The organism is Dorea sp. (assembly GCF_977044405.1).
In genome coordinates, this window is record NZ_CDRRQK010000009.1 from 1 (window position 1) to 99464 (window position 99464).

101 protein-coding genes, 1 tRNA gene and 1 pseudogene are annotated in these 99464 nt (G+C 41.7%); 20 read left to right on the forward strand and 83 right to left on the reverse strand.

Annotation, left to right across the window (positions count from 1 at the left end; translation table 11 throughout):
* From ACWJAF_RS05700 to rpsJ, 18 genes are all read right to left on the reverse strand, one after another.
* Positions 1–245, reverse strand: a 245-nt coding sequence (locus ACWJAF_RS05700) for a 50S ribosomal protein L18 (RefSeq protein ID WP_448862779.1), incomplete at its 3' end; no start/stop codon positions are given.
* A 17-nt stretch (positions 246–262) separates the two neighbouring features.
* Positions 263–805 carry a 50S ribosomal protein L6 gene (rplF, locus tag ACWJAF_RS05705; protein ID WP_028088453.1) on the reverse strand — a complete coding sequence of 181 codons (543 nt, stop codon included), beginning with the start codon at positions 803–805 and terminating at the stop codon, positions 263–265.
* A 127-nt stretch (positions 806–932) separates the two neighbouring features.
* Positions 933–1334 carry a 30S ribosomal protein S8 gene (rpsH, locus tag ACWJAF_RS05710; protein ID WP_055283723.1) on the reverse strand — a complete coding sequence of 134 codons (402 nt, stop codon included), beginning with the start codon at positions 1332–1334 and terminating at the stop codon, positions 933–935.
* Positions 1335–1346: 12 nt separating this feature from the next.
* Positions 1347–1532, reverse strand: coding sequence for a type Z 30S ribosomal protein S14 (locus ACWJAF_RS05715; RefSeq protein ID WP_006427396.1), 186 nt, complete (start codon positions 1530–1532; stop codon positions 1347–1349).
* 11 nt (positions 1533–1543) lie between these two features.
* Entirely contained in the window at positions 1544–2083 is a 540-nt protein-coding gene (rplE, locus tag ACWJAF_RS05720; protein WP_028088455.1) for a 50S ribosomal protein L5, read from the reverse strand.
* Positions 2084–2106: 23 nt separating this feature from the next.
* Positions 2107–2418 carry a 50S ribosomal protein L24 gene (gene rplX, locus ACWJAF_RS05725; protein WP_296030817.1) on the reverse strand — a complete coding sequence of 104 codons (312 nt, stop codon included), beginning with the start codon at positions 2416–2418 and terminating at the stop codon, positions 2107–2109.
* A 15-nt stretch (positions 2419–2433) separates the two neighbouring features.
* The gene (gene rplN, locus ACWJAF_RS05730) at positions 2434–2802 is read right to left on the reverse strand and encodes a 50S ribosomal protein L14 (RefSeq protein ID WP_006427393.1); all 369 of its coding nucleotides are present in this window, start codon (positions 2800–2802) and stop codon (positions 2434–2436) included.
* A gap of 19 nt (positions 2803–2821) precedes the next feature.
* Positions 2822–3076, reverse strand: coding sequence for a 30S ribosomal protein S17 (rpsQ, locus tag ACWJAF_RS05735; RefSeq protein WP_022416483.1), 255 nt, complete (start codon positions 3074–3076; stop codon positions 2822–2824).
* A gap of 37 nt (positions 3077–3113) precedes the next feature.
* Positions 3114–3317, reverse strand: coding sequence for a 50S ribosomal protein L29 (gene rpmC / locus ACWJAF_RS05740; protein ID WP_028088456.1), 204 nt, complete (start codon positions 3315–3317; stop codon positions 3114–3116).
* Positions 3307–3744 (reverse strand): 50S ribosomal protein L16, encoded by a 438-nt coding sequence (gene rplP, locus ACWJAF_RS05745; protein WP_006427390.1) that lies wholly within the window; start codon positions 3742–3744, stop codon positions 3307–3309. Before rplP ends, rpmC begins: the two co-directional genes overlap by 11 nt.
* A gap of 2 nt (positions 3745–3746) precedes the next feature.
* A complete protein-coding gene (gene rpsC / locus ACWJAF_RS05750) occupies positions 3747–4400 on the reverse strand; it encodes a 30S ribosomal protein S3 (protein WP_006427389.1) in 654 nt (217 codons plus the stop codon).
* A gap of 11 nt (positions 4401–4411) precedes the next feature.
* Positions 4412–4798, reverse strand: a complete 387-nt coding sequence (rplV, locus tag ACWJAF_RS05755; RefSeq protein ID WP_004607294.1) for a 50S ribosomal protein L22 — start codon at positions 4796–4798, stop codon at positions 4412–4414.
* A 26-nt stretch (positions 4799–4824) separates the two neighbouring features.
* Positions 4825–5106, reverse strand: coding sequence for a 30S ribosomal protein S19 (gene rpsS / locus ACWJAF_RS05760; RefSeq protein ID WP_006427388.1), 282 nt, complete (start codon positions 5104–5106; stop codon positions 4825–4827).
* 23 nt (positions 5107–5129) lie between these two features.
* On the reverse strand, positions 5130–5972 hold the full coding sequence (gene rplB / locus ACWJAF_RS05765) for a 50S ribosomal protein L2 (protein ID WP_028088458.1): 843 nt from the start codon (positions 5970–5972) through the stop codon (positions 5130–5132).
* A 57-nt stretch (positions 5973–6029) separates the two neighbouring features.
* Entirely contained in the window at positions 6030–6335 is a 306-nt protein-coding gene (gene rplW / locus ACWJAF_RS05770) for a 50S ribosomal protein L23 (protein WP_006427386.1), read from the reverse strand.
* A complete protein-coding gene (gene rplD, locus ACWJAF_RS05775) occupies positions 6335–6955 on the reverse strand; it encodes a 50S ribosomal protein L4 (RefSeq protein ID WP_006427384.1) in 621 nt (206 codons plus the stop codon). Before rplD ends, rplW begins: the two co-directional genes overlap by 1 nt.
* Before the next feature lie 29 nt (positions 6956–6984).
* Positions 6985–7665 carry a 50S ribosomal protein L3 gene (gene rplC / locus ACWJAF_RS05780; protein ID WP_006427382.1) on the reverse strand — a complete coding sequence of 227 codons (681 nt, stop codon included), beginning with the start codon at positions 7663–7665 and terminating at the stop codon, positions 6985–6987.
* A gap of 74 nt (positions 7666–7739) precedes the next feature.
* The gene (rpsJ, locus tag ACWJAF_RS05785; RefSeq protein ID WP_006427379.1) at positions 7740–8051 is read right to left on the reverse strand and encodes a 30S ribosomal protein S10; all 312 of its coding nucleotides are present in this window, start codon (positions 8049–8051) and stop codon (positions 7740–7742) included.
* 695 nt (positions 8052–8746) lie between these two features.
* Between rpsJ and ACWJAF_RS05790 the strand changes: the two genes are divergently transcribed.
* From ACWJAF_RS05790 to ACWJAF_RS05800, 3 genes are all read left to right on the forward strand, one after another.
* Positions 8747–9619 (forward strand): LysR family transcriptional regulator, encoded by an 873-nt coding sequence (locus tag ACWJAF_RS05790; RefSeq protein ID WP_296030796.1) that lies wholly within the window; start codon positions 8747–8749, stop codon positions 9617–9619.
* Between the two features lie 822 nt (positions 9620–10441).
* Positions 10442–11332: a permease gene (locus tag ACWJAF_RS05795; protein ID WP_448862786.1), complete on the forward strand. Its 891-nt coding sequence runs from the start codon at positions 10442–10444 to the stop codon at positions 11330–11332.
* A 66-nt stretch (positions 11333–11398) separates the two neighbouring features.
* The gene (locus ACWJAF_RS05800; protein ID WP_448862788.1) at positions 11399–12025 is read left to right on the forward strand and encodes a YcxB family protein; all 627 of its coding nucleotides are present in this window, start codon (positions 11399–11401) and stop codon (positions 12023–12025) included.
* Positions 12026–12128: 103 nt separating this feature from the next.
* Here the strand turns inward: ACWJAF_RS05800 and ACWJAF_RS05805 are convergent, their stop codons facing one another.
* From ACWJAF_RS05805 to ACWJAF_RS05835, 7 genes are all read right to left on the reverse strand, one after another.
* Complete coding sequence (locus ACWJAF_RS05805; RefSeq protein WP_055194576.1) at positions 12129–12611, reverse strand: glycine/sarcosine/betaine reductase component B subunit; 483 nt, start codon at positions 12609–12611, stop codon at positions 12129–12131.
* Between the two features lie 20 nt (positions 12612–12631).
* Positions 12632–13399: a proline reductase cluster protein PrdD gene (gene prdD, locus ACWJAF_RS05810; RefSeq protein ID WP_448862892.1), complete on the reverse strand. Its 768-nt coding sequence runs from the start codon at positions 13397–13399 to the stop codon at positions 12632–12634.
* A 163-nt stretch (positions 13400–13562) separates the two neighbouring features.
* Positions 13563–14288, reverse strand: coding sequence for a D-proline reductase (dithiol) protein PrdB (gene prdB / locus ACWJAF_RS05815; protein ID WP_296030760.1), 726 nt, complete (start codon positions 14286–14288; stop codon positions 13563–13565).
* 2 nt (positions 14289–14290) lie between these two features.
* The gene (locus tag ACWJAF_RS05820) at positions 14291–14590 is read right to left on the reverse strand and encodes a CBO2463/CBO2479 domain-containing protein (protein WP_296030758.1); all 300 of its coding nucleotides are present in this window, start codon (positions 14588–14590) and stop codon (positions 14291–14293) included.
* 17 nt (positions 14591–14607) lie between these two features.
* Positions 14608–16467 carry a D-proline reductase (dithiol) proprotein PrdA gene (prdA, locus tag ACWJAF_RS05825; protein ID WP_448862790.1) on the reverse strand — a complete coding sequence of 620 codons (1860 nt, stop codon included), beginning with the start codon at positions 16465–16467 and terminating at the stop codon, positions 14608–14610.
* Between the two features lie 203 nt (positions 16468–16670).
* Entirely contained in the window at positions 16671–18086 is a 1416-nt protein-coding gene (gene prdC, locus ACWJAF_RS05830; protein ID WP_448862792.1) for a proline reductase-associated electron transfer protein PrdC, read from the reverse strand.
* 144 nt (positions 18087–18230) lie between these two features.
* A tRNA-Sec gene (locus ACWJAF_RS05835) sits at positions 18231–18328 on the reverse strand.
* Positions 18329–18621: 293 nt separating this feature from the next.
* On the opposite strand from ACWJAF_RS05835, the gene ACWJAF_RS05840 reads away from it, so the two are divergent.
* Positions 18622–19656, forward strand: coding sequence for a proline racemase family protein (locus ACWJAF_RS05840; RefSeq protein WP_296030753.1), 1035 nt, complete (start codon positions 18622–18624; stop codon positions 19654–19656).
* A gap of 165 nt (positions 19657–19821) precedes the next feature.
* Positions 19822–20409 carry a TetR/AcrR family transcriptional regulator gene (locus ACWJAF_RS05845; protein WP_448862794.1) on the forward strand — a complete coding sequence of 196 codons (588 nt, stop codon included), beginning with the start codon at positions 19822–19824 and terminating at the stop codon, positions 20407–20409.
* Positions 20410–20536: 127 nt separating this feature from the next.
* Here ACWJAF_RS05845 and ACWJAF_RS05850 read toward each other — a convergent pair whose 3' ends face one another.
* The 13 genes from ACWJAF_RS05850 to ACWJAF_RS05910 form a co-directional block, all read right to left on the reverse strand.
* Complete coding sequence (locus tag ACWJAF_RS05850; RefSeq protein WP_296030748.1) at positions 20537–20773, reverse strand: DUF3343 domain-containing protein; 237 nt, start codon at positions 20771–20773, stop codon at positions 20537–20539.
* Positions 20774–20775: 2 nt separating this feature from the next.
* Positions 20776–20979, reverse strand: coding sequence for a sulfurtransferase TusA family protein (locus ACWJAF_RS05855; RefSeq protein WP_448862796.1), 204 nt, complete (start codon positions 20977–20979; stop codon positions 20776–20778).
* 124 nt (positions 20980–21103) lie between these two features.
* Positions 21104–22204: a YedE family putative selenium transporter gene (yedE, locus tag ACWJAF_RS05860; RefSeq protein ID WP_448862798.1), complete on the reverse strand. Its 1101-nt coding sequence runs from the start codon at positions 22202–22204 to the stop codon at positions 21104–21106.
* 126 nt (positions 22205–22330) lie between these two features.
* Positions 22331–23470 (reverse strand): aminotransferase class V-fold PLP-dependent enzyme, encoded by a 1140-nt coding sequence (locus tag ACWJAF_RS05865; protein WP_448862799.1) that lies wholly within the window; start codon positions 23468–23470, stop codon positions 22331–22333.
* A gap of 328 nt (positions 23471–23798) precedes the next feature.
* Positions 23799–24710 carry a selenium metabolism-associated LysR family transcriptional regulator gene (locus tag ACWJAF_RS05870; RefSeq protein ID WP_296030742.1) on the reverse strand — a complete coding sequence of 304 codons (912 nt, stop codon included), beginning with the start codon at positions 24708–24710 and terminating at the stop codon, positions 23799–23801.
* Positions 24710–26623, reverse strand: coding sequence for a selenocysteine-specific translation elongation factor (gene selB, locus ACWJAF_RS05875; protein WP_448862801.1), 1914 nt, complete (start codon positions 26621–26623; stop codon positions 24710–24712). Before selB ends, ACWJAF_RS05870 begins: the two co-directional genes overlap by 1 nt.
* 12 nt (positions 26624–26635) lie before the next feature.
* Complete coding sequence (selA, locus tag ACWJAF_RS05880) at positions 26636–28048, reverse strand: L-seryl-tRNA(Sec) selenium transferase (RefSeq protein WP_448862803.1); 1413 nt, start codon at positions 28046–28048, stop codon at positions 26636–26638.
* A 57-nt stretch (positions 28049–28105) separates the two neighbouring features.
* Positions 28106–29146 carry a selenide, water dikinase SelD gene (selD, locus tag ACWJAF_RS05885; RefSeq protein ID WP_296030737.1) on the reverse strand — a complete coding sequence of 347 codons (1041 nt, stop codon included), beginning with the start codon at positions 29144–29146 and terminating at the stop codon, positions 28106–28108.
* 162 nt (positions 29147–29308) lie between these two features.
* Positions 29309–29914, reverse strand: coding sequence for a sulfurtransferase-like selenium metabolism protein YedF (gene yedF / locus ACWJAF_RS05890; RefSeq protein ID WP_296030736.1), 606 nt, complete (start codon positions 29912–29914; stop codon positions 29309–29311).
* Between the two features lie 150 nt (positions 29915–30064).
* Positions 30065–30733 carry a PHP domain-containing protein gene (locus tag ACWJAF_RS05895; protein WP_448862805.1) on the reverse strand — a complete coding sequence of 223 codons (669 nt, stop codon included), beginning with the start codon at positions 30731–30733 and terminating at the stop codon, positions 30065–30067.
* A 245-nt stretch (positions 30734–30978) separates the two neighbouring features.
* Complete coding sequence (locus tag ACWJAF_RS05900; RefSeq protein WP_296030734.1) at positions 30979–31689, reverse strand: GTP pyrophosphokinase; 711 nt, start codon at positions 31687–31689, stop codon at positions 30979–30981.
* A 210-nt stretch (positions 31690–31899) separates the two neighbouring features.
* Positions 31900–32433, reverse strand: coding sequence for a cob(I)yrinic acid a,c-diamide adenosyltransferase (locus tag ACWJAF_RS05905; protein WP_296030731.1), 534 nt, complete (start codon positions 32431–32433; stop codon positions 31900–31902).
* Between the two features lie 283 nt (positions 32434–32716).
* Positions 32717–33781, reverse strand: a complete 1065-nt coding sequence (locus tag ACWJAF_RS05910; protein WP_296093047.1) for a PTS transporter subunit IIC — start codon at positions 33779–33781, stop codon at positions 32717–32719.
* 385 nt (positions 33782–34166) lie between these two features.
* Here ACWJAF_RS05910 and ACWJAF_RS05915 point away from each other — a divergent pair, with 385 nt between their 5' ends.
* Positions 34167–34430 (forward strand): hypothetical protein, encoded by a 264-nt coding sequence (locus ACWJAF_RS05915; RefSeq protein ID WP_006427348.1) that lies wholly within the window; start codon positions 34167–34169, stop codon positions 34428–34430.
* A 101-nt stretch (positions 34431–34531) separates the two neighbouring features.
* On the opposite strand, the gene ACWJAF_RS05920 is transcribed toward ACWJAF_RS05915, so the two are convergent.
* The 3 genes from ACWJAF_RS05920 to ACWJAF_RS05930 are packed head-to-tail and all read right to left on the reverse strand — an operon-like array spanning position 34532 to position 38234.
* Positions 34532–35956 carry an ABC transporter permease gene (locus ACWJAF_RS05920; protein ID WP_448862807.1) on the reverse strand — a complete coding sequence of 475 codons (1425 nt, stop codon included), beginning with the start codon at positions 35954–35956 and terminating at the stop codon, positions 34532–34534.
* Positions 35919–37511, reverse strand: coding sequence for a COG1361 S-layer family protein (locus tag ACWJAF_RS05925; protein ID WP_448862809.1), 1593 nt, complete (start codon positions 37509–37511; stop codon positions 35919–35921). Before ACWJAF_RS05925 ends, ACWJAF_RS05920 begins: the two co-directional genes overlap by 38 nt.
* 18 nt (positions 37512–37529) lie before the next feature.
* Complete coding sequence (locus ACWJAF_RS05930) at positions 37530–38234, reverse strand: ABC transporter ATP-binding protein (protein WP_448862811.1); 705 nt, start codon at positions 38232–38234, stop codon at positions 37530–37532.
* 429 nt (positions 38235–38663) lie between these two features.
* On the opposite strand from ACWJAF_RS05930, the gene ACWJAF_RS05935 reads away from it, so the two are divergent.
* The 4 genes from ACWJAF_RS05935 (at position 38664) to ACWJAF_RS05950 (ending at position 40936) form a co-directional block, all read left to right on the forward strand.
* Positions 38664–39023 (forward strand): CidA/LrgA family protein, encoded by a 360-nt coding sequence (locus ACWJAF_RS05935; protein WP_448862813.1) that lies wholly within the window; start codon positions 38664–38666, stop codon positions 39021–39023.
* Positions 39016–39708: an LrgB family protein gene (locus ACWJAF_RS05940; RefSeq protein WP_296030717.1), complete on the forward strand. Its 693-nt coding sequence runs from the start codon at positions 39016–39018 to the stop codon at positions 39706–39708. The genes ACWJAF_RS05935 and ACWJAF_RS05940 overlap by 8 nt, the downstream gene beginning before the upstream one ends.
* 147 nt (positions 39709–39855) lie before the next feature.
* On the forward strand, positions 39856–40449 hold the full coding sequence (locus tag ACWJAF_RS05945) for a cytidylate kinase-like family protein (protein ID WP_448862815.1): 594 nt from the start codon (positions 39856–39858) through the stop codon (positions 40447–40449).
* Between the two features lie 181 nt (positions 40450–40630).
* On the forward strand, positions 40631–40936 hold the full coding sequence (locus tag ACWJAF_RS05950; RefSeq protein ID WP_448862817.1) for a GNAT family acetyltransferase: 306 nt from the start codon (positions 40631–40633) through the stop codon (positions 40934–40936).
* Here the strand turns inward: ACWJAF_RS05950 and ACWJAF_RS05955 are convergent.
* A complete protein-coding gene (locus tag ACWJAF_RS05955; RefSeq protein WP_448862819.1) occupies positions 40933–41841 on the reverse strand; it encodes a MerR family transcriptional regulator in 909 nt (302 codons plus the stop codon). The genes ACWJAF_RS05950 and ACWJAF_RS05955 overlap by 4 nt on opposite strands.
* A 242-nt stretch (positions 41842–42083) precedes the next feature.
* Between ACWJAF_RS05955 and ACWJAF_RS05960 the strand changes: the two genes are divergently transcribed.
* The 4 genes and pseudogenes from ACWJAF_RS05960 to ACWJAF_RS05975 form a co-directional block, all read left to right on the forward strand.
* On the forward strand, positions 42084–43331 hold the full coding sequence (locus ACWJAF_RS05960) for an iron-containing alcohol dehydrogenase (protein WP_448862821.1): 1248 nt from the start codon (positions 42084–42086) through the stop codon (positions 43329–43331).
* The gene (locus ACWJAF_RS05965; protein WP_448862823.1) at positions 43288–44667 is read left to right on the forward strand and encodes an aldehyde dehydrogenase; all 1380 of its coding nucleotides are present in this window, start codon (positions 43288–43290) and stop codon (positions 44665–44667) included. The genes ACWJAF_RS05960 and ACWJAF_RS05965 overlap by 44 nt, the downstream gene beginning before the upstream one ends.
* Before the next feature lie 45 nt (positions 44668–44712).
* Positions 44713–45372 carry a response regulator gene (locus tag ACWJAF_RS05970; protein ID WP_448862825.1) on the forward strand — a complete coding sequence of 220 codons (660 nt, stop codon included), beginning with the start codon at positions 44713–44715 and terminating at the stop codon, positions 45370–45372.
* Positions 45373–45387: 15 nt separating this feature from the next.
* Positions 45388–45561 (forward strand): annotated as a pseudogene (locus ACWJAF_RS05975) (sporulation initiation factor Spo0A C-terminal domain-containing protein); the annotation flags it as partial.
* A gap of 77 nt (positions 45562–45638) precedes the next feature.
* On the opposite strand, the gene ACWJAF_RS05980 reads toward ACWJAF_RS05975, so the two are convergent.
* The 8 genes from ACWJAF_RS05980 to ACWJAF_RS06015 form a co-directional block, all read right to left on the reverse strand.
* Complete coding sequence (locus ACWJAF_RS05980) at positions 45639–45926, reverse strand: HEPN domain-containing protein (protein ID WP_448862827.1); 288 nt, start codon at positions 45924–45926, stop codon at positions 45639–45641.
* Positions 45905–46336, reverse strand: coding sequence for a hypothetical protein (locus tag ACWJAF_RS05985; RefSeq protein ID WP_448862829.1), 432 nt, complete (start codon positions 46334–46336; stop codon positions 45905–45907). Before ACWJAF_RS05985 ends, ACWJAF_RS05980 begins: the two co-directional genes overlap by 22 nt.
* A gap of 12 nt (positions 46337–46348) precedes the next feature.
* The gene (locus ACWJAF_RS05990) at positions 46349–47599 is read right to left on the reverse strand and encodes an AAA family ATPase (RefSeq protein ID WP_448862831.1); all 1251 of its coding nucleotides are present in this window, start codon (positions 47597–47599) and stop codon (positions 46349–46351) included.
* 297 nt (positions 47600–47896) lie between these two features.
* Entirely contained in the window at positions 47897–48553 is a 657-nt protein-coding gene (locus ACWJAF_RS05995) for a CatA-like O-acetyltransferase (protein ID WP_448862833.1), read from the reverse strand.
* A gap of 89 nt (positions 48554–48642) precedes the next feature.
* A complete protein-coding gene (gene asnB, locus ACWJAF_RS06000; protein WP_448862835.1) occupies positions 48643–50181 on the reverse strand; it encodes an asparagine synthase (glutamine-hydrolyzing) in 1539 nt (512 codons plus the stop codon).
* Between the two features lie 261 nt (positions 50182–50442).
* Positions 50443–51609, reverse strand: coding sequence for a phosphopentomutase (locus ACWJAF_RS06005; protein ID WP_448862837.1), 1167 nt, complete (start codon positions 51607–51609; stop codon positions 50443–50445).
* Between the two features lie 515 nt (positions 51610–52124).
* A complete protein-coding gene (locus ACWJAF_RS06010) occupies positions 52125–53516 on the reverse strand; it encodes an alanine/glycine:cation symporter family protein (RefSeq protein ID WP_448862838.1) in 1392 nt (463 codons plus the stop codon).
* A 131-nt stretch (positions 53517–53647) separates the two neighbouring features.
* Entirely contained in the window at positions 53648–55000 is a 1353-nt protein-coding gene (locus ACWJAF_RS06015) for a dicarboxylate/amino acid:cation symporter (RefSeq protein WP_448862840.1), read from the reverse strand.
* Between the two features lie 266 nt (positions 55001–55266).
* On the opposite strand from ACWJAF_RS06015, the gene ACWJAF_RS06020 reads away from it, so the two are divergent.
* Positions 55267–56562: an aminotransferase class V-fold PLP-dependent enzyme gene (locus ACWJAF_RS06020; RefSeq protein ID WP_448862842.1), complete on the forward strand. Its 1296-nt coding sequence runs from the start codon at positions 55267–55269 to the stop codon at positions 56560–56562.
* A gap of 151 nt (positions 56563–56713) precedes the next feature.
* Here the strand turns inward: ACWJAF_RS06020 and ACWJAF_RS06025 are convergent, their stop codons facing one another.
* The 4 genes from ACWJAF_RS06025 to ACWJAF_RS06040 form a co-directional block, all read right to left on the reverse strand.
* Positions 56714–57679 carry a D-2-hydroxyacid dehydrogenase gene (locus tag ACWJAF_RS06025; RefSeq protein ID WP_448862843.1) on the reverse strand — a complete coding sequence of 322 codons (966 nt, stop codon included), beginning with the start codon at positions 57677–57679 and terminating at the stop codon, positions 56714–56716.
* A 92-nt stretch (positions 57680–57771) separates the two neighbouring features.
* Positions 57772–58716 (reverse strand): 5-oxoprolinase subunit C family protein, encoded by a 945-nt coding sequence (locus tag ACWJAF_RS06030; protein ID WP_296093184.1) that lies wholly within the window; start codon positions 58714–58716, stop codon positions 57772–57774.
* A 16-nt stretch (positions 58717–58732) separates the two neighbouring features.
* Positions 58733–59470: a 5-oxoprolinase subunit PxpB gene (gene pxpB / locus ACWJAF_RS06035; protein ID WP_448862845.1), complete on the reverse strand. Its 738-nt coding sequence runs from the start codon at positions 59468–59470 to the stop codon at positions 58733–58735.
* A gap of 127 nt (positions 59471–59597) precedes the next feature.
* A complete protein-coding gene (locus ACWJAF_RS06040; RefSeq protein ID WP_448862847.1) occupies positions 59598–60278 on the reverse strand; it encodes an RraA family protein in 681 nt (226 codons plus the stop codon).
* A gap of 154 nt (positions 60279–60432) precedes the next feature.
* Between ACWJAF_RS06040 and ACWJAF_RS06045 the strand changes: the two genes are divergently transcribed.
* Positions 60433–61353: a LysR family transcriptional regulator gene (locus tag ACWJAF_RS06045; protein WP_448862849.1), complete on the forward strand. Its 921-nt coding sequence runs from the start codon at positions 60433–60435 to the stop codon at positions 61351–61353.
* A 135-nt stretch (positions 61354–61488) separates the two neighbouring features.
* Here ACWJAF_RS06045 and ACWJAF_RS06050 read toward each other — a convergent pair whose 3' ends face one another.
* Both ACWJAF_RS06050 and ACWJAF_RS06055 read right to left on the reverse strand, forming a co-directional pair.
* On the reverse strand, positions 61489–62670 hold the full coding sequence (locus tag ACWJAF_RS06050; protein WP_448862851.1) for a pyridoxal phosphate-dependent aminotransferase: 1182 nt from the start codon (positions 62668–62670) through the stop codon (positions 61489–61491).
* Between the two features lie 44 nt (positions 62671–62714).
* Positions 62715–63470, reverse strand: coding sequence for a LamB/YcsF family protein (locus ACWJAF_RS06055; RefSeq protein WP_296033381.1), 756 nt, complete (start codon positions 63468–63470; stop codon positions 62715–62717).
* A gap of 220 nt (positions 63471–63690) precedes the next feature.
* Here ACWJAF_RS06055 and ACWJAF_RS06060 point away from each other — a divergent pair, with 220 nt between their 5' ends.
* Entirely contained in the window at positions 63691–64833 is a 1143-nt protein-coding gene (locus ACWJAF_RS06060) for a CdaR family transcriptional regulator (protein ID WP_448862853.1), read from the forward strand.
* A gap of 290 nt (positions 64834–65123) precedes the next feature.
* Positions 65124–66251, forward strand: coding sequence for a glycerate kinase family protein (locus ACWJAF_RS06065; RefSeq protein WP_448862855.1), 1128 nt, complete (start codon positions 65124–65126; stop codon positions 66249–66251).
* Between the two features lie 27 nt (positions 66252–66278).
* On the opposite strand, the gene ACWJAF_RS06070 is transcribed toward ACWJAF_RS06065, so the two are convergent.
* The 4 genes from ACWJAF_RS06070 to ACWJAF_RS06085 all read right to left on the reverse strand — a co-directional run bounded on the left by ACWJAF_RS06070 (position 66279) and on the right by ACWJAF_RS06085 (position 71939).
* Positions 66279–68483, reverse strand: coding sequence for a serine hydrolase domain-containing protein (locus ACWJAF_RS06070; RefSeq protein ID WP_448862857.1), 2205 nt, complete (start codon positions 68481–68483; stop codon positions 66279–66281).
* A 131-nt stretch (positions 68484–68614) separates the two neighbouring features.
* The gene (locus tag ACWJAF_RS06075; protein ID WP_448862859.1) at positions 68615–69208 is read right to left on the reverse strand and encodes a 50S ribosomal protein L25; all 594 of its coding nucleotides are present in this window, start codon (positions 69206–69208) and stop codon (positions 68615–68617) included.
* Between the two features lie 172 nt (positions 69209–69380).
* Positions 69381–70976, reverse strand: coding sequence for a xylulokinase (locus ACWJAF_RS06080; protein ID WP_448862861.1), 1596 nt, complete (start codon positions 70974–70976; stop codon positions 69381–69383).
* A 186-nt stretch (positions 70977–71162) separates the two neighbouring features.
* The gene (locus tag ACWJAF_RS06085; RefSeq protein ID WP_296032356.1) at positions 71163–71939 is read right to left on the reverse strand and encodes an SDR family oxidoreductase; all 777 of its coding nucleotides are present in this window, start codon (positions 71937–71939) and stop codon (positions 71163–71165) included.
* 372 nt (positions 71940–72311) lie between these two features.
* On the opposite strand from ACWJAF_RS06085, the gene ACWJAF_RS06090 reads away from it, so the two are divergent.
* A complete protein-coding gene (locus ACWJAF_RS06090) occupies positions 72312–73451 on the forward strand; it encodes an ROK family protein (protein ID WP_448862866.1) in 1140 nt (379 codons plus the stop codon).
* Between the two features lie 396 nt (positions 73452–73847).
* Here the strand turns inward: ACWJAF_RS06090 and ACWJAF_RS06095 are convergent, their stop codons facing one another.
* From ACWJAF_RS06095 to ACWJAF_RS06200, 22 genes are all read right to left on the reverse strand, one after another.
* The gene (locus tag ACWJAF_RS06095; RefSeq protein WP_296032358.1) at positions 73848–74387 is read right to left on the reverse strand and encodes a histidine phosphatase family protein; all 540 of its coding nucleotides are present in this window, start codon (positions 74385–74387) and stop codon (positions 73848–73850) included.
* Positions 74388–74529: 142 nt separating this feature from the next.
* Positions 74530–75786: a nitrogenase component 1 gene (locus ACWJAF_RS06100; protein ID WP_448862868.1), complete on the reverse strand. Its 1257-nt coding sequence runs from the start codon at positions 75784–75786 to the stop codon at positions 74530–74532.
* The gene (locus ACWJAF_RS06105; RefSeq protein WP_296032361.1) at positions 75783–77078 is read right to left on the reverse strand and encodes a nitrogenase component 1; all 1296 of its coding nucleotides are present in this window, start codon (positions 77076–77078) and stop codon (positions 75783–75785) included. Before ACWJAF_RS06105 ends, ACWJAF_RS06100 begins: the two co-directional genes overlap by 4 nt.
* A complete protein-coding gene (locus ACWJAF_RS06110; protein ID WP_296032363.1) occupies positions 77078–77839 on the reverse strand; it encodes a nitrogenase iron protein NifH in 762 nt (253 codons plus the stop codon). The genes ACWJAF_RS06105 and ACWJAF_RS06110 overlap by 1 nt, the downstream gene beginning before the upstream one ends.
* Entirely contained in the window at positions 77832–78104 is a 273-nt protein-coding gene (locus ACWJAF_RS06115; RefSeq protein WP_296032365.1) for a TM1266 family iron-only hydrogenase system putative regulator, read from the reverse strand. Before ACWJAF_RS06115 ends, ACWJAF_RS06110 begins: the two co-directional genes overlap by 8 nt.
* A gap of 128 nt (positions 78105–78232) precedes the next feature.
* Complete coding sequence (gene hypE / locus ACWJAF_RS06120) at positions 78233–79249, reverse strand: hydrogenase expression/formation protein HypE (RefSeq protein ID WP_448862893.1); 1017 nt, start codon at positions 79247–79249, stop codon at positions 78233–78235.
* A 123-nt stretch (positions 79250–79372) separates the two neighbouring features.
* On the reverse strand, positions 79373–80431 hold the full coding sequence (hypD, locus tag ACWJAF_RS06125) for a hydrogenase formation protein HypD (RefSeq protein WP_448862870.1): 1059 nt from the start codon (positions 80429–80431) through the stop codon (positions 79373–79375).
* Positions 80431–80640, reverse strand: a complete 210-nt coding sequence (locus ACWJAF_RS06130; RefSeq protein ID WP_296032368.1) for a HypC/HybG/HupF family hydrogenase formation chaperone — start codon at positions 80638–80640, stop codon at positions 80431–80433. The genes hypD and ACWJAF_RS06130 overlap by 1 nt, the downstream gene beginning before the upstream one ends.
* 2 nt (positions 80641–80642) lie before the next feature.
* Complete coding sequence (hypF, locus tag ACWJAF_RS06135) at positions 80643–83105, reverse strand: carbamoyltransferase HypF (protein ID WP_448862872.1); 2463 nt, start codon at positions 83103–83105, stop codon at positions 80643–80645.
* Positions 83106–83192: 87 nt separating this feature from the next.
* The gene (locus tag ACWJAF_RS06140; RefSeq protein WP_448862874.1) at positions 83193–84437 is read right to left on the reverse strand and encodes a nitrogenase component 1; all 1245 of its coding nucleotides are present in this window, start codon (positions 84435–84437) and stop codon (positions 83193–83195) included.
* A 3-nt stretch (positions 84438–84440) separates the two neighbouring features.
* Positions 84441–85721 (reverse strand): nitrogenase component 1, encoded by a 1281-nt coding sequence (locus tag ACWJAF_RS06145; RefSeq protein WP_448862895.1) that lies wholly within the window; start codon positions 85719–85721, stop codon positions 84441–84443.
* Positions 85718–86479, reverse strand: a complete 762-nt coding sequence (locus ACWJAF_RS06150) for a nitrogenase iron protein NifH (RefSeq protein ID WP_296093163.1) — start codon at positions 86477–86479, stop codon at positions 85718–85720. Before ACWJAF_RS06150 ends, ACWJAF_RS06145 begins: the two co-directional genes overlap by 4 nt.
* A 307-nt stretch (positions 86480–86786) precedes the next feature.
* On the reverse strand, positions 86787–86933 hold the full coding sequence (locus ACWJAF_RS06155; RefSeq protein WP_296032373.1) for a hypothetical protein: 147 nt from the start codon (positions 86931–86933) through the stop codon (positions 86787–86789).
* A 287-nt stretch (positions 86934–87220) separates the two neighbouring features.
* A complete protein-coding gene (locus tag ACWJAF_RS06160; RefSeq protein WP_448862876.1) occupies positions 87221–88549 on the reverse strand; it encodes an MATE family efflux transporter in 1329 nt (442 codons plus the stop codon).
* A 287-nt stretch (positions 88550–88836) separates the two neighbouring features.
* Entirely contained in the window at positions 88837–89469 is a 633-nt protein-coding gene (locus tag ACWJAF_RS06165; protein WP_448862897.1) for an HD domain-containing protein, read from the reverse strand.
* A 119-nt stretch (positions 89470–89588) separates the two neighbouring features.
* Entirely contained in the window at positions 89589–90959 is a 1371-nt protein-coding gene (locus ACWJAF_RS06170; RefSeq protein ID WP_448862878.1) for a PhoH family protein, read from the reverse strand.
* Between the two features lie 371 nt (positions 90960–91330).
* On the reverse strand, positions 91331–92428 hold the full coding sequence (locus ACWJAF_RS06175) for a glycerol dehydrogenase (protein WP_022415743.1): 1098 nt from the start codon (positions 92426–92428) through the stop codon (positions 91331–91333).
* A gap of 129 nt (positions 92429–92557) precedes the next feature.
* Complete coding sequence (locus ACWJAF_RS06180; protein ID WP_448862881.1) at positions 92558–92968, reverse strand: peptide deformylase; 411 nt, start codon at positions 92966–92968, stop codon at positions 92558–92560.
* Between the two features lie 513 nt (positions 92969–93481).
* Positions 93482–94228 carry an alpha/beta hydrolase gene (locus tag ACWJAF_RS06185; protein WP_448862899.1) on the reverse strand — a complete coding sequence of 249 codons (747 nt, stop codon included), beginning with the start codon at positions 94226–94228 and terminating at the stop codon, positions 93482–93484.
* Positions 94114–94587, reverse strand: a complete 474-nt coding sequence (locus ACWJAF_RS06190; protein ID WP_448862882.1) for a cupin domain-containing protein — start codon at positions 94585–94587, stop codon at positions 94114–94116. The genes ACWJAF_RS06185 and ACWJAF_RS06190 overlap by 115 nt, the downstream gene beginning before the upstream one ends.
* A gap of 1 nt (position 94588) precedes the next feature.
* Entirely contained in the window at positions 94589–95476 is an 888-nt protein-coding gene (locus tag ACWJAF_RS06195) for a ketopantoate reductase family protein (RefSeq protein ID WP_448862884.1), read from the reverse strand.
* 371 nt (positions 95477–95847) lie between these two features.
* Entirely contained in the window at positions 95848–97089 is a 1242-nt protein-coding gene (locus tag ACWJAF_RS06200) for a dicarboxylate/amino acid:cation symporter (RefSeq protein WP_448862886.1), read from the reverse strand.
* A 432-nt stretch (positions 97090–97521) separates the two neighbouring features.
* On the opposite strand from ACWJAF_RS06200, the gene ACWJAF_RS06205 reads away from it, so the two are divergent.
* A complete protein-coding gene (locus tag ACWJAF_RS06205; protein WP_448862888.1) occupies positions 97522–98595 on the forward strand; it encodes a M24 family metallopeptidase in 1074 nt (357 codons plus the stop codon).
* Between the two features lie 235 nt (positions 98596–98830).
* On the opposite strand, the gene ACWJAF_RS06210 is transcribed toward ACWJAF_RS06205, so the two are convergent.
* Entirely contained in the window at positions 98831–99076 is a 246-nt protein-coding gene (locus tag ACWJAF_RS06210; RefSeq protein WP_448862890.1) for a hypothetical protein, read from the reverse strand.
* Between the last annotated feature and the right edge of the window lie 388 nt (positions 99077–99464).

The following is a 99464-nucleotide window of genomic DNA, read 5'->3' on the forward strand; positions in this document are numbered from 1 at the left end:
ACTTTTCCTAAATATGCTGCTGCATCAACGTTGTTAGTTTTCTCCAGGTTTGCTTTCACATCTTTCTGAAGAGTGGAAGCGGAAACCAGTGTATTTCCAACTGTATCGTCAATAATTTGAGCATACATATGATTATTACTTCTGAATACCGCTAAACGTGGGCACTCAGCTGTACCAGATAAACGGTTACGTAATTTTCTGTGCTTGTTTACGCGAACTTCACTTCTTGATTTTTTGCTAACCATTTTCACACTCTCCTTACTTATTTTTTACCAGTCTTACCAACTTTACGTCTGATAACTTCATCAGCATACTTAATACCTTTACCTTTGTAAGGCTCCGGTCTTCTCTTGTCTCTGATCTCAGCCGCAAACTGACCAACTTTTTCTTTACTGAGTCCTTTAACGATGATCTTGTTCTGACCTTCAACTACTGTCTCAATGCCTTCAGGATCTTCCATCTCGACTGGATGAGAATAACCAAGGTTCAGTGTTAATTTGTTACCTGATTTTGCTGCTCTGTATCCAACACCGTTAACTTCCAGAACCTTCTGGTATCCTTCTGTTACACCAATAACCATGTTATTGATCAGTGTTCTTGTAAGACCATGTAAAGATTTCATTTTCTTTAAGTCATTTGGTCTTGTTACAACGATTTCTTCGCCTTCCTGTTTGATTTCCATCTCTGTTGGAAGTGCTTTTTCAAGTGTTCCCTTTGGACCTTTAACAGTCACTACATTGTTCTCAGCGATCTCAACAGTTACGCCTGCCGGGATAGCGATTGGATGTCTTCCGATACGTGACATACCTTATTCCTCCTTAACTTAGATTCTCGGAAAAGCTCTTATGGCTTTTCTGTTTTCAGTTTCATTTATTGCAATCAGTTCAGGCTGTGCCATAAGGCACACCTTCACTAAGTTGCTTGCGGGTTTCTTACCAAATATAGCAGAGAACTTCTCCACCGATACCAAGCTTTCTTGCAGCTTTGTCAGTGATTACACCCTGGTTTGTGGAAATGATTGCTGTTCCAAGTCCACCAAATACCTTAGGTACATTCTCGCTTGAAGCGTATACACGAAGACCTGGTTTAGAAATTCTCTTAAGGCCTGTGATAACTTTCTCGTTCTTATCAGCACCGTATTTCAGTGTGATGTGAATTGTTTTGAATACTCCGTCTTCAACAACATCGTATTTCTCGATATATCCTTCATCTAACAAGATATTAGCGATAGCAAGCTTCATCTTGGATGCCGGAACATCTACAGTATCATGTTTAGCAGTATTTGCATTACGGATTCTTGTAAGCATATCTGCGATTGGATCACTCATTGTCATTGTTCTTTCCTCCTACCAACTTGCTTTCTTAACACCTGGAATCTGTCCCTTGTATGCTAACTCACGGAAGCAAACACGGCAGATACCATATTTTCTCAAATATGCATGTGGACGTCCACAGATTCTGCAACGATTGTATTCTCTTGTGGAGAACTTCTGCTTGCGCTGCTGTTTCACTTTCATTGCTGTCTTAGCCATAATTTACCTCCTTATTTTGTAAATGGCATATTGAACTGAGTAAGCAGTTCGCGTGCCTCTTCATCTGTATTAGCAGTAGTAACGAAGATGATATCCATACCTCTTACCTTATCTACCTTATCGTATTCGATCTCAGGGAAGATCAGCTGCTCTTTAATTCCGAGAGCATAGTTACCTCTTCCGTCGAATGCGTTAGGATTTACACCTCTAAAGTCACGTACACGAGGGAGTGCAAGGTTAACCAGACGGTCAACGAACTCATACATCTTTTCTCCTCTTAATGTAACTTTACATCCGATTGGCATACCCTCTCTGATTTTAAAGTTAGCAACGGACTTTTTAGCTTTACAAACTACAGCCTTCTGACCTGTGATTTTCTCCATGTCAGCGATTGCAGCATCTAAAAGTTTTGCGTTATCTTTTGCTTCACCAACACCCATGTTGATAACAACTTTATCGAGTTTTGGTACTTCCATAATATTTTTATAACCGAACTTTTTGATCATTGCATCAACGATCTCGTTCTGGTACTGTTCTTTCAGTCTACTCAAAGCTTTGGACCTCCTTCCTCAAATTAATCAATGATATCGCCAGTTTTTTTAGCGTAACGTACTTTTTTGTCTCCATCCATCTTGAAACCAACTCTTGTAGCTTCTCCCTTATGGATATACATTACATTAGAGATATCGATTGGTCCTTCCTGACGAACGATTCCACCTTCCTGGTTCTGTACACTTGGTTTTGTGTGCTTTGTCAGCATGTTAACGCCTTCAACTGTAACCTTTCCGTCCTTCTGGTTAACAGCGATAACTTTGCCTTCTTTGTCTTTATCTTTACCAGCGATAACTTTAACTGTATCACCTTTTTTGATCTTTAATGTTGACATCTTATGCGCACCTCCTTAAAGTACTTCCGGAGCCAGAGAAACAATTCTCATGAACTGTTTATCACGGAGCTCTCTTGCTACTGGCCCGAAGATACGGGTTCCTCTTGGTGTCTTATCATCTTTTATAATTACAGCAGCATTTTCATCGAAACGGATATAAGATCCATCTTTACGACGTGTACTATTTACAGTACGAACAACTACAGCTTTAACTACGTCACCTTTTTTAACAACGCCGCCTGGTGTTGCATCTTTAACAGTCGCAACGATTACATCACCGATACTTGCATATCTTCTTGTTGAACCGCCAAGTACACGGATACACAGTAACTCTTTCGCACCTGTGTTGTCTGCTACTTTAAGTCTGCTTTCTTGCTGTATCATGCAGGTTTCCCTCCTTATACTATTTCACTTTTTCCATAACTTCAACAAGTCTCCATCTCTTGTCTTTTGACAGAGGTCTTGTTTCCATAACTTTTACTTTGTCGCCAATGTTGCACTCATTGTTTTCATCATGTGCTTTTAATTTATATGTCTTCTTTACAATCTTCTTGTAAAGTGGATGTTTTACATGATCTTCGATTGCTACAACGATAGTTTTGTCCATCTTGTTGCTGACAACCTTACCAACTCTGGTTTTTCTAAGATTTCTTTCCACAGTCTGTAACTCCTTTCATTTTGTGAGTTTTCAGTTTCTACTGAGCTGCCTTTTCAGTGATTACTGTCTGAATTCTGGCAATATTTCTTCTTACTTCTTTAATTCTGCTTGTATTGTCCAACTGGTTTGTTGCGTTCTGGAATCTTAAATTGAAAAGTTCCTTTTTAGCAGCTACTAATTCTTCGTTCAGCTCTGCAGCTGACTTTGCTTTTAAATCTTCAACAAATGCATTAATTTTCACTGTTATCACCGCCTTCTAAGTCTGCGCGAGAAACTACTTTACATTTACATGGCAGCTTGTGAGTTGCAAGACGAAGAGCCTCTTTAGCAACTTCTTCCGGTACACCAGCGATCTCGAAAAGAACGCGTCCCGGTTTAACAACAGCTACCCAGTACTCTAAGGTTCCTTTACCAGAACCCATACGTGTTTCAGCTGGTTTCGTAGTTACAGGTTTATCTGGGAATATCTTAATCCAAACTTTACCACCACGCTTAATGTAACGTGTCATAGCGATACGGGCAGCTTCGATCTGGTTAGAACGGATCCAGCAAGGTTCCGTTGCAACGATACCATATTCACCATTTGTAATCTGGTTACCGCGAAGAGCTTTACCCTTCATGGTACCACGGAATTGTTTACGACGTTTTACTCTTTTTGGCATTAACATGATTATCTATCTCCTTCCTTAACTGTTTTCTCCGGAAGAACTTCGCCTTTGTAGATCCAAACCTTAACACCAACTTTTCCGTAAGTTGTGTTTGCTTCAGCGAATCCGTAGTCAATGTCTGCTCTCAGTGTCTGAAGAGGAATTGTTCCCTCGCTGTAGAACTCTGTACGAGCCATATCAGCTCCGCCAAGACGTCCTGATACAGAAGTCTTAACACCAAGTGCTCCAGATTTCATAGTTCTTGACATGCAAGATTTCATAGCACGTCTGAAAGAAATACGGTTCTCGAGCTGTAATGCGATGTTCTCAGCTACTAACTGAGCATCTTTATCCGGTCTCTTGATTTCTTTGATGTCAACGATTAACTTTTTATCTGTAAACTGTGCTAATTCACCTTTTACTTTCTCGATCTCTGCTCCACCTTTACCGATTACAACACCAGGTTTTGCTGTGTAAACGATAATCTTAACGCGGTCAGATGCTCTCTCGATTTCAATTTTAGAAATACCAGCACTGTATAATCTCTTCTTAAGATATGTTCTGATTTCATGGTCTTCAACTAAGCAGTCTGCGAAATCTTTCTCTGCATACCATCTTGAGTCCCAGTCTTTGATAACTCCGACTCTCAAACCATGAGGATTAACTTTCTGTCCCATGTTTGCCCTCCTTATCTTTCATCAAGCACGAGTGTAATGTGGCTCATTCTCTTTTCGATTCTGTAAGCTCTACCCTGTGCTCTAGGTCTGATTCTCTTCATTGTTGGTCCTTTGTTTGCATAAGCCTCTGCAATGTACAGATTCTCAGCATTCATGCCGTTATTGTTTTCAGCATTTGCAATTGCAGACTCTAATAATTTCTTTATTAAACTAGAAGCATATCTTGGATTGTATGTCAAAATACCAAGTGCTGTTGTTACATCCTTACCTCTGATGGCATCTAATACGAAGCATGCTTTCTGAACAGAAACTCTTGCGTAAGATAACTTAGCAGAAGGTCTTGTATCTTTGTTAGCATTTCTTTCTCTTTTAATTTGGGATCTATGTCCTTTAGCCATGGATGAACCCTCCTTTCACAATCTAATTATCTAACTTTGGATTTCTTTTCGTCTTTTCCGTGTCCTCTGTAAGTTCTGGTTGCTACGAACTCTCCGAGTTTGTGTCCAACCATATCTTCAGTAACATATACAGGTACGTGCTTTCTTCCGTCATGAACAGCAATTGTGTGTCCGATCATGCTTGGGAAGATTGTAGAACGACGGGACCATGTCTTGATTACAGACTTGTCTCCAGCCTCGTTCATAGCATCAACCTTTTTAAGCAGGCTTGCGTCTGCGAATGGTCCTTTTTTAATAGAACGTGCCATAGGTTCTAACCTCCTTATGAAAACTATTTAATTGCTTTACCATCTCTTCTTCTTACGATCATCTTGTTAGAAGCTTTATTTTTCTTTCTTGTCTTAAGACCAAGTGCTGGTTTACCCCAAGGTGTACACGGACCCGGACGACCGATTCCTGTCTTACCTTCACCACCACCGTGTGGATGGTCATTCGGGTTCATAACAGAACCACGAACTGTAGGTCTGATTCCCATATGACGTTTACGTCCTGCTTTACCAATGTTGATCAGGTTGTGATCACCATTTCCTACAACTCCGATAGAAGCTCTGCACTCAAGTGGTACCATTCTCATTTCTCCTGATGGAAGTCTGAGTGTAGCATATTTTCCTTCTTTAGCCATTAACTGAGCACTGTTACCAGCGGAACGAACCATCTGTCCACCTTTTCCAGGATGAAGCTCAATGTTGTGAACCTGAGTACCAACCGGGATCTGTGCTAATGGAAGGCAGTTACCGATCTTAACTTCGGCTTCTGGTCCATTCATGATTGTCATTCCATCTGTAAGTCCTTCTGGAGCGATGATATATGCTTTTTCACCATCTTCATAGCAGATCAGAGCAATATTAGCTGTTCTGTTTGGATCATATTCGATGCCAAGTACAGTTGCGTGGATATTGTCTTTTCTTCTCTTGAAGTCGATAATTCTATATTTTTTCTTAGCTCCGCCTCCGCGGTGTCTAACTGTGATTTTTCCTTGATTATTACGTCCAGCCTGTCTGCTCTTTGGAGCTAACAGAGATTTTTCTGGTGTTGTCTTTGTGATTTCAGAGAAATCAGAACCAGTCATCTGTCTTCTGGAAGGCGTATATGGGCGGTATGTTTTAATTCCCATGATAAATCTCCTTTCAATTGTTTATTGTCACGGTTTCTGTCCGTATGCTTTGCAATCTTATAATCCCTGGAAGATCTCGATATCAGCGCTATCCTCTGTAAGTTTTACGATTGCTTTCTTAGTTTTAGCTGTTTTTCCGAAGTTGTAAGTTCCACGAACTCTTTTCTTCTTTCCATCGTTGTTCATTGTGTTTACTTTTTCAACTTTTGTTCCGGTAAACATTTTTTCAACAGCTTCTTTAATCTGAGATTTTGTTGCTTCTGGGTGTACTAAGAAAGTGTATTTCTTTTCTCCCATAAGTTCCATACTCTTTTCTGTTACTACAGGTTTAAGGATTACATCATAATACTGAACGTTTGCCATTATGCGTACACCTCCTCGATTTTAGCAACAACAGCTTTTGTTGTGATAACTGTGTTGTATTTTAAGATATCGTACACATTGATTGTATTAGTCTTTGCAGTCTTAACATCAGCGATGTTTCTTGCAGAAAGCTCTGCGTTTTTGTTATCATCCTCTAATACTACTAATGCTTTAGATACATCTAAATTCTTAAGAATGTTTGCAAAGTTCTTTGTCTTTGCTTCTTCAAAGTTGATTTCATCGATTACGATGAATTTGTTTTCTTCTACTCTTGATGTGAGTGCAGATTTAAGAGCTGCTCTCTTCTCTCTCTTATTCATTTTGAAAGAATAATCTCTCGGAACTGGTGCGAATACAACTCCGCCGCCTGTCCACTGTGGAGCTCTTGTAGATCCCTGTCTTGCATGACCGGTTCCTTTCTGTCTCCATGGTTTTCTTCCACCACCAGAAACTTCAGAACGTGTTTTTGCTTTCTGTGTTCCCTGACGGTTATTTGCAAGCTGGCTTACAACTGCCATGTGTACAAGATGTTCATTAACTTCAACACCGAATACAGCATCGCTTAAGTCGATCTTACCAACTTCTTTACCTTCGATATTATAAACAGATACGTTAGCCATCTTAAGTGTCCTCCTTCCTTCGCCAAATCTTAGTTAGCTTTTACTGCTTCTTTGATAGTTACTAAAGATTTCTTAGGTCCCGGTACTGAACCTTTAACCAGAAGTAAGTTGTTCTCAGCGTCAACACGTACAACTACGAGGTTCTGAACTGTAATCTTCTTACTTCCCATATGTCCTGGCATGTGTTTTCCTTTGAATACCTTACTTGGATCTGAACAAGCACCGTTTGAACCAGCATGGCGATGATACTTAGAACCATGAGCCATAGGTCCTCTTGACTGATTGTGACGTTTGATTGCGCCCTGGAATCCTTTTCCTTTAGAGATTGCAGTTGCATCAATCTTATCTCCAGCAGCGAAGATATCAGCCTTGATTTCCTGGCCTAACTCATATTCGCTAGCATTTTCAAACTTAAATTCTCTTACATATCTCTTACCTGTAACACCGGCTTTAGCAAAGTGTCCCTGCTCTGCCTTTGTTACACCGTGACGGTGAACGATTTCTTTCTTTCCACCTTTGTCTTTGTTGATGATCTTGTCTTTCTTGTCAACGAATCCAACCTGAACAGCTTCATATCCATCGTTCTCAACAGTTTTGATCTGTGTTACAGCACAAGGTCCTGCCTGAAGAACTGTTACCGGAGTAAGTGTTCCGTCTTCGTTGAAGATCTGAGTCATTCCGACTTTTGTTGCTAAAATAGCTTTCTTCATTTTATTTTACCTCCTGTGATTTACAGCGGAACGCCGCCTGGACGCTCATCCTAAATTATAGGAATTACTGTTTCTTATTTCATTTTGATATCAATAGCTACACCAGCTGGCATCTCTAATCTAGATAATGCATCTACAGTTTTCTGTGTTGGTGCAATGATATCGATCAGTCTCTTATGAGTTCTCTGCTCGAACTGCTCTCTGGAATCTTTATATTTGTGAACAGCTCTTAAAATTGTAACTACTTCCTTCTTAGTTGGAAGTGGTACAGGTCCACTCACCTTAGATCCGTTTTTCTTTACAGTTTCGATGATTTTCTTTGCGGATGCATCTACTAACTGATGATCATACGCTTTCAATGTGATTCTCATTACTTGACTTGCCATAAAAAAAGTCGCCTCCTTTTCGTACTTATAATCGAGTACGACAAGCGGTGACTGTACACTCTCCCGTGTGTGTCGTGAGCAACTCACACGTTGTTACCACATCGCAGTGGCCGTTATAGTAGTTTCGTACAGTGACTTGTCGCCAGTTTCCTAACTTGACATTCGCTCCACGGAAAACCTGCCAATCTCTGGCAGCAACCTCTCGCTTCAACGCTATCATGTCACAGCTGTTTTAGTATATCCGATACAAGCATATTTTGCAAGTGTTTATTTCATTATTTTTTGTTTTTTTTCTAGTACAATTTATCTTCGTGTTTTTTGTTTTTTCTGTACTCTTTTATATAAGGAAGAAACCCATTTCTTTCTCTTCGTTTCCAACCAATATTGTTCCATTCTTTCCTGTTTTCCAGGCACATTCCCGAGTCTGTCCAAAAAACTCCTGCAATATATGTCACAAATTGATTGTAGCAAAAATAACATCAAAAAGATATTTTACACACTTGTAATTCTGATATATTTTCGCTACTATTATTTTGTAAGTAAAACTAATTCTAATATCAGTATTACTATTTCTAATTTTATCGATACATTCAAACATTAACGTAAGGTATCTTTCCTCACCCAATGACTGTATCTGCATTATTTTTTCGTAATACTGATCGCACTATTCACATTTATACAACGGAGAAATATATATGGATATCAAAAGTTGGAAAATCATGCTTGCCGTAGATGATTATGGCAGTTTCACACGTGTAGGCGCAGAGCTTGGCTACACGCAATCAGGAATCACACAGACGATGAAAAATCTGGAAAAAAAGGTCGGATTTCCTCTTTATATTAAGGATCATCACGGAATCAAGCTCACAAACGAAGCCAAATCACTTATTCCGGCAATCCGCGCCCTGCTGAATGCTGACGAAGTTATCCATCAGGAAATCGCCGCACTCAACGGTGCGCAAAAGGGCACCATACGCATTGGCACCTATCTCAGCTGTTCTATTCACTGGATTCCTAAGATTATCCGTGAATTCCAGCAAACACACCCCGATATTATCATACAGGTTATCGAAGGCGTGGAAGGCGAACTGGCCGACTGGATCCAGGAACGTCGTGTTGATATCGGCTTTATCAGCCTTCAAAAGAATCATAGCTACCAGTTTCTTCCTGTCATGGATGACCCGATGTATGTTGTTGTTCCCGAAAATGATCCCCTCGCCAAAGAAGAGTTCATTCCCATCGAGGCGCTCGAGGGTGCTCCTTTCATAATCACAGAATACACACCAGGAAGTGACGTTCACAGAGTTTTGAAAAAATACAAAATCCATCCGGACATACGCTACGTTACAAGGAACGAATTTTCATCTCTTTCCATGGTCGAACACGAATTAGGTTATTCCCTCCTTCCAGGACTCCTTCTTCGTGGACAACAGGGAAAATTTGTAAAACGACCGTTAAAGCCTGCCATAACCAGACAACTCGGCCTTGCTTATTCTTCCCTCGAAAACCTGTCACCGGCTTCGAAAACATTTCTGGAATACGCAAAAGATTTTCTATTGGACGATTAAGCTTACAAAAGGCGCTGCTTTTTTATAGAAGCAACGCCTTTATTACGTAAAATCTAATATTTTTCTTTATTTTATATTGCAGTTTTTGTATTTTTACAATATTCCCTCTCCTGTCATCATAAAAATTGCACGAAACAACTATTTTCTTTGATCATTTTTATTGTAGTAATTTCCAATTTTTTTCTTCCTTATTGACATCATCGGATTAACGTGATATATTAATAACAACTTAAAGATAGTTAGACACAAACAACCAACGGCGGTTCCTTGACAGAGTAATTATATTCGGGAGCTGCTATTTTAAAATCGACATCTTCAGGAATCTATTTTTAAGTTAGTTTATCCGTACGGAACTGTCACCGGCAGTTTCTGTCGGTAACCATTATTATGGTTGTAATTGCAGTTATACCCGGGCCGGTCGTTTCCCCCAAGAATGACCTTGCGAGGGTGAACTCCAATTGATATATACATCCTCTGAAAAAGAGGAGCATTCCCCAGCTTTGTATATAAACAAAACTGCAATGCAACGAGGAAAAACCTCTCAATGACATACCAATAAGAAAGAGCACGACATGTTCAGATGTCGTGCTTTTTCTTATTGTTTCTATCTATAAATTCCTTTGTTTGATTGACTTTTAACGATATAGTTGATAAAATATTAATACAAAGCAACGCGTGAATTTATAGAAATTATTTACAAATCGGGGTGTAAAGGATTTCTTTTTCAATCGTGCAGAACTTTATCAATTATAGTATTTGCACACAACATTCACTTGTATCGCTTGTCTACAATTTAATATGAAAATCTGGAGGGATGAATTTATGTTATTAGCAATCCAAATTTTATTAGGTGTTTTGTTTGCTGGAACAGGTATCGGTCTCGTTGTCGACTTAGGCAAGAACCGTATGGACGAACTCAAAAGTACTACAGGTAAACAGTGGGCTTCCGCCTTTACTGTCGGTATTGTAGCCAACTTCCTTGACACTTTAGGATGTGGTTCTTATGCACCATCAACATTCATGTATAAACTTTTCAATCAGATTGATGACATCAATATTCCAGGTACACTGAATATCGGTGACACATTCCCAGTTATTTTCGAGGCTTTCATTTTTACAACTTCTGTAGAATGTGATCCTCTTTTCCTTTGGGTAATGTACATCTGTGCAGCTGTTGGTTCATTCGGATTTGCATCTATCGTAACAAAATGGCCACGTAACAAGATCAGAATCGCTCTTGGATGCGCAATGCTTCCACTCGCAGCCGTTATGTTATGCAAAAACCTTGGTGTTGGACCGTTTGGTCTGGTTGGTACAGCCGTAGGATTAACAGGATGGAAATTAATTGTCGCTGCAGCTCTTAATATTTTATGGGGAGCTTTAATGGATATTGGTTTTGGTCTGTACGCTCCATGTATGGCTACTTGTCTTCTTCTTGGTGTTGACGCAGCCACATGTTTCCCAGTATTCATGGGATCTTGCGCATGTCTTATGCCTGCATGCTCTATCGAATTTATCAAATCACACAGATATGACGTTTCACATACTATCGGAAACGCAATCGGTGGATGTATCGGTGTATTCATTGCATGGAAACTGGTTACAGGACTTCCAATGTTCTGGCTCATCAACTTAATCTGCATCGTACTTGTTTGGACTTCTTACACATTACTTAGTGCTGCAAAGAAAGAAAAAAAAGCTAGCGCTGCATAATTATAAAATTATATAAAACAAGCAGTCAATTAATGGCAGTCTATCCAGACTGCCATTTTTATACCAATGTATGCAAGAGAATCTGCCACCGGCAGCCTCTCTGTATTAAACCAATATTACAACAAAAACAGATTCTATTATGGAGATTATTCTATGTTCATCAATGAATATGTAATGACACGCAAACGTTATGACAAATGGGCTGCCCCTAAGTTCTGGAGAGTTCCTATTTTCTATATCTATTGTGTTATTTTTGTAGCCGGTACTTTCGGCTGGATTTATTTTCACCATGTAGGCGCTTCTCTCCGGTGGCAATCCGTCGGCGCAACGCTTTCATTTATTTCCATTTATCGTGGAGTATTTTTCAAGTGGATGCATGCCGACAAAACATTCCGGGTAACACGGTCTCAGTACTTCAACGACAAAGACTGGACTTGTAAAGTAATGATCCGCGAAAAAGATATTGCACTCTACATCAACAACAAAATCAATAATCATGTCAATTGGGAGGATCTTACAAAATTTGAAGAAGCCAAAAGTTATTATAAATTAACTTCTAAAGATCAAATCGAAGGGGTCATGATCGACAAAGATTCTTTTATCAAGGGAGATGCCATCAGTTTTAAGCAATGGATGTTAGAACAACACCCAGAAATCACTTATTCCCCTATCGACCCAGCTTTTGATAAATAAGAAAGAGAAGATTTTCATTCTTCATTATTGAATATGAAAGTCTTCTCTTTCCTTATCCTAGATTCTTATGTAAACCGGCAAAATCTTCGAACAGACTTGTCTTTTAACGTCCTTCCTGCTCATCTTTATGACGCATCTTAAGTTTCAGAAGCGCCTTTGCTTTCAGACAGTCCACTCTTACCATATTATTTTCTCCGACAACGTCAGTTTCTGTGCCATCCACACTCTTATTGATATCTACAATTCCGTCCAGATAATCATTTTCTACAACAAATTTGGCAACTGTACCGCTGAAATTAAGACCCGTTACCGGGATTCCTCTGATTCCAAGCTGTTCACATGTATTCGTGTAATCTACATCACTATTTCCCCATCCATCTGATGATATGATCACTCCGTCTGCACGCATACACTCTGCCATTGCTGCTGCTCTCGTTCCCACGAGCATTTTATCCTTATTATCATCCGGCGTTCCGACTATGATAAGTCCAAGAAGGTCCAGATCTGTATCTTCTGCCACTACTTCCAGAAGTGGATCTCTGAAATGATGTAATGATGTTTCTTTTGTTGATGGTCCAATTCCCATAACTTCTGCACCTCCTATAGTTACTGCATTGAGCGGATCATGCCGTCTCTGTACTCATTCGGAGTAATCATAACCGGCATATTGCCCATATCGATAATCGAACGTCCGCCTTCAACCCCTGATGGTTCATCCGGGAACATCCATGTATCATACATAGCTCCCTGTCCTGCAACCTGACGGATAATTACAACCTTTTTCTTTCCAGGTCTTACTTTGTCATGATATTCATGACGTTCTGTGCACTTATCGCCTTTGAACTTCTTCAGCTTTTCTCTATAAGTCTGAATAAATTCATCGCAAAGTTTGTGTGCTGTAAATGGTCCATGTCTTTCCTGCCCCATTCCAACAGCAAATGTAACATCAAAAGAAATAATATAGTCATCATCTCCTGGTGTTCCTGCACGGTTCAAGTACAGCTGTTCCTTCAGATTACCTTCTGACGAACCAAATTCGTGACACTGCTTTCCGTTAACATCAACGCCTGTCAGCATTACATATACACCGGTTATGGTATGAGTAATTCCTTCTCCCAATTTACCAAGTACTTTTGTCGAGATTGGAATGATATCCATAATCGTGTTCGTCCATCTGTCATGGTCTCCCGGTTTTATAATCTGAATATCAATCTTCTCAATACAATCATCCTGTGCAACAAGCTGATCGATCATCTCTTTACTGACCGTCATATGGCCATCCGTTGTGATATTATTGTGCTCACCCCATTCCACATCTGTCATATGAAATGCTTTAATCACAAGGCGTCTTAAATCTATCTCTTTATCAGCCATCATGTCACCTCCTAAAAATTTACGGACATAATGTCCTATCCATATCTCTAGTATACAATATACTGCAAGAAATTCCAATATACTGTCTGATTCTTTTTTCAAAAAGGGCAGATGCAAGATACATCTGCCCTTCTTAAGATCAATTAAATTTTTTCAAATCGAATTAGATCTTAGCAACATACTCGAATGGCAACGGAACAATCTTTCCTGGAGTTTCGATTTTCTCTAACTGCTCCAGAGTTGCCTTTACGATCTGTGTCTGCTGTTCTACGTTGTGAGGACCACCCGCATTAGCACCCATAGGTACCAACGGAGCTACCGCACGAGGAGTACCAGTCTGACGAACAACTGGTGGAAGAGCTGCAATAATAATTGTAGGAATTCCAGCTTCTTCAATCGCTCTCTGCACCAATACTGCAGAGCGGTGGCAGGTACCTCAGCCAGCGGTGAGGATTACTGCGTCAACATCCTCATTTTTGAACATTTCAGCGATAGCAGGACCAGTTTCATGTTTGAATTTCTCCTGGTTTCCACCACCACCCATGAATCCAGCATGTACTGGAGCACAAGCTCTGATAAATCCTTCTGCTGCTAATTCATGAATTCTGTCAATTGGGAACATACAGTTGATGTCTTTGTTAACATCACTGTTATCATATCCACCGTGTGATACCATCAGATCACTAGATGGTGTAGTATTTTCGATCTTTCTCCATGTGAAGTCACCAGCAAGGTTGAATCTCTCCTGGCTCTTCTTGTGAACACCTGCTGCTGTTGCAAGAGCGACAGACATATCTTTCAGCTCTTTTGTTACAGGAGTCCATACTGACGGTGGAGTAATAGGAACGAATATTTCAGACTGTAAGCCTTTAACAACCGTTAAACTCATTTTTAATCCTCCTTATTAGCATCCAAACGTGCTTGCATTTCTTGTTGTTTGCGACGTTCTTTTTCAATATTGCTGACGTATTTCTCATTTATCTCCGGTCCGAGCTGTTCCGGGAAACTCATGTTCCAGCCAACTTCCTGACCAACTTTCGGTTCTGTATCGCAGATGAACATTCTCTTTGGAGCTTTAAAGAACCCCAGACGCCCTTTTAAGTCAATGCTGATACTACAGTCATCAACATCTACGATCACACCTTCCATATAAATGATCTTATCGCCATAGTGTAAACGTTCATTATCCATTATGATAACACCTGATCTTAGTCGTATTTTTCTTTACGTTTCTGGCTCATTGGCAGAGACTGCTCGTTATCTACGAGTTCGATCTTCTTACCGCAAGCTGCTTCGATCAGCTCAACGTTAGTAGCTTTAACGTTTGGATTCCACTTCTTCTCAGCGGCTTTTACTTCTTCACCAGCCATAGCTGCTTTCAGCATAGCGAGGGCACGGATACCTTCTTCCTGGCAAAGTGTATTACATCCAAGTACTTCGTTTTCGATACCAGACTCTGATTTGTTATTGTCAACCATGTACTGCATGTACTTGTTACCAACAACGAGTGCACCCTGAACAGCACAGAATGAAAGTCCAACTACCGGGATTCCTCTCATACCGATCTGCTCGATGTGGCTTGCAAAGTCAATGTGGTTATTTCCGAATCCTTCTGTTGTAACGAAAGCTCCGTCAACGTCCATCATCTCTACAGTATGTCCAACACGACGAGATACATAGTACTTCTCAGCATTGATCTGAGGTGATCCTACGAATACAACTCCGCAAAGGTCAACTTCTTCATCATGTAAAGCTTCAAGTACAAGTGGCTCTCTCCAGTAATGTCTTGACATCTCTTTTGATGCAGGTCCGATACATGTTAATGCATGGATACATCCATCAAGCACTTCCAGTGGAGATACGCATACAGGTACGTTTCCTAAGTCTACGTTAGCTCTTGCGCCAAGGATACCAACTGGTTCTACAGGAAGGATGAAGTTATCATGCATAGCTCCCTGTCCCATGATCTCTTTAACGATTACGACTTTTTTCTTTCCTGGACGACGAACAGATTTCAGTACCTGCTCCTCAGCGATGAAGCTATCATCCAGTTCTTTCATCACTTCACGGATTTCCTGAGTAATGATATCAAATGCTGTATGTGCAGCCATAGGTCCACGACGTTCCATGTTTGTCTTTTCCTGAACTACGATGTTACCTTTGATAAAGATTTCTCCCTTATCCGGGCATCCAGGACGTCCCCACATGATGTTCTCGTCAAGATATCCTTCTGAAGAACCGAATTCACCGATCTGAACTCCGCCTTCATCTGTTCCTGTCAGCATCATAACAACGCCGTCAAGTACTCTTGTTGCACCTTCACCAAGGATTGCATCGCCTTCTTTTGTAGCGATTGGCTGAACATCCATGATTGTCTCTGAGTATGTGTGATATTTGTCAGGAGTGATGATTTCAAGATGGAAATCTTTAACCAGTTCCTGATCAGCAATTACATCTGCTTCAATTCCCTCACGGATGTAAAGAGTTGTTCCTTCGATCTTTGTCTCTGGTCCTCTCTTAACCTCTGTGATCTTAATGTGTCTTCTTGTTAATGTTCCTACTACTTTTTCTTCTTCAACAGGTGCTTCTGCTGTTGCTGTAGCTGCTACTGCTGCTGCAGGTACTTCTGCTACTGCTTCTCCTGTTGCTCCGAGAGCACCGATAGGAAGTTCAAGATTGATATCCTTTCCTTCTCCGATGTGGATCTTAAGTGTTCCACCTGCAGTTGCGATCGTGCTTGTTGCCGGTGCAACTGGTGCTGCTGGTGCAGCCGGTGCTTCTTCTTCCTCTGCCTTTTCTTCTACTGGAGTTGTAGGTGCTTTCACACCATCCAGAACATCATTTGTTAATGGGCAAAGAGAATCACAAGTTTTTGTAAGTTTTGCACCCAGTACTTCTTCAATAGTAAGGCATCCGTCCAGGTTTAATAATCCTGAATCTACCAGATCATCAAAGATTGCCGGGTCTTCGAGATTAGCCGGCTCAATTGTGATACCAGCTTCTGCTCTACAGCACAGTACTGCAGGATCATGAGCATGTGCTTTTGCTGTTTCAGCTGTGATTGACATATTGTTTCCCTCCTTGTTTTTGTTACGATACATATTCTTCATAGAATATCGTAGTTAAAAAATATATATACAGTCACGTTCAATACTCAGAAGAACCTCCCCGGGTTTCTTCTGACAGGCAAAAGAATCGGGGGTCTCCTACCTCATTGTACGCAACAGTAATACCGATAATATTGATAATATTGTTTTGCTTCAGATACTAATTAAAAATCAATATCCTGGCTTACTTCTTTTGAAACCTTCAGGCTTCTGTACAGTGGATGTCCAACTGTTCTCATTACATGGTCTGTCTGGTGGAATACCTTCAGTCCCATCTTTGGTCCAGATGCCATTACAGTATTTGAACAGTCTGAGCAGTTGCCGATCAGAATGTATTCACATTTGTCTTTCTTGAACTGCATGTTGTTCTTAACCTGTCCTGGACAGTTACCAGGTCTTAAGCACTTAAGTGGTGCTCCCGGTTTATTTTCAATTGCCTGTTTGCACTTGCACATAGACACTACTTTGGCATTCATCTTAGAAGCGATTTCTCTCATACGTTCTTCGCTTCCTCCACATGCGCATACAAGGATTCCCATTGTAGCTCCGTGAAGATCCGGGAATTCGATTGTAACAAGAACTGCTCCTGTTGTCTTGGTTGTCGGTGCATCTAATGTAGTAGACTTTCCTGTGAAAGCTCCACCCATGATGATCTCACCATATTTTCCATCGATTCCGCCAGCTTTTTCAATCATTTCCCCAACGCTTACACCAACTGGTACGTCGAAGAATACGTGTGCTTCATTTCCACCATTTAATTTACCACGGACTGTCATATTCTTGCTGATGCAAGGTTTCTTTTCATCAACCGCTTCTGCAATCTTACAGACAGTTTCTACGTTGATAACAACAGATCTTGCTGCTGATGGAAGCTGTGTAGTTGTAAGTAATACCCCAAGACACTCTCTTACTACTGCACGTTCCTCTCCCATTGGATAGATATCAGCCATCAGATGCATCTTGATGTCTGGTTCATTCTCCAGGGCTTTCTGCAATACTTTGATTGCTTTGTGATGTTTTTTCTTAATCGCAATGATTGCTTTCTTTGCATGAGTGATTTCCATACTATATTTAATACCACGGATTAACTTGTCACTCTGCTCTTCAATCTGCTTTGTGTTGTGTTCCAGTCCCGGTTCGCATTCAGCTGCGTTTACAAGGATGTATCCACAATCCAGTTTGAAATCTTTTGGAAGCTCTGGGTTGATCTCAGGATCAAGCTCACCCATCGGAGTTTCTTCTAAGTTAATGTTAAGTTTTACTCCTGTCGGGAATCCAGCTCCTCCCATTCCTACGATTCCGGCTGCTTTCACCAGATCAAGTTTTGATGATTCATCTGTGATACCTTCTACTGATTCGGTAACAGGAATGAATTCATCCGGCTGTTCAGCGGCCGGCTCGATGATGATGCGGTCTTCTGTAATCTCTGTTACTTTTCCATACACGCTTGAAAAAATGTTAGCTCCCAGGCCTGTTGGTGTAGCGATGAGAGTACCTTTTTTCACCTCAGCACCAACTTCTACACATGGTGCGCAAGGAGCGCCAACATGCTGGCGTAATAACATCTGTACATTTCCCATGACACACTTCTCCTTTTTAAATTTTATTTTATCTAAGTCAAAACGAAACTATGCAAGTCCGTTTACTTATTCACAAATTATTTAATATAGATTTTTTCTATAAATTGTTTTTCGCCATTTTTTTAACAGAATCAATCTATTTTTTGGCGGAGGCATGTGGGAATCGAACCCACCCAGGACGCTCTTAACGCCCTACACTAGTTTTGAAGACTAGGAGGCACACCAGTTACCCAACTACCCCCAGGTGCCTATTAACCATATCACATTCGTCCAGGTTTTTCAACACTTTTATTTATTTTTATAATAGCAAAAAATCATTGACTTTTCAAGGTATTTCATCCATAATGAAATCAACAGATTGAACGGAATACTAGAATGCAGTCTATTTGTTAATTTTGTGTCGTAATATCTGTTAATTTTATATTTATATTTTCTACCCATAGAAAAAGGCACTATGAAAATATAGAGATTTTCAATGTGTTTTTATAAAAACTTATAGATAGATTCTATAAGAAATCATAAGGAGGTAAGGATTATGAAGTTAGAAGCAAAAGTTAACTTCGACCGGTTTGAAGAAGCGCTTCAGGTTGTTGACGCCCATACAGCCGGTGAATTTTGCCGTATGGTCATCGGAGGATTCCCTGAACCAGAAGGTAACACCATGATCGAGAAGAAAAAATGGATGGAGGAAAAATACGACCATGTTCGTACAGCATTAATGCTGGAGCCTAGAGGACATCACGATATGTTCGGTGCTTTCCTTTGTGAACCAATCCACGAAGAAGCAGATCTTGGGGTAATCTTCATGGATACAGGCGGATACCTGAACATGTGCGGACACTGTACAATCGGAGCTGTTACAGTAGCACTCGAGGCTGGTCTGGTTGAATGCCACGAAGGAGAGAACCATGTAGTACTGGATGCTCCTGCAGGAATCATCAGCACAACAGCTAATGTAGAGAACGGAAAAGTAACAGGTGTTACACTTACAAACGTTCCTGCATTTGTTTACAAAGACAACTTAACTGTAAATGTAGATGGTGTAGATATTCCTTATACAATCTCATTCGGCGGAAGTTTCTTCGCACTGGTTGATACTACAAAACTGGATATCGGAGAGATCAACGCTAAAACAGTTCCTACTTATACAGAACTGGGAATGAAGATGCGTGATAAGATCAACGCTGAGGTTAAGATCCAGCACCCAACTCTGGACATCACAGAAGTTGACCTGGTTGAGTTCTACGGACCAACACCAAATCCGGATCAGGCTACAATGAGAAACGTCGTTGTATTCGGAGATGCTCAGGCTGACCGTTCACCTTGCGGAACAGGAACAAGCGCAAAACTTGCTACTCTTCATGCATGGGGCGAACTCGGAATCGGCGAAGAATTTATTTATGAAAGTTTCATGGGAACACGCTTCAAAGGTGTGATCAAAGAAGAAACTAAGATCGGTGATTACGATGCTGTAATCCCAATGATCACAGGAAGTGCATATCTTACAGGTGTTGCTACTTACTTAATTGATTCTACAGATCCATTAAAATATGGTTTCCTTGTAGGCTAATGCATATTCGGGGTTGAATTAGATTGCATTATATAATAAGATAAAAGAAGCGGATTCTCGTAGTCCGCTTCTTTTTTGTTAATATACATTTATGGAAATGACTGATTGTAAATTTTACAGCTCATTGCTTTATATATTTACACTCTGAAGAAAGGAATGCCCCCTATGCCAAGAAAACGCAGATCAACCAAAAGCCGTATTGTTAAGGCTGCATGGAATCTTTTTTATAAGAACGGCTATGACCAGACTACCGTAGAAGATATCATCAATGCTTCAAAAACATCAAAAGGAACTTTTTACCATTACTTCAAAGGGAAAGAAGGGCTTCTTAATTCCCTGTCATATCTTTTTGACCAGAAATACGAAGATCTAGCCGCAGTGATAGATCCGAATCTTTCATGTTATGATAAATTATTATTTTTGAATCATGAACTTTTTTATATGATCGAGACCAGTGTAGATATCAAACTTCTCGCATATTTATATTCTTCTCAGTTGACCACAAAAGATAAGAAATCTTTTTCCGATAAGAAGAGAATCTATTTCAAATGGCTGACCGAGATTATGGAAGACGGGCTGGAATCTGGTGAATTCAAGAACACCAGCACCGCCGAAGAACTGATGGACCTTTACGCAATATATGAACGTGCCCTCCTCTATGACTGGGCTTTGTTCAAAGGTAAATTTTCTCTGACTGAGCGAAGTGACCGTCTCCTTCCTCATGTATTAGATACATTTGTTGAAGGTGTTTAAAAGCACGATACAAAAAGAACACTGGCTATCCAGCTTCCATTGCTGTCCTGCCAGTGTTCTTTTTGTATCCAGAATCTCCGCCTGGCAGTTTTCCTGCCGGTATTTATCCTCCGGATATTTCATCAAATTATACCAGACATTCGTGAACTTCTTCCTGTTCGATTCCAACTTCTTTCATCACATCAAGAATCTGCTCCCTGTCTGTAAGTTCTGCGCACCATGAAAGTCCGCATCCTGCCGAAATTGCTCTCGGCACGGGAATCAGTCTTCCCGGCACACCTCTTTCCTTGCAGACCTTTTCCATCGCCATCGCATCAGATGTTGTATGGAATGTCACTACAAGTTTCATTACTTTTTTTCTCATATTTACTCAATCACCACTTCGTAGTAACCGTCTTTTTCTACAGCTGTTGATTTTTTGCCTTTGTCCTTTGCAAATTTTTCAACATTCATCTTCTGGTGTGGTTCTGTAACAAGAATCTTTACAGGACCTGTTGCACCCTTCAAAGCTTCCGCTGCCAGCATCAACGGTTCTGGGCAAGAAAGTCCTCTTGCATCTACTTCTTTCATGTTAATTCCTTCTTTCCTAGAATACTATGTATTTACACATATTTCAATCTTATTTTGCAGCCTTTATATCCACTTTAGAAAGTTTCGCTATTGTTCACACGTTGCATAAACAGTAACATGTTTTCTACTTTGCTTCTTCTCTCTTATTCGTAAATGCAATGATAAAGCAGATTACAATACAAATAATGCAGGCAATCTTTCCATTTGCCGGTACTGCACCTGCAACTAATACTTCCTGTGTTTCAGGCTTCAGTGCTGTTCCGCTTGCTGCAAGTCCAAAGTTATGACATATAGCAGCTCCGATAAACATACCAACTACCGTCATTGCAGAATCAGAAGATCCCTGTCCTGCCAGGATCAGCTGACGAAGCGGGCATCCTCCTGCAAGTACTGCCGCAAAGCCAACAGTATACATGCCAAGGATATTCCACAGATGCTCTGAATGAGCGATAATTCCAGGTGTGTTAAATCCAAGGACAAAGCGGCCTGTAGCCACATTGAACACCAGCATAACTACGAACAATCCGGCAATCACACTGATCAAATCGAAGTTCTTCATCAGGATAATATCTCTGATACTTCCAGCAAAGCACATTCTTGACTTCTGCGCAAATGCTCCAAACACCAGACCACCAATTAACGAAGCAATAATTGGCGCATGCAGACTTCCAGGTCCTGCCTGACTTGATTTCAAAAGAGTAGTACATGTTGCAAGGATCAGAATGCCGACAACGATTGCCGGAAGGACTGCTCCGCTTGCCTTGTTCGTAATATGTGCTCTTCCAAGGCTGAATCCATTCTTTAATGCGAATACTCCCGTTCCAACTCCAAGGATGAATCCGACAAATGCTACCCATGCGTTCAAGTCACCTGCCGACATACGGATTACCATACGAAGCGGGCATCCCAGGAATACAAGTGCCCCGATCATAATAATCACACCCAGTATAAATCTGATCATCGGCGATGATCCTGCTGTTGAACGATATTCTTTTGTTGCTATAGAAATGATAAATGCTCCCAGCACAAGGCCAATAATCTCTGGTCTTGCATACTGTACCACTTCTGCCTGATGCATTCCCATTGCACCCGCTGTATCTCTGATAAAGCAAGCAATACAAAATGCCATGTTGGCTGGATTTCCAAGTGCTGCAAGGCATGCCGCTACAATACCACATACAACACCGGCCAGCGCCAGTTTTTTCTTTGAATCTGATAAATTCATAAGTTTTATTCCTCCTGTCCTCTCATTCTTCAGAAGATATTCCACTTTATTACCGTTATTGACATACCCTTTCGATCCGCCTTTATTCATGTACACGGCAGATCTTCAAGCGGTTTTTCTGCAGTTTTATGGTTCTTCTGCCAGTTCGTGGATTGCTCTTATTGCTGTATCCACTTCTTCCTCCGTGTTGTAATGCGAGAAGCTGAATCTCACTGCCCCCTGCTCTACCGTGCCGAGTGCTTCATGCATAAGCGGTGCACAATGCCCTCCCGACCTGGTAGAAATATCATATTCCATAAGAAGCTCATCACTCACTTCTGAAGAATCATAATCACCGATGTTCAGCGTCACGATCGCACAGCGTTCTTTCTGACTGTAATCCCCATAGACCTTAACGCCCGGGACATCTTTTACCCCGTTGTAGAATCTCCACATCAGTTCATTTTCTTTTTTGCGGATGTTGTCAATTCCTTCTTTTTCCAGATATCCAAGTGCTGCATGCAGCCCTGCAATCCCATGCCCGTTCAGAGTTCCCGCCTCCAGAGCCGTCGGCATCTGCACCGGATGTTCTTTGCTATATGTCTGGATTCCGCTTCCACCGGTCTTAAGCGGCTTAAGTTTTACCCCTTCTTTTACATAGATTCCACCGGTTCCCTGTGGCCCAAGAAGCCCCTTATGACCGGTAAAACATAAAATATCTATCTGCATCTTCTGCACATCAATCGGAAATACTCCAGCCGTCTGGGATGCATCCACCGCGAATAATACGCCATGACGGTGCGCTATATCACCGATTACAGATACATCTATATAATTTCCTGTAAGATTCGATCCATTCGTACAGATGATCATCTTCGTATTCCCTTTGACTGCCTGTTCCATCTGTGCAAGATCCGGCATTCCTTTTTCGTCACATCCCACGATTGAAAGCTCTACGCCTCTTTTTTCCATCTCATACAATGGTCTGAGAACCGAATTATGTTCCAAAACCGTCGTAATTACATGATCTCCCGGTTCCAGAATGCCTTTTATTGCAATATTCAGACTTTCTGTCGAATTCGCAGTAAAAGCAATCTGTCTTGCATCTTCTGCATGAAATAATTTTGCAAGTCTGTCCCTCGTATCATAGATGATTCTTGACGCACTAAGCGCAGCCTCGCTTGCACCTCTTCCGGCATTCCCCATCGATCCCATCGCACTTACCACCGCATCAATCACTTCCTGTGGCTTGTGCATCGTCGTTGCCGCATTATCCATATATATCATATCTGTGCCCTCCTGTTATCTGACCACATATGATTCCAATATAAACATCGTTTCACACCATCTCCGTTTTTCTTCAGATATCATGATATCTTTCCCTTTCTCCCGACGGCATTACACGAACATTTTCCGTATCCTGAAAGTTTACATATTCCCCCGTATGTTTCCTTCCGTCATATGTTTCCAGTATATTCCTTTTTCTTCTTTTCGTCTAATTGAAACATTACATAAACCCACGGCATTCATAGTTGTTTTCTATAGATATCGTGGGTTTTTCTTATGATTATCTTTTTCAAAATTCCGGTACACCAGAAAGCGTATTTCAGGTTATCTATTCCTCAATCCCATATACTTCTTTTACTACCTTCACGAAGCGCTCAGCACTCTTTGACATCTGATAATTCTTATTGTATACAAGATTGATATCCCGTCCCTGATCTGCTTTTGGAATCGGAAATGCCAGAAGACCGCCTGATTTCACCTCGTCTTCTGCCGCAAGTCTGGATATAATAGAAATACCCATTCCCTGTTTTACAGATTTTTTAATCGTCTCCTGATTCTCAATACTTGCTATGATCTTTAATTTATCAAGATTGATCCCGCCATTCTTAAGCTGCTTTCCTGCCTCTTTTCTCGTGCCTGATCCTTCTTCTCTCATAATCAGGTGCTCCGTACAGATCCAGCTGATATCATCTTCCATCAGTTCTTTTAGTTTCTGATACTTTTCGTTATTCGGAGTGATCACAACAAGCTCATCCTTATAAAACGGAATGTATTTGCAATGCTTCTTCTCCAGAACTGTTCCGGTAAATCCTACATCTGCCATATGGTCAATAATCTGCATAACCACCTTGCTGCTGTCTGTCTCTAGAAGTTTTACCTGTTCTTTTGGATATTTTTCATTGAATCTTAACAGAATCTTCGGAAGTAAGTACTGCGCAGGAATCGTTGATGCAGCAATCGTGATCAAGTGCTTGCTCTCTTCTTTTCCTGTCGTAAATCTTTCTTCAATCTTTTTCTGAAGATCAATGATCTGTCTTGCATAACGGTACAGATCTTTTCCATCGTCCGATAATTTTACTTCTTTTGTATTTCTTACAAAAAGCCTTGCATTCAGTTCTTTTTCCAGTGACGAAATATGTGCACTGATGGTCGGCTGTGTCAGGAACAGCTGTTTTGCTGCCTTAGAAAAACTGCCTCCCTCTGCTACCTGAACGAAAGCTTCTAATTGTTTCAAATTCATTAGTATGCCACCCTTTCGCTCTCTGCTCCTGTTTTTTTGGTTACCTTAATACTATCCATATATTCAAGAATAGGTTTTGCACTTTTTCTGCTGGTCTCAAACATATCTCTTACCTGTGCGATCGTAATCAGCGGATCATCCTTCAGATGTTCTCTGATCTTCTCTTTTGCGGTCTCCATGTAAGAGGTCAGCGTATACATTTCATCATTTATTTTTACAATCTGCTTTTCTTCCAATAAAATATTCAGAATATCATCCATGATATCCTGCGATACATCTTTACAGGTAATCTCCGAATATCTTGCAAAATCAAATTTTGCTTTTCCGAATGTATCCAGCATGATCTTCGACACTTTATCATAGATCTTATCTTTGCGCACTTCATATTCGGTCGTACACAGGAATTCGTCTATTCTCTTAATGCTTCCTTTTTCTTCCAGAAGTGTAAGAATCTTATCATATACATTCGGTTTTATCTTTTTAAAATATGTGGTCTGCACCTCTGCTTTTTTCATACCGTAACGGTACGGGTACTTCTCTTCATATTCTTTTAATGCCTTAAGCAGTGTATGTTCTGCTTCTCTTGCAGAATCACTGTGCCATACATAAGTGTCCTTGCGCATCGGGAATACATAGATGCTTCCCTGCTCTTCCAGTTCTTTCACATCCTGCTCCACTTCTTCCGGCGAAAGAGCCGTAAGCTTTGCAAGCTCAGAGACCGTAATCAGTGTGTCAGCATGGCTCTTGACATGCATCTCGATCACGTCTGCGGAAGAACCTTCTTCTTTTCTCTTCAGTTCTTCGATTACCTCCGGCTGGAAGCGCCTTTTTATTTTCGGATTTGGTTCCAGTACTACTCCGCCTCCAATCGTCTCCATCGGAGAATAAAAACGGACTACGAATTTATCGCCACGTCTTACCGCAACTTCTTCTTCCATCCGAAGCTGCACATATCCGCTCTCGCCTGGTCCGATCTCTTCTTTGTCCAGAAGAACTGCACGGCATAATACTTCACTGGTTCCGGTGAAGAAATGAAGTCTCGTATGATTGGTCAGTATTCTCACAGACGAATCAAGTACATTCAGTTTCACATCCAGTAAATCTGTATTTTTCATACTGTCCGGCGGTGCCAGTACGCAGCCTCGTTTAATCTCTTTCTTCTTGACATTCGAAAGATTAATCGCCACACGCTGTCCGGCATAGCACTCTTTTCTGTCTTCTCCATGGACCTGTATACTCCGGATCTTGCATTCTTTTCCAACCGGATACATCTGAAGCATATCTTCTTTGGAAATGGTTCCCGATACCAGCGTTCCGGTAATGATGGTTCCAAATCCAGACAGGGTAAATACTCTGTCTATCGGAAGTCGTGGAATCGTATGGATATCTTTTTGTACCACTTCATCCCTGGTCTGATGTTCGATCTCTTTTATCAGCTCTTCAAGACCAGCGCCTGTCGCTGCAGACACTTTTACAAGAGGTGCCTTCTCAAGAAATGTGCCTGAAAGTTCTTCTCTTATATCTTCTTCCATCATTTCAAGCCATTCTTCATCTACGAGATCGCATTTATTCAACACGATGATACTCTTCTCAATTCCAAGAAGGTTCAGGATATCCATGTGTTCCCTGGTCTGCGGCATGATTCCTTCATCTGCTGCAATTACAAGGAGTACCAGATCCATACCGACTACACCGGCCACCATGTTGTTGATAAATTTTTCATGGCCCGGTACATCGATGATGCCCGCCCGGTCTCCACCTGGCAGATCAAAATATGTGAATCCCAGATCAATCGTGATTCCTCTTCGCTGTTCTTCTTCCCAGCGGTCTGTATTTCTGCCGGTCAGTGCTTTGATCAGGGTTGTCTTACCATGATCAATGTGTCCGGCTGTTCCGATAATAATATTCTTCATAGCCCTTCGCACCTACCGTTCTTCTTTTTTTCCTAATAATTCCGATAATTCCAAAGCAATCATCTTATAGTCCTTACGCTCTATGGTTCTGATATCCAGACAGATGCTGTCATTGATCGTTCTTGGAATGACTGGCACTTCCAGATGTCTCATCTTTTCTTCCATCTCCGGCACACTCATACTTTCCGGCTGAATGGATACCGCACGGCTTTCCATTCTTTCTAACGGAAGTGATCCTCCACCAATCTGTGATTCGCAAGGTACTACCTGAACGCCTGCATTCATTCCTGTATTACGCAGGATTCTTGCAAAACTTCTGGCCTCTTTTTCAATCTCTTCTAACGGTCTTGCGATCATACGCAGAACCGGAATGTTCTGAACAGCGGTCTCTTCAGAAAGGTATTCCATTAATACCATCTCAAGTGCTGCCGCTGTAAACTTATCAATACGCAGCGCTCTTGTCAGCTGGTTCTTTTTCATCATGTCGATATATTTTTTCTTACCGATGATGATGCCCGCCTGCGGTCCTCCAAGAAGTTTGTCCCCACTGAAGCATACCACGTCTGCCCCATGTGCGATTGATTCCTGTACGGTCGGTTCATGTGTCAGGCCATATTTTGCAAGATCAATCAGAACACCGCTTCCCAGATCTTCGACCACCGGAATATCATGCTTTTTCGCAATCGGAACCAGTTCTTCAATCCCTACACTCTCTGTAAACCCAACAATCCGGTAATTACTTGTGTGTACTTTTAAAAGGGCTTTGGTATCTTCTGTGATTGCGTCTTCATAATCTTCATAATGTGTCTTATTCGTCGTTCCGACTTCTACAAGGCTCGCACCGCTTTGCTCCATAACGTCTGGAATTCTGAACTTCCCACCAATCTCGATCAGCTCGCCACGGGATACGATACATTCCCCGCCTTTTGCAAGTGAACTTAAAATCAGAAGCACAGACGATGCATTATTATTAACTGCCATGGCAGCTTCCGCACCAGTAAGCTTGCATAATAATTTTTCGAAATGAGAATAACGCTCTCCTCTTCTTCCCGCCTCCAGATTATACTCCAGATTGGAATATCCACTGACAATCTCAGCCGCCTTCATCATATGCTCGTAGCTGATCGGCGCACGTCCAAGATTCGTATGCAGAATAGTTCCTGTTCCATTAATCACCTTTTTCATGTTTGGTGTATGCATTGCAGAAACATTTCTGGCAATATTCTCATTTAACAAAGCAATCTGCTGCTTTGCACTCTCTTCATCTTCGCATCTGCCAATGAAAGCACGCAGCTTTTCCATCTCTATATGAATGGCTTCCATCACGCTTTCACGGCTATATCTCCCGATCAATACTTTGATTCCTTCATCAGTCAGAAGTACATCCACCTTTGGTATACTCCTGTATAACAAATTCTTATTCATCTTATTCTCCATCCTGTCATTCTTCATTACTGTTCATACAGTAAATATTCTTTTTTCTTAGAATAACCGGATCAGTTTATCACTCTTTGGCGCAACTGTTCCGATTACCGAAACGGTTGTATCAAGTCCTGCCGCCTTAAAGTCTCTCATCATGCTGTCATACTCTTTTGGAGATACGCTGATAAGAAGTCCTCCGGAAGTCTGTGGATCGTACAGTAGATCCAGATAGGTCTCATTGACTGACCCTACTTCCACTCTGTTAATCGAATATCGCTTGTTCTTATATGCGCCTGCCGGAACCAGTCCCATCTTCGCATAGTCAAATGCATCCTGAAGATATGCAATGTCCGTTACACTGAGTTCAAATGTCACGTCACTGGCTTCTGCCATCTCAACGCAGTGTCCAAGCAGTCCGAATCCTGTGATATCCGTACATGCAGATACGTCATACTTTTCAACAACCTGCTTACCTATCTTATTCAAGGACGCCATAACCGTCTGTGCCTCGCGAATTGCAGATGGTGATGCCATCTCTGCCTTGATCGCCGTATTCACGATACCACTTCCGATCTGTTTTGTAAGAATCAATATATCACCAGGTCTGCATCCGTAGTTTTTAAATATCTTATCCGGATGAACGAATCCCGATACGCAGAGGCCGTATTTTGGCTCATCATCCTGCACCGAATGACCTCCAACTAATACTGCACCTGCTTCTTTTACTTTGTCTGCTCCTCCGGCAAGGATATCTCCAAGGATTGCCGGATCCAGACAGTTCGGGAAACCTACGATATTGAGTGCCACCGCAGGTTCTCCTCCCATTGCCCATACATCACTCAGCGAATTGGCTGCAGCGATCTGGCCAAACATATATGGATCATCTACAATCGGAGTGAAGAAATCAACCGTCTGAATCATCGCAATATCATCTGTCACTTTGTAGATGGCAGCATCATCGGAAGTCTCGATTCCTACTATTAAATTGTCATCCTCAAATTTTGGCAGCTTACTCAGAACCTGAGCAAGGGTCTCTGGACCAATCTTAGCCGCTCACCCTGCTGTTTTGCTTAAACTTGTTAACTTTACATCTGATTTCATTCTTTCTCCTACTCCTCCTGTTTTCTCATACCATTTTCAAAAATCAATCCAATGCGCTTTCTCTCTGACCGAATTTCCAGACATTTTCACAAACGGTATAAGAAAGCCGGAACCCCATTGTATATTTCAGGAATCCGGCTTTGTATCCAGTTATGTGTAAATTTATGATGGTCTGATAATTCTTCCTGCTTTTGCCATTGTCTCAACAATGCTGTACATATTTGTAACTGTACCAACTGCCAGTTTTTCTTTCAGACCATAGTAATCCAGACAGGTTCCACATGTCATGATCTCAACTCCCTGGGCTTCCAGAGATTTCAGATCTTCCAGGGAATCAGAACCTTCTGTTGTCAAAGTTGCCCCGCCATTATAGAAGAGCATAGTCTTTGGCAATGTATCAAGCTGTGTTACTGCAAAGATAAATCCTTTAATCAGTACTTTACCCAATTCATCATTTCCAGATCCCATACGGTCAGAAGAAATTACAACGACTGTATTGTCTCTTGCATCCGGTGCACAAGTTACTTCTGCTTCTTCTGCTGCCGGTGCGCCTTCCATTTCAATTGTAACTTTATACTCGGCATCCCCCAATTTTTCAGAAGTTACTTTTCCTCCTGAGCTAGATGCCATCTTTGTTACATTCTGCACTGCAATCTCATTATCAACCAGAACTTCAATCGTCTCTGGTCCAGTCAGTGCTGCCATTGCCTTTTTGGTTTTAATAACCGGGATCGGACAATTATCACCCATAGCGTTAACTGTAATCATGATGATTCCACCTTTCTATCACCTTTTTCACAGTCAGCACATATAGAAATATTCTATCACCGATTATGGAAAAGGTAAATATATATTTTAGATAATTATATAAAAGTATGTGAAAATACTACTCACACAGCAATGTATCGTTGCCTGCAGTTACACAACTCCAAACCCTATTGCCGGAGTTCCTTTCACGTACTCTTGTACCTCAAGTATATGGTATTTTCCGTCAGCATAATACGCCGGCTTCATCCCACCTTTTTTCAGAGCCTGCATGAACTCTTCCATTGTCTCTATGTCATCCGGAAACCACGTCGCACAGACACCGACTTTTTCCGGTACGTGACAGTCACTAGAGCCCATTGTACAAAGTCCAAGTTCCATCGCATATCTTGCCGCCTTCTGGCACGCTTCCATAGATGTACTTCCATTCAGCACTTCCAGGCCATCAAGACCCTTTACCGTCCGGAGATTCTCTTCCAGCCCGCGCTTGTTATTGCGGAATGGATGTGCCGCAAAACAGAATCCCCCCTGGGCTTTCACCAGATCTATAAAATCCTGGGCCGGTATTCTTTCCTTTGGATATTCTTCTATTCCAAATGCTATGATATCCCCCTGCAGGGAATAAAATTCGATTCCGACAAAAATCGGGAATCCCGTCTTCTTTGAATACGCTGCTGCGTATTCTTTCAGCCCCATATCGTCATGGTCTGTAATACAGATTGCACCAAGTCCTTTTTCCTTTGCACTCTCTACCATCTCTTCTAATTTCAGAAAACTGTCTTTCGAACAAGTCATTTCATGCATGTGCGTATCGACAAACATATTCCGGCTCCTTCTATATACCATATTTTATTACTTTTCTCTATTTATTATATAAATATTTATCTATGGTTTCAAATCGAGATTCTTTATATTTGTCATCATATATAGGTTTTATCTATATTTTTTCCAATACCTCCTATACACACGAATATGTCTGACCTCTGATAAATTTCTTCAAAATATACGACAACTTATTGCACAAAATATTGAGAAGCTGCTTTTAACAGCTTCTCATATTTTCAAAATCAGTCAAGTCCTTGCAGGATTCTCTGATCCTGCCGGTTATTTTCTTTTGTCTTTGTACTTATATTTAACTCTTCCTGCTTCTCCAGGCATTCCTGGATCGCTTCATTTAACGACAGCATCTTCTCATCCAGAGTCGATACCATCTCTGCACATTCTCTGAGATCCCGGCTGATATACTCAGGTGCATCTCCTTCAAACTTATAATAAATCTTATGCTCCAGACTCGCCCAGAAATCCATGGCAATTGTCCGGATCTGTATCTCAACTTTTGTATCCACTACACTGTCCGAAAGAAAGATTGGTACGGACACAAGCATATGATAGCTCTTGTATCCGCTTTCTTTTGGATTCTTAATATAATCTTTGATTGATAATACTTTCAGATCGCTCTGATTACCGATCATCTCTGCCAAACGGTAAATATCTGATGTAAATGAACAGATCAGTCTGACACCTGCGATATCATTGATATACTTCACCATATTCTCAATCGATATCTCATAACCGTATCTGCGAAGCTTCTTTACGATACTTTCCGGTGTCTTAATTCTTGTCTTGATGTGTTCGATCGGGTTGTATTTATGTACATGTTGGAATTCATCATTCAGTATCTCCAGCTTTGTCCCCACTTCTTTTAATGCTGAATTATACAGGAACATGATTGTCTTCCAACTGTCTACATCTTCATAGTTCTTTATTGCATTCTCCATATATTGTTATCTCTCCTCTCTTACCGAAGAGTTAAACCAGCACTATGATTATTATACCATACCCGGCTTTTCTATGTCATATTTTTCACATAGATTTAAGAAATATATAACATTTATTTGTATAAATTTTTCTATTTTTTTCACATCCTGATGTTTAGACCAAAAAGTATTTTGCCCCTATGATACACGGAATGATTTTCCAGACACGTTCTAGAATTCAATCCCTGCACGTGCCGGTACTTTTTTATCATACGGGTGCTTAATCTTCATCATCATCGTCGCATAATCTGCCAGATCCAGCATATCCTGTGATACTTCATGTCCGGTCATGACCACTTCCAGATCTCCCGGCTTATGCAGCAGGAATTCTCTTACCTTTTCTTCACTCAGCACATTCAGATGCACGGCGCAGAGTGCTTCATCTAGTACCAGCATGTCAAAATTCGTACAGAACTTCATGATCTCATCCAGTGCTTTATTATTATAATGTCTGAGTTCTGCTTTCTCATCCCCATTCATACGGCTGACAAACTTTACCTTATCTCTTCCCGGCAGACAAACGATTCCCGGCACTGCTTCAAGTACTTTTCTTTCGTTCGATGTATTATCTTTTAAGAACTGGAAAAAGAGTACCTTCAGTCCATATCCGGCGGCTCTGATGGCCTGTCCGACTGCGGCAGTCGTCTTCCCTTTTCCGTCTCCGTAATACATATGAATTCGTCCTGTGCCCTTCCTCGTCCTCATCTTCGTTCCTCCTGTATGTCTGGCCCCGGATTTTCTACCCGCTTACAGACTTTTATATCTGATGTGCTTCCTCATTCCTTCTATAATCCCGGCTCTTCCTACATCTACAGGATATTATAAGCTTTTCTAATAGAAATGTAAACCAACGTTGCTGTTCACAGGCAGGAATTGTTACTGTTCACACGCCCTGCAAACAGTAACCAGGGATTTTCTAAACCGGAAATTTCATATAATACAACAATAAACCAGCAGAACCCGTATTTTGAATTCTGCTGGTTTACTATTAAAATTCCAACTTCATATCTCCGGCTTTGATCCACTCTCTGCTTCTCATAAATTCTGAGATACCAAGCGTTACGATTGCCGGAAGCACAATCTGGATCAGGAGAATCTTGATCAGAACTACTGTTGCAGATTCCGTCTGGATCATCGTCTGCCATGTCATGATCTGTCCGACTAATCCTGCTGTTCCCATACCTGATCCGGTCGCATTATTCGTCATATGGAATACCATCGTTCCAACCGGTCCGAGGATTGCACTGGAAAGAATTGCCGGAAGCCAGATGACCGGCTTCTTCACGATATTTGGAACCTGGAGCATAGACGTTCCGATTCCCTGTGCCAGAAGTCCTCCTACCTTATTCTCACGGTAGCTTGCAACTGCAAATCCTACCATATTGCAACAACATCCAACCGTTGCCGCACCTGCTGCCAGTCCTGACAGATTCAGGATAACGCCAAGTGCCGCAGAACTGATCGGCAGTGTCAGGATCATCCCCATAAGTACCGATACGATAATTCCCATAAGGAATGGCTGCTGTTCGGTTCCCCAGTTGATCAGCGAACCAAGCCAGCTCATGAACCCTGAGATCGGTGGTCCGATCAGGAATCCTACGATACATCCACTTCCGATCGTCACAACCGGTGTCACAAGAATATCTACCTTTGTCTTACCGGATACCATATGGCCAAAGACGATTCCCACATAAGCTGCAATAAATGCGCCCAGCGGTTCTCCCGGCCCTGCAAATACCATTGCCCCGTCTACGAATACTTTTCCCGCCAAAATACTGCTTGCAAATGCACCCGCCATTCCGGCTGTCGCTGCTGATACCACGACTAACGGTGACTCCTTGAATTTATACGCCACTGCCACACCAATTCCAGCTCCTGTCAGTGAAGCTGCAAGCTTTCCGGCGATAAAGATCATATTACCGATATCCCCGCCAATAAAAGTTCCAATCTGCTGAATGATCGTACCGATGATCAGCGTCGCAAATAACCCATGCGCCATTGCACTTAAACCTTCGATAAATATCCGGTCTAATACTTTTTTTACTTTTTCCATCTTTTCCTCTCTCCTGTATTCCTGTATGTTATATCTGTCTCATCCTGCATCCTTCATCCAGGAACCCGCCCATACATTTCATACTTATACTTTGTCTTTTTTATGAAAATGTCTTTCTTTCTCTCTACAGATATTACATACTTTTTTACATGTGTCTTGTCACTTGTCACGAGTTTACCATACACATACGAGAATAGCAAGAATTGTTTTTTTCCTGACAATACTTACCAAACCGGAAATTCTATATACTGCAATTGTGGATATGGATTTTTCCTGTATACTTTGTCCATCTTATGCTAGAATAGGTTTTAGATGTTTCATATGTAATATTATATTTTTGACACTCACATCATTCTATACATTCTAACAAACAGGAGGATTACTTATGTTCCGTTTATGGGGAAAAGAATTTAAAGACAATCATATGCTGCGTGATACCGTTATCTGCGACGAGACGGATGACACCAGAACACATAAAATATTCAACGCACTGGATTCGATCTGTTATGAATTCGACCTGAGCAAGCCAATCTGGCTGGATCATAATATTGATGAATTCAAACGACACGATAAGACCAGATTTTATCAGGATAATTTTGTAGACTCGATTGATTTTGATTATCTTGAGATTCATATTATAGAAGAGTAATATTTTGCATACTTTTGTATCCAAAATGCGTCATATATGTCTGGCATGATTGATTGCAAATCACTTTTCCAGATTGTATATGACGCATTTTCTACTTTCCTTTATTCATTTCTAATTGCCGCAAGCGGGCTTAATCTCATCGCACGTTTTGCCGGGAAATATCCTGCTAAAACACCGACTAACATCGCAAATCCAAGTGACATCAGTACCAGCCACCATGGAATGTAAGAGATACTTCCACCCTCACCAAGACTGATGCTTCCACTGCTTTTTGCTATAAAATTAATCGCTGTCGACATCAAAAAGCTTAAAATATTACCGGCGATTCCGCCCAGCAGTCCAATGAAGGCTGCCTCTAGCAGGAACATCTGCTGTATATTTCTAAGGCTGCAGCCAAGGACCTTCATAACACCGATCTCTTTGGTTCTTTCATAGATTGACATCATCATCGTATTGGCAATTCCAATTGCTGCTACCAGAAGTGACACCGCACCGATTCCGCCAAGTACTGCCTGTACGACTGCAAACTGGCTTTGCATGCTTTTCAGATACTCTGCATTTGTCTCTACTTCATAGCCCATATTCCGTATCGTATCTGCAATTCCATTGACATGATCCATATCATCTGCTTTCACCTGTAAAGACGTATAATAGAAACCTTTGACCGGTTTTCCTGCTTTCGTCTTCGGCTGTCCCGGAATTACTTTTCCTGCATATTCCTTTTTCAGGAGCATTTTTAGCGTATCCAGATCACAGAAGACTGTATCATAATTCTCATTATAGTCCTCCAGGCCGCCTTTGATCACTCCACTGGCTCTTACTACATACTTCTGTATTGGTTTGGCCTGCTTCGTATCCGATGCATCCTTACTGCCACTGCTATTATCCCCGGTTCCTCCAAACACAGCATTTCCCTGGTCACTGTTATAATGCTCTGTATCTGTAATCAGGAACATAGAATCCTTTGTAAGATCAATATCTGGTACCTTCCCCGTATCATAATATCCTCTTCCGGATCCCTTCTCATTAAAATCTGTAAGCACACCATTGCCAAATATCAGACTTAACTGTCCGGATCCGCTCTTCGGAAGTGTCCCGGATCCAAGCTCCAGATTCTGAGCCATCAGGCCTTCCTGGTTCATCGCTTTTAACTGGATATTTGCAATATAGCTACCTTTTAACAGGATTGCTGATATCTCATATGTTGGCGATACCATTTTCACATGATCCATCTTCTGTATCTCTGATATCAGTTTATCATCTATCCTTTTTACCTTTGAATCCTGCGTATTCTTACTGGTATCATCATAGATTCCATCGCTTTCCGACGTCCGGACTTTAATGCTTGTCAGTCCTCCGGACCGCTCTACCTCTTTGTACATTGACTGCTGCATACCAAGCCCCAGCGAAATCATAACTACAATAGATGCTGTACCGATCAGTACTCCAAGGACCGTCAGAAATGTACGAAGTTTTCTTCTACGCAGACTATTTATGCTCATCCTCAGAAGATCGTTCCAGTTCATCCAGTAATTCCTCCTCTTCATTTTCCGCCAGTTTTTTCTTTTTCCGTTTTTTCAGGACAACTACCATTGCCACGATTGCTGCGATTATAATTACAATCACACCAGGCACTACCGGAAAGCTCTTTTGTGTCTCTTCTGGCATATCCGGCATCATCGTACTGTCATCCACTTTTTCCGTTACTTCAAGTTTCAGATCTTTGGTTGTCGTTACTACATTTCCTGACTCGTCTTCATAGCTGAGTGTCATCGTTACTTTCGAAGGTCCGTTTGATATCTTCCTTCCTTCCAGCATGGCATCAATAGACCCTGTTCCACCGGATTCTACATTTCCGATAAATACTTCTGTTCTTTTAATATTCTTTCCTTCAAATGTTGCCTTCACATTATAAAGCTTGATCTTTCCAAGATTATAGAGATTACAAGTTACATTGGTCTCTTCTCCTACCGCAATACTGTCCGGGCTGATCTCAAAATCACTGAATTCAAATCTCGCATCCTGCTTAACCGGAATCGAGATACTCGAAGAACCTTCTACTGCTGTTGCATTGACATCCTCATATTTCATAGAAAGATCCATGCTATATGGCTTCTGTAAAAGATCTGCCTTGGCATTCAGATCAATACTGATATCTGCCGTTCCATTTGCTGCGATACTCTCCAGATAAATGGAATTGGAACCCGATACCGGGAGGAAAGCCGGTGCACTCGTCTGCTCATCATTGCCTTCCGTCGGAGCTGACAGATCGAACAACAGATTATTCACCTTGCTTTTTGCTGTATTTTTCAGGTGGATGATCAATTTAAAATTACTGCCCGCATGGACTTCTCCCGGATCTGTGGAGAATCCGGTTACGATTACACGTGGAACGGAATTGTTACCAGACTGCGTACTTCCGGCAGATCCTCCTCCACTGTAAACTGCATCTCCGTTACTGTATCCGCCTGCATCTGCACTCTGTGCTGCAGCGCTGTATGCTCCAGCTGATCCTGCATCATTGCCATCACCAGCTCCTGCATTACCGTTATTACTCTCTCCTTTTTCCATGCTATCTTTTCCGGTATTGTCTGTATTAGCTGTATTTTGGTCATTTTTTTCTTCTGGTTTCGCAGTCGTATTGACATAAAACTGTCTTTCGGCTTCTTCCTGTCCATCTGCCGCCACCTTGAACTTCAATGTGTAGCGGGTAGTTGGTACATCTTCTCTTTGCACGAAGTCAAATGATACTTCTTTTTCCTGTCCGTTTTCAATGCTTCCGATATTCTTCTGATAGCTCTGCATCTCTGTCTTGAACGGCCAGACATCGTTATTGTCTCCAAGATCTGGTGTCACGGTTACATTGTTCACGGTCTTTCCGGAATTATTCGATACGACAAATGTCCATGTCTTTCCTTTTCCTGCTTCATATGTAGGTACTTTATTGTCCTTTGATACGATCGTGATTCCATTTACCGCAGCCTCAATCTGCTTTGGGCAAAGCATGACTGCCAGCGTGATCACTGTCAGCATAATCGTCATAAGCTTTTTGCATCTGCCGTGCGTTGTTATTTTTCCCATTTTGTTCTTCCTCCTCTTTTACATCTCTGACTTCTTCCTGTTATCCTCTATCTTCAGTATCTTCCCGTCTCTGATATGAAACACCCGGTCTGCATAAGTTGCAAGATGATCGTCATGTGTTACCATAACCAGTGTCTTTTTCTGCTCTCTTACCACTCTTTGCATCAGTTCCATGACTTCCTCTGATGTACGGGAATCCAGATTTCCGGTCGGTTCATCGGCAAATATAATATCCGGATCCACCACCAGTGCCCTGGCAACGCCCACTCTTTGCTGCTGCCCTCCTGACATCTGGTTTGGCATATGTTTCTTATGCTTTCCAAGCTTCACCAGATCCAGCATCTTATCTGCTTTTTTCATTCTGATATCTCTTGGCACACCCCGGAAGCTGAGCGGCAGTGCTACATTTTCCACTGCATTTAATGTCCCCATCAGATGAAACGACTGGAAGATGAATCCTACGTGATCCCGCCTGAATGTAACGAGCTGTTCTTCACTTAGCTTCTCGATATGCTGTCCGGCGATACTGATCTCGCCTTTGGTCGGTTTTTCAAGTCCTGCCAGCATATTTAAAAGGGTGGATTTTCCAGAACCGGATGTCCCGACAATCGCACAGAACTCTCCTTCATATATAGAAAAATCCACTCCGTTTAATGCACGTACGAATTCATCACCGACACGGTATAATTTGTATAAGTCTTTTACCACAATGACTTCTTTCATGTTCCCCTCCTCTTTTTGATCATCAGCCATCCGTGCTACTAATAGCGTTCTGATTCCTTTCATAATTAAAAATGTTCCTAATATGAATCTAGCATACTATAAAACTCTAAAGACTTCTTCTTATAAATAATGAAGAATTTCTTAATATTGTCTCATATTTCCAGAATATATCTGAAAGTGCTCCAAAGCGTGTCTGAAAAACACTCTTAACCAGCTTCCATTCGCCCAGTTCCTACTTATATAAAATAAACAGGAATTTTCGTATCTTTTTTTGTACAATTTTTAGCAATATTCTCCGTGCATATTTTTTCAGAAGTGGTATAATTGGTAGGACATATTTACCAAAGTAAAGTGTACGTCCACAAAATCAGGTACAAAGACAAGTACCGGAAGACGCTGAACGTACATAGAAATTATTGGGAGGAAATTATGAAATTCGTAAAACAATTTATGATTATCCTGGCGATCTCATTCGCCGGTGAAATGCTGCATGCATTACTGCCACTCCCGGTTCCGGCCAGCATTTACGGTCTCATCCTTATGTTGATCGGTCTGCAGACTGGAATACTTCCATTAAAAGCAGTCAATGAAGCTGGTGGGTTTCTCATCGAGATCATGCCTATGCTGTTCATTCCTGCCGGAGTCGGCCTTATGGTCTCCTGGGGTGCACTAAAACCGGTTCTTGTTCCGGTAAGTATTATCATTGTCGTTACAACCATTCTCGTAATGGGCGTCAGTGGACGCATCACACAATTCATACTAAAGAAAGAGGACAAGAAACATGAGTAAATTATTACAGGATTCCACATTTTTCTGCTTGGCGATCAGCCTGATCGGATATGAGCTTGGCATCCTTCTAAGACAGAAGACGAAGCTTGCACTGTGCAATCCACTGCTGATCTCTATTATATTTGTTATTATTATTTTAAAAGTCACCAATATTCAATATGAAGTATATGAAGACGGCTCACAGGTCTTAAGCTACCTGCTGACACCATCCACCGTCTGCCTTGCAATTCCGCTGTATCAGCAGATGGATCTGCTTAAGAAAAATATGAAAGCAATCCTCGCCGGTATTATCTCCGGAGTATTCACAAGTCTTGCCGGTGTGTGGGTATTCAGCATGTTGTTCCATCTGGATAAGAAGATCTACGCAACACTGCTTCCAAAATCCATCACAACAGCCATCGGAATGGGTATCTCCGAAGAACTTGGCGGTATCGTGACGATCACAGTTGCAGCCATCGTTATTACCGGTATCATCGGAAATATGTTCGCTGATGTGATCTGTAAGCTCTGCGGCGTCAAACATCCAATTGCCAAAGGTCTCGCCATCGGTACAGCTTCCCATGCCATGGGAACTGCAAAAGCCATGGAAATGGGTGAGATCGAAGGTGCAATGAGTAGTTTGTCCATCGCTGTATCCGGCCTTATTACAGTTGTCGGTGCTACAATCTTCTATCAGTTATATTAAAATATTCCGGCGCCGCTATAACCAATCCGGCGCCATAACAATATAAAGTTTTCAGACTTTGTTCGGTATCATACGGAATTTTCAGTTCAGAAAATTCCTACCAGTGAACCGTAACCAGACTATATCAATAATGGGAGGCATAAGATTATGGAAAAAACAATTATCTGTATCGGACGTGAATACGGAAGCGGCGGTCATGCCATCGGTCAGATCCTCGCAAAACGTACCGGATATGAATTCTACGATAAAGACCGCTTTGTTGCAATTGCAAAAGAACGTGGACTCGAAGGCGAGATACAGGAATATCTTGACGAAGAGCCGATGAACAGTCTCCTCTATTCCATCGCCCTTAATTACTCAAGACCTAAGAAAAAACAGCCATTTCCATTCGAACTGGTGGAAGAGATTGCAGCCGAAAAACCATGTATCATTATGGGACGCTGCGCCGGTTATCTGACACGTGGCCAGGAAAATGCATTCAGCGTCTTCGTCCACGCTGACATGGAGACCCGTATCGCAAGTGTCATGGCAAGGGATCACATCAACAGCCGCTTAAAAGCAAGACACAAGATCGAAGAAATTGATGAAAAACGCAGCTCCTTCCGTCGGGAATTCACAGGAGAAGAATGGGGACAGTCAAAATATTATAATCTCTCCATTGATACCACTCATCTTTCTTATGAACAGGCCGCGGATCTGATTCTGTATTATAAGAAATTAACGGAAGAAGCGCATGAATAAGCATCTTTCTTCAGTTACATTGAGATTATGGTATTTGGATTATGAGTCATATTTTGTCCTACAGAACCGAAAATCATGATATGATAGATTCTATAATAATACTATGATACACGGATTGCTTCGCATTTCATGCTCTGAATATCACAAACATGAAATCTTAATTATCAGGAGGACAAAACATATGATCAAAATTATCGGACTTTCTATAAAAGTATTAAAAAAAGAACCTTTCTCCGGTTCTCATCACGGAATGCGGTTCTTCATGCGCGCTGAAGATGATGTCATACATACCTGGGTCTACCCGGAGCCATGGTGCTTTGAGAAGACTTCCGAAGAGAAAAAGACATTAAAAGACTTTCCATTTACAGAAGACGGTCTGAGCGAATCTCTCGAATGGATCACCCAGGAATTCGAAGACCGCAAAGACTACTGGATGCAGATGGAGAAGGATAAGATGAAATTAATCTTGCAGGGACACGAGGATTAGCCTCGTGTCCTTTTTTCTTTTCCTGATACCGCCGCAAACAAATATTTCAGATATTTTTTCTCTTCATGCGGATCAATTACATTTACAATACTCAGGCTATATACATCTGAGATCAGTTCTCTTTGCTCTCTTTTTAATACTGATTTTATCGCCTCATATACCGCTTTTATATCCCCGTCACTTTCCCTGCAGACTGCGACCAGATAATCCCCGGACTTCATATTACATATATGCATCTGTTGTCTGTCCAACCATTGATCCTGCTCTTCCATATCTACCATGCCATCACCAGTCATTTTCATATGTTCTGATTCCGTAATACTGAATACATTTTTATAAGTATAATCTCCATCCATAAATGCATCCTTATTCATTGCCGCTCCCATCGGAAATGCCTGGATCCCGGAACATTTACACAGTTTTAAATGTTCTCTGATATCCGTCTCAATCTCATCAAAAGACAATGCCGGTGCCGATTCTACTGTCGTGCACACCAGCGATAATGGTTCCTCTATTTTACGGATGACCGGAGTTCCTACATCTGCGATACGGATCTGATCCAGTATCTTTCTTGTACCTGCAATCGTTCCGATCTTCTGATCCAGTTCTTTTCTCATATATAGAAGCTTCTCATACTGCTGCTCTACAAATTCATCGAATCTTATCTCTTCCCCACCGAGCAGATATTCCCTGATATCTCCAACCGAACAATCCAGACCTCGGAATGTCCTTATAAAATAGTAGGAACTGATCTGTGTATAGCTGTAATAATGATACCCATTCACCGGATTCTTCTTCGGCACCAGGATCCCCTGACGTTCATAATACCGGAGTGTATCCCTGGTCGTCTGACAGATCTTCGCAAATTCACCGGCTGTGATACAATATTCGTCTTTTTCCCGCATAAGTCTTATCTCCTTTTCATTACTTTCTGGCTGTTACTCTATTATCTGCAAAATGCTTCATATTTCTAGAGTGTGTCGTATTTTATTGGTATTTTTCGTCTGTTCTTACTTTCAGTCATCTTGACATGGGTGTTACACCCAGTTTTATTCTAACACAGGATTTGCGGGGATTCACCGCCAATTATCACGGTTTTTCCTGCATTCTTATCATATATCTAAACATTACATTATGGAGGTCACTTATGAATCTATTCAAGAAAATATACTGCCGCATTTTTCAAACCTGTTTTCGCATCGCACTCCCGGTTCTGCCATACCGCGAACCGGAACTGATCGATGGATTCAAAAATGTCCCGGCCGTATTAAAGCAACACCACATCTCACACATTATGCTGGTTACCGATCCGGGCGTATACAAGCTTGGACTTACCAAACCTTTGCAAAAAGAACTTTTAAAATCTGAAATATCCTGTACAATATATAAAGATACAGTTGCCAATCCAACTTCCGCTAATGTGGAAGAAGCAAAAGATCTTTATCTCGAAAACGGATGCCAGGCCCTTCTCGCATTTGGCGGCGGTTCTTCTATGGACTGTGCCAAGGCAGTCGGCGCAAGACTCGCCAGACCCAAGAAATCCCTGGCTAAGATGGAAGGTATCCTAAAGATCTGGCACAAGCTTCCACTGCTGATCGCAGTGCCAACAACCGCCGGAACCGGAAGCGAGACAACACTCGCAGCTGTCATCACCGATGCTGACACGCATCACAAATACGCAATCAATGATTTTAATCTGATTCCAGACTATGCAGTGCTGGAGCCATCCGTCACCTACGGACTTCCGCCACAGCTGACTGCAACCACAGGTATGGATGCACTGACGCACGCCATCGAAGCCTATATCGGCCGCTCGACTACAAAGCAGACCCGCGCCGCATCCATCGAAGCGATCCAGCTTATATTTGACAATCTACAGAATGCTTATAAAAATGGAAATGATAAAACTGCAAGAAAAAATATGCTAAGAGCATCTTATCTGGCCGGAACCGCATTTACCAAAAGCTATGTAGGATACATCCACGCAGTCGCTCACAGTCTCGGTGGATGCTATGGTATCCCGCACGGACTTGCGAATTCCGTACTGCTTCCAATCGTATTAGAAGCTTACGGAACTGCTGCTCATAAAAAACTGGCACAGCTTGCAAGAATCACCGGCATCTCGGATTCTTCATCCGATGCAGCTGCTGCCGAAAGCTTCATCCAGCATATCTGCAGCATGAACAGATCCATGAATATCCCGGAGACCCTTTCCGGAATCCGTGATGAAGATATTCCAAAGCTTGCACGTTATGCAGATCAGGAAGCCAACCCGCTCTATCCGGTGCCGGCTCTCTGGGGACCTGACAAACTGGAACAGATGTATCATCTTGTACAGGAGGTAATCGAACATGACAGAACAGGAAATTCAGAACATCCTGGAAAAGCAGCATAGATTTTTCCAGACAGGACAGACCATGCCTGCTGATTTTCGAATCGAACAACTTCATAAATTAAAAGACTCTATCATCCGTCACGAACCAGACCTTAATCTGGCGTTAAAAGCAGACCTTGGAAAAAGCGAGACCGAAAGCTACATGTGTGAGGTCGGTCTTACACTCTCCGAGCTTAGCTGGATGTTAAAGCATATCCGAAAGCTCACCAAAGAGCAGCGTGTTCCAACACCGCTTGCCCAGTTCGCCGCCAGGAGCTTCCGCTCGCCTTCCCCTTACGGAACGGTATTGATCATGAGTCCGTGGAATTATCCGGTCTTACTGACACTGGAGCCTCTGATTGATGCACTGGCAGCAGGCAACACCGCCATCGTAAAGCCAAGCGCTTATGCCCCTGCCACCGGACGTGTCATGCAGGAAATCATTGAAGAATGCTTTTCCGATGAATATGTCGCAATCGTAACCGGCGGACGCGAGGAAAACAAAGCCTTGTTAAATCAGCGCTTTGACAAGATCTTCTTCACCGGCGGTAAAACCGTAGGACGTGAAGTATTAAGACACGCTGCCGAATATCTGACACCAGTCACACTGGAGCTTGGCGGGAAAAGTCCTTGCATCGTAGATACCACAGCCAAGATCCCTCTTGCCGCAAGACGTATCGTCTTTGGCAAATATCTAAACTGTGGACAAACCTGCGTCGCACCGGATTATGTACTCTGTGACAAATCCGTCCGCGATCAGCTGATCGACGCCATCCAGTCAGAGATCCGGCGCCAGTTCGGAAAGCACCCGCTTGATAATCCTAATTACGGAAAGATCATCAACCGGAAACATTTCCAGCGTATACACGGACTCATCGATACCGATAAAGTTATCATCGGCGGACAGTCTGATGCCAAGGTACTTCGCATCTCTCCAACCGTTATGAAAGATGTCACATGGGATGATGCCGTTATGGGAGAGGAAATCTTCGGACCTGTCCTTCCAATCCTGACCTATGATTCACTGGACGAAGCAATCCAGATGGTGGAAGAACACCCACATCCACTGGCTCTTTACTTCTTCAGCGAAGACAAAGCCGCTCAGAAAAAAGTATTGGACCACTGCCACTTCGGAGGCGGCTGCATCAACGATACCATCATCCACCTGGCAACCAGCGCCATGCCATTCGGCGGCGTAGGCGAAAGCGGAATGGGCGGCTATCACGGCAAAGCCGGATTCGATGAATTCATCCATTACCGCAGCATCGTGGATAAAAAGACCTGGATGGATCTGCCGGTACGGTATCAGAAGTATAACCGGCTTAAGAGTAAAATGTTGCGGATGTTTTTAAAATAAATAGATTCTTTAACAACCAAATGAGCTTAATATTACAGGAAGGTGATGACAATCAAAACCGAACTTACCCTTCTACTCGTAGAAGACGATAAGCAGGCTTCAAAGGAAATGATTGCCTGTGCAGACACTTTTGACGATATTACATTTACCGGTGCTACCGATAATTCAACGGAAGCCGTGGCACTTGTCCATGAGCGGCTGCCACATGCTGTAATTCTGGATCTTGAACTGCATAATGGTGCCGGAAGCGGTCTGGCATTCTTATATGCATTAAAGGATCACTGTCCGTCCAAAAGACCTTACATCATCGTTACCACCAACAATTCAAGCCAGATTACCTACGACGCTGCCAGACACGCCGGTGCTGACTACATCTTTTATAAACATCAGGCGGATTACTCGGCGGACACAGTACTTTCATTTTTACAAATGCTGAAAAAGGTAATCCTTGATAACTATATGGCTTCCGGCACAGCGTCCACCCAGATGATTCCGTCAGATTCCACGAAAACCACCGGGACTACTGGATCTACAAAATCTACCAAAGCTTCTCTGGAAGCTGACCGGCATATGATCCGCCGGATCCACCTGGAATTAGACCAGATCGGAATCAATCCGAAAGTAAAAGGATACCAGTATCTGACAGATGCCATATACCTCGTGATGCACACACCGCCCCGGAATATATGTACAAAGCTTGCCTAGACACACGGCAAGACAGAATCCAGCATCCAGCGCGCTATGCAAAACGCAATCGCCAAAACCTGGCGCACTGCACCAATCGATGATCTTCTGAAATTCTATACTGCAAAGATTAATTCTGAAAAAGGGGTGCCTACTATTACGGAGTTTGTGTATTATTATGCGAATAAGTTGAAAAATGAATATTATTAAACGAACAGTGGTGTCCATATAATGAACACTACTGCCCGTTTTCTATTTCCAATATTTTTATTTTATCCAAAGTGAAACTACTTATTCATCACTTCTTCATTTATCGAATTCACAATTCTTTGAATATCATCCATAAAATCTTGTACAATCTCTTTTGTAATATTCTTTACCTGTGCGTCTGCGTGCGCCCGATCCGACTGATGTGCAATAATATTTCTTCTACTGAATAATTCATTCAATCGTCTTCTTAATTTATCTCTTGTCTTTTCTCTTTCTCCCCTGTTGTAAAATGCTCTATCAGCAACATTTTTCAAGTCAATTCCTAATAGATTCAACTGATCTTTTACAGACTCATATGAAACCATCGTAATTGCTTTATAATAATCATTGATATACTCAAGGAACCAATCAATGTCTCTCCAGATTTTAATGCTATCTCTATTGTTTTCATCCCCACTTGAAGATTCGAATATTTTTCTGTTCTCTCCCAGTTTTCATCATATATTTCACATAATCCATATTTTGTTAATTCATGCATATAAAAATCAAATGCACTGGTTAAAAATATAATCTGTGCACGCCATATATTTTCTCCTTCTTTAATCTTTCCATATGCAATCAATTCATCGGCCACCTCAAATTGTGTATAGATAGCCTGTATAGACTCTGTAAAATGCTGCATAATTTGATCCAATTCAAATCTTACAACTTCCGTATGAAATTTTTCTCTCGTATCCTCATTTCTTATCATCAGATCAAGATTTCTTTCTTCCACCCAACACCTTCCTTACTTCCCAATCCCCTCTTCCAATTCCTGAAAGAATTTTCTATTAAGCATCGGTATAGCACCATATTTTCCAGATACATATCCTTTTTTCAAATTTTCAGTTTTACGTACATTTTTAATCTCAACAAGAGAATACAAATCCGTTGCACGTTCTTCATTTAATTGTGTAAACCATACCTGATCTCTTCTGAACAAATCAGAATCTAATAAGCTTGTATCATGCGTTGAAAATATTAATTGTGCAAATTTATCCTTCCCATAATGCTGGAATAATTGTACAATCTGGAAAATCACAGATTCATGTAAGCTATTTTCCAGCTCATCACATATAAGTATCTTTCCCTGATTTAAAATGTCAATGATTGAACAAATCATCTGAAATAAACGTTTTACTCCCGCCGACTCCTCTGACATCAAATCAACCTCGAATTGATCATATACTACTTTTGCTTCTATTCTATTTCCTTCTTGACTTCCTATCAGTGTCTTTAGTGCATCTGGTATCTGCAGCTCTTGTGGCAAATCTGCTAATTTCACTTTTTCAAGTTTTACTTTTACATCTTTAATCCCTGTTCCCAATGCCTGTAAAATATCTACAAATGCTTTTTTGATCATATCATTTTTCTGCATCAGCTCAATGGAATATTCTGTCCAATTGTTAATTTCCGGATTGTACACAACTATATCCTTGTTAAAAAACAAAAATGCTTCTTCTACTTCTTTAACATTGCTATAATTAGCTGCACATGATAAGAATAATCTGTTATTTTTTAAGATACTGATACTTACATCAAATGCGTTTTTATATCTGTCTCCAGGTTTTAATTCCATTTCCTTCCGTTCAAAAATCTTCACCTGTCTTCCTTTTGGAAAATAGTACAGATATTCATCAGAGATTACATTTTTCTTTACCGAAAATCCATAGGCATATCTGATATCGTTTCTTACAAACTGAATATTGTACTCACTCGGAGTCTCCATGGTACTCAATTTATGACGCGCCTGAAAAACCTCCTGTCCAGGCTGATGATTAATACTGTTATTAACCAAATCACACATAAATGCCAGAGCATTGATAAAATTACTTTTTCCAGATCCGTTTGCTCCATATATAATTGCAGACCGTAAAACCCTAAAATTTCCGAATTCTTTCAAAAGTTCTTCAGATGTATTATCACTTCCTGCAATCATAGAAAAACTCACTTTCTCTTTGATGGATTTATGATTTGAACATTTAAATTCTAATAACATCTTTGACACCTCTCCTGTTTATCTATATTCATGTTACCCTTTTTTAATGTTTTGTCAATCTAATTTGCATTTTTTCTGCAAATCATAATCCAAAAACATTATTTTTATATCTTTTGTAATATGAATAGCAAAATTTATCCTTAACACTCATATCCTTTTATTATAAGTATGCAAATAATATTTTATTTCAATCACTTTTCATTTAAAGATATTGATAACACAAAATTTCATAACAGCTCTTAGTAAATAATGCTTTTTCGAATCCTGTACTGATAAATCCCTGTGTAAATACATTTCCTACCCAAGCTCTACCCCATCAAGCTCCACCTGCATCTCCCTGAAAAACTCCGAAGTATGCCACCCATCCATCGCCGCATGTGCGATAGACAGCGTCAATGGTAACGTCAGCCGTCCGTCATGCTCCGTATATTTTCCGAATGCTATGATTGGGAACAGCACTACCCGGTCGGATGCAGAGGACGTTGCATATCCCGTATAATCCATCCACGGTACACAGGAGATACAGTAGAAGTTCGCCGGCTGTCCTGCTTTTGCCTTTACACCTCTTACTTTCTTTGCTGCATCCATATCCTTTTCTATGTTGTCATAGAACGTCGCAAACTCCGGATTATATTCACTCCAGCAATCGGAAAATGTATGATCGTCTTTATGGAAAATGGTGTAGTTCGGATGCACCACATCCCACACGCCCGGATGCCCTTCTGCATCTGTCATCATTTTCATAAATTCCAGACGGTTCACAACATTCGATGCACACCAGATAAATGCGGCGTAAAAATGTACGCCAAGCCTGTCACATTCTGCTCTTAATCTTGTAACATCCAGACGTGCCGTCATGCTGTAATTGACTTTTAATATGTCCGTATAATAGTGGTAATGTTCCCGTCTTGGCCATGATTCCATGTCGATTTTTTTATATGGTGGTAGATTCATAATATCAGTCCTTTTTAATGTTTTCTTTTATTATAAATCTTTCTCTTCCCCTGACACAAGTTCTGATATCATGTTACCGTTCACACACTTTACCGCTTCACAAAATACTCCTCATACCACACAAGAAATGTATAGATCGTCCACACCTTCCGCCAGTTATCTGATTTTCCATTCACATATTCATCAAATATTGCCTGTATCCCCTCAAGATGAAAGAATTTTTCTGCGCCCGCACTCTGGAATTTTTCACGTATATCCGCATTGTATCTTTCATCTGCCATCCATATGCGTATCGGAACAATGAATCCTAATTTTCTACGGAATGCAACCTCCTCCGGCAGAACTTTTGCCGCCGCCGTGCGGAATGCGACTTTGTTCTGTCCATCATTTACCTTATAACGGGCCGGCATCCTTGATGCGATATCAAAGATCCTGCAATCGGTAAATGGCATACGTATCTCCACTCCCGCAGCCCGGCTCATCTTATCTACATTCAGATAAATATCCCCTTCCAGCCAGATCTGGATATCTACATCCGACATCTTCGTAAGCGGGTCCATTCCTTCTGCCTCTTTATAGATCCCGGCTACAAGATCAACCGGACGGATATCTGGATTGTAATGCTTCAGAATACGCTTCTTCTCATCTTCCTTCATGATATTCGTGTTTCCCACATAGAACGTATCCAGATTCTCACCGTATTTTTCCGCATTATGATACATGTTATAGCCGCCGAAAAATTCATCTACACCTTCTCCCGAATAGCAGATATCAATATGCTCTGCAACTTCCCTGCATGCAATGGCAAATGCGATCGCCGATGCATCTCCAAGCGGCTGCTCCATATGATACATGACCCACGGAACAATTCCAAAATACACCTCCGGCGTAATCCTGCAACGGTTATTTTCCCGTCCAAGAAGATCCGCCGTTTCTTTCGCAAGCGGTGACTCATCAAAGCGGGGCTCATCGTATCCGCAGGAAGCTGACTGCTCTACATCCGACAATGCAAGCACATACGAAGAATCCACCCCGCCGGATAAGAACGCTCCTGCCAGCTCTTCTTTTTCTTTTACTTCCGGCATCACTTCTTCGATAGTACTGTGAATCTCCTCTGCCCATTCTTCCAGCGATTTACTTTCATCCATCTGAAACTCCGGCTTCCAGTACCTTTCAATCGTAAGTTTCCCATCCTGCCAGATCAGATATCTTCCCGGCATCAGCTTTCTGACCCCTTTGAAAAATGTATTTTCACCGGCCACATAAGTAAGTGTCAGGTACAACTGTAACATTTCCCCATTCAGTTCTTTTACAAATCCCGGCTGTTCCATGATCTGTCTGATCATCGTTCCATATAATAACTGCCCGCCTTCTGTCATATAATAATAGAACGGCTTCGTTCCAAAATGATCCCTCAGACAGAACAACTTCTCCTCTTCTTCATCCCACAATGCAAATGCAAACATCCCCTGCATCTGGTTCGCCATATCATATCCCCAATTCTGATATGCGCGGATTAATATCTGTCTTTCTCTTTCCTCTCTTGAAAGTGAAGTATCAATATTCAATGCTTCACACAATGTCTTCCAGTTGCGGATATGACCTCTGTACTCTTTTACAATTATCATCTGTAACCTCTCTTCTTGCCAATTCACTTGTATATCCTGAACTCCAAACGACAAGAAGCCCGATCAATGACCGGACTTCCTGATAAGTTATATTTTATTCATATCTTTTTTTATAACTGGCGTGTATCTGTTCATACACTCATGATTTTGGAGCCCTTGTTATTGTTTTTCATACTTTACTATAAAAAATGCTCCTTGTTAACCATATTGTAATAAATACGTAGATAATTGTAATTTTTACGTGTTTTTGAGCTGAATATATCACTTTCTGATAGCATCAAAGAAGGACACACCGTCACCGCGGTAACTGCTTCCAAGTGCCTCGGCAATCGTTGCCGCCATGTCTGCAAATCCATGTCTGGTGTGCAGATTTACCCCCGCTTTTATCTCATTTCCATAGATCAGACACGGTACATACTCTCTGGTATGATCGGTTCCTGTGTATCCAGGATCACAGCCATGATCTGCCGTGATCATCAGCATATCTTCCTCTTTCATATGCTTAAGGAACTCACCCAGCTGTTCATCGAATCTCGTAAGTGCTCCTGCATATCCGTCAATATCTCTTCTATGCCCGTAGATCATATCACCGTCTACCAAATTCACATAACAAAGGCCGTGAAAATCTTCTTTCTGGATTTCCAGCGTCCTTTCCATGTTCTTTTCATTTCCTTCATTCGGATGCGTCTCTGTCACGCCCTGACCTTCGAAGATGTCATAGATTTTTCCAACTCCGATCACATCTTTTCCTTCTGTTTTTAATGCATCCAATACCGTCTGTCTTGGCGGTGCAAGTGAAAAATCATGACGTCTGATCGTGCGTTCATAATCCGGCCAGGTTCCGGTGAATGGTCTTGCGATCACTCTTCCAACTCCAAGATCACCCGTCAGCATCTCCCTTGCAATCTTGCAGTATTCATACAGCTGTTCCACTGGAACAACCTCTTCATGCGCTGCAATCTGGCATACGCTGTCTGCCGATGTATACACGATCAAGGCACCCGTCTTCTCATGCTCCTGCCCATAATCGTGGATAACCTGTGTTCCGGAATACGGCAGATTGCACAGAATCTTCCGCCCTGTCCTCTTAGAGAATTCCTCTATGAACTCTTTTGGAAATCCTTCCGGGAATTTCGGAAGTGGATCCGGTGTCACGATGCCCGCCATCTCCCAATGCCCGGTTGTTGTATCTTTTCCGCAGGACAATTCCTGCATTCTCGCAAAGCTTCCCTGTGGTGTTACAGAACTTCCCGCATAATCCATCCCGTCGATCTGATAGATACCGATTCTTTCCATATTCGGAATCTGAAGTTTTCCGCTCTCATAGCAGGTCTTCCAGGTATTGCTTCCAACATCTCCGAACGCTTCCGCATCCGGCGCTTCCCCGATGCCCGCACTGTCTAATACGATCCAGAAAATACGTTTCATAGTACCAGTCCTTTCGGTCTTTTTCTTTTATTATAAGTCTATATAAGAAAGCTGTGCAAGATACATGTATCCGTCATTTGTCATTTCCTTAGTGAAGACCTCTTCAATTGGTTACTCATTAATAAATAAATATATATTGTATTTTCTGTAATTAATTGCTATAATCATATCACGGGTGCTACCAAAACGGTAGGCGGTTAGTCCTTCAGCAGAGGGACTGTGACCCTCTGACTACATAAAACCCTGAAAGGGAATTTACTGTAAAGGAGGGCTAAGTCAATGAGTATTATGGATTTTTTAGCTATCGCTAGTTTCGGCTTATCATGCTTCAGCATCGGATACACAATTGGTAAGGATAATCATAAGACACAAAAATAGCCGCCCACAGTCTGGTAAAACTAAGCGACTATTTTTACTAACCTATTATCGGGCTAACCGTCTATCGGTAGCACTCTTTTTCTATAACTATACTAACATCATCTTATAAATATGTCAAAACTTTTTTATTTCAACCTTTACTCCACCACAGATCTACGCACATTCACCTTCGTACGCTCTTCCCGGTCGAAGAATTTCCTTGTTTCACTAATTACAACCTTTCTAAGTCCAAGTAATGCAATCAGGTTCGGAATGATCATCAATGCATTGGTAATATCTGCCATCAACCAGATCGGTTCCAGCGTCAGGAACGGAGCTGTTGCGATTGCTATGATATATACAATCTTGAAAATCTTAATGCTTCCTGTCTTTCCGGTCAGGTACAGAATACATCTTTCCCCATAATAGTTCCAACCAAGAATTGTGGTAAATGAGAAGAATATAATTCCAACCGCTACCAGATACATTCCGATATTGAATGGAAGTCCGGCATTATATGCCTTTGTAACCAATACGCTTCCACTTAAGTCCGTCTTATCAAGCAGTCCGCTTGAGATAACAACAAGTCCGGTCATGGAACATGTGATAATAGTTGTAAAGAATACGCTCGTCATAGAAATCAGTCCCTGTTTTACACACGAATCTGTCTTTGCTGCTGCCGCAACAATCGGAGAACTTCCAAGACCAGCTTCATTCGTATACACACCTCTTGCCACACCGGTTCTCATGGCAGTCATGAATGAGATTACTGCTGTTCCGGCTGCACCTCCAAGTGCTGACTGCTTTGAAAATGCACAGGAGAAAATTCTTGCAAATGCTCCCGGAATAGCTGCATGATTCACGATCAGGATAATCATAGAACCACCGATAAAGAAGATTGCCATAAATGGAACGACAAACTGTGCTACTTTTGAAATAGCCTGAATACCACCAAGTGTTACAACTGCTGTTAATATAGTAACGATAACTCCAATCACAATTACTGGAATATGGAACGAATCATGTACGGATTCAGTAATCGCATTGACCTGTGGAAATGTACCACATCCAAGAAGTGCTGTTACAACTCCAAAGAAGGCAAATATTTTTGCCAGCCATTTGAACTTTTCACCCATTCCATTCTGAATATAGTACATTGGTCCGCCGGCAATCTCACCTTTTTCATCTTTCACACGGAATTTTACAGCCAGGAGTGCTTCAGAATATTTTGTCGTCATTCCAAGAAGTGCGGACACCCACATCCAGAACATCGCTCCAGGTCCGCCGATTCTCAGTGCCGTTGCCACACCTACAATACTACCGGTTCCAATATCGGCCGCAAGCGTCGTACAAAGTGTTGCAAATGGAGATACATCTCCTGCACCTTCTTCTTTTTCAAAAATACTTCTCAATGCCCTTGGAAATTTACAGATCTGCAGACCTTTTAATTTAAATGTAAAATATAATCCTGTTCCCATTAAAAGTATCAATGTCGGTGGCCCCCATACAAATGTCTGAACGGTCTCCAGTATCTTCATAAATGTTTCCATGTTTTTCCTCCTAGTCGTTAAATTCCTGTCAATTAGTAATTATTTTTTAAGCAACGGACTTTTAATCCGTTGCTTATATTTTTTCAGGCTGCCGTATAATTCTGTTAGCGGTCCGCCCGGTCATTCACTCTTTAGCTATTATATTTTTCTTTATCCAGCTCTTTTTCTTTTGCATTTACAATTACGTTAACTGTAGCATCTCCGATAACGTTCAGTGGCAGAAGTGCCATCTCTACCGGACGGTTGATTGCTACAACTAATGCATAAGCGATCATACATGCATCCGATGTCCATCCAAGTCCTGAAAGGATTGTTACGATCAGTGTTGTGCCTGCGATTGGAATAGCAGGACATCCCATAGCTGCACAGATGGATAAGAATGCAATCGTTACAAGGTTTGCAGGTGTTACATCAATTCCTGCACTTGTTGCGATAAAAGTTGCTGCGAACATATGCATAACCGTTGTTCCATTCATGTTGATCGTCATACCTGTTGGTAATACGAAGCTTGTAATCTCTTCGCTACATCCAAGTTCATCGATACATGTTCTAGTATTCAGCGGCAGACATGCGGCAGATGAATTTGTTGAGAATCCAAATACACCAACTTTTGCGATTTTCTTGATGAACTGAATTGGATTCATCCTTGTTGTTACCCAGATACCGATTGGATAAAGTGTAACAACCAGTACAAATAATGTTAACATTGCTGCTACGATATAAGCTGCTGCCGGTGCAAGATATTCTGTTCCGTAGATAGCAAATGTTCTTGAGATCAGGCAGAAAATTGCAAGCGGGCCAACTTTATTAATTAAAAATGTAAGGTATAACTGAATAATCTCATTTAAAGTTTCCAGTACTTTTTTCAGTGGATCAGCTTTCTCCCCAAGTGCATTCATACACAGTCCCATGATAATCGCTACTACTACGACCGACAGGATACTGTTATTGCTGCTGAAAGCTGCACCGATATTGGATGGTACTGCATTTACGATGGTTGCAAGTGGATTGAATGCATCCAGTGTTGCAGCATCCGTGACTGCTTCACTTGGAAGTGTTACGTTAAAGAATCCTGCAGATTTTACTGCATATGCTACAATACCTGCAAGGAATGCTCCACATACATAAAACAGGAAGAATCCGATCAGTGTACGTCCTGCAATTCTTCCAAGCTTTGTAGAACTTGAAATACTGCACATCGCAAGGCTTAAGGATACTAATACAAGTGGTACAATCGCAAGCTGTAATCCTCTCATAAATAACTGGCCTATAATATAGAAAAGACCAACTGCCTTAACACCGTCTTCCGCTGTAATGTCCTGGAACAAAATCTTATTGATCATCGTCCATGTTCCTTCACTACCAGAAGAGATCAACTGTTCTCTTAATAAAAGAAAAGCAATTCCCACCAGCAAACCGCCGACAAGAGCGATCATCATTTTCTTTACAACCGACATCGGCTGTTTTTTCGTTGCGTTACTCATCTTTTTACTCCTTTTCCTTATTTCATTTCATTAGTTTTTACCAATTTTTAACATAAACCGCGCGTTTATTTATGAACTACCTACAATGTAACATGGACGAACAAGTAAGTAAAATTAATTATTTGTCTATAAAATATCAATCCTTTCTATATTTTAAATATAAAAATCATTAATATTATACAACGACATTATTCATTTCTATTTTTACCTTATCATTGTTATAATGAAATCAACAAAATGAATGAAGCCAATAAGGAGGAAAAATTATGGCTACTAAATATGGGGAATTATTTTCAGATGAATATCAAAAAAGCTTAAAAGCTCAATTTTGCTATGCCGATACCGATCCAGATTACGGAGACAGACTTTTCTTCGAGAACTCTGGCGGATCTCTCAGATTAAGAGCTGCTGTAGAAGCAAAAGCAAGCCTTGAAGAATATCCTGACTGTCCGGAGCGTGTCCGCGGAAAAGGGTATGACTTATCTTATTATGTAAGCGAAGGAACAAAGGAAATCCTGGAAGTTATCTTCGGAGCGAAAAGTGGTGCTCTTATCACAGAACTGTCCGCTTCCCAGACAATGTTCCACGCTGTCGGAACCATTATGGAAAATGTAAAATGGGGTAAAAATGCAGTTACTTCCGCACTGGAGCATCCATCTGCCCACGATGCAGTAGAATACTATTGTAAGCAGACAGGAAGAGAATTCCGTGAAGTTCCTGCTAACAAGACAACCGGAGGACTTGATCCTGATACAATCATGCAGTATGTAGATAAAGACACTGTACTGTTAAGTATCATGGCTGCTTCTAACATTTCCGGAAATATCATGGATATCAAGGAAATCGTAAGACGTGCCAAAGAGATCAATCCGGACATCTATATCGTAAGTGATGCTGTACAGCATGCACCACACGCAGTCATCGATGTAGAAGACTGGGGCGTAGATGTATCCAACTTCGCACCTTATAAATTCTTCGGTGTACGTGGATGTGGATATTGTTACGTATCAGACCGTGTCGCAAGCATGACACACAGAAAACTTACATGCAAAGCTCCTGATGTATGGGCGCTTGGAACTCCTACACCTGGTAACTTTGCAGCTATGATGGCTGTTATCGACTACGTATGCGATATCGCAAAACATTTCCTCGGAGACAAAGCCGAAGGCATGAGCAAGCGTGAACTCTATGTGGAAGGTATGAACAGAATCCATTTACAGGAAAGAGGACTTCTCTACCGTATGTTAGAGGGAACTGAAGAGGTTCCTGGACTTCGTCACATTCCTGGCGTAGAAGTATATGTAGATATGGAAGACCTTACATACAAAGATCTGATCATTGCTATGGGTATCAAAGGCATTGAATATGCAGATTGTGCACAGAAATATATGGAACACGGTGTTACCATTTTCGAACGAGTAAAGAGCAGTCCGTATTCTAAACGTATCGTTGAAACACTGGGACTTGACGGAGCACTCCGTGTATCACCTCTTCACTGCCACGGCAGAGATGATGTAGACAAGTTCTTAAAGATCACAAAAGATATTGCAGAAGGGAAATAAATACCCCCATCCCTCATCTTTTGAATAGCGGGAAGCCATCTGAATGGATGGCTTCTCTTTTTATACTCAGAATCTACCTGTTCTCTCTATGGTACTAAAAAACCCCTCACAGACTTATAAATCCGTGAGGGGTTCTCCCCTTATTAATCTCTTATTTGTTTACCTGGTTTACGGTATTACCTTCCAGAAATGATTTGATATTGTCTACTGTAATATCCATGATTCTCTGTCTGGATGCCTGTGCTGCCCATGAGATATGTGGTGTGATGATACAGTTCTTAGCTGTTAACAGTGGATTGTCACCTTTGATCGGCTCTGTAGATACTACGTCAAGTCCGGCTGCGTATACCTTGCCGCTGTTCAGCGCATCTGCAAGATCCTGTTCTACAACCAGCTGTCCACGGCTGTTGTTGATAAGGATTACACCGTCTTTCATCTTAGCGATATTTTCTTTGTTGATCATACCTTCTGTAGCTGGGAATAATGGGCAGTGAAGGAAGATTACGTCGGAACGTGCGAATAACTCATCCAATGATACATACTCTGCCAGTTTCTTTCCTGCTTCGCTTTCATGCGCATCATATGCGATAACTTCCATATCTAATGCATTAAGAAGCTTTGCTGTAGCCTGTCCGATTCTTCCAAGTCCGATGATCCCGGCTGTCTTACCGTACAGCTCGATCATTGGATAATCCCAGAAGCACCAGTCCGGGTTATTCTCCCATTTTCCGGCTTTTACACATTCATCGTGGTGTCCGTAGTGTGAACAGATCTCAAGAAGAAGACCAAGTGCATACTGTCCTACGATCTGTGTTCCATATGTAGGTACATTTACTACAGGAATTCCTTTTTCTTTTGCATATACATAATCAACAACATTGTATCCTGTTGCAAGAACAGCGATCAGTTTGATATTTCCGCATTTATCTATTGTTTCTTTTGAGATTGGAGTCTTGTTGATGACTACGATCTCTGCATCTCCGATGCGCTCTGCGATCAGTGGTGACTCTTCATAAGAAGTTCTGTCATATACTTCTACTTCTCCTAATTCTTTTAATGCATCCCAGCTTAAATCTCCAGGGTTCTCTGTGTAACCGTCTAATACTACAATTTTCATAATGACTCTCACCTTTCTCTTTTTATTAGCATTTTGTTTTATTGTTTTTTATTTCATTTCCATGTCTGATCTTAAAGATCTGCTCTTACAGCTTATGCGTTCAGCTTTTCATCCAGTGCTTTCATTGACTCCAGTTCTCTGATGTAGAGATCCTGGGCCAGATCCAGACTTACATTGACAAATCTTACCTTCTGTCCCGGCTGTGCCTGCGCGATCTTCGCAAGATCCACGGAAATTACTGTTCCTATCTTGGCATATCCTCCGGTGCTCTGTCTGTCCGCCAGCATGATGATCGGCTTTCCATTCGTTGGCACCTGGATAGAACCGACAGAGATACCATCTGTATTGATATTACCGTCTCCTATATGTTCGATCGGCTCCCTCTCAATACGGCAGCCCATACGGTCGAATTCATTTGTGATCACTCCACTGTTCCAGAAGAAGCTCTTTACTCCGGCTTCTGTAAATTCATCATCCTGTGGTCCAAGAATCACACGCAGAACGATCTCTTTCTTAGGATATATGCTTGCCGGTACTTTTCTTTCTTCCATCTTCGGAAGTGTCGTCTTTGCACTGACGAATCCAATCTCATCACCTTTTTCAAGCTTACGTCCCTGTACTCCTCCGAGATGATTACGAAGCAATGTAGACTTACTTCCCATCACAACCGGAATATCAAGACCACCTGCAAAAGCAATGTAACCACGGCATCCATTCCTTGCTCCTGCAAATGAAAGTGTCTGACCTTCTTTTACCAGCACTGCCCGGTACATCGGGAATTCACTGCCGTCTAACATCGGAGTCAGATCCCCGCCCGTTACTGCGATAATATTATCACTTGTAAACTTAAGCGTTGGTCCGATAAATGTCATCTCCAGTGCTCCTTCGCCCATATCATTTCCAACTAAGATATTGGCAATATGGAACGAATGATTATCCATTGCTCCTGAGGTAGACACTCCAAACGCCTGATATCCGAATCTTCCTTCATCCTGTACGGTTGTCAGGATTCCACCATTTTCAACTATTATTCCCATATCATGACCTCCGATTCTATGCGTTACCTTCAGGTGTATATGTCTTCACCTTGTATGTTCCTTTTTCCACATCCCTGCGGATCTTGTCATATTCTGACTTTGTTACCGGCACATGTTTTACCCAGTCTCCTGCATGTACCAGGAATGGATCCTCGTTATCAAAGTTACAGATATTAAGCGGCGTACTTCCGATGATGTTCCATCCACAAGGCTGTTCAAACGGAATAAAGTCCGAAAGATTCTGCTGGACAACGATTGATCTTGCAGGAATCTTTACTCTCGGAGATTCTCTTCTTTTGAATCCAAATGGCTCATCAAATCTTGCCATATATGGATGTCCCGGTGCAAATCCAAGCATATATACATAATACTCATGCTCGGAATGTTTCCTTATAATCTCTTCCACCGTTGTGTGCTCAAGTTCTGCACAGTATTCCAGATCCGGTCCTGTCTCGCCGCCATAATATACAGGTACTTCTTTTACAACTTTTTTCTTATTACTATCTCCGGCAGCATGCATATTACCAATTCTTTTTTCCAGTTCCGCCACAAGTTCCTTATACCGGATCACTTCCGGGCGGTAATGAACGATCAATGCGCAATAAGTCGGAACGTTCTCGATCACACCTTCGATCGGATCTTCTTTTAAGTTCTCATCCAGCATACGTACTTTTGCATTCGTCTCAAGACATATGGTCTTTCCAAACTCTACAGATACCGCACGGTCACCTGCTGTAAGAAATCTTACCTCCATTTTCATACCTCCATCTGTATGGAGAAAGGCCTGTCCTTGTTCTGACAGACCTTTTTCGCATATCATTTTTATCTTTCTACTTTAGATTCATTATAATATATCTATCTGCAGAATATACGGTTACTGACTAATCCACGAATTCAAATCCTACTTTTTTCAAAGAATCCTGTACCCATGGGCGTGGCCATTCACCACGATTTATAATTCCATCTAACTGCTTTTCTTCACCTTCGTGATAAGCTTTTGCAATCTTTGCAAGCTCTTCGGCATTTGCCGGGTCAATTGCGATCAGTCCATCTGAATCTCCTACAAGGATATCACCAGGATTGATAATAATTCCACCAAATGATACAGGGAAATTCATCTCTCCAGGACCGTTCTTATATGGTCCGTTCGGTGTGATTCCTTTTGCATATACAGGAAAATCCATCTGGCTGAGTGTATAGCTGTCACGTACACATCCATCAATGATGATGCCTGCCAGCCCTCTCTTCTTAGCATAGTTACTCATAATCTCACCGCAAAGTGCACGGCTCATACTTCCTTTATTTGCAAGTACAATAACGTCTCCAGGCTGTGCCATATCAAGTGCTGCATGGAACAGAAGGTTATCTCCTGCCGGTGCGTTTACTGTGAATGCCGTCCCAAGAAGACGGGCCTTTGGATTCAGTGGGAAAATACTTGCATCTACCGCTGCAATTCTTCCACAATTATCGTCAATATTAGCAACCGGGATTCCACGGAATGCCTCAACTAACTCCTTTGCCGGTCTTTCAAAGTTCCTTCTGATTCTACATCCTGCTGACATATTAAAACCTCTTTTCCTTTAATCTGATTTCATGATAGCACACAAGTTTATGATTGAAAAACGAATAATTTCTCTGTATAATATAGACAACTTTTATATTCGAAACCAATATGAAATGGCTAAAATGAATAACTTTTAAAACAGGAGGAATAGCATGAATCTCGCAGAAATCGAGACATTTTTAACGATCGTTAACACGAAGAGTATTACAAAAACCGCAGATCTTTTGTTTCTTTCCCAGCCTACGGTAAGCCATCGTCTGAACTCACTTGAAAACGAACTGGGGTTTTCCCTGGTCATCCGTAATAAAGGACACAAACAGGTAGAGCTCACCCCAAAGGGGATGGACTTTATTATCCTCGCCGAACGCTGGATGTCCCTTTGGAAAGAAACACTTGAATTGCAGCATAACCAGGAACAGCTGCTTCTTAATATCGGCTGTACCGACAGTCTGAATATTGCTGTATTTGTTCCTCTGTATGACAAGATTTTTGAAGAACATCCTCACCTGGATCTGAATATACAATCCCATCATTCTTCTGAATTATATGGCATGCTCAGTGAACATAATATCGATATCGGTTTTGTATATCATCAGCTTCATTATAAGAATATTATTTCTGAAAAATTATTCGAAGAAAAGCTTTATCTGGTACAATCAGAACATCCTTCCGTTGAAAAACCTCTGGTTCATACAGATGAGCTGGACTCAACCAAAGAACTGTTCTTAAGCTGGGATGATAACTTCCAGATCTGGCATGACCGCTGGCTTTCTTCCGTATCCAGACCGCGTATTTCCGCTGATACGATTACTTTACTTGACCGTCTCTGGAAAGATGCCGATACATGGATGATCGCACCTGAATCCGTCATCTGCGAACTCGCACGTTACCGTAAAGTATATGTAAGCGAACTTAAGAATCCCGCACCAAACCGTATCTGTTATAAGATCAAACACAAATATCCCAAAGTCACCAGCAAGCATGCGGTGGAATTCTTTGAGGATATACTGGAAGAATTTCTTCAGGCGGAAAAACCAGACATTCCGGTCGGTGAATTCTGGGGCGGAAAATAATAAATACCTGCATACTTTGATATCACAACGAGAAGGGGAGCATCTGACCTGCAGATACTCCCCTTCTCATTTAAGCAATGATACAAATATTAATTAGATAGCGTTATTTATAATCTGATTTTATATAATGAATTTTTATTTTTCTTTCAATTCTTTTACTGCTTCTTTGATTCTTGCAGCTGCTTCCTGAAGGTCTTCATAGCTACATGCATAAGAAATTCTAAGATAACCCTCACCTTCTGAACCAAATGCCGAACCTGGAACCAGTGCTACTTTCGCATGCTCCAGCAGATATTCTGCAACTTCCATAGAAGTCATTCCAAGACTCTTAATATTTACAAAGATATAGAATGCTCCCTGCGGATTATTACAGCTGATACCATCGATGTCATTCAGCGCTTTTACCATGAAGTCTTTTCTTCTCTGATACTCCTGTCTCATCTCTTCTACTTCATCTGCACATTCATTCAGAGCAACAATCGCTGCATCCTGTACAAATGACGAAGCACATGTGATGGTGTACTGATGTACTCTGACACATGCAGAGATAATTCCTTCCGGTGCACACATATATCCCAGACGCCACCCGGTCATAGAATACGCTTTTGAGAAGCCTCCCAGTGTAATGGTTCTCTCTTTCATTCCCGGGATAGACGCAATGCTGACATGTTCCGCACCATCATATACCAGCTGGCTGTAAATCTCATCCGATACAACCAGAAGGTCATTACGGATTGCGATTTCACTTAACTTTTCAAGTGTTTTTCTTGAGAAAATACCTCCCGTCGGATTGCTTGGATTGACTACTACGATCATCTTCGTTCTCTCAGTAATCTTAGATTCCAGCTCTTCAAACTCTATCTGATAATCATTTTCTTCTTTCAGGCTGTAAGTAACCGGTGTTGCTCCCAGTGAAGACGGCACATGAATATAGTTAAGCCATACCGGATTCGGAACCAGCACTTCATCTCCTTCTTCCAGAAATGCTGCCATGGATGCATAAGTCGCTTCTCCGACACCAACTGTTACAAGCACTTCCGATGCTTCATAATTCACATTATGATGTTCATTTTCCCATTTTGCGATTTCCTTACGAAGTGCAGGAGTTCCATAATTCGATGTGTAAAATACATGTCCCGCATTCAGGCTTTCGTATGCTGCATCTTTGATTTTTTTCGGGGTATCAAAGTCCGGACGTCCAATCTCCAGATGGATCACTTTTTCTCCTGCCTGCTGCATCTTTGTTGCCTTTTCCATAACTGCTCTGATTCCAGAGAATGGAAGGCATTCCATTCTTTTTGCTGTTTTGTATTCCATGATCTGTTCCTCCTGCCAGAAATGATTATCTGTATATTTTTTTATTATAAATGTCTGATCTCTATACCTTCTTCAGTGAATTTCTCACGGATCTTCTGAACGAATGCCAGTGCTTTCGGTCCGTCACCGTGAACACAGAGTGTATCACCTTTGATATCCAATTCTTTTCCATTGATAGATGTAACTTTTCCTTCTTTGATCATCTTAACACATCTCTGGATCGCTATGTCTTCATCTGTGATCATAGAGCCTTCCATCTTTCTTGGAACCAGTGAAAGGTCATCCATATATGCTCTGTCTGCAAAGATCTCTGATGCTGTACGAAGTCCCTTGCTCTCAGCGATATCTCCAAGAACTGCTCCCGCACAGTAATAAACGATCAGGTCTTTATCATATTCGCAGATTGCTTCTACGATTGCACTTGCAATATCTTCATCATACTGACATGCATTACCCATTGCCCCGTGAGGTGCCACATGCTGTAATTTCATGCCATAGCTCTTTGTAAATGCTGCAAGAGCTCCAATCTGGTATCTTACATAATTCTTGATCTCGTCATGAGAAAGAACCATCTTTCTACGTCCGAATCCCATCATATCCGGGTATCCAGGATGTGCACCTACCATAACGCCTCTTTCTTTTGCCATTCGCACAACCTTGTCCATGACCATTGGATCACCTGCATGCCATCCACAGGCAACATTCGCAGTGGTTACGTATTTGATGATTTCTTCATCTCCTCCGATCTTATATGCGCCAAAGCTTTCCCCCATATCACTGTTCAAATCAATACTATACATGAGTCTTTCTCCTTTCGGTTATTTCCGTTTCTTTTCTTCGTTGACTAAAGTATAGCACCGCAGGAATAAATAATAAAATAAATAATTTCACTTTAAAATATTAAGTTTTTTTATTATAGATTTCTTTTAAACCTGATGACTCCTTTGCTATAATAAATAGAAATTGTATGGTAACAGATTTATATAAATCTCTGAATTTTTAAGGAGGAAGCAGACAGACATGATTACACATATTGGAAAGCAGCTTGCCACACAAATCGTAGACACTGTCCACGACGTCTGCGGCCACGACATCAACTTCATCAATAAAAACGGAATAATATACGCCAGCACCAACACTTCCCGTATCGGCACTTTTCACGAGATTGGGAAAAAAGCAGCCGATACCGGAAGTGTCATTGAAGTAAAAGAAAGCGACCATTATGAGGGGACCAGTGCCGGAGTGAATATTCCTGTGACACATAACGGACTTTTCATTGCCGTCATCGGAATCAGCGGCTCACCGGATGAAGTCCGTAAGTTTGCCTATCTGGCTGAAAAGATCACGAAGCTTTTAATCCGCGAACAGGAAATCGGTAATGCTTCCCGTACATTATCCGAAAAACGTACCTATCTGGTCTCCTGGCTTTTATCACGGGAAGCCGCTTATGGAAAAACCGACCATACATCTTCTTTCACTACCGGATCTTCCAAAATGGATGACCTGAATTATATCCATGATCTGCTCCAGGAATTTCAGATCGACACAGCTAAAAAGCAACGCATTCTGATCTTACAGATGAAGTCAGACCATTCCACAGTCACGGTCTCTTCTATTGAGGAAAAGATACTCCGGATGTTTTCAGACAGCTCTGTCAAATTATATATGTTCCAGTATCCTACTGATTATGTTGCGATCATCGACCAGTCATTCGCATTAGAGCAGCTGGCGCATTTCTGCAAGGAACACAGTGCCTCTGTCTGTCTTGGTGTCGGTCGTCTTTGTGACCTTTTTCATCTGGCGCCGTCTTATGATACTGCCAGAATTGCACTGAATTCTCTGAAAAACAGCAGCTCTAACTATGCCTTTTTTGATGACCTCACACTGGAAATACTTTTAGGGTCGCTTCCGGAAACCGCAACAAACGAATACCTGCAAAAGACTATTTCTAAATTAAATGAAAATGACATCTCGCTCCTTCAGAGCTATTTTGAACACGATCAGTCTTTGTCCAAAACCAGTGAAGCCTTATTCCTTCATAAAAACACACTGCAGTATAAGCTTGACCGTATTCACCGGATCTGTGGACTGAATCCCCGCAGCTTTAAGGATGGGGCGGTTCTTTATCTTGCATTGCAGCTTAAGGCTTGTAAAAATATTTAAGAAATAACTTGTCATCCCGCCGGTAAATTTAAGTACCCGTATTATATAGTTTTGCTATATCTGATACTTTCCTGATACCGGTGGGATTTTATTATATTATTAGATGTATATCAGCAAGTTTATTTCATTACGCAAAACATAATATATGTATTTTTCAACTATTTATTTGTTTTTTGTAACATATTATTTTCATTTCGCATATGCTATACTCTTTACAACAAAACAACAAACGGAAAATCTTATACCCAGACAACAGATTTACAAATAGAAAATACAGGAGGTTTACTCACATGAAAGTTGTAGTAGCAATTGATTCATTAAAGGGAAGCTTAAGTTCTATGGAAGCCGGACTTGCAATCAAAGACGGTGTTCTTGCTGCAAAACCGGATGCAGAAGTTATCGTAAAACCACTTGCAGATGGTGGCGAAGGCACAACGGATGCATTAATCGAAGGTATGAACGGAGAACGTATTGATCTTACTGTTACAGGTCCGATGCATACACCTGTAGACGCTTATTATGGATATCTGAAAGATACGGACACTGCTGTTATGGAAATGGCATCTGCAGCAGGTATCACACTGGTTCCAGACGAAGAGAAGAATCCTCTTCTTGCAACCAGCTACGGAGTCGGCGAGATGATAAACGATGCTATCGAAAGAGGCTGCCGGAACTTCATCATTGGTATCGGCGGAAGTGTTACAAATGACGGTGGTATCGGTATGTTAAAGGCACTTGGAGTACGTTTTCTGGATATTAACGGCGAAGATGCAGGTGAAGGCGGACAGGCTTTAGCCAAAGTTGCAACAATTGACACTTCTGATATGAACCCACTTTTAAAAGAATGCCACATCCAGGTTGCCTGCGATGTCAATAACCCGCTCTGTGGTGAAAATGGTTCAACTTATGTCTATGGACCACAAAAAGGTGTTACAGAAGATATTAAGAAGCAGTTAGATGAAGATATGGCACATTTTGCCAAAATTACATCTAAAACTCTCGGAAATGATTATATCAATACACCAGGCGCCGGTGCTGCCGGAGGACTTGGCTATGCATTCCTCGCATACGTTGGTGCAACACTGACACCTGGGATTGAACTGATCTTAGATGCTGTCGGACTGGAAAAAGAACTCTCCGGTGCGGACGTTGTCGTAACCGGTGAAGGACGTCTGGACTTCCAGACTGCTATGGGAAAAGCTCCTGTCGGAGTTGCTAAGCTTGCAAAAAAATACAATACTAAAGTAGTCGCATTCGCCGGAAGCGTTACAAAAGAAGCAACCGCATGCAACAAAGAAGGTATCGATGCATTCTTCCCAATCTTAAGAGGTGTATCTACCCTTGCAGAAGCTATGGATCCTGTCAACGCACGAAGCAACATGGTTGCAACCGTCGAGCAGGTATTCCGCTTACTTTAATACTTATAAACAATAATCCGCATTCAGTTACACGATTAATTCCCCTTTTGCTATAGGCTCTATCGTCTGTTCAATCAGACGGTGGAGCAGCTGGATACCTCCATTCTCCCTGATACGTGTATAGATTGGAGACTTGGTAACCTCTGTCGTGATGGATTCCATGCCTTCCATGATCAGAGCCTTGCCCGGTGTTTCATACCACCTGACTTCAATCTTTCCAAACAGACCGTTCTTCTTATTTTTCGTATCCTCATTTCCTGCTTCCTCTGAAATATCTGTATTTCCCATATTTTCAACCGGATCCTCTGTATATTCACCTGTTTCCTCATATAATGTAATATACAACTTTCGTCTCATCGCCTCTTCCAGATAAGCAATCTCAACAATCAACACCGGATTATGATCGGCATCCGAAGAAAGTTTTCCTTTTACTGCAACCAGATAAGTCTCCTCGTGTATCGTCAGATGATTTTCTATATATTTATCCCATCCGGTCCGAAGCTCTTTCCACTCATCCCCTTCCTGAAAACAGAGTACAAAATCTCCCGTCTCCTCATCTATACGGAAAGCAATTTTTCCAATTCCATCCGTCATATTGTTGTGCATCACCTGCATAACGAGCGGAAATAATCCTACACTTGCCTGTTCCATCTGGTAACAGGTCCCGTCCAGTTCTTTCTGAATGTTATATAACATAATCTCTGATTCTGAATACGGATTCTGATGTTCCTTTCTCGTGATCCGGCGCATTGTCTGAACTGGTTTTCGTGCCTTCGTTTTATTTATAAAGGTCTGATTCCATCCACCTCTTCTAATGCCTGTACATCCTGATATAGCAAAAGCATTTTCAGACATTGCGTTTGTAAATCCTACACTTTCTCTTTCCCTTCTGCTATCCGTTTCCACATCCAGTGTCCTTATATTTAATCTCTCTCCTTTTCTTTTATTGTCTCTGCACTCTGCCATTGACAAGTTATTATTCCCGATTCTATGACATGCTTTTCCCGGTCTCACCGGCTGTCCGTCGTCTGCCATTTTCCAGATTAGATGTTGCAGTTTTCCATATTCTTCTGGATCTTCCGGGAGGCTCTCCTCCGGCATCCATCCCACCGGGAAGTTTTTCCGGATGATATCCAGCATTTTTCCACTCTGGAATAGCTCTTCATTTCCTGCATTCGTTACGATCACCATGTCTGCATCTGGATATACCATCACATTCTGACCAAGCATACCGTTATATTCAAAGCTTCCCGGACGTTCTTCCATCCATAGCTGATAGCCGTAACCGTATGTTCCTTCTATACTCTCTATCTGCTTCGTCACAGATGTCTCCACCCAGTTTTCCGGAATGATCTGGATACCGTTCCATTTTCCCTTATTCAGATAGAGCTGCCCCAGTTTTGCCATATCTTCTGCCGTCATAAACAGGCCCCAGCCGCCTTTTGTGATTCCTTTCGGGCATTTCTCCCAGAAATAATTCTGAATGCCAAGCGGTCCAAAGAGTCTTGGCTCTAAATATTCATCCATCGGCATTCCCGTCCGCTCTGTTACAATTGCAGAAAGTACATAAGAATTCAGACTGTTATATTGAAACTGTGTGCCTGGTTTTTCCGTTACGGATGCGTTCAGATAACTTTCCAGCCAGTCATTTCCTGATATGATTCCGGATTCATTAAATGTTACTCCGCTTGTCATATTCAATAAGTTTTCCACCGTGATCTCCGGACGGAACATCTTTGTCCACAGACTTCCTTTATCCGGAAATATCTGGTAAATGCTTTCCGACAATTTTAGCTTTTCTTCCTCCACCAGAAAGCCGATTGCCATGCCCGTGATGCTTTTACACATGGAGTGTGTGATATGCCAGATACCTTTTCTATATGGTGCGAAATCTACTTCACAGATTATATTTCCATGTCTGAGTATCATCAGATGGTGCATATCTGTATTTGGTGATTCTGCCAGTTCCTGTACCAGTTTTCTTAGATGTTCTGAATGGATTCCCTGGCTTTCCGGTGTTCTTCCCGGAAGATGATTTCCCGTTTTCTGAGCAGATTCCGTTATTTTATTCATAGTGGTAGTATTTCCGACATTTTCCAGATATTTTCCTGCTCTTATTACATCCGGGCATACGGTTTTTTGGGGTGTAAAATCCACCTTACTTATTCCTTCTGTTTTTCCAAGGATCATACCGGTTATCATTTCAATCACTGCAAGCTGTTCTTTTGCCATACACTCACCTCGTATTTTATATTTAGATGTTCTTATGAACAAGTTCTGTAGCTGTAGTATAACAGAAAAACCCGGACATCCATACGGTGATATCCGGGTTTTTCTGTATTTTCATAAATTTTATCTTTTGTTTATTCTGCTGCTTCTGCACTCTCAGCATCTGCATCATCATCTGGTATGTTGTTGTGTACATACTGTAATGTAACGACTGTAGTCTCTGGATCTGTCATGATATCTACGTCTTTGTCACTTGCAAGTGTAAGATCTTTTACCTTGATAGAATCGCCGACTTTCATGTTACTTACATCAACTTCTACCTTATCAACCAATGCTGACGGATATGCCTTGAACTGTACTTCTTCCAGTAACTGCTCTAATACACCACCTGCAGCCTTTTCATGTCCGACCAGAACAATCTCTGCTACGGAATGTACTTTTTCATTGCTTACCAGTGCCTGGAAGTCTATCTCATCTACCTGACCTTTTAATGGATTGAACTCGACATCTTTGATCAGAACATTCATCTTCTCACCTTCGATGTCCAGCATTACCTGACTACCTTTGTGGCAGGTCTTCAGTAAACGGTCAACGGTTGCTTTTTCCATCTTAACCGGAATAGATTCTTTCATCTCTCTTCCGAAGACATTACCAGTAACGTAACCTTCTCTTCTTAATTTCTTTGCTTTGATGTCCATGCTTCTTTTTTCAGCTTTTAAAGTATTCATTTATCTTTTCCTCCAAAAATCTGATGCTTAGCAGCCTTCGCTTTGTGGTTCCAATGCTACAAAGAGGTTTTGTTAAGTAGGTTTCCTTTGTTACAGTTGCATTATAACACCTAAAGCAGATTAAGATTCACCAAAAAAATCAGTTTTTTTGTCCACATTTTTATGCAGAATTCTACCATTTCATATGTTCGATTGCGCTCTTCTCAATCTCAAGTCCCGCTTTATAATGATCCATGAATACATTAAATCCATCAATCTCTTCTTTCGTAGGCTCAATCGTCTCACCGGATAATTCTTTAAAAATTCTGTTATCCAGGAAGTCTTCCAGCTTTTCTCCGTCTTTTTTATCTGCCAGATATGCTGCCAGAAGTGCAATTCCCCATGCACCACCTTCACTTGCAGTATCCATAACCGTAACCGGTGCTCCTACCGCTGCTGCCAGATATCTCTGTCCGACACCTTTGGTCTTGAAGAATCCACCGTGTCCCATGATCTTTTCTACTTTTACTTTCTCATCATCCATCAGGATATCCAGTCCCATCTTAACTGCTCCAAGTGAAGTATACAGATTTACCTTCATGAAGTTTGCAAGGTTGAATTTGCTCTCTGCAGTTCTAAGGAATGCTAACCGGCCTTCATTCAGCATGGTAATATTCTCTCCTGAATAATATCCATATGCCAGAAGTCCTCCGCAGTCCGGATCTCCTTCTAAGGATTTTGTATATAATTTCTGGAACAGGTCTCCCGTACTTGCATCCATTCCCATCAGTTTTGCAAACTCACCGAAGATTCCAATCCATGCATTCAGGTCGGATGTACCATTATTTGCATGAGACATTGCACAAGGGAATCCTGTTGGCGTAGTAACCATATCGATCTCACGGTATACTTTGCTAAGCTGTTTTTCCAGAACGATCATGGCAAATGTACTGGTTCCTGCTGATACATTACCTGTTCTTGGTGCTACCGAATTCGTAGCTGTCATTCCGGTTCCGGCATCTCCTTCCGGCGGACACATCATGATACCTGCCTCCAGATTGCCGGTCTCATCTAAGAACGCTGCTCCTTCTTCTGTCAGATAGCCTGCATTCTCACCTGCTGCCAGTACCTTCGGGAAAATATCTTCTAACTTCCAGCTGTAGCCATATGGTTTGATCAGGTTATCGAATTTTTCTTTCATGCCTGCATCGTAATCAATCGTATCCGAATCAATCGGGAACATACCTGCTGCATCACCGACACCGATCACTCTTTCTCCTGTCAGCTTCCAGTGAATATATCCACTCAGTGTTGATACATAATCCAGATTCTCTACATGCTTTTCTCCGTCCAGAATTCTCTGATACAGATGTGCAACCGTCCAGCGGAGCGGAATATTAAAGTTGAATAACTCTGTCAGTTCGTCTGCTGCCTGCTGTGTATTCGTATTTCTCCATGTCTGGAATGGTGCGATCTGTTTTCCATCTTTATCGAGTGCCATGTATCCATGCATCATAGCACTGACTCCAATCGAACCAATCTTCTTAAGTGTAACCCCATATGTATCTTCTACTACTTTTCTAAGGGAACTATAGCAATCACGCACACCTGTATGGATCTCTTCCAGACTGTATGTCCAGATATTATCTATAAACGAGTTCTCCCAGTCATGTATTCCGACTGCAAGTACATTTCCCTGATAGTCGATCAGTACCCCTTTGATTCTTGTTGAGCCAAGCTCGATTCCAAGCGCTGTTTTACCTTCGATAATTAATTCTTTTGCACCCATAAAAGCATTCCTTTCTGACAAAATCATCCAATTTTTGGTTTAATATAAGGAAGCCTGCCAAAAGACAAACTTCCCTATGCATTTTCCATATATTCAGACAGTTATTCCCACTGCCTGTGACCTCTTTTTTCAGATCTTTCTCCTGTGTTCCCTGCTATCCGCAGTTTTCCTCAGACACTCCGTAACTTAGAAGCATGTAAATGCTCCGTCAACTACGATATCAGATCCTGTTGTAAATGAGCTTGCGTCTCCTGCAAGGTATACGCAGATAGCTTCCAGTTCTTCTGGTTTACCCATTCTTCCCATTGGTGCCATCTCATTCCATTTCTCAATGAGTGGAATCAGTGTTGGAGAGTTCAGTGTTAATTCTGTTCCGATGTATCCTGGGCTGATGCTGTTAACACGTACGCCACGTTTTGCCCATTCAATGGCAAGTGATTTTGTAAGCTGGATAACACCTGCTTTTGATGCATTGTATGCACACTGTGGCTGTGGTACGTTAACGATATGTGCTGACATGGAAGCTGTGTTGATGATGGATCCGCCACCATTCTCTAACATATATTTTCCTGCTGCGATATCTGTTAAGAAGATTCCGTTCAGGTTAATATTCATAACTTTTAACCACTGCTCGTATGTCATCTCTTCTGCTGGAGCATTGATACAGATTCCTGCGTTGTTGTGGCAGAAGTCCAGTCCGCCAAGTTCTTCAACAACCTGTTTTACCATTGCGTCAACCTGCTCTTTGTTTGTACAGTCTGTCTGGATTGCGATAACCTTTCTTCCTGTCTTTTCAGCAAGTTCTTTTGCTGTCTTCTTTGCTTCTTCGATGTCAAGGTCTACGATTGCTACGTCAGCTCCTGCCTCTGCAAATGCTGTAGCTGTGCATTTACCAATTCCTCTTGCTGCACCAGTTACGAAACCTTTTTTTCCATCCAGTCTCATTTTTTCAATGATTCCCATTTTTGTTTCCTCACTTTCTTTTTTGTATTTTGGTTAGAAATAATTTTATGTTTTAATTTTATAAAATCGTTTTATTTAATGCATTTACATAATAGCTTCTTTGGGACAAAATTACAAGTCGTAAAACCATACAAGATTGCCTCTTTATTTTTGTATACTTTTTCCAGTACTAATCTCCTTTTCATCTGGGCAAATAACTTGTATAATAATTTTATTAAACAATTTTATAAAATATAGGCAGAAAATTTTATAAAATATATACTCTCGGAATCAAATGGGGTGATACGCCATTCTATATGGAAGACGCCGCTGCTATTAAACTCCCAGGTATATAAAATGCCTATATTATATTTCAGAAAAACGGGTGATTTTATGGAACAATTTTCATTAACAGATATAAAGAAAAAGAATTTGTCAGATGTCTATCATTATATATATCAGAATCCATCCTGTTCCAAGCAGGAGATCGCAACTGCACTTTCGGTAAGTCTCCCTACCGTCTCGCAGCATCTGACAACACTGGAGGGATTACAGCTGATTGAAAAATGTGGCCGTCTATCCTCTTCTGTCGGCCGCCGCGCAACTGCATATCAGGTCATCTCCGATGCACATATCGCAATAGGAATTGAACTGCTTCCGGATAAAGCTAACATCCTCGCAGTGAACCTATATGGGAAGATCATTGCCAAAGAAACGCTTTCTATCGCATTTGAGCCAACCGGCCATTATCTTTCAAAATTAAAAGACACGGTTCAATCCTTTTTGAAAATGAATCATTATAAAGAAGAGACCATTCTTGGAATCGGTCTTGGTGTACAGGGACTCATCTCTCCGGATGGTTCGGAATTTACCTATGGCAAGATCCTTGACTGTACCGGTTTTTCAATCCGGACATTTGCCGATGCATTTTCCGTTCCATGTAGATTCATCCATGATGCTGAATGTGCCTGCAATAGTGAATTGTGGGAAAATCCGGATATCAAAGATGCTACTTATATCTCCCTCAGCTATCATCTGGGAGGCGCCATTATTGTCGACGGACAGCTTCTCACCGGGCACACCGGAAAAAGTGGCACCTTTGAACATCTGACTCTGGTTCCGGATGGAATTGACTGCTATTGTGGTCATAAGGGCTGTGCAGAGTGTTATTGTTCTGCCAATTCACTCCTTACGTATTATGATAATCTGGATGACTTTTTCTCTCACAAAGCCGAAGGCGATCCCGTCTGCGTCTCAAAATGGGATGAATACCTGCGACACCTTGCCATTCTGATCAACAACCTGCATATGGTTCTCGAACATACGGTAATTCTTGGCGGTCATGTAACGCCTTACTTTACAGAGGAAGATCTGACATTGATTAAAAAATATGTATCGGAACGTTCCACCTTTGATGACGATACTTCCTATATCATTCAGGGAAAATGTCTGGGGGATACAGTTGGGATTGGTGCCGCATTACCTTTTATCAAAGAATTTATCGATGGGATTTATCTTTTCAGAATTGTTTAACAATTTATATTTTTATATATTTTTTTCAGAAAACCTATTGACATTTTGCCTTTCGTGCGATATTATAATATCAACAAAAGAAAAGGAGGACGGACCACCAATCAGTTAAAACTTTCATTAAAATCTAAAGAAAGAGGTACAGTCCAATGCAGAGGACAAGCTAAACTGAAAAGAGTCTAATAAAGAATAAGGAGGACAAACCACCAGGAACGTAAAATCAACATTCATTATCAAATGAAAAAAAGAAATCGAAGAAAGAAAGAGGTATAGTCCATTGGATGAGATATCATAAAAATCCATCGTATTTAAAAAATTATTAAGTACGGTGGATTTTTTATTGTTTATATTCTGTTTTTCAAACACTCTTTAGCAACGGAAGGAACATTCCTTATTTTGTTAAAATTCAAATTTGCGGATCTCACAGTTTTTAATTCCGAATTTTGCAAATTCTTCATTCGTCATGTCACAAAAATATGACTGGATTGCTCTTGAGATTCCGTTATGCGCTACAAGAAGATATGTCTTCTCATCGGATTCTTTTTTGATATCATCCAGAAGATTATAAATGCGGTGGCATAATTTTAACATCGATTCTCCGCCTTCATATGAATTTACAAAATTCGTCTTGGCTTTCTGGAATTCTTCTCCGTTTCTGGGTGTTCCTTCGTATTTTCCAAAGTTCTGTTCTTTCAGGCGCATCTCTTCCCTCATCGGGATTCCTGTAATCTCAGATACATGTCTGGCTGTCTCTTTTGCACGGATCAGTGGTGAATAGATGATTTCATCAATCTTGATTCCCTGTTCAAGAATTGCCTTTCCAAGTTCTTCAGCCTGCTGATGGCCAAGTTCTGTCAGTTCTATATCGGTAGCACCACAGATCTTATTCTCTACATTCCATACGGTCTGTCCGTGTCTTGCAAAATAAAAATGTCCCATGAGATAATCCTCCTAAATTTTTAACATGTTATAAATTGTATCATAAAACCATATATCACTCAACACCTTTTTTCGAACATACGTTTACATTTCTCATATTTTTGTAAATATTTACCTATAAACTATTTTCAAAAAACAGGCTCTAGACTATGTCCGCCAGCACCGGCAGGTGCTTCTTATATATCCGGCCGGAGAATGCTATATGTGGCAGTTCATAGAATTTCGCATCTTTCGGACAGACCGGACGGTATAATGGATCTGCCACAATGATATCCGCATTCTTTAAAGCCTTCTCCATCTCTTCTTCTCCACGCACCTTTTCATCCCATGGTGCAAGCAGACCTTCTGTCTCCTGAAGCGGGCAGATGACTTTTGCTGCTATTCCATACTTTGATTCTATCGCAGCCGCAAGGGATCCCATAGTCACAGGTTCTCCGATCAGTACCACTTCTTTTTCATTGCTGCACGTTCTTTTCAATCTATGATGATAATATGTTTCCTGTTCTTCCTCAAGATATGCCACCTTGATCTTTTTCTCTAACGCTTCCGTCAGCCGCCCCATAAATCCTTTTATCGGTGTTCCGATCACATACGGAATTCCAAACCGGTCTTTTAATACTTCTGCCGCACGAAGTCCTGTCGAAGATACGACCAGATTAACTTCTGCCTCCGGCGCCCGGTTAAGATCTTCCAGTGTATTCCCCATTGCCCAGACGGATACAACCTTCCATCCCGCGTCTTCCAGGTTCTTCTTCATCGCTTCTACATGCTCCTGCGGTCCAAAGTCCAATGGTGTTACACCAAGAAGATTGACACTTTTTTGTACCTTTATTTTTTGTATATTTCTTTTTTGTATATTTCTTTTTTCTACCTTTCTTTCCTGTAGCGTCTTCTCCTCATTGTCCCCTTTGTTATACTGACATCCGGGCTTCAAATCTTTTATGCTCTCTTTTTCATCCGGTATTCTCTTCGCTATCTCCGCCAGCGCCATTCCTGCTCCATATACATAATCGTGCATCCCATTGGTCGGCACGGAAAATGACGGGATTCCAAGATCCTGTTCCAATATCTCCGCAATTGCAGGAAAATCCGTACCATTCATAAATGGTATCGGCGAACCTGCCAGTGCAATAAACTTTGGCTTTAACTCCTGCGCTGCTTCTTCGATGTCCTGGATCAATTTTTCATCATTCCCCATTACCGCATCAATCTCGGTAAGTCCTGATATGAAGATCATGCTGTCCTGATCGTACCAGCGGATCTCATCGTGCGTGTTATAAGTAGAATTACATCCGGACGGATCATGCATCACAGTCATTCCGCCAAGCTCGTATAGCGCAGAACAGACTCCGGATACATCTGCTGTATAGATTGGTATAATTTTATAACTCTGTCTCATATGCAGCTTTCGCACCCCCATCCTTTCCGTATAATCAGATCTTCCGGATCTTTTTCTTCCTGCCAGGCTTCTATCATAAGTTCTGCTGTTCTCCGGATGCCGTCATATCCATATAGTCCTGCTCCCTGTACCAGATTAACAAAATGTCTGCTTCCGGTGAACCACGCAGCTTTCTGGCCGATTGCAAGGACATTTTCCTCATTTCTCGGACGCATACGCATCTCTGGCTGGATTGTTGGTTCATATGCAAGATCCGGATATTCTTTTTGCAGCCATTCTGCCACTTCCTTTTCTTCCGGGCTGACTGCGTCCAGATAAATCCTGGTCACATGGAATCCATGTGTGAGCAGTAATTTTGCAAGGCCAAGTGGTCTTGGGTGAAATGTGTGATCGATCATGACCGGTATATCGCCAATTATCTTTCCCGCCTCACACAGCGCAGACTCACATGTTGCGATTTCCTTCTCTATATCCAACATTTTCTGTTCCGTTATGTTCCACAATCCCTTTTGTGAATCTTCTATGATATCTCCCAGCTTCTTAAGCTGCTCCCCGATTTCTTCATAATCAAAGTTTCCCGGAAGATAAAGCCCCTTTCTCCCAATCCTTTCTGCCTGCATCTCCATGCCGTATTTCCCAGGTGGATAGCATGCTATAAATATATTCCCGTCAGAAAGTCGTTCGTAGTCTTTCCATGTTCTGCACTCCGGAAGTTCTCTTAGTTCCATTCCGTTCATCCTTAACAATCGCTTGATATCACTTGTCTCATCCAGTGCAAAGTCACTGCCAAGAAGTGTCACCACATCCGGGTCTGCCTCTTTAACCGGAAGGGGATCATAGATTGCTTTTCTAAGTTTCTGGTCCGGTGTCAGTCCGTGCTTTTGCATAATCGGATCCATATAACACCGGATGAATACAATATCCGGGAATCTCTCTTCCAGTTCTTCATATACACGTTCCAGATCGCATCCCAGAAAATGATGCAGACACACGGTAAATAACAGCACCGCCTTCGGTCTTTCATCCAGTTTTTGCAGCACATCTGTAACACCTTCGATTGTGACATCTTCAAGATTGCCATTTAACAGGTTCTCTTCTTCTACGATCACAAAGGAGAATCTGTCTGCTGCATTCATCTCCGCTGCTGTCAGGACAACTCCACGCATACAATTGTCTGCACAGACATAGATCTGTCTTGCTTCCGGGAGAAGCATGCCAGTGTGTACAATATTCCAGTTGCCATGTGCCGGTGAGTTAAACTCAAGTCCTGATTTTCCCACTCTTTTTAACATCACTTTTCCTCCATGCAGACTTCCATGATTGCATCTGCAAGCTTACGGTACTCTTCTGCCATCTCACTTTCCGGAAAGCTTTCCATCAGAGTCTTTCCCTGTTCCTCTGCTTCTGCTACCAGATCGCTGCGCGAGAGCGTTCCGATTACCTGCGTGTGGAAATCTTCTGCCAGTTCCTGTACCTTTTCTTCTTCTCTCGCTACATTTCTACGGTTTAAAATAATACCTCCAAGAGATGCATATCCGCGGTTTTTAAAATTCTCTACCGCCATTGCGATATTCGCCCCTGCATGGATCGCCATATTTTCCCCGGATGTTATGATAAATACTTTATCTGCGTAACCTTTCCGCATCGGCATCGAAAAACCACCACACACCACATCACCAAGCACATCGTATAACACAACATCGGGCTTATACACCTCATATGCACCCGTTTCTTTCAGCTTTTCAAGCGCTGTGATAATTCCTCTTCCGGCACAGCCAAGTCCCGGTGTCGGTCCGCCTGCTTCCACACAGATGACACCCTGATAACCGGTTCTTACCATGTCCTTAAGCTCCAGTCCCTGCTTCTTCTCCCGGTAAAGATCCAGTACTGTCGTCATCTCTTCTCCATGCCTTAACGCCACCGTCGAATCAGCCTTCGGATCACAGCCGATCTGCATAACCTTAAGGCCTCTTCCAGCCAGAACCGCTGCCACATTGGAAACGGTTGTAGATTTACCGATTCCGCCTTTTCCATATACTGCTATCTTAATCATGCTGCTCCCCTGCTTTCGTAATGATATTCGAATACGCGGTCTTCGTAGACACGCCGCTTAAGCGCCCGATCTTACCGGACAATGTGCTGATCACGTCCTGCGGTGCATCTATTGCGATACTGATGATATTAATCTTTTTCTCTCTGTATGGGATTCCCATCCGTCCGATGATATACTGCCCTGCCTCATGAAGCAGATGATTAAGTGTCTCGATCGCATCCGGATTCTCTACAATAATTGAAATTACTGCTACTCTTGTATCCATATCTTCCTCACCTTCCAGAGTGTGTCAGAGAAAATGTTTCTACAATCTGTATGACACACTCTAGTTATCTCTTGTCGTCTGTCTGGAACATGTTCAAAAAATCATTCCTACAATCTATATGACATACTCTAGCAGATTCTTGGAAGCAGCTCTCCTCCCGGCTGTGGTAAGAGTGCCTGCGTTCCAATCTCTGTAAGCATTACAACTTTACCCGGCTGCTCCGCTGTCACTTCACCGATAATAGCAGCTTCTTCCGAATACGGGCATTTCTTTAATGCATCCACGATTCTTTGTGCCTGTTCCTTTGGTGCCATGATCACCAGGCGTCCCTCACATGCAAGGTATAACGGCTCCAGCCCAAGCATACCGCACACACCACGCACTTCCGGTGCTACTGGTATCTTCGATGCGTCCAGACGGATTCCGGCCTGGCTCTGTCCGGCGATTTCATACAGTACTGTTCCGACTCCGCCTCTTGTCGCATCACGGATCACGTGCAGGTCGTGTGTTGCATCCATGACCGCCTTCACATTGCCCCAGAGCGGCGCACAGTCACTGGTTACATCTGCTTCGATTCCAAAATCTTCTCTTGCTAATAAAATCGTACATCCATGTCTTCCGATATCGCCGGTTACGATAACCGCATCCCCCGGTTTTGCAAGATTTCCTGCTACTTCTACACCTTCTGTAACTTCTCCGATTCCGGTCGTTGTGATAAATACGCCGTCAACCTGCCCTTTTCCTGCTACTTTTGTATCTCCTGATACAATTCTGACCCCCGCTTCTTTTGCAGTCTGTTCCATTGTCTCTGCAATCTCTTCCAGTTTTTCCATCGGGAATCCCTCTTCGATTACAAATGCACAGGTCAGATATAATGGTTTTGCCCCCATGCAGGACAGATCATTGACTGTACCGCAGATGGAGAGCTTTCCGATATTTCCGCCCGGATAGAATGCCGGAGATACGATAAAACCATCCGTTGACACCGCCATCTTTCCTGCCGGAGGTGTCAGAACCGCCGCATCATCTGCTGTCAGATCCGGATTTTCAAAATGTGCTTTGAATATCATATCAATCAGCTCTGACGTCTGGCGTCCGCCGGCTCCATGCGCCATCGTCACTGTTTTCCCCATTAACTTTGCCATTCTTTCTTCTTTATCCACATGTTCACTCATTTTGTCCACTTTTCCTTTTATAATTTCATTTTCTGCTTCATTATTTTCACTATATACTTTAGAATGTGTCTGAAAAATCATTGACTTTCTATCCTATACTTCTTCGTCTCTTCCGTACATATAATATGCCGAACAGGCTCCTTCACCCGACACCATACAGGCTCCTACCGGATGCTGCGGCGTACAGACTTTTCCAAATACTTTACAGTCAGATGGTTTACATTTTCCCTGCAATACATCCCCGCAACGGCATGCCGGATTAGCCCGTCCTTCCATCACCGGGATCTGGTATTTTTTCCTTGCGTCGTACATTTCCCATTCCGGACGTAACTGAAGACCAGATTTCCCGATGATTCCAAGTCCTCTCCATTCACTGTCACAGGCTTCCATCAACTCCTGCACCAGTCTCTGCGCTTCTTTGCTTCCTTCTTCCGTCACCACTCTCGGATAACAGTTCACAAAGAATGGTTCTCCCTTTTGAAAATGTGTCAGTGCAACCGCAAGTGCTGTCAACAGTTCTTTTGCCGTGAATCCTGCAACCACTCCGCTTACACCTTCCTGTACCAGTTCTTCGCAAAGCTTCGTCCCTGTAATCGCATTGACATGTCCCGGATACAGGAAAATGTCTGCACTGCCCTTTAATGCTTCATACGCCTGCGGCATCGTCTTATTGGCAATCAGCATCGAATAATTGACAAGTCCGTCTTCTTTTGCTTTCCGTACAGACAGGCAGCCCGCCGGAGTCGTGGTCTCAAAGCCGACGGATAAGAACACCACCTCTTCTTCCGGGTGTTCTTTTGCGTATTTTTCTGCGTCTGCCGGTGAATATACAATGTGTATTTTCCCCCCTTCGGATCTTGCATCTGCCAGACTCTTTTTACTTCCCGGGACTCTCACAAGATCACCGAATGTACAGATTGTCACATGCTTTTCCAGTGCAAGATATACTGCCTCATCGATATAACTGACCGGTGTGACACAGACCGGACATCCAGGCCCGGATATCAGTTCCACCTGTGGCGGCAGTAATCCGCGGATTCCCAGACGGAAGATTTCATGTGTATGCGTTCCGCAGACTTCCATGATACGCACTGCAGGGCCGTCGTAGCCTTCTATGATTTCTCTTGCTGTTTTCTTTTTTTGTTCACTCATTATAATAATTTCTCCATCAACTGATCCGTCTCACTGTCATCCTCATCTGTAATCTTCGCAATCGCGATCCCCGCATGCACCATGACATAATCTCCCGGTTCCAGATCTTCTAATAATTCTGAAGATACCTCTCTTTTTGCTCCTCCTGCATCTACAACAGCTGTACCGTCACTGATACGGACAACCTTTGCTGATAATCCTACACACATATTTATTTCCTCCTGATATACTGCATCGCATACGCTGCCTGACCTAATGCAATTCCACCGTCGTTTGGTGGGATCAGGTGATGTCTTAATACCTTGAATCCTTCTCTTTCCAGTCCTTCTTCCACTAATTTTAATAACAGACGGTTCTGGAATACACCACCGCTTAATGCCACACAGCTGCATTTTGTTTTTTCTCTTGTATGTTTACACCCTTCGGTCACAAGCTCTGCCAGTTTTTTATGGAAAATGTAAGCAAGCTCTTTTGTATCTGTATCTTCCAGTTTTTTCTTTGTCAGATACGCTATCAGATCTCCGGTATTCATCGTCCATATCTGACAATCCATTCCACTTGCAGCCAACGTGCTCTCATTTACTACATTATTATCTATATGAATACTATCTGCATCATTATTTTCTACCATGCTTTCCCTGCCGCAAATGTACATTTCCTCATAAGCTTCTGCAGCGAACTCAAGCGCCATCGATGCCTCTCCTTCAAATGTTGACTTCTTGCGGATTCCCAGAATTGCACTGACCGCATCGAATAATCTTCCTGCACTGGTTGATGTCACAGCATTTAACTTCTTATCTGCCATCGTAAGTAATACTTTGCATTCTGCCTCGCTGCAAAGGTCCAGATTTCTTACAATCTCCATCGTCTTTCTTTTGTCCCGTATCTGCTGATAGATAAGCGGTACTGCAATTCGCCAGCCTTCTTTTGCAGACAGGTCTCCGCCGATCTGAAGAAACGGCTGTATACTTCCCACCCGTTCAAATGTCTCATAATCAGCAAAAAGTATTTCACCGCCCCAGATGCTTCCATCAGTTCCATATCCGGTTCCGTCAAATGCCACACCGATGACTGGTTCTTTCCAGTCATTTTCTGCCATGCATGACAGGATATGTGCATAATGATGCTGGATCTTGATCACCGGAAGCCCCAGTTCTTCCGCCACTACTGTGGAATTATACTTTGGATGCAAATCGCATGCTGCGACCTCCGGTTCTACTTCCAGAAGTGTCTGAAATCTGTGGATGGTTTCTTTTAATGCTTCCACTGTACGCAGATCCTCAAGGTCTCCGACATACGGTGACGAGTAGAATCTTCCATCTACCCCGATACAGAATGTATTCTTAAGCTCCCCGCCAACTGCCAGCACCTGGCCTTTCCACGGCATGGATACCATCGAAGGAAGCGGCGCATAGCCTCTGGAACGGCGGATCATGTACGGCTCTCCCTTATAAAAATCCATCACCGAATCATCCGCCCGGATCCGTATCTTCCTGTCGTGCGAAAGAATCAGGTCACACAGATGCGACAGCTCTTCTACCGCATCCTTGTCATCCCTGCAGATTGGTGCACCCGATGTATTCCCACTTGTCATCACCAGAAAATCCGGCATCTCTATGCCATCGTCGTAGTCAAAAAGTAATAATTGAACCGGTGCATAAGGAAGCATTACACCAACTTTCGGATTCCCCGGAGCAACAGAGGCACATAGACTTTGCACGTCTTTCTCTCTCTTTGTCAGTAACAAAATCGGCTTCTGGTGTCCATCCAGAACCGCTTCCTGTTCTTCGTTTACCAGGCATTCTTTTTTCACCACTTCAGCGTTTCTGGCCATCACAGCAAATGGTTTTGCCGGACGTTTCTTTAATGTACGAAGTCTTCCTACTGCCGCTTCATTCGTCGCATCACAGCACAGATGGAATCCACCGATTCCCTTAATTGCTACGATTCCGCCGTTCTTAATTGTCTGTCTGACTTTTGTGATTGCCTCTCTTCTGCGTTCTTTTCTTCCGGTCAGATACACTTCCGGTCCGCACGCATTACAGCAGACCGGCTGTGCATCATAACGTCTGGTAGCCGGGTCTTCATATTCTTCTGCACATTCCGGACACATCGGGAATTCTTTCATACTGGTCCTCTCCCTGTCATATGGAAGAGCATCCAGGATTGTAAGTCTCGGTCCGCAGCAGGTACAGTTGATAAATGGATGCAGGTACCGCCGGTCTTCCGGGTCATACATCTCTTTTTTACATTCATCACAGATTGCGATATCCGGGGAGACAAAGATTTCCCCTTTGGTCTTTTCGCTTTCTATGATCTGAAAATCTTTATAAACAACGATTTTCTTCTTTATCGCATTTTCTGCTGCTTTATTATCATCCATTTCAGAAATATTTTTTTCACGACCATTTTCTTCACAACGCTCCCCAGTACCGGCTTCTTTTAGATCTTCTACATTAATCTTCAATATAGCCGCACGTTTGGGCGGCTTTTTTTCAAGACGTTCCAGAAAATCTTTTACACATTTTTCTTCGCCCTGGGCAAAGATTTCCACATATGGCCCTTTGTTACACACACTTCCGGTGATTCCTGCAGTGGCTGCATGGCGGCTCACCGTCGGGCGGAACCCCACGCCCTGTACGATGCCATATACACGGATTCTTTTCGTAACCATTTGGATTCTTATTCCCTCCTCTGTTCTTTTCATGTATTTCTTCAACTCTTCCAAAACAACTCTTTCAGACTTTCGAAAATACATTTTCTATCTCTTTTTCTCTGCCGCTTTCTCTTCACAGACACTTTCATGCTTGTTCAGCTTTCCAGATACGGCAAAATGTGTCAGTGGAATAAATGTTCCTTCATATTCCGGTATCATCTTTTCCATACATGGATCTGCGAAAATCATATCATAGTTTTCCTTTTCCACAAGATTTATAAAGTCCTCTTCTTCTTTTAAGCTGATCGTCTCTTTTATCTGCAGATTTTCACGCTCTCCGACTCCGGTTCTTTCACATTCTTTTTTGATCATGAACCAGGTAGCTGTTGTAATGTCAGCTGTTCTTTCTGCCTGCGCTTTTCCCCCGGCATCCGGAAATGCTTCTATTCTTCGAACGATTTCTTCTCTCACAGCTTTCGCGATCACCTGCTGCTGTACGATCAGTATTTTCTTTCCGTTATATTCCAACTCCGGCACAAGTTCTGCAGCCAATGGATAAGTAACCTCATACGGTGTTCCAAACTTCTTTTCCAGATACTGTGCGGCTTTTAATGCTGCAGGAGATACGACGATATTCTTCACTACCGATCCGGCTCTTTGCACTTCTTCCAGGCCATCTCCCATGCCATAACAGACGGCACGTATTCCCTGTTCTTTATAAAGCTTTCTGATCTTATCTGCTGCATTTAAGTCACTCACATCCTGTGGTGTCATTCCTATGATTCCGATACGCTTTTCTTCTATATCTTCCGAAACATTCCGGATGTCTGTTTTTTCATCTGCTGCATCCTGATGATCTGTTTCTTTCTCTTCTGTTTCCAGATCATTTTTCTCACTGCTTACAGCATCTGCAAACTTCTGAAACAGTGCAAGATATGCCTTTTCTTCTCCCTTGTCATACAGTTCCATTCCATCCGTGTTCACCGTCAGAACCGGAAGATCCGTCTTCTTCTGAAGCATGCGGTCCAGTGCCCGGTAATCCGTCCCGATCACTGCCGGAACCGGGGTCCCGATCACTGCTGCAAATGTGACATCCAGCTTCTCACAGGCATCTGCAAGTTTTGCTACCAGTCTGTCATCTCTTCCAAGAATCGCATCCATATCACGAAGTCCCGCGCTGAATACCGCACTTCGCATCTCAAACCATCTCGGTTCATCAAATCCACATACATTACCGGTACAGCCTCCTGCATCACAGATGACCAGCATCCCGCCAAGTTCATATAACACCGACACTGCTCCCGACTGATCCGGTGCAAATGGTGTCAGATATTTTCTTAATCCTTTCATCTTCTACACCTCCAGTAACGCTTCAAACAGCTTCTTCACGCCCGTATATCCGTATGGCTGTACTTCTTCATTCCACATCACATTTGCAGCCTCCGGATGATAATAACAGGCATCCTTGCCAATCGTAATATTTACTCCGCTTTCTGATGGATCATAGTAAAGCATCGTCGGTTCCATATTGGAATATACTCTCGTTCCGGGACTTAGTTCCGACAACGTCTTTAAGTAAATAAAATTCTCTGCTGTCAGTGTTCCGTATATTTCCGCCACCCGGAAGCCATATTTTACCAGTGCAAGTGCAAGCTCGAACGGATCACCATTCATACATTCTCCAATAGCAAATACCGCATCCGGCTTTTTACTGCGCATCTGCTCTACCGCCCCCAGTGCCTGCTCTTTTGCATTCTCATCTGCAAATGGAATCCCAAGTACAGATCCCAGCGCCTGATACTGCTTTTCGATCTTATCAATCTGATACAGACGTCTGAGCTCAATAAACGGAATTTTGAGCTTATCGTGAAAATCCTCCGCTGCAAATCTCGCTTCCGGATGAAGCACCAGATTAAAGTTCGCCTCAGACATCGTCTGGTACTCTTCATAATCTCTGCATCTGGATATCTCATGCACGGTCTTTACGCCTGCCCGTTCTAACATTCCATATAACTCACAGTCATCCATAAGCGGTGAGAAAAATCCAAGGAGATTTACAACATTTCCCTTTTTCTTCTTTGGTTCCAAAAGTGAATATAATGACTGACGTACGTGTACCATTGGCGGTTTTCTTCCTTCTCTCGTCAATGCATACATGTAACACGGTCTGACCGGAAGTCCTGCTTTTTCTTCTGCTTTTCTGCAAATCCGTTCCATGTCTGTTCCAAGAAGTGCATCCACACAGGTAATGCAGATCATTACAACGGATGGCTTTTTCTTCAGGCTGTTACAGATTTCCTTTACTGCTTCCGGTACCTTTTTCAGATGCCTTCCTGTTACAATATCTGTCTCATCCATCGTAAGATAAAAGAAACGATCTTCATACAGCGGCATGGAACTGATCATGGATGTATTACGTCCGCAGCATCCTGGTGCCACAATTAACATAACCGAATCCGGGATTGCAAGTCCTGCTCTTTTTACTCCAAATCCTTCCGCTCCAGGCGAGTTAAATGCAAGCGTCGCCGGAGAGCTGTAGATCAGATGTGTATTCGAGCGGAACTGCTCCGGAATATCATCTCTTCCCCGTTTTTGTAATTCTTCTACTGTACAATAGTAGGCTTTCCCTCTCATACCTGCTCCTCGTCTTTCCATAATATTTCCGCCAGATCATAAAAACGTCTGCTGATCTCTGATTCCGGATCTCCCTCGATCACTGTCTTTCCCTGATCTTCATAACGGATGATTTCATCGCTTCTAGGGATTTCTCCAACAATATCAAATCCCCGCTCTTTTGCAAAATTTTGCACTTTTTCCGTCTCATTTTCGACATTTCTGTGATTCAATACGATGCCAAAAACCCTCGCATAACTTCTATCCTCAAAGTTCTGTACTGCTTTAGAAATGTTATCGGCTGCGTACAGTGCCATCTTTTCCCCGGATGTCACAATCAGAACCTTCTCTGCATAATCCTCTCTGATCGGCGCTGCAAATCCGCCACAGACTACATCCCCGAGTACATCATAAAGCACCACATCCGGCTTATATGTCTCGAATAATTTCAGATCCTCCAGAAGCTGAAATGTAGCGATAATTCCCCTGCCGGCACATCCAAGTCCCGGTGTCGGTCCCCCGGTCTCGATGCATAATACATTTCCAAATCCTTCTTTTGCGATGTCTTCTAAGTACTCCGGTTCTTCGTCTTCTTCTCTCATATAGTTCATCACCGGTCTGAGCGGCTCACCTCCGAGAAGATTCATCGTCGAATCCGCTTTTGGATCACAGCCAATCTGGATTACTTTTTTCCCCATTGTGGCAAATGCTGCCGCCAGATTCGATGTGACGGTGGATTTCCCGATTCCACCTTTTCCGTATATTGCTACTTTTAACATCTGTCAATTCCTCCTAAACGTTTTGCATATGATGTTCCCGGATTGCTGCGTAATTTCCAAATGATTTTTCAGACACACTCCAAAGCGATTTACATCATATATTCTGATACAAAAAAAGATACACAAAAATGGCTCCTCTTTCCCCGTTAGAAATCGCCTGATTTTGCATATCATACTTTCATATAACCTGTTATTGATTGCTTTTTTATAAAACGAATTCATAACTATTCCTGCTTGGAACTTACCTTGCAGTCAGAGTCATTCTCTCCGGCATCCCTGCCTTTTCTATTCTGATTATCTACAGTGCTTATCCGCACTTTTTCTTCTTTGTTACATCCGGATAGATCCTGATCACTCCGTCTGTGTTAATAAGTTTATTATACTCTTTTACCAAGTAGTCAGTCAACGCGAACTGTCCCGGATTCCGGTTGACTTTTTCATATATTTCTCTCATAATAAGCTCATACCCCTATATGTACTTTCCAAAGCATTTTTACCTAATAAAAGCAGTCATTTTCACGTAATGAAGCAAAATTCTGCTTCCCGATACTGATTACTTTTCCCATGATGATCTTCCTCACTTTCTTTTTTACTATTTTACATTTTATGATACACGGATTGCTTCGCATTCATACAAACATAAAACGCATGATCTTTTGACCCTTGTATCATTTTATACTTGTGCATCAAAAAAGAGTTGTTGCTCTATGAATTCTCATCCATAAAAGCAACAACTCTTCTCTACCTCTTCACGCCTTTCCGATACACAATATAAGAAATGACCGCAGTCACCGCTTCCGTAATCCAGAACGCATGCCACACCCCGACTGCGCCCATAAAACGGCTTACAATAAATGCCACCGGAATAATGACTACCACATATCTGCACAAAGAAATGATCAATGAATGCACACCTTTTCCAAGACCTTCTAACGCACCGCTACAGATAACAGATACCGACGACATGATGAATCCAAGACTGATCACTCTAAGTGCTGTCATTCCTGCCTGCACAGTCGCTTCACTTGAAGAAAACAGTCCCATCAGCTGTCCAGGAATTGCCAGACAGATTGCTGTTCCTGCTGCCATCATTACAAGTACAAGGATCAAACCATCCTGGAAGATCTTATGCACACGCTTATACTCTCCTGCCCCATAATTATACCCAAGAAGCGGACGCATTCCCTGCACAATTCCATTTGCCGGAAGATACAGGAATGTCTGAAGCTTATAATATACACCAAGAACGAATACATAGACTTCCCCATAGCCTGTAAGTATTACATTCAATACTGAGATCAGAAGTGACGGAAGTGCCAGATTCAAGCTCGCTGGAATCCCGATCACATATAGCTTTTTCCATAATCCAAGATCCACTTTCAGATATTTTTTTCTGTATTTTACCGGTAACGGTCTTACAATATAAAATATCAGATACAGAAGCGCTCCTGCTGCCTGTCCGATACCTGTTGCAAGTGCTGCTCCTTCAATCCCCATCTTCGGAAATGGTCCAAGTCCGAAGATCAGAACCGGATCCAGAATAATATTAATGACTGCGCCGGACATCATGCATGTCATCGATTCCACCATACGCCCCACTGCCTGGAACGTCTTTTCAAATACCAGCTGCCAGGATAACGCAGTGGCAAATAAAAATGCGATTCTGGAATAACGTACACCATAGTCTATAATCTGTTCATTTGCCGTAAACATGTGAAGAAACGGTCGCATTACCGTAATTCCAAGAATCATAAATCCAACTCCGTGAATCGTTCCAAGAAGCATTCCCTGCGTTGCCGCCCGATCTGCCGTCTTATGATCCTGCGCCCCAAGATAAAATGATATCACTGCGTTGATACCAATTCCAAATCCGATCATGACAGCATTAATCAGATTCTGCACCGGATACACCAGTGATAACGCTGTCATAGCATCTTCACTGATCTTAGCGATAAAGAAGCTGTCCACAATATTATAAAGTGAACTGACCATCATAGAAAGCACCATTGGCAGCGCCATTGACAAAATCAGTTTTAAAACCGGCTTTTCTTTCATATATGTCTGATCCATATATATTCCCCTTTCTTTTTCCTCTGTAAATGTTGTGGTCAAAATTTACCTATTCTACTGCTGATTTTCTTTTTCTCTATGCTTTATTTCTGTCGTTTTTGCAACAAAAAACCACATGGTCACTATTACAGGTAACCATGTGGCGAAAAATAGATTGCTCTAGAAAAATCCACATTTATTTTAGGGATACATTATAGCATTGTCTTTCCATGAATGTCAATTACTAATTGGAATAAAATATTTCTGCCTAAAATATTTTCCCAACGCACTCCATCCTCTCGAACCTCCTAACAGATTTTATTCCCATTTGCTTTCATTTTAAACTTCATTCCAAGCATCTCTGCCGCACGCTTGCACATCAACATACGTTGTAAAAATATTTCAAAATAATCCAGAATAGAACAAATCCCCTCGTCCAGCTCAATTTCCAGTAAAATTACTTTCTTTTCTACATTTACATGAAGTGTAGAAGCTACCGCCGCATAATTTACCCGGTCATGCTTATCAAAGCTTTCCTTAATCGTATTACGCACACGGTTCCTCCTTACATCTGTCTTATCCGCCAAAATTAATGCTGCCGATACCGCATCCACAGCCATCCCTGTTGCTTCGTCATGCTGACCGATTGCACTGACGATCACAGCTATATCTTCATCCGGAACTTTCAAATCTCTCAAAATCTGAAATGCCATAATTGCCGAGCTATGTGCATGATCCACACGGTTCACACAGTTTCCCATATCATGCATATAGCCTGCGATCTTCGCAAGTTCAATAGTATGTTCATTATACCCCAGTTTTTCCAGGATATTTCCGGCCGTCTCTGCAACCTTCACTGCATGACCTCTGGAATGCTCCGTATATCCAAGTGCTCCAAGTACTCTGTTTCCCTGTTCTATATATGCATTCATCTCCGGCATTTTCTTGATTGTTTTATATGTAACTTTACTCAACTTTCATCTGATCCTTTCCATTTCTTATCTGGTGTAGCCGTTCTGTTCTTCTGTTTTGCAGAGCCTATTTCCAATACTTTATCTGTCTACAATCTGTGTATTGCATCCATCGCAAGTTCGGAACGCTCACACTCCTCTGCCGACATCGTAATCTGATAACACAATGGGCTGCCTTTCATATACTCTGACGCATAGCTTAGTCCATTGGTTCTTTCATCCAGGAACGGACGGTCTATCTGATTCGGATCACCAAGTAAAATTATCTTCGTTCCTTTTCCTGCTCTTGTTATAATTCCCTTCACCTGATTCGGTGTCATATTCTGTGCTTCATCTATGATCAGATATGTCTTTACAAATGATCTTCCTCTGATAAAATTCATCGCTTCTGTCTGGATCAGACCTCTGGCAAATATCTCTTCGATTTTTCCCTGCAATTCCTGTTCATCCTGATAACGTTCTTCTTCGTCGGAGTCAATCAGCTGTTCCAGATTATCTACGATTGGACGCATCAACGGTGATATCTTTTCCTGCTCATCTCCCGGCAGGAACCCGATATCCTGGTCAAACTGTGCATTCGGTCTGCAAATCAGAATTCTTCTATATTCTCCTGTTGGATTATTCAATACTTTTTCCAATCCGACAGCCAGTGAATAAAATGTCTTTGCCGTACCTGCCATTCCTTTTACGATTACAAGTGGTGCCTTCTCTGCAGACTTCATCAACGCCTCCTGAAGGAAATACTGTCCTGCATTTCTTGGCTTGATTCCATACGGTTGGCTCTTTCGGAATTCCAATGGAACAACTTTCTTTCCTTCCACTCTTCCTAAATGTGTCTTTTTTAACGACTGATCCGCCTTTAATATAATAAATTCATTCTCTGTAAGCTCCGGCTGATACTGATTGCCATCTTCATCGGACAAATATAGTTCCTTCAGATGTACGCCTTTTTTCTTAAAATCTTTGAATTTATCTTCTGCTACATAACAAACCTTTCTACCACTGTATTGTCCTCCTTCTTCAATCACCTGTTCTGTACTAAAATCCTGTGCTTCAATCCCAAGTATCTGCGCTTTCAGTCTGAGAACCAGATCCTTTGTCACAAGAACAACTGGTTTTTCTTTTTCCGTAATTCCTTTACAAACCTTTAGTATCCTGTTATCCGGCTTATCTTCCGGAAGGCTTTCTGGCAATTCTACATTTACACAATTCGCTTCTACTCTCAGGATTCCTCCATTTTCCATCTGGACACCTTTTAGAAGATCCCCTTTTGTTCTCAGTTTTTCAAGAAAACGAATCGCCCTTCTTGCATTCGCGCCCTTTTCTCCTTCTGCTTTTTTAAGTCCATCCAGTTCTTCTAACACGACCAGCGGTAATATCACCCGGTTTTCTTCAAAACACTGACACGCATATGGAGCCTGGATTAATATATTAGTATCAATAACATAGGATTTGATCATAGATAATTCTCACTCTTTCTGATTTTGTTCTTTGTACATATTTAGGTATAGTATGAAAATATTGAATCTATTCGATGGTTTTGTAAAAAGGACGTTAAGTTATCATTGAGCCTAACTGGAAATATTTACAGTATCTGCTATCCATATTTTCTTTTAACCAAAATAGCAAGAAAAAAAGAAATACTTTTCAAGCCAGGGATTGTAACAGTACTCTATCCTCAGCTTCAAAAAGTATTTCTCTTTTTATCTCATACAGAGAATCTGCCACGACGGCTTCTTCCGACCGCATGGCGATTCCAATATTTTTAATTTTTATGCTCCGACTCTCTCTGATTTTTCCAAATCATATATGCTTTTTAATGTTTACACAATTATTCTCCGAGAAAATATTTTCCATATGCATCTGCTGCCTTGATTGCTGCGCATACGGTCTCTGGTGTTACTTCAAATGGCATATTGTGAAGTGTGTCGTTCTCTGCACAGGCTGCTGTTGCAACTGCCATCAGTTTTTCATCTGTAACTTCTGTGATACCAAGTTCTTTTAATGTCACAGGCAGTCCCAGTTCGATACACCAGTCGATGATATCCTCCAGTTCTTCTGCCGGAATATTCTCAAGAACCAGCTGTGTGATCGTTCCGAATGCAACTTTCTCACCATGGTACATATGATGGCACTCATCCAGTACGGTAAATCCATTATGTATTGCATGTGCTCCTGCAAGTCCACCGCTCTCGAATCCGATACCGCTAAGTAAGGTATTTGCCTCGATGACTTTTTCCACTGCCGGTGTACATGCACCTGCTTCCAGCGCAAGTTTTGCCTTTACACCTTCTGCCATCAACGTATCAAAGCACAGTTTTGCAAGTGCGATTGCTGCCTGTGTAACCTGTCCTCCGGCACAGGTCGTTGCCCCACTTGCCTGACAGGCTCTTGCTTCAAAATATGTTGCCAGCGCATCACCCATTCCGGAAACGGTAAGTCTTACCGGTGATTTTGCAATAATCTCTGTATCCATCAGAACCATATTCGGGTTAGCCGGAAGGAATAAATATTCTTCGAATACTCCATCATCTGTATAAATAACTGACAGTGCGCTGCATGGTGCATCTGTAGATGCAATCGTCGGGCAGATCAGAACCGGTGCTTCTTTATAATAAGCAACTGCTTTCGCTGTATCCAGGATCTTACCACCACCGATACCAATCACGACATCACAGCCTTTTTCATTCATGATATCCACCAGACGGTTGATCTCGTTCTTGCTGCATTCTCTGTTGAAATACTCATATACCGGTGTGATCTCGTAGCCTTCAAATCCAGTATTTACAACGTCTCCGATACGTTTATATCCGGATTCTGTGATCAGTACAAGTGCTTTTTTTCCATACTTCTGGGCGTATTCCCCAAGCTTTTTCATCTCGCCTGCACCTTGTACATATTTACTTGGACTACATAAAATTTTTGCCATGATATTTACCTCCTGTAATCTTCATATTTCGTTGTGTTATTTTATTAACAATTTAGCTTTATTGTATGCTTTTGATACTATTGTGTCAATAAAATTGAGGTAAATATTATGGTAAAATTATCGCAATCTCTATATCACAATCCCATTGCAATGATCAATCTCATGCTGAATAATCTGCGCCGTCCATCCAGTATATTTCTGACGCTGCTTTTTCCAGTTCATATCCTGATATTCCACTTCTATTTCCTGATATCTGGTACATTTTCTCACACCAGTCAAAGACAGGCATCCTTCTTCTGTCTCATATTTTCCGGATCTTTTTACAATCTTTGGATTGAACATTGCTACATTCATGAATCCCATATTGACAGCAATGATACATTTTTTTACCCCAATCATATTAGCTGCCATACCAACACAGCCTTCTTCATGCGCTTTCAATGTGTCCAGAAGATCTATTGCTATCTGCTTATCGGATTCAGTTGCCGGTTCTGATTTTTGATTTAGAAAGAATATGTCTTTCATAATTGGTCTTATCATTATTTTTTCACCCTCATCTTTTATATTCATAATAAATCTGCATTTTGGAAAACTTGAGCAACCGTAAATTTCCCATAACTCTTTTCCTTTAGTAAATGTATTCTGTCGTAATTTTACCATTTGTGTTCTTGTATTTCAATTGTTGAAGCACCTTGCCAGCAATTCCTAAAATGAATTTTCCAACGCTTTCTAACTATACTATTCACATTTATTAACAATTTCTTCGAAATTTGATCACTGTTTCATCACAATTTGCTTCTATACTAGGAATTGTTCAAAGGAACAAACAAATTAAATCTTTTTCATAACTTTTTTCCTCAGGACTGCACTCCTCCCTAACAATGCAGTCCTATTTTAATGCAATCATTATAGATACGATAAAAGGACATTTATGCATAACTTTTACTTTAACATAAATGTCCTTTTCTATATTTCCGATTCTAAACAGAATCCTTATAATTATCATTTATCCTTATGATTTTCAAACGATATCTTTTCATTCTTCATCCACAATTATGAAATAAATTTCTTAAAAAATGCACACTCATCATCATTACAAACTTCCGCCATCTCAAGTCGCATATCGTAATGAAATACATGTCCAAGCGGTCTTTCGTTCCATTTATAAAATCTATAGCATGTTGTTACATTACATTCTGTCAGACGTTGTACCAACTGTGGTGCCTCATCCCGCAGGAAATCACCTTCTGCTGTCATAACAAATGTCGGAGGATAATTCTCTGTTATATGTAATACCGGTGACATCAGCCACTTTTCTTTCTCTGTTCCATGTCCTGGGAGATAATCCTTCATTAATTCACTCGTTTCTTCTCCCTCTGTGATTGTGATACTTGCCAGTCCACAATTCAAAGCAATTGCCTTCAGAGTAAAGCCATCAGGTACTTTAAACATATACTCTTTCGCATATTCTGGATTCGTACAAATTGCTGCATATAAACTAAGTCCTTGCGCACCTGCCGAATCTCCTACCATAAAAACATTCTCTGTATCAAGGTCATATTCTCCCGCATGTTCCATCACCCAGGTTACTACCCTGTTCGTATCTTCCAACGGTGCCGGATACTGATATTCTGGTGCCAGCCGGTAAGTATAATTGACAACTGCAAATCCTCTTTTTACAAGACTCATACAATAGTACTGATAGCGTTCTTTGTCACCATATACCCATCCACCTCCGTGAAAGCTGATAATAACCGGAAGCTTCTGTCCTTTTGTATCCTTTGGTCTATAGACATCCAGTACCTGCCACTTAGAATCATTTCCATAACAGATATCGTCAAATCTTTACAGTACTTCAGAAAAAACTCATATTCCCAAAGTATCGTGATCAGCTCTATCTTTTCTTTTTTCCCTGTATCTCTTCCCGAATGAATCACACCACTATTAATAATACATAATTCCCCTGCTTCGACGATTCTTTTCTGTCCATCAATTACAAATTCTACATTTCCACTCAGCACAAGATTAATCTCTATATGCCTGTGCCAGTGCGGAGAGACATACGTATCCTCACTTGGTAAATTCTGCAAAAGAATCTGTGCCGGGATTCTCAGGTCATGCAGTACCTCTTCCATTCTATAATTATCTAAAACCGCCATCTTATTCTCTTTCCTTCGAATGCATCTTCATATAACCATACAATTCCTGATGCAGCTGCCGGAACCGGTCCGGCGAATTCATGACATATTTATATAATAGCCGATGCCCCAATTCACTCTGGTAAGTCCGGCTCAATAGATTTGCCAGCATACCTGTCGGCATACTTTTGATCACATATAACTTACTTGGACATAGCATCCGCTTTTCATCAATCCAACGCAGATTTTTCTTGATACGTACAGCCGTCAGTGTCATCCATTTTTCATCTGCACATATTCTCTCCGGACATTTACTCAGACGGTAAGCATCTGCCATCGGCACAATCACACCCAGATGAGATACCTGCCAGTGATGCATCTCCGGCACAATCTGATATGGGATGTGACTTCTTTTAAATATGTAAGCCAGCACGTCCTGTCTGTTACTTCTTCTTCCACCGATTTCTCCAAATGTGGTTGGAAGAATTGCCCTTGGCAACAGCTGTGCATCCAGGATTCCACCTTCCATACATCCGCTTACTCCCGGAAATGCCGGAAGAATCCTGCCTTTTCCGCAGATCTTCTCCCATTTACGGTATGGCTGTACTGTATTTGCCATCATTACAATATTCGGACTTGTATTCTCTTTTAATTCTTCCAGTGCTGCCTCTACCTGCTTTTCACCCACTGTCAGGAACACAAACTGGTATCTGTCGTCTGGTTTTATCTCGCCGATTGCATTTACTTCTACCTTATGCGCTCCGGTCTTACCCCTGTACCATAAGCCGTGTTCCTGTAATTCTTTTAGTCGTTGTCCCTTGGCATACATCGTTACATCCATTCCTGCTTTGGCGAATTTGGATGCGTAGAGACTTCCGATGACGCCTGCGCCGTAGATTAGGATTCGCATATAATCACCTGCTTTCGTAATTTTTTATCTATGTTACACTCTAACCCTTGTATGATATATTCTGTCGTAATTCTACCATCCACATCTTCAGAATTCAATTATAAGAAATGAATCTCCGGATTTATTAATTCCCATCATTTAACACTTTCTCCCCACTTTGATCACCATTTCATCACAATTTGCTCCTATACTATGAATTGTTCAAAGGAACACAAAGTAAATCTTTTTCATAATTTTTCCTCAGGACTGCACTCCTCCCTAACAATGCAGTCCTATTTTTATGCTCTTATATAATGCATGGCAGCAAAAAAACCTCCCTGCCGGACTCATCCGGCAAGGAGGTAAAACATTCTTTTTATCTAATTATATTTTTATAATCCATTTCTAAGTTCTTTTTTCACTTCACGCTTACGTTCCAGATTGGAAACGATCATACAGCAGGATGCATCTCCTGTAATATTTACCACGGTACGTCCCATATCAAAAATACGGTCTACGCCGGCTACGAGTGCGATTCCGTCTACCGGAAGTCCTACTGATGTAAGTACCATCGCAAGCATAACCATACCGGCTCCTGGAACGCCCGCTGTTCCGATGGAAGCAAGTGTTGCTGTCAGAATCATTGTAAGCATCTGTGCAAATGTCAGGTGAATTCCGTAACATGATGCGATGAAGATTGCGCATACGCCCTGATAGATTGCGGTTCCATCCATATTGATGGTTGCTCCAAGTGGAAGTACAAAAGAGGATACTTCTTTAGAAGCTCCCATCTTCTCTACACATTCCATATTAATTGGAAGTGTTCCCACTGATGAAGAACTTGAAAATGCAAACATGATTGCAGGAAGCATTCCTTTGAAGAATTTCACCGGGCTCATGCCGCCAAGTGCTTTTACCGCCAGAGAATATACAACAACTGCATGAATGATATAACATACATAAGCTGCCAGAAGCACCATTGCAAGTGATCCGATAATGGCCGGGCCGTTGGCTGCGATTACCGGACTTAACAGGCAGAATACACCGATCGGAGATAATTTTAAGATCATCTCCATGCATTTCATAAATATATCATTCAGATCATTACATGCTGTAACAATTCTTACATTTCTTTCGCCTTCTCCAAGCAGAATAATTCCAAACCCAAGAATGAGTGCTATCACAATCACCTGAAGCATATTTGCTTCTACCATTGGTGACAGAAAGTTTGATGGAAAGATATTAACAATTGTATCCATCAGTGATATTGTCTGGTCTGCCTCATAAGACAGATCGGTTGTCGCAATCTTCGGAAATGCTCCCTTGAACACATTAGCTCCGATAAGACCAAATGTGATTGCAAATGCAGTTGTACACATATAATAAATAACTGTCTTTGCTCCAATCGATCCAACTTTCTTGATATCCTTCATGGAAATGATACCACACATGATCGAAAACAGTACGATCGGAACGACAATGAATTTTAACAGATTCAGAAAGATCGTACCGAATGGTTTGATATATGTCTCTGCAAAGTCAGCATGTTTCTGCATCAGTAATCCGGCAACGATTGCCAGAACCAGTGCAATAAAAATCTGCGCTGCAAGTGACAGCTTTTTCTTTTCCTTCATAAAAAATTTTACCCTCCGTATTCCTTTGTTACTTTTGAATAGCATTTCTTTACTGCAATGTCATTGTAATATTACAATAATTACAGTTGATTACAATTACTAAAAATTGCAAAAAAATAGAGCTTACCCTTTATTGTAATGCCCATCCATTTCTTTATTATTTTATCACATCACTATGTTGAATTCAATAAATATTCTTCCATTATATACAAGAAATTTCTTCCAGCATGTTACTGTTCACACATTCATTATGCAGACAATAATATCTTTCTGCCAATACTTCATATTCCAAATTTGTGAAATCCACCTTTCCTGTTGCATCACATATTGAAATTCCAAAACATTATCTGAAATCATGGTTATTTTATCCAATCTGTGCTATCATTCTATTAGATTTTTCTATCAAAACGCACAGGAAGGAGCACTTTAACGATGAACGAAAGAATTGAACGCGTATTGGAAAAAATGAACGAGAAAGGAATCGATCAGTTACTGGTATCTGATCCACTGAGCATCCGCTTCTTAACAGGAATCATGGTAAATCCTGGGGAAAGATTATATGCCCTGTTACTTAGAACGAGTGGAAAACATACTTTATTCCTGAACTATCTGTATTATGTATCAAATACAGGATTCGAAGAAGTATGGTTCAGTGACATGGATGACCAGATCGGTGTTCTGATGGAGCACATTGATACAAAGAGCACTCTTGGTATCGATAAGACATGGCCTGCACGTTTCCTCATCCCACTTCAGGAGCGTTGCCCTGAGATGAAGACAATCTGGGGATCTGATTGTGTAGACGGTGTTCGTGCTGTCAAGAATGCAGAAGAGATCGAGATCATGAAACATGCATCTGTTATCAATGATACCGTTATGGAGAGAGTTGCAAACTTCATCAAAGAAGGTATGACAGAGAAAGAAGTTGCTGACTTCATCGACGCTGAATACCTCAAAGAAGGAGCAAGCGGAGTAAGCTTTGATACCATCGTATGCTTCGGCGCTAACGCTGCTGACCAGCATCATACACCAAGCGAGACAAGAACTCTGAAAGCCGGAGAATGTGTCCTGATCGATATGGGATGTATCTGGAAAGGATATTGCTCAGATATGACAAGAACATTCTACTGCAAGAGTGTAGATGATGAACAGGCTGCTATCCATGATCTGGTCCGTACAGCTGTTGAGAAAGCAGAAGCTGTGATCAAACCTGGTATGCGTTTCTGCGATATCGATGCTCAGGCAAGAGATCTGATCGATGAGGCCGGATACAGCGAGTACTGGAGAATCCGTCTTGGACACTTCATCGGACAGGAAGACCATGAATATGGTGATGTAAGTCCGATTAATAAAAATGTAGCTGAGCCTGGCATGATCTTCTCTATCGAGCCTGGTATCTACATCGAAGGTAAATACGGTGTCCGTGTTGAAGACCTTGTTCTCGTAACAGAAGATGGACATGAACTTCTCAATGCTGTAGATAAAAAATACCGTATTGTTGGTTAATTTTAAATCTTACATATTAATTTTAAAAATAAGCCGGAAGACATCACATCTTCCGGCTTATTCCTAATTATCATTCAAGTTCACATTTTCTATTCTATATTTTCTTATTCTGCTTTCTCTTACTCAGCTTTCTCTCTACGCTCGTCCAATTCTTTTCTGACTGTCGGATAGATCTTATCAATTCCCATGAACAAATACCAGATGATAATGGGAGTACTCTTTTAATTCAGAAATTTCATCTGTCAGATCTGCAAATGGTTTCATCTGATGAAGGAATTGGAAATCCGATGAATCCACCAATGCAATATCCCAATAATGCCACAGCTCTATCTGCTTTTTCTTCTTCTTTTTTCTGACAGCCTCCGCATGTGAACAGACTGATAAGCAGTACTATGCATAAGCCGGCCGAAATATATCTTTTCTTTTTTATAGTCTTTTTTCTAGTCTCTTTTCTAGTCTCTTTTCCCATCTTAGTCTTCATTTTAGATTCTCATCAGATTCTCTTAAGATTTTTCATATATTCTTTATGACCACAACACAAATTAGAAACATTTACCATGTATTATATAATCATCAACAACAAAGAAGTCACTCAGGTATCAGAAATATGAATCAGCTTTTATCTGGTCTGGCTTCGCCTAAAAAATCCTTCGGTTATTGAACTATAACAACCGAGTTTATATATATATCATTTTTCTTTTTCATAACTTTTTTCCTTGGGACATTCGGTGCGGATGTCCTTTTTTAACAAAAGTTAGCAAGAATTCTCCTTCCTCTACAGGTGGGAGATGAATTGCAGAAAAAGAACATAGAACGCTTGTTCTATATTGTGAAGTATGGTATACTATAATCAGTCGAAAGAATAGAAA

Coding starts and splice junctions, on each gene's coding strand:
- ACWJAF_RS05950 (WP_448862817.1), top strand. CDS start 40,631: ATGATCAAAATTATCGGACTTTCTATAAAAGTATTAAAAAAAGAACCT.
- prdA (WP_448862790.1), bottom strand. CDS start 16,467: ATGTCAATCACAGCTGAAACAGCAAAAGCACATGCTCATGATCCTGCA.
- ACWJAF_RS06065 (WP_448862855.1), top strand. CDS start 65,124: ATGAAAGTTGTAGTAGCAATTGATTCATTAAAGGGAAGCTTAAGTTCT.
- ACWJAF_RS06075 (WP_448862859.1), bottom strand. CDS start 69,208: ATGAATACTTTAAAAGCTGAAAAAAGAAGCATGGACATCAAAGCAAAG.
- ACWJAF_RS06050 (WP_448862851.1), bottom strand. CDS start 62,670: ATGGAATACAAAACAGCAAAAAGAATGGAATGCCTTCCATTCTCTGGA.
- ACWJAF_RS06190 (WP_448862882.1), bottom strand. CDS start 94,587: ATGGCGGTTTTAGATAATTATAGAATGGAAGAGGTACTGCATGACCTG.
- ACWJAF_RS05965 (WP_448862823.1), top strand. CDS start 43,288: ATGACAGAACAGGAAATTCAGAACATCCTGGAAAAGCAGCATAGATTT.
- ACWJAF_RS06100 (WP_448862868.1), bottom strand. CDS start 75,786: ATGAGACAGAGTTATAAAATTATACCAATCTATACAGCAGATGTATCC.
- ACWJAF_RS05910 (WP_296093047.1), bottom strand. CDS start 33,781: ATGGAAAAAGTAAAAAAAGTATTAGACCGGATATTTATCGAAGGTTTA.
- ACWJAF_RS05990 (WP_448862831.1), bottom strand. CDS start 47,599: ATGTTATTAGAATTTAAATGTTCAAATCATAAATCCATCAAAGAGAAA.
- ACWJAF_RS05845 (WP_448862794.1), top strand. CDS start 19,822: ATGCCAAGAAAACGCAGATCAACCAAAAGCCGTATTGTTAAGGCTGCA.
- prdC (WP_448862792.1), bottom strand. CDS start 18,086: ATGGGAAATGTACAGATGTTATTACGCCAGCATGTTGGCGCTCCTTGC.
- rplX (WP_296030817.1), bottom strand. CDS start 2,418: ATGTCAACATTAAAGATCAAAAAAGGTGATACAGTTAAAGTTATCGCT.
- ACWJAF_RS06210 (WP_448862890.1), bottom strand. CDS start 99,076: ATGAAGACTAAGATGGGAAAAGAGACTAGAAAAGAGACTAGAAAAAAG.
- ACWJAF_RS06105 (WP_296032361.1), bottom strand. CDS start 77,078: ATGTTAAAAAGAGTGGGAAAATCAGGACTTGAGTTTAACTCACCGGCA.
- ACWJAF_RS06080 (WP_448862861.1), bottom strand. CDS start 70,976: ATGGGTGCAAAAGAATTAATTATCGAAGGTAAAACAGCGCTTGGAATC.
- asnB (WP_448862835.1), bottom strand. CDS start 50,181: ATGATAATTGTAAAAGAGTACAGAGGTCATATCCGCAACTGGAAGACA.
- rplC (WP_006427382.1), bottom strand. CDS start 7,665: ATGAAGAAAGCTATTTTAGCAACAAAAGTCGGAATGACTCAGATCTTC.
- ACWJAF_RS06180 (WP_448862881.1), bottom strand. CDS start 92,968: ATGATAAGACCAATTATGAAAGACATATTCTTTCTAAATCAAAAATCA.
- ACWJAF_RS05925 (WP_448862809.1), bottom strand. CDS start 37,511: ATGGGAAAAATAACAACGCACGGCAGATGCAAAAAGCTTATGACGATT.
- ACWJAF_RS06030 (WP_296093184.1), bottom strand. CDS start 58,716: ATGGGAATAATAGTTGAAAATGGTGGAATCCTGACAACCGTACAGGAT.
- rplP (WP_006427390.1), bottom strand. CDS start 3,744: ATGTTAATGCCAAAAAGAGTAAAACGTCGTAAACAATTCCGTGGTACC.
- ACWJAF_RS05820 (WP_296030758.1), bottom strand. CDS start 14,590: ATGGATAATGAACGTTTACACTATGGCGATAAGATCATTTATATGGAA.
- ACWJAF_RS06140 (WP_448862874.1), bottom strand. CDS start 84,437: ATGAAAGGATTAAGAAAATATCTGACACCATTTGCACCGGATCAGTCG.
- ACWJAF_RS06130 (WP_296032368.1), bottom strand. CDS start 80,640: ATGTGTGTAGGATTATCAGCAAAGGTTGTCCGTATCAGTGACGGTACA.
- ACWJAF_RS06195 (WP_448862884.1), bottom strand. CDS start 95,476: ATGCGAATCCTAATCTACGGCGCAGGCGTCATCGGAAGTCTCTACGCA.
- ACWJAF_RS05920 (WP_448862807.1), bottom strand. CDS start 35,956: ATGAACTGGAACGATCTTCTGAGGATGAGCATAAATAGTCTGCGTAGA.
- ACWJAF_RS05940 (WP_296030717.1), top strand. CDS start 39,016: ATGAGTAAATTATTACAGGATTCCACATTTTTCTGCTTGGCGATCAGC.
- ACWJAF_RS05930 (WP_448862811.1), bottom strand. CDS start 38,234: ATGAAAGAAGTCATTGTGGTAAAAGACTTATACAAATTATACCGTGTC.
- ACWJAF_RS06170 (WP_448862878.1), bottom strand. CDS start 90,959: ATGATCAAATCCTATGTTATTGATACTAATATATTAATCCAGGCTCCA.
- ACWJAF_RS06160 (WP_448862876.1), bottom strand. CDS start 88,549: ATGGATCAGACATATATGAAAGAAAAGCCGGTTTTAAAACTGATTTTG.
- hypE (WP_448862893.1), bottom strand. CDS start 79,249: ATGGCAAAGTTAATGGGGAAAACAGTGACGATGGCGCATGGAGCCGGC.
- ACWJAF_RS06010 (WP_448862838.1), bottom strand. CDS start 53,516: ATGGAAACATTTATGAAGATACTGGAGACCGTTCAGACATTTGTATGG.
- ACWJAF_RS06060 (WP_448862853.1), top strand. CDS start 63,691: ATGATTACACATATTGGAAAGCAGCTTGCCACACAAATCGTAGACACT.
- ACWJAF_RS05945 (WP_448862815.1), top strand. CDS start 39,856: ATGGAAAAAACAATTATCTGTATCGGACGTGAATACGGAAGCGGCGGT.
- ACWJAF_RS06095 (WP_296032358.1), bottom strand. CDS start 74,387: ATGGGACATTTTTATTTTGCAAGACACGGACAGACCGTATGGAATGTA.
- ACWJAF_RS06005 (WP_448862837.1), bottom strand. CDS start 51,609: ATGAAACGTATTTTCTGGATCGTATTAGACAGTGCGGGCATCGGGGAA.
- ACWJAF_RS05795 (WP_448862786.1), top strand. CDS start 10,442: ATGTTATTAGCAATCCAAATTTTATTAGGTGTTTTGTTTGCTGGAACA.
- ACWJAF_RS05980 (WP_448862827.1), bottom strand. CDS start 45,926: ATGGTTTCATATGAGTCTGTAAAAGATCAGTTGAATCTATTAGGAATT.
- ACWJAF_RS06150 (WP_296093163.1), bottom strand. CDS start 86,479: ATGTTAAAAGTAGCAATATACGGAAAAGGTGGAATCGGGAAATCCACC.
- ACWJAF_RS05800 (WP_448862788.1), top strand. CDS start 11,399: ATGTATGCAAGAGAATCTGCCACCGGCAGCCTCTCTGTATTAAACCAA.
- hypD (WP_448862870.1), bottom strand. CDS start 80,431: ATGAGTGAACAAAAAAAGAAAACAGCAAGAGAAATCATAGAAGGCTAC.
- rplB (WP_028088458.1), bottom strand. CDS start 5,972: ATGGGAATTAAAACATACCGCCCATATACGCCTTCCAGAAGACAGATG.
- ACWJAF_RS05900 (WP_296030734.1), bottom strand. CDS start 31,689: ATGGAGAATGCAATAAAGAACTATGAAGATGTAGACAGTTGGAAGACA.
- ACWJAF_RS06070 (WP_448862857.1), bottom strand. CDS start 68,483: ATGGCAAAAGAACAGCTTGCAGTGATTGAAATGATAACCGGTATGATC.
- pxpB (WP_448862845.1), bottom strand. CDS start 59,470: ATGGAGGTAAGATTTCTTACAGCAGGTGACCGTGCGGTATCTGTAGAG.
- prdD (WP_448862892.1), bottom strand. CDS start 13,399: ATGGCTGATAAAGAGATAGATTTAAGACGCCTTGTGATTAAAGCATTT.
- ACWJAF_RS06110 (WP_296032363.1), bottom strand. CDS start 77,839: ATGATTAAGATAGCAGTATATGGAAAAGGCGGAATCGGTAAATCTACA.
- ACWJAF_RS06040 (WP_448862847.1), bottom strand. CDS start 60,278: ATGTCAGCAGGATGTAGAATCAGAAGGAACTTTGAAAGACCGGCAAAG.
- ACWJAF_RS05935 (WP_448862813.1), top strand. CDS start 38,664: ATGAAATTCGTAAAACAATTTATGATTATCCTGGCGATCTCATTCGCC.
- ACWJAF_RS05895 (WP_448862805.1), bottom strand. CDS start 30,733: ATGTTTGTCGATACGCACATGCATGAAATGACTTGTTCGAAAGACAGT.
- rplF (WP_028088453.1), bottom strand. CDS start 805: ATGTCACGTATCGGAAGACATCCAATCGCTATCCCGGCAGGCGTAACT.
- ACWJAF_RS05870 (WP_296030742.1), bottom strand. CDS start 24,710: ATGAATTTGAAACAATTAGAAGCTTTCGTTCAGGTAGCAGAGGGAGGC.
- ACWJAF_RS05915 (WP_006427348.1), top strand. CDS start 34,167: ATGTTCCGTTTATGGGGAAAAGAATTTAAAGACAATCATATGCTGCGT.
- rpsC (WP_006427389.1), bottom strand. CDS start 4,400: ATGGGACAGAAAGTTAATCCTCATGGTTTGAGAGTCGGAGTTATCAAA.
- rplV (WP_004607294.1), bottom strand. CDS start 4,798: ATGGCTAAAGGACATAGATCCCAAATTAAAAGAGAAAGAAATGCTAAC.
- ACWJAF_RS05715 (WP_006427396.1), bottom strand. CDS start 1,532: ATGGCTAAGACAGCAATGAAAGTGAAACAGCAGCGCAAGCAGAAGTTC.
- ACWJAF_RS06085 (WP_296032356.1), bottom strand. CDS start 71,939: ATGGGAATCATTGAAAAAATGAGACTGGATGGAAAAAAAGGTTTCGTA.
- rplD (WP_006427384.1), bottom strand. CDS start 6,955: ATGGCTAACGTATCTGTTTATAATATCGAAGGTAAAGAAGTTGGTAAG.
- ACWJAF_RS05855 (WP_448862796.1), bottom strand. CDS start 20,979: ATGAAAGAAGTAGATGCAAGAGGACTTTCTTGCCCAGAACCGTTGATG.
- ACWJAF_RS06090 (WP_448862866.1), top strand. CDS start 72,312: ATGGAACAATTTTCATTAACAGATATAAAGAAAAAGAATTTGTCAGAT.
- ACWJAF_RS05805 (WP_055194576.1), bottom strand. CDS start 12,611: ATGGGAATTGGACCATCAACAAAAGAAACATCATTACATCATTTCAGA.
- hypF (WP_448862872.1), bottom strand. CDS start 83,105: ATGGTTACGAAAAGAATCCGTGTATATGGCATCGTACAGGGCGTGGGG.
- ACWJAF_RS06015 (WP_448862840.1), bottom strand. CDS start 55,000: ATGAGTAACGCAACGAAAAAACAGCCGATGTCGGTTGTAAAGAAAATG.
- ACWJAF_RS06115 (WP_296032365.1), bottom strand. CDS start 78,104: ATGGATACAAGAGTAGCAGTAATTTCAATTATTGTAGAGAATCCGGAT.
- ACWJAF_RS05995 (WP_448862833.1), bottom strand. CDS start 48,553: ATGAATCTACCACCATATAAAAAAATCGACATGGAATCATGGCCAAGA.
- ACWJAF_RS06165 (WP_448862897.1), bottom strand. CDS start 89,469: ATGCCGGAGATGAATGCATATATAGAACAGGGAAACAGAGTACTTGGA.
- ACWJAF_RS06020 (WP_448862842.1), top strand. CDS start 55,267: ATGGCTACTAAATATGGGGAATTATTTTCAGATGAATATCAAAAAAGC.
- rpsJ (WP_006427379.1), bottom strand. CDS start 8,051: ATGGCAAGTCAAGTAATGAGAATCACATTGAAAGCGTATGATCATCAG.
- rpsH (WP_055283723.1), bottom strand. CDS start 1,334: ATGACAATGAGTGATCCAATCGCAGATATGCTTACAAGAATCCGTAAT.
- ACWJAF_RS05955 (WP_448862819.1), bottom strand. CDS start 41,841: ATGCGGGAAAAAGACGAATATTGTATCACAGCCGGTGAATTTGCGAAG.
- selB (WP_448862801.1), bottom strand. CDS start 26,623: ATGAAGAATATTATTATCGGAACAGCCGGACACATTGATCATGGTAAG.
- yedF (WP_296030736.1), bottom strand. CDS start 29,914: ATGATTACAGTTAACGCTATGGGTGATAATTGTCCGATCCCGGTTATT.
- ACWJAF_RS06175 (WP_022415743.1), bottom strand. CDS start 92,428: ATGGCAAAAATTTTATGTAGTCCAAGTAAATATGTACAAGGTGCAGGC.
- ACWJAF_RS06205 (WP_448862888.1), top strand. CDS start 97,522: ATGAACGAAAGAATTGAACGCGTATTGGAAAAAATGAACGAGAAAGGA.
- rplW (WP_006427386.1), bottom strand. CDS start 6,335: ATGGCAAACGTTCAGTATTATGATGTAATCCTTAAACCTGTAGTAACA.
- ACWJAF_RS06055 (WP_296033381.1), bottom strand. CDS start 63,470: ATGTATAGTATTGATTTGAACAGTGATATGGGGGAAAGCTTTGGCGCA.
- ACWJAF_RS06200 (WP_448862886.1), bottom strand. CDS start 97,089: ATGAAGGAAAAGAAAAAGCTGTCACTTGCAGCGCAGATTTTTATTGCA.
- ACWJAF_RS05850 (WP_296030748.1), bottom strand. CDS start 20,773: ATGAGAAAAAAAGTAATGAAACTTGTAGTGACATTCCATACAACATCT.
- ACWJAF_RS06025 (WP_448862843.1), bottom strand. CDS start 57,679: ATGAAAATTGTAGTATTAGACGGTTACACAGAGAACCCTGGAGATTTA.
- ACWJAF_RS05790 (WP_296030796.1), top strand. CDS start 8,747: ATGGATATCAAAAGTTGGAAAATCATGCTTGCCGTAGATGATTATGGC.
- ACWJAF_RS06145 (WP_448862895.1), bottom strand. CDS start 85,721: ATGAGAGGGAAAGCCTACTATTGTACAGTAGAAGAATTACAAAAACGG.
- rplN (WP_006427393.1), bottom strand. CDS start 2,802: ATGATACAGCAAGAAAGCAGACTTAAAGTAGCAGACAACACAGGTGCG.
- yedE (WP_448862798.1), bottom strand. CDS start 22,204: ATGAATTTATCAGATTCAAAGAAAAAACTGGCGCTGGCCGGTGTTGTA.
- selA (WP_448862803.1), bottom strand. CDS start 28,048: ATGAATAAGAATTTGTTATACAGGAGTATACCAAAGGTGGATGTACTT.
- ACWJAF_RS06045 (WP_448862849.1), top strand. CDS start 60,433: ATGAATCTCGCAGAAATCGAGACATTTTTAACGATCGTTAACACGAAG.
- ACWJAF_RS05960 (WP_448862821.1), top strand. CDS start 42,084: ATGAATCTATTCAAGAAAATATACTGCCGCATTTTTCAAACCTGTTTT.
- ACWJAF_RS05865 (WP_448862799.1), bottom strand. CDS start 23,470: ATGATATATATGGATAATGCGGCAACGACGATGCACAAGCCACAGGAA.
- rpsS (WP_006427388.1), bottom strand. CDS start 5,106: ATGGCACGTTCTATTAAAAAAGGACCATTCGCAGACGCAAGCCTGCTT.
- ACWJAF_RS05840 (WP_296030753.1), top strand. CDS start 18,622: ATGAAGTTAGAAGCAAAAGTTAACTTCGACCGGTTTGAAGAAGCGCTT.
- ACWJAF_RS05905 (WP_296030731.1), bottom strand. CDS start 32,433: ATGAGGACGAGGAAGGGCACAGGACGAATTCATATGTATTACGGAGAC.
- ACWJAF_RS05970 (WP_448862825.1), top strand. CDS start 44,713: ATGACAATCAAAACCGAACTTACCCTTCTACTCGTAGAAGACGATAAG.
- ACWJAF_RS06155 (WP_296032373.1), bottom strand. CDS start 86,933: ATGAGAGAAATATATGAAAAAGTCAACCGGAATCCGGGACAGTTCGCG.